General features: G+C 56.6%; 115 protein-coding genes, 4 tRNA genes, 2 pseudogenes and 1 riboswitch (2 of these 122 cut by a window edge). Of the genes and pseudogenes, 76 read left to right on the plus strand and 45 right to left on the minus strand.

All coding sequences use genetic code 11. The annotated features are described in order from the left end of the window. On the plus strand, positions 1-133 hold the final stretch of the coding sequence (locus tag L1249_RS01620; RefSeq protein ID WP_058577015.1) for a hypothetical protein. Its footprint begins 623 nt before the window's first position; only the last 133 of its 756 coding nucleotides appear in the window; the start codon falls outside the window, past its left edge; its stop codon occupies positions 131-133. A gap of 9 nt (positions 134-142) precedes the next feature. Here L1249_RS01620 and L1249_RS01625 read toward each other — a convergent pair whose 3' ends face one another. Next, positions 143-310: a hypothetical protein gene (locus tag L1249_RS01625; RefSeq protein WP_371827811.1), complete on the minus strand. Its 168-nt coding sequence runs from the start codon at positions 308-310 to the stop codon at positions 143-145. 74 nt (positions 311-384) lie between these two features. Between L1249_RS01625 and L1249_RS01630 the strand changes: the two genes are divergently transcribed. Then, on the plus strand, positions 385-2154 hold the full coding sequence (locus L1249_RS01630; RefSeq protein WP_128082404.1) for a hypothetical protein: 1770 nt from the start codon (positions 385-387) through the stop codon (positions 2152-2154). Positions 2155-2264: 110 nt separating this feature from the next. Here the strand turns inward: L1249_RS01630 and L1249_RS01635 are convergent, their stop codons facing one another. Beyond that, positions 2265-3185 (minus strand): bile acid:sodium symporter family protein, encoded by a 921-nt coding sequence (locus L1249_RS01635; RefSeq protein WP_235252995.1) that lies wholly within the window; start codon positions 3183-3185, stop codon positions 2265-2267. Between the two features lie 204 nt (positions 3186-3389). On the opposite strand from L1249_RS01635, the gene L1249_RS01640 reads away from it, so the two are divergent. The 4 genes from L1249_RS01640 to L1249_RS01655 all read left to right on the plus strand — a co-directional run bounded on the left by L1249_RS01640 (position 3390) and on the right by L1249_RS01655 (position 6979). Further along, positions 3390-4304, plus strand: a complete 915-nt coding sequence (locus tag L1249_RS01640; RefSeq protein WP_035556048.1) for a cation diffusion facilitator family transporter — start codon at positions 3390-3392, stop codon at positions 4302-4304. 113 nt (positions 4305-4417) lie between these two features. Continuing rightward, entirely contained in the window at positions 4418-5095 is a 678-nt protein-coding gene (locus L1249_RS01645; protein ID WP_022521292.1) for a DsbA family protein, read from the plus strand. Continuing rightward, entirely contained in the window at positions 5095-6084 is a 990-nt protein-coding gene (locus tag L1249_RS01650; protein WP_022521291.1) for a M23 family metallopeptidase, read from the plus strand. Before L1249_RS01645 ends, L1249_RS01650 begins: the two co-directional genes overlap by 1 nt. Positions 6085-6196: 112 nt before the next feature. Then, positions 6197-6979: a ZIP family metal transporter gene (locus L1249_RS01655; RefSeq protein WP_016916429.1), complete on the plus strand. Its 783-nt coding sequence runs from the start codon at positions 6197-6199 to the stop codon at positions 6977-6979. 28 nt (positions 6980-7007) lie between these two features. Here the strand turns inward: L1249_RS01655 and L1249_RS01660 are convergent, their stop codons facing one another. Continuing rightward, positions 7008-7466 carry a MerR family transcriptional regulator gene (locus L1249_RS01660; RefSeq protein WP_022521290.1) on the minus strand — a complete coding sequence of 153 codons (459 nt, stop codon included), beginning with the start codon at positions 7464-7466 and terminating at the stop codon, positions 7008-7010. Positions 7467-7552: 86 nt separating this feature from the next. On the opposite strand from L1249_RS01660, the gene L1249_RS01665 reads away from it, so the two are divergent. The 4 genes from L1249_RS01665 to L1249_RS01680 are packed head-to-tail and all read left to right on the plus strand — an operon-like array spanning position 7553 to position 12873. Then, positions 7553-9739, plus strand: a complete 2187-nt coding sequence (locus tag L1249_RS01665; RefSeq protein WP_054644987.1) for a heavy metal translocating P-type ATPase — start codon at positions 7553-7555, stop codon at positions 9737-9739. Continuing rightward, on the plus strand, positions 9736-10239 hold the full coding sequence (gene lspA / locus L1249_RS01670) for a signal peptidase II (RefSeq protein WP_022521288.1): 504 nt from the start codon (positions 9736-9738) through the stop codon (positions 10237-10239). The genes L1249_RS01665 and lspA overlap by 4 nt, the downstream gene beginning before the upstream one ends. A gap of 4 nt (positions 10240-10243) precedes the next feature. Next, positions 10244-11776, plus strand: coding sequence for an apolipoprotein N-acyltransferase (gene lnt / locus L1249_RS01675; RefSeq protein ID WP_235253035.1), 1533 nt, complete (start codon positions 10244-10246; stop codon positions 11774-11776). A gap of 53 nt (positions 11777-11829) precedes the next feature. Continuing rightward, complete coding sequence (locus tag L1249_RS01680) at positions 11830-12873, plus strand: L,D-transpeptidase family protein (RefSeq protein ID WP_016916424.1); 1044 nt, start codon at positions 11830-11832, stop codon at positions 12871-12873. 126 nt (positions 12874-12999) lie between these two features. Here L1249_RS01680 and L1249_RS01685 read toward each other — a convergent pair whose 3' ends face one another. The 6 genes from L1249_RS01685 to uvrA all read right to left on the minus strand — a co-directional run bounded on the left by L1249_RS01685 (position 13000) and on the right by uvrA (position 22086). Beyond that, positions 13000-13905 carry a hypothetical protein gene (locus L1249_RS01685; RefSeq protein ID WP_074211193.1) on the minus strand — a complete coding sequence of 302 codons (906 nt, stop codon included), beginning with the start codon at positions 13903-13905 and terminating at the stop codon, positions 13000-13002. Positions 13906-14423: 518 nt separating this feature from the next. After that, positions 14424-15512 (minus strand): TniQ family protein, encoded by a 1089-nt coding sequence (locus L1249_RS17645; protein ID WP_074211192.1) that lies wholly within the window; start codon positions 15510-15512, stop codon positions 14424-14426. Beyond that, positions 15512-16396, minus strand: coding sequence for a TniB family NTP-binding protein (locus tag L1249_RS01690; RefSeq protein WP_044630314.1), 885 nt, complete (start codon positions 16394-16396; stop codon positions 15512-15514). The genes L1249_RS17645 and L1249_RS01690 overlap by 1 nt, the downstream gene beginning before the upstream one ends. After that, entirely contained in the window at positions 16393-18321 is a 1929-nt protein-coding gene (locus tag L1249_RS01695; protein ID WP_062360467.1) for a Mu transposase C-terminal domain-containing protein, read from the minus strand. The genes L1249_RS01690 and L1249_RS01695 overlap by 4 nt, the downstream gene beginning before the upstream one ends. Continuing rightward, a complete protein-coding gene (locus L1249_RS01700) occupies positions 18314-18994 on the minus strand; it encodes a heteromeric transposase endonuclease subunit TnsA (RefSeq protein ID WP_044630316.1) in 681 nt (226 codons plus the stop codon). Before L1249_RS01700 ends, L1249_RS01695 begins: the two co-directional genes overlap by 8 nt. Positions 18995-19236: 242 nt before the next feature. Beyond that, positions 19237-22086 carry an excinuclease ABC subunit UvrA gene (uvrA, locus tag L1249_RS01705; protein ID WP_044630317.1) on the minus strand — a complete coding sequence of 950 codons (2850 nt, stop codon included), beginning with the start codon at positions 22084-22086 and terminating at the stop codon, positions 19237-19239. A gap of 171 nt (positions 22087-22257) precedes the next feature. Here uvrA and L1249_RS01710 point away from each other — a divergent pair, with 171 nt between their 5' ends. From L1249_RS01710 to L1249_RS01725, 4 genes are all read left to right on the plus strand, one after another. Further along, complete coding sequence (locus tag L1249_RS01710) at positions 22258-23637, plus strand: MFS transporter (protein ID WP_058579861.1); 1380 nt, start codon at positions 22258-22260, stop codon at positions 23635-23637. A 79-nt stretch (positions 23638-23716) separates the two neighbouring features. Then, positions 23717-24307, plus strand: a complete 591-nt coding sequence (gene ssb, locus L1249_RS01715; RefSeq protein ID WP_062360470.1) for a single-stranded DNA-binding protein — start codon at positions 23717-23719, stop codon at positions 24305-24307. A gap of 75 nt (positions 24308-24382) precedes the next feature. Beyond that, complete coding sequence (locus L1249_RS01720; RefSeq protein WP_058579859.1) at positions 24383-25276, plus strand: sugar nucleotide-binding protein; 894 nt, start codon at positions 24383-24385, stop codon at positions 25274-25276. Next, positions 25273-26007 carry a lysophospholipid acyltransferase family protein gene (locus L1249_RS01725; RefSeq protein ID WP_044630321.1) on the plus strand — a complete coding sequence of 245 codons (735 nt, stop codon included), beginning with the start codon at positions 25273-25275 and terminating at the stop codon, positions 26005-26007. The genes L1249_RS01720 and L1249_RS01725 overlap by 4 nt, the downstream gene beginning before the upstream one ends. 61 nt (positions 26008-26068) lie before the next feature. Here L1249_RS01725 and fabB read toward each other — a convergent pair whose 3' ends face one another. Then, positions 26069-27286: a beta-ketoacyl-ACP synthase I gene (gene fabB / locus L1249_RS01730; RefSeq protein ID WP_044630322.1), complete on the minus strand. Its 1218-nt coding sequence runs from the start codon at positions 27284-27286 to the stop codon at positions 26069-26071. A 12-nt stretch (positions 27287-27298) separates the two neighbouring features. Further along, a complete protein-coding gene (gene fabA, locus L1249_RS01735) occupies positions 27299-27814 on the minus strand; it encodes a 3-hydroxyacyl-[acyl-carrier-protein] dehydratase FabA (RefSeq protein WP_228168895.1) in 516 nt (171 codons plus the stop codon). 270 nt (positions 27815-28084) lie between these two features. On the opposite strand from fabA, the gene L1249_RS01740 reads away from it, so the two are divergent. After that, on the plus strand, positions 28085-29923 hold the full coding sequence (locus L1249_RS01740) for a putative bifunctional diguanylate cyclase/phosphodiesterase (RefSeq protein ID WP_235252996.1): 1839 nt from the start codon (positions 28085-28087) through the stop codon (positions 29921-29923). 169 nt (positions 29924-30092) lie between these two features. Here L1249_RS01740 and phrB read toward each other — a convergent pair whose 3' ends face one another. Together phrB and L1249_RS01750 are read right to left on the minus strand one after the other, a co-directional pair. Beyond that, entirely contained in the window at positions 30093-31505 is a 1413-nt protein-coding gene (phrB, locus tag L1249_RS01745; protein ID WP_235252997.1) for a deoxyribodipyrimidine photo-lyase, read from the minus strand. Positions 31506-31538: 33 nt separating this feature from the next. After that, the gene (locus tag L1249_RS01750) at positions 31539-32459 is read right to left on the minus strand and encodes a MerR family transcriptional regulator (RefSeq protein ID WP_235252998.1); all 921 of its coding nucleotides are present in this window, start codon (positions 32457-32459) and stop codon (positions 31539-31541) included. A 692-nt stretch (positions 32460-33151) separates the two neighbouring features. Here L1249_RS01750 and L1249_RS01755 point away from each other — a divergent pair. Beyond that, positions 33152-34054, plus strand: coding sequence for a TIGR01777 family oxidoreductase (locus tag L1249_RS01755; protein ID WP_235252999.1), 903 nt, complete (start codon positions 33152-33154; stop codon positions 34052-34054). 25 nt (positions 34055-34079) lie between these two features. Here L1249_RS01755 and rapA read toward each other — a convergent pair whose 3' ends face one another. Both rapA and L1249_RS01765 read right to left on the minus strand, forming a co-directional pair. Beyond that, entirely contained in the window at positions 34080-37025 is a 2946-nt protein-coding gene (rapA, locus tag L1249_RS01760) for an RNA polymerase-associated protein RapA (protein ID WP_235253000.1), read from the minus strand. A gap of 113 nt (positions 37026-37138) precedes the next feature. Then, the gene (locus L1249_RS01765) at positions 37139-37942 is read right to left on the minus strand and encodes a redoxin family protein (protein ID WP_235253001.1); all 804 of its coding nucleotides are present in this window, start codon (positions 37940-37942) and stop codon (positions 37139-37141) included. Positions 37943-38008: 66 nt separating this feature from the next. On the opposite strand from L1249_RS01765, the gene L1249_RS01770 reads away from it, so the two are divergent. Together L1249_RS01770 and L1249_RS01775 are read left to right on the plus strand one after the other, a co-directional pair. After that, positions 38009-38257, plus strand: a complete 249-nt coding sequence (locus tag L1249_RS01770; RefSeq protein ID WP_058579851.1) for a hypothetical protein — start codon at positions 38009-38011, stop codon at positions 38255-38257. A gap of 97 nt (positions 38258-38354) precedes the next feature. Beyond that, complete coding sequence (locus tag L1249_RS01775; RefSeq protein WP_139527852.1) at positions 38355-39563, plus strand: ABC transporter substrate-binding protein; 1209 nt, start codon at positions 38355-38357, stop codon at positions 39561-39563. A gap of 71 nt (positions 39564-39634) precedes the next feature. On the opposite strand, the gene L1249_RS01780 is transcribed toward L1249_RS01775, so the two are convergent. From L1249_RS01780 to typA, 5 genes and pseudogenes are all read right to left on the minus strand, one after another. Continuing rightward, positions 39635-40960 carry a branched-chain amino acid ABC transporter permease gene (locus L1249_RS01780; protein WP_235253002.1) on the minus strand — a complete coding sequence of 442 codons (1326 nt, stop codon included), beginning with the start codon at positions 40958-40960 and terminating at the stop codon, positions 39635-39637. Continuing rightward, positions 40960-41964 (minus strand): branched-chain amino acid ABC transporter permease, encoded by a 1005-nt coding sequence (locus tag L1249_RS01785; protein ID WP_058579848.1) that lies wholly within the window; start codon positions 41962-41964, stop codon positions 40960-40962. Before L1249_RS01785 ends, L1249_RS01780 begins: the two co-directional genes overlap by 1 nt. Before the next feature lie 16 nt (positions 41965-41980). Further along, complete coding sequence (locus tag L1249_RS01790; protein ID WP_058579847.1) at positions 41981-42709, minus strand: ABC transporter ATP-binding protein; 729 nt, start codon at positions 42707-42709, stop codon at positions 41981-41983. Between the two features lie 104 nt (positions 42710-42813). Further along, a pseudogene (locus L1249_RS01795) lies at positions 42814-43583 on the minus strand (ABC transporter ATP-binding protein). A 439-nt stretch (positions 43584-44022) separates the two neighbouring features. Further along, complete coding sequence (gene typA / locus L1249_RS01800) at positions 44023-45849, minus strand: translational GTPase TypA (protein WP_058579846.1); 1827 nt, start codon at positions 45847-45849, stop codon at positions 44023-44025. Positions 45850-46012: 163 nt separating this feature from the next. Between typA and L1249_RS01805 the strand changes: the two genes are divergently transcribed. The 48 genes from L1249_RS01805 to L1249_RS02040 all read left to right on the plus strand — a co-directional run bounded on the left by L1249_RS01805 (position 46013) and on the right by L1249_RS02040 (position 81936). Continuing rightward, positions 46013-46996, plus strand: a complete 984-nt coding sequence (locus L1249_RS01805; protein WP_044628849.1) for a biotin--[acetyl-CoA-carboxylase] ligase — start codon at positions 46013-46015, stop codon at positions 46994-46996. After that, positions 46993-47832, plus strand: coding sequence for a type III pantothenate kinase (locus L1249_RS01810; RefSeq protein WP_054644986.1), 840 nt, complete (start codon positions 46993-46995; stop codon positions 47830-47832). Before L1249_RS01805 ends, L1249_RS01810 begins: the two co-directional genes overlap by 4 nt. A gap of 127 nt (positions 47833-47959) precedes the next feature. Next, positions 47960-48043 (plus strand) — tRNA-Tyr (locus tag L1249_RS01815). A gap of 106 nt (positions 48044-48149) precedes the next feature. Further along, positions 48150-48223: transfer RNA gene (locus L1249_RS01820), tRNA-Gly, on the plus strand. A 15-nt stretch (positions 48224-48238) separates the two neighbouring features. Beyond that, positions 48239-48313: transfer RNA gene (locus tag L1249_RS01825), tRNA-Thr, on the plus strand. A gap of 147 nt (positions 48314-48460) precedes the next feature. Then, a tRNA-Trp gene (locus tag L1249_RS01830) sits at positions 48461-48536 on the plus strand. A gap of 72 nt (positions 48537-48608) precedes the next feature. Beyond that, a complete protein-coding gene (gene secE / locus L1249_RS01835; protein ID WP_235253003.1) occupies positions 48609-48992 on the plus strand; it encodes a preprotein translocase subunit SecE in 384 nt (127 codons plus the stop codon). Between the two features lie 8 nt (positions 48993-49000). Beyond that, positions 49001-49534 (plus strand): transcription termination/antitermination protein NusG, encoded by a 534-nt coding sequence (nusG, locus tag L1249_RS01840; RefSeq protein ID WP_062362764.1) that lies wholly within the window; start codon positions 49001-49003, stop codon positions 49532-49534. Positions 49535-49656: 122 nt separating this feature from the next. Beyond that, a complete protein-coding gene (gene rplK / locus L1249_RS01845) occupies positions 49657-50088 on the plus strand; it encodes a 50S ribosomal protein L11 (protein ID WP_044628845.1) in 432 nt (143 codons plus the stop codon). Between the two features lie 2 nt (positions 50089-50090). Beyond that, positions 50091-50783: a 50S ribosomal protein L1 gene (gene rplA / locus L1249_RS01850; protein ID WP_058579843.1), complete on the plus strand. Its 693-nt coding sequence runs from the start codon at positions 50091-50093 to the stop codon at positions 50781-50783. Positions 50784-51080: 297 nt separating this feature from the next. Beyond that, positions 51081-51587, plus strand: coding sequence for a 50S ribosomal protein L10 (gene rplJ / locus L1249_RS01855; RefSeq protein WP_044628843.1), 507 nt, complete (start codon positions 51081-51083; stop codon positions 51585-51587). 112 nt (positions 51588-51699) lie between these two features. Continuing rightward, complete coding sequence (rplL, locus tag L1249_RS01860; protein ID WP_230834707.1) at positions 51700-52071, plus strand: 50S ribosomal protein L7/L12; 372 nt, start codon at positions 51700-51702, stop codon at positions 52069-52071. A gap of 361 nt (positions 52072-52432) precedes the next feature. Next, the gene (rpoB, locus tag L1249_RS01865) at positions 52433-56509 is read left to right on the plus strand and encodes a DNA-directed RNA polymerase subunit beta (RefSeq protein ID WP_228219016.1); all 4077 of its coding nucleotides are present in this window, start codon (positions 52433-52435) and stop codon (positions 56507-56509) included. A gap of 10 nt (positions 56510-56519) precedes the next feature. Continuing rightward, positions 56520-60734, plus strand: coding sequence for a DNA-directed RNA polymerase subunit beta' (gene rpoC / locus L1249_RS01870; protein ID WP_044628840.1), 4215 nt, complete (start codon positions 56520-56522; stop codon positions 60732-60734). 198 nt (positions 60735-60932) lie between these two features. Beyond that, positions 60933-61307, plus strand: coding sequence for a 30S ribosomal protein S12 (rpsL, locus tag L1249_RS01875; protein ID WP_009098973.1), 375 nt, complete (start codon positions 60933-60935; stop codon positions 61305-61307). Positions 61308-61448: 141 nt separating this feature from the next. Next, the gene (gene rpsG / locus L1249_RS01880; protein ID WP_044628839.1) at positions 61449-61919 is read left to right on the plus strand and encodes a 30S ribosomal protein S7; all 471 of its coding nucleotides are present in this window, start codon (positions 61449-61451) and stop codon (positions 61917-61919) included. A gap of 167 nt (positions 61920-62086) precedes the next feature. Beyond that, a complete protein-coding gene (fusA, locus tag L1249_RS01885; protein ID WP_044628838.1) occupies positions 62087-64210 on the plus strand; it encodes an elongation factor G in 2124 nt (707 codons plus the stop codon). A gap of 29 nt (positions 64211-64239) precedes the next feature. Continuing rightward, positions 64240-65433 carry an elongation factor Tu gene (tuf, locus tag L1249_RS01890; protein WP_044628837.1) on the plus strand — a complete coding sequence of 398 codons (1194 nt, stop codon included), beginning with the start codon at positions 64240-64242 and terminating at the stop codon, positions 65431-65433. Positions 65434-65593: 160 nt separating this feature from the next. Then, positions 65594-65905, plus strand: a complete 312-nt coding sequence (rpsJ, locus tag L1249_RS01895; protein WP_044628836.1) for a 30S ribosomal protein S10 — start codon at positions 65594-65596, stop codon at positions 65903-65905. Between the two features lie 151 nt (positions 65906-66056). Next, positions 66057-66695, plus strand: coding sequence for a 50S ribosomal protein L3 (gene rplC, locus L1249_RS01900; protein WP_044628835.1), 639 nt, complete (start codon positions 66057-66059; stop codon positions 66693-66695). A 15-nt stretch (positions 66696-66710) separates the two neighbouring features. Beyond that, positions 66711-67316: a 50S ribosomal protein L4 gene (rplD, locus tag L1249_RS01905; RefSeq protein ID WP_054640900.1), complete on the plus strand. Its 606-nt coding sequence runs from the start codon at positions 66711-66713 to the stop codon at positions 67314-67316. Beyond that, positions 67313-67609 (plus strand): 50S ribosomal protein L23, encoded by a 297-nt coding sequence (rplW, locus tag L1249_RS01910; protein WP_009723902.1) that lies wholly within the window; start codon positions 67313-67315, stop codon positions 67607-67609. The genes rplD and rplW overlap by 4 nt, the downstream gene beginning before the upstream one ends. Before the next feature lie 17 nt (positions 67610-67626). Further along, positions 67627-68457 (plus strand): 50S ribosomal protein L2, encoded by an 831-nt coding sequence (gene rplB / locus L1249_RS01915; protein WP_044628832.1) that lies wholly within the window; start codon positions 67627-67629, stop codon positions 68455-68457. Positions 68458-68490: 33 nt separating this feature from the next. Further along, complete coding sequence (gene rpsS / locus L1249_RS01920; protein WP_009098993.1) at positions 68491-68766, plus strand: 30S ribosomal protein S19; 276 nt, start codon at positions 68491-68493, stop codon at positions 68764-68766. A gap of 18 nt (positions 68767-68784) precedes the next feature. Beyond that, on the plus strand, positions 68785-69117 hold the full coding sequence (gene rplV, locus L1249_RS01925) for a 50S ribosomal protein L22 (RefSeq protein ID WP_044628831.1): 333 nt from the start codon (positions 68785-68787) through the stop codon (positions 69115-69117). A gap of 11 nt (positions 69118-69128) precedes the next feature. Beyond that, positions 69129-69833 (plus strand): 30S ribosomal protein S3, encoded by a 705-nt coding sequence (rpsC, locus tag L1249_RS01930; RefSeq protein WP_044628830.1) that lies wholly within the window; start codon positions 69129-69131, stop codon positions 69831-69833. 15 nt (positions 69834-69848) lie between these two features. Then, the gene (gene rplP, locus L1249_RS01935) at positions 69849-70262 is read left to right on the plus strand and encodes a 50S ribosomal protein L16 (RefSeq protein WP_007112000.1); all 414 of its coding nucleotides are present in this window, start codon (positions 69849-69851) and stop codon (positions 70260-70262) included. Continuing rightward, the gene (rpmC, locus tag L1249_RS01940) at positions 70262-70453 is read left to right on the plus strand and encodes a 50S ribosomal protein L29 (RefSeq protein ID WP_044628829.1); all 192 of its coding nucleotides are present in this window, start codon (positions 70262-70264) and stop codon (positions 70451-70453) included. Before rplP ends, rpmC begins: the two co-directional genes overlap by 1 nt. A gap of 1 nt (position 70454) precedes the next feature. Then, positions 70455-70715: a 30S ribosomal protein S17 gene (rpsQ, locus tag L1249_RS01945; protein ID WP_009723897.1), complete on the plus strand. Its 261-nt coding sequence runs from the start codon at positions 70455-70457 to the stop codon at positions 70713-70715. Positions 70716-70765: 50 nt separating this feature from the next. Then, positions 70766-71137, plus strand: a complete 372-nt coding sequence (gene rplN, locus L1249_RS01950) for a 50S ribosomal protein L14 (RefSeq protein ID WP_009723896.1) — start codon at positions 70766-70768, stop codon at positions 71135-71137. A 14-nt stretch (positions 71138-71151) separates the two neighbouring features. Then, the gene (gene rplX, locus L1249_RS01955; protein WP_009723895.1) at positions 71152-71466 is read left to right on the plus strand and encodes a 50S ribosomal protein L24; all 315 of its coding nucleotides are present in this window, start codon (positions 71152-71154) and stop codon (positions 71464-71466) included. Between the two features lie 18 nt (positions 71467-71484). Beyond that, positions 71485-72024 carry a 50S ribosomal protein L5 gene (gene rplE / locus L1249_RS01960; RefSeq protein WP_044628828.1) on the plus strand — a complete coding sequence of 180 codons (540 nt, stop codon included), beginning with the start codon at positions 71485-71487 and terminating at the stop codon, positions 72022-72024. Positions 72025-72034: 10 nt separating this feature from the next. After that, positions 72035-72340: a 30S ribosomal protein S14 gene (rpsN, locus tag L1249_RS01965; protein ID WP_044628827.1), complete on the plus strand. Its 306-nt coding sequence runs from the start codon at positions 72035-72037 to the stop codon at positions 72338-72340. 32 nt (positions 72341-72372) lie between these two features. After that, a complete protein-coding gene (rpsH, locus tag L1249_RS01970) occupies positions 72373-72765 on the plus strand; it encodes a 30S ribosomal protein S8 (protein WP_009723892.1) in 393 nt (130 codons plus the stop codon). A 9-nt stretch (positions 72766-72774) separates the two neighbouring features. Further along, positions 72775-73305 carry a 50S ribosomal protein L6 gene (gene rplF / locus L1249_RS01975; protein ID WP_044628826.1) on the plus strand — a complete coding sequence of 177 codons (531 nt, stop codon included), beginning with the start codon at positions 72775-72777 and terminating at the stop codon, positions 73303-73305. 9 nt (positions 73306-73314) lie between these two features. Beyond that, positions 73315-73665, plus strand: coding sequence for a 50S ribosomal protein L18 (gene rplR / locus L1249_RS01980; protein ID WP_044628825.1), 351 nt, complete (start codon positions 73315-73317; stop codon positions 73663-73665). Between the two features lie 11 nt (positions 73666-73676). Further along, positions 73677-74177, plus strand: a complete 501-nt coding sequence (gene rpsE, locus L1249_RS01985; protein ID WP_044628824.1) for a 30S ribosomal protein S5 — start codon at positions 73677-73679, stop codon at positions 74175-74177. A 6-nt stretch (positions 74178-74183) separates the two neighbouring features. Continuing rightward, positions 74184-74366 carry a 50S ribosomal protein L30 gene (gene rpmD, locus L1249_RS01990; RefSeq protein ID WP_009723888.1) on the plus strand — a complete coding sequence of 61 codons (183 nt, stop codon included), beginning with the start codon at positions 74184-74186 and terminating at the stop codon, positions 74364-74366. A gap of 3 nt (positions 74367-74369) precedes the next feature. Continuing rightward, positions 74370-74804 carry a 50S ribosomal protein L15 gene (gene rplO, locus L1249_RS01995; RefSeq protein WP_044628823.1) on the plus strand — a complete coding sequence of 145 codons (435 nt, stop codon included), beginning with the start codon at positions 74370-74372 and terminating at the stop codon, positions 74802-74804. Then, positions 74805-76136 (plus strand): preprotein translocase subunit SecY, encoded by a 1332-nt coding sequence (secY, locus tag L1249_RS02000; RefSeq protein ID WP_044628822.1) that lies wholly within the window; start codon positions 74805-74807, stop codon positions 76134-76136. It abuts the gene before it with no gap. A 28-nt stretch (positions 76137-76164) separates the two neighbouring features. Beyond that, positions 76165-76278 (plus strand): 50S ribosomal protein L36, encoded by a 114-nt coding sequence (gene rpmJ, locus L1249_RS02005; protein WP_009099023.1) that lies wholly within the window; start codon positions 76165-76167, stop codon positions 76276-76278. Between the two features lie 121 nt (positions 76279-76399). After that, positions 76400-76756, plus strand: coding sequence for a 30S ribosomal protein S13 (rpsM, locus tag L1249_RS02010; RefSeq protein ID WP_044628821.1), 357 nt, complete (start codon positions 76400-76402; stop codon positions 76754-76756). Positions 76757-76808: 52 nt separating this feature from the next. After that, positions 76809-77195 carry a 30S ribosomal protein S11 gene (gene rpsK / locus L1249_RS02015; RefSeq protein ID WP_009099028.1) on the plus strand — a complete coding sequence of 129 codons (387 nt, stop codon included), beginning with the start codon at positions 76809-76811 and terminating at the stop codon, positions 77193-77195. A gap of 12 nt (positions 77196-77207) precedes the next feature. Beyond that, positions 77208-77828 (plus strand): 30S ribosomal protein S4, encoded by a 621-nt coding sequence (gene rpsD, locus L1249_RS02020; protein ID WP_044628820.1) that lies wholly within the window; start codon positions 77208-77210, stop codon positions 77826-77828. 125 nt (positions 77829-77953) lie between these two features. Further along, on the plus strand, positions 77954-78949 hold the full coding sequence (locus L1249_RS02025) for a DNA-directed RNA polymerase subunit alpha (RefSeq protein WP_016915790.1): 996 nt from the start codon (positions 77954-77956) through the stop codon (positions 78947-78949). Between the two features lie 39 nt (positions 78950-78988). After that, complete coding sequence (rplQ, locus tag L1249_RS02030; RefSeq protein ID WP_044628819.1) at positions 78989-79375, plus strand: 50S ribosomal protein L17; 387 nt, start codon at positions 78989-78991, stop codon at positions 79373-79375. Positions 79376-79572: 197 nt separating this feature from the next. Further along, entirely contained in the window at positions 79573-80952 is a 1380-nt protein-coding gene (locus L1249_RS02035; protein ID WP_044628818.1) for a D-alanyl-D-alanine carboxypeptidase, read from the plus strand. 108 nt (positions 80953-81060) lie between these two features. Then, on the plus strand, positions 81061-81936 hold the full coding sequence (locus L1249_RS02040) for a DMT family transporter (RefSeq protein WP_235253004.1): 876 nt from the start codon (positions 81061-81063) through the stop codon (positions 81934-81936). A 3-nt stretch (positions 81937-81939) separates the two neighbouring features. Here the strand turns inward: L1249_RS02040 and L1249_RS02045 are convergent, their stop codons facing one another. The 6 genes from L1249_RS02045 to thiM form a co-directional block, all read right to left on the minus strand. Then, complete coding sequence (locus L1249_RS02045; protein WP_235253005.1) at positions 81940-82179, minus strand: hypothetical protein; 240 nt, start codon at positions 82177-82179, stop codon at positions 81940-81942. After that, positions 82136-82660, minus strand: a complete 525-nt coding sequence (locus L1249_RS02050; RefSeq protein ID WP_235253006.1) for a DODA-type extradiol aromatic ring-opening family dioxygenase — start codon at positions 82658-82660, stop codon at positions 82136-82138. Before L1249_RS02050 ends, L1249_RS02045 begins: the two co-directional genes overlap by 44 nt. A gap of 56 nt (positions 82661-82716) precedes the next feature. Beyond that, positions 82717-83124: a DoxX family protein gene (locus L1249_RS02055; protein WP_044628815.1), complete on the minus strand. Its 408-nt coding sequence runs from the start codon at positions 83122-83124 to the stop codon at positions 82717-82719. A gap of 90 nt (positions 83125-83214) precedes the next feature. Beyond that, positions 83215-84135 (minus strand): LysR family transcriptional regulator, encoded by a 921-nt coding sequence (locus L1249_RS02060; RefSeq protein WP_172415820.1) that lies wholly within the window; start codon positions 84133-84135, stop codon positions 83215-83217. After that, on the minus strand, positions 84132-84746 hold the full coding sequence (gene thiE / locus L1249_RS02065) for a thiamine phosphate synthase (protein WP_172415821.1): 615 nt from the start codon (positions 84744-84746) through the stop codon (positions 84132-84134). Before thiE ends, L1249_RS02060 begins: the two co-directional genes overlap by 4 nt. Then, on the minus strand, positions 84736-85545 hold the full coding sequence (gene thiM / locus L1249_RS02070) for a hydroxyethylthiazole kinase (RefSeq protein ID WP_137092798.1): 810 nt from the start codon (positions 85543-85545) through the stop codon (positions 84736-84738). Before thiM ends, thiE begins: the two co-directional genes overlap by 11 nt. 24 nt (positions 85546-85569) lie before the next feature. Continuing rightward, positions 85570-85661: riboswitch (TPP riboswitch) on the minus strand. A 337-nt stretch (positions 85662-85998) separates the two neighbouring features. Here thiM and gloA point away from each other — a divergent pair. Continuing rightward, entirely contained in the window at positions 85999-86532 is a 534-nt protein-coding gene (gloA, locus tag L1249_RS02075; protein WP_044628811.1) for a lactoylglutathione lyase, read from the plus strand. Position 86533: 1 nt separating this feature from the next. Further along, entirely contained in the window at positions 86534-86899 is a 366-nt protein-coding gene (locus L1249_RS02080; protein WP_044628810.1) for a DUF6164 family protein, read from the plus strand. Here the strand turns inward: L1249_RS02080 and L1249_RS02085 are convergent. From L1249_RS02085 to L1249_RS02115, 7 genes are all read right to left on the minus strand, one after another. Further along, positions 86880-87572 carry a cupin domain-containing protein gene (locus tag L1249_RS02085; RefSeq protein ID WP_172415822.1) on the minus strand — a complete coding sequence of 231 codons (693 nt, stop codon included), beginning with the start codon at positions 87570-87572 and terminating at the stop codon, positions 86880-86882. The two genes, L1249_RS02080 and L1249_RS02085, sit on opposite strands and share 20 nt — an antisense overlap. Before the next feature lie 132 nt (positions 87573-87704). Continuing rightward, positions 87705-88784 carry a metal ABC transporter solute-binding protein, Zn/Mn family gene (locus L1249_RS02090; RefSeq protein WP_235253007.1) on the minus strand — a complete coding sequence of 360 codons (1080 nt, stop codon included), beginning with the start codon at positions 88782-88784 and terminating at the stop codon, positions 87705-87707. A gap of 44 nt (positions 88785-88828) precedes the next feature. Further along, positions 88829-89719: a metal ABC transporter permease gene (locus L1249_RS02095; protein WP_044628807.1), complete on the minus strand. Its 891-nt coding sequence runs from the start codon at positions 89717-89719 to the stop codon at positions 88829-88831. After that, positions 89703-90437, minus strand: coding sequence for a metal ABC transporter ATP-binding protein (locus L1249_RS02100; protein WP_044628806.1), 735 nt, complete (start codon positions 90435-90437; stop codon positions 89703-89705). Before L1249_RS02100 ends, L1249_RS02095 begins: the two co-directional genes overlap by 17 nt. Next, complete coding sequence (locus L1249_RS02105) at positions 90434-90583, minus strand: hypothetical protein (protein WP_162835825.1); 150 nt, start codon at positions 90581-90583, stop codon at positions 90434-90436. The genes L1249_RS02100 and L1249_RS02105 overlap by 4 nt, the downstream gene beginning before the upstream one ends. A gap of 201 nt (positions 90584-90784) precedes the next feature. Next, the gene (locus L1249_RS02110; RefSeq protein ID WP_058579831.1) at positions 90785-91453 is read right to left on the minus strand and encodes a hypothetical protein; all 669 of its coding nucleotides are present in this window, start codon (positions 91451-91453) and stop codon (positions 90785-90787) included. Between the two features lie 428 nt (positions 91454-91881). Then, positions 91882-92205: a hypothetical protein gene (locus L1249_RS02115; RefSeq protein WP_172415824.1), complete on the minus strand. Its 324-nt coding sequence runs from the start codon at positions 92203-92205 to the stop codon at positions 91882-91884. Positions 92206-93173: 968 nt separating this feature from the next. On the opposite strand from L1249_RS02115, the gene glnA reads away from it, so the two are divergent. From glnA to ntrC, 4 genes are all read left to right on the plus strand, one after another. Beyond that, entirely contained in the window at positions 93174-94580 is a 1407-nt protein-coding gene (gene glnA / locus L1249_RS02120; RefSeq protein ID WP_172415825.1) for a glutamate--ammonia ligase, read from the plus strand. Positions 94581-94699: 119 nt separating this feature from the next. After that, a complete protein-coding gene (locus L1249_RS02125) occupies positions 94700-95233 on the plus strand; it encodes a DUF4124 domain-containing protein (protein WP_058578631.1) in 534 nt (177 codons plus the stop codon). 206 nt (positions 95234-95439) lie between these two features. Continuing rightward, positions 95440-96498, plus strand: a complete 1059-nt coding sequence (gene glnL / locus L1249_RS02130) for a nitrogen regulation protein NR(II) (protein ID WP_058578630.1) — start codon at positions 95440-95442, stop codon at positions 96496-96498. Then, the gene (gene ntrC, locus L1249_RS02135) at positions 96495-97925 is read left to right on the plus strand and encodes a nitrogen regulation protein NR(I) (RefSeq protein WP_054641592.1); all 1431 of its coding nucleotides are present in this window, start codon (positions 96495-96497) and stop codon (positions 97923-97925) included. The genes glnL and ntrC overlap by 4 nt, the downstream gene beginning before the upstream one ends. Here ntrC and L1249_RS02140 read toward each other — a convergent pair. The 11 genes and pseudogenes from L1249_RS02140 to ugpB all read right to left on the minus strand — a co-directional run bounded on the left by L1249_RS02140 (position 97922) and on the right by ugpB (position 106351). Further along, complete coding sequence (locus L1249_RS02140) at positions 97922-98146, minus strand: hypothetical protein (protein ID WP_074211171.1); 225 nt, start codon at positions 98144-98146, stop codon at positions 97922-97924. The two genes, ntrC and L1249_RS02140, sit on opposite strands and share 4 nt — an antisense overlap. Positions 98147-98150: 4 nt before the next feature. Next, positions 98151-98318, minus strand: coding sequence for a DUF6435 family protein (locus L1249_RS02145; RefSeq protein WP_139794523.1), 168 nt, complete (start codon positions 98316-98318; stop codon positions 98151-98153). Between the two features lie 95 nt (positions 98319-98413). After that, positions 98414-98941 carry an alpha/beta fold hydrolase gene (locus tag L1249_RS02150; protein WP_054645276.1) on the minus strand — a complete coding sequence of 176 codons (528 nt, stop codon included), beginning with the start codon at positions 98939-98941 and terminating at the stop codon, positions 98414-98416. Between the two features lie 6 nt (positions 98942-98947). Continuing rightward, positions 98948-99079 carry an entericidin A/B family lipoprotein gene (locus L1249_RS02155; RefSeq protein ID WP_044628799.1) on the minus strand — a complete coding sequence of 44 codons (132 nt, stop codon included), beginning with the start codon at positions 99077-99079 and terminating at the stop codon, positions 98948-98950. A gap of 936 nt (positions 99080-100015) precedes the next feature. After that, complete coding sequence (locus L1249_RS02160; protein ID WP_058578628.1) at positions 100016-100555, minus strand: phosphatase PAP2 family protein; 540 nt, start codon at positions 100553-100555, stop codon at positions 100016-100018. Next, the gene (locus tag L1249_RS02165; protein ID WP_228169064.1) at positions 100518-101681 is read right to left on the minus strand and encodes a glycosyltransferase family 4 protein; all 1164 of its coding nucleotides are present in this window, start codon (positions 101679-101681) and stop codon (positions 100518-100520) included. The genes L1249_RS02160 and L1249_RS02165 overlap by 38 nt, the downstream gene beginning before the upstream one ends. Before the next feature lie 108 nt (positions 101682-101789). Continuing rightward, positions 101790-102020, minus strand: a pseudogene (locus L1249_RS02170) (transposase); the annotation flags it as partial. Positions 102021-102114: 94 nt separating this feature from the next. After that, positions 102115-103170 carry a sn-glycerol-3-phosphate import ATP-binding protein UgpC gene (locus tag L1249_RS02175; protein ID WP_062361860.1) on the minus strand — a complete coding sequence of 352 codons (1056 nt, stop codon included), beginning with the start codon at positions 103168-103170 and terminating at the stop codon, positions 102115-102117. A gap of 2 nt (positions 103171-103172) precedes the next feature. After that, positions 103173-104015, minus strand: coding sequence for a sn-glycerol-3-phosphate ABC transporter permease UgpE (gene ugpE, locus L1249_RS02180; protein WP_054641590.1), 843 nt, complete (start codon positions 104013-104015; stop codon positions 103173-103175). 27 nt (positions 104016-104042) lie between these two features. After that, complete coding sequence (gene ugpA / locus L1249_RS02185) at positions 104043-104927, minus strand: sn-glycerol-3-phosphate ABC transporter permease UgpA (protein WP_044628793.1); 885 nt, start codon at positions 104925-104927, stop codon at positions 104043-104045. A 98-nt stretch (positions 104928-105025) separates the two neighbouring features. Continuing rightward, the gene (gene ugpB, locus L1249_RS02190; protein WP_058578625.1) at positions 105026-106351 is read right to left on the minus strand and encodes a sn-glycerol-3-phosphate ABC transporter substrate-binding protein UgpB; all 1326 of its coding nucleotides are present in this window, start codon (positions 106349-106351) and stop codon (positions 105026-105028) included. Between the two features lie 202 nt (positions 106352-106553). Between ugpB and argE the strand changes: the two genes are divergently transcribed. Next, positions 106554-107723, plus strand: a complete 1170-nt coding sequence (argE, locus tag L1249_RS02195) for an acetylornithine deacetylase (RefSeq protein ID WP_058578624.1) — start codon at positions 106554-106556, stop codon at positions 107721-107723. Positions 107724-107805: 82 nt separating this feature from the next. Here the strand turns inward: argE and L1249_RS02200 are convergent, their stop codons facing one another. Next, a complete protein-coding gene (locus L1249_RS02200; protein ID WP_230835133.1) occupies positions 107806-108117 on the minus strand; it encodes a hypothetical protein in 312 nt (103 codons plus the stop codon). Between the two features lie 155 nt (positions 108118-108272). Between L1249_RS02200 and L1249_RS02205 the strand changes: the two genes are divergently transcribed. The 3 genes in view from L1249_RS02205 to L1249_RS02215 are tightly spaced (at most 36 nt apart) and all read left to right on the plus strand, a layout consistent with a single transcriptional unit that may run on beyond the window. Next, the gene (locus L1249_RS02205) at positions 108273-108740 is read left to right on the plus strand and encodes a YchJ family protein (RefSeq protein ID WP_058578622.1); all 468 of its coding nucleotides are present in this window, start codon (positions 108273-108275) and stop codon (positions 108738-108740) included. A 22-nt stretch (positions 108741-108762) separates the two neighbouring features. Then, positions 108763-109785, plus strand: a complete 1023-nt coding sequence (locus L1249_RS02210; protein ID WP_235253008.1) for a Bug family tripartite tricarboxylate transporter substrate binding protein — start codon at positions 108763-108765, stop codon at positions 109783-109785. A 36-nt stretch (positions 109786-109821) separates the two neighbouring features. Then, positions 109822-112202, plus strand: the 5' portion of a protein-coding gene (locus L1249_RS02215) for a bifunctional diguanylate cyclase/phosphodiesterase (protein WP_172415828.1). The gene runs 1114 nt beyond the window's last position; 2381 of the gene's 3495 nt are visible here — the first part of the coding sequence; the start codon lies at positions 109822-109824; its stop codon lies off the right edge, out of view.

Consider the following 112202-nt stretch of genomic DNA (forward strand, 5'->3'; position numbering starts at 1 on the left):
CGCATCGTCTTCTGGTGAAGCAAGCGGTGGCCCCGCTACGGTAGGCACGTGCCCTGAGTGTCGGGGTGATTTGATCATGATGGATGGCTGTCCAACCTGTTATGCCGGGTGCGGCTGGTCAAAGTGCGGCTAGCCGCTGGCATCACTCGTCAAATAACGGCCTGATATTATCGGTAAGGTAGCAGTCATCAAATTCCCCTTCCGTGGCCAGCGCTTCAAGGTTGGGGATTGAGACATGATGGCGGTCGCGAAACACCAGCCCATCTTCGCTGAGCGCACTAAAAGTACGGATCACGTGTACTGGTGTCATTTCCAACAATTGTTGCGACTAAACAATAATTGCTGCGACAATCTCTATGTTGAGTTTACATAGAGTGCGCCTTTGTGACCGTTTCTCTTAAACAATCCAGAACCTTTAGCTTCCATGATGGCACCCTAAAAAACGAGGCAGAGCGCTTGGTCGTTTGGTGGTACGGGCCTATATTTAAGAACAATCGCTTACGAAGCGTCCCTAAAATCCATATCTTCTTAAGAACCATCGACCATGAAAATAACTTAGGAGGCGTGATGAGACGTGAGACTGTCTTAACGCATCTTGGGCTATTGAGAATAGGGTCAGTATGGGAAAAGGGCGTGAGTAGCTCGCGTATTGCCTACGAGGAAAGAAAATTCTCCGTTTCTTTTTCTCCAGGCGGCTGGCGAATTGTCACCTTAGATGATTTACGACAATCAGGACGAAGCCTCTATACCGCTTTTCATGACTCGAACTACTTACCCCAGAAAAATCAGCACAAAACATACCTGATTGAATTTGACCTTCCAGATGGCAAACACTTGCTCATCCCTTGCACAGAATTTTTTATTCGCGTTTACGGCCGATCTTCTGAAATCAAGCGAGTGCTCGCCACTTACCCTTGGGAAGAAGTCAAAAAACGTCTTTATCGACCGCTTGATGCGCCTGCATCCCCAGGTACGTGGCCTGTCAAATTTACCTATCATGTTCATAAACACGATGCCATTTTGCTCGCGCATATGTTGTACGATCCGTATGCCAAGCGCGCTGCAAAATATATATATTCACAATTTGAAACCAGCTCCACGCCAGATGAGATGCTTTTAAAAGCCACCCCATGGTTTCAAGGCAGCGGGGAAATCTCTGTTTCTGGCGTTCCAATTGATGGTGGCAACACATTCCTAGGCTTGCAGATATTAGGCTGTACGCAGCCCGATGGTGCCACGATCCACCGCGAAAGAGAGAAGTCAACGACAGTACCAGCCACCGATGGCGATGATGCTCCCACTCAATTTCCCTATCATCAGCTTCAAGACATCCCCGATGTCATTGACCTGACGGATGATGAAGAGCCCGACCATGGCTCTTCTTGGCTAGACCTTCCTGAGGACGAATTCGTTATTTTAGGTAAGCCTCGCGCCGTCTTGGATAAACGATATACTCGAAAAAATGTGCCCGATACACGAGGCGTCCCCGTTCCGGGTGACGAAACCATTTTCTCCACTGGGGAGCCACATGGGTCAGGGAAGGGAGTGGGACAAGCGTCTATTCATGCTCCTATTACACTGGAATCACAGGGCTTTCTACGTGATATGTGGAATGCGCTTCTCTATTTGCAATCGGCCTATCCCGAAACGATTCGTGGCGTTAGCTGGTTTACCTTTGAAGACGGCTTTAGCACTTCCCCCGACCCTCGGTTGATCAGCCTCGAACCTTTCGAAATAGACGAGGAGGTGGAAACGTCAGTCGCTAATTGGGTTTACATTGATACTCAGACCAAGGTACCTCGCGGGGTGCTCGTCGTTCGGGTGCATGTGTTAGATCAAACGCTCTATCTCATGGAGATCCAACGACGCCCTCCAAAACCCAGAGCTGGCGGTAGCGAGGAGGCATCCAAGCCTCCTTCCTATAAAGGTTTAGTCTTCACGCTGAGCCACCAAGGCAGCTTCGAGCAGTGGTTACGCCAAGTGCTGTCTAACGTGCGGCACGTAGAAGGTGTTGTCCAAAAACTAGTTGGTCACTGCCCAGGATTCGCCGATACGTTCAAGCACCCTAAATCCAAAAAGGAACAGATACCCTGCGAAGCCTCTGTGTTAAATGCTTTTAGCAAGGTCAGTATTGGTCGCAGTGACTTAGCATAGGTACTATTTGCCACCTTTATGAGTAGCGGTGTCTGTTTTGTCGCTAAGAGCAACCTGTACACCCCGTGTGCAGGTTGCTCTTCTGACGAAGAGCCGATACGGCCATCCCTTCAGTGGCGGGCGAGGATCTTCGCTGCGATGGGCGAAGTGATCATTTGAATCACGGCAAAAAAAGCGGCTGGAATTGCGATCTCTGATGGCAAGCCAGAAGCAGCGACAAACGCTGCAGCGATGCTGAATTCCTTTTTACTGACCGTGAAAAGATAGGTAATCACCTCTTTGCGATCAGAGGTGAGTAACCGTGAGGACATACCTACCAGGTACCCAATCAAATTGAGGCACAGGGCCGCGCCCGCAATCACAAACGCATACCAGCCATAGCCAATGATCGTGGTGGCATTCGGCCCGACCACGGCGAGTAGGATCAGCAGATACAGAATCGACCCTATCCCTGCATACGCTGAATCATGCCGTGCAAAGAAAGCCGAGAACCTTGTACGCAAGCTGACCCCAATCACGGTAGGAAGAAGCACGATTAGTGTTAATTCAAGAATAATTGATCCAAGCGGCACGTCTAACTGAAGGCCGGTGAGCCATAAAAACAGGAAGGGAACAATAAACGGACATAACGCGGTGTTGACTGCGTTGAAAACAGCGGCAAGCGCCACATTGCCTTTCGCCATCAGTACCAAAAGAGGAGAAGACACATCTGTCGGCAGCGTGCCGAGCAAGGTTTGGCCAGCAGCCAGCGGGCCGCTTCCAAAAAATAGACGGCCCGTTAGCCACCCGGCAATCGACATAGGCCCATAGACCAGCCCCAATGCCAACAACTGCCGTGACGGCTTTCGGAACACGATGCGCACTGCATGCGCATCGAATGTGAGGCTGATAATCAACATCAGTAATGCCAGTAATGGCCCAATCGCGAACTTAAGCATTATTCCGGTGGCCGGAAAGAGTAAGCCTACCCCCGCGACGACGATTACAAACCAGACAAGGTGCGCCTCGACAAAATAAATGAATCTACCCATGGTGGATTGGACGTTACCGGTTGAAGTGGATTGAGCCCCGCACCTAAAACATGATCACCTTCGGCCCAGCACACAAAGGCTCCTTGGTAGCTAGGGACGTGCTTCCCAATCCAGCGATGCAAATAGATAATGCTCAAGGGTTGAAGCTTTAGTTGCTAGAGGTTTTATAGTACCAAGAACAGATAATTCGAGAGAGGGTAACAGATGGGACATCATCATGATCATCCCCACATTGATCCTGCCTCTGGCGACCGGCGCGTCAGCATCTCCATTTGGGCCAATGGGCTCTTAACCATCGCTCAAATCGTCGGTGGCATTATGGCGGGGAGCCTATCGCTGATCGCTGATGCGTTACATAACTTTTCTGACTTGGCAGCATTAGTCATTGCCTTTGCTGCTCGTAAAATCGCCAGACGGCCTGCCGATGTGCATATGACCTTTGGCTATGGCCGCATCGAGATAGTGGCAGCACTCATCAATTACACCACCCTCATTATTGTCGGTGTCTACCTGATTTACGAAGGCGCTATGCGGATGGTCGATCCCCCTGAGATAGAGGGATGGACGATCGTGATTATTGGTGGCGTCGCGCTCGTCGTCGATGCCCTTACCGCCATGCTCACGTGGTCAATGCAAAAAGAGAGTGTCAATATCCGCGCCCTTTTTCTGCATAACTTATCGGATGCGTTTGCCTCCATCGCCGTGATTATCGGTGGTTCGCTTATTTTACTGTACGACATGCGCTGGGTAGACCCCGCGATCACGATAGGGATTGCGCTATATATTCTTTACCTAGCCTTCTCTGAAATTGGCGGCCCTATCCGTACGCTAATGCTGGGATCTCCCCCGGACATTGACGGGCAGGCAGTCGTTGAGACCGTACGAGATATCGAGGGAGTCCAGGATATTCACCATGTGCATCTATGGCAGATGCAGGAAAACATGGCAGCCCTTGACTGCCACGTGGTTCTGACAGAAACCGGCTGGCAGCAGCTTGAATCCGTCAAAGCAGAGATCAAGGAGCAGCTTAAAATGCGCTTCAGTATTGCTCATTCCAGCCTAGAGTTTGAGCATAGTGACCACGCGCATCAAAATGCCAATCTATATGGGCATGAGTGACAGACCGAGGCCGGCTCCCAGCTCAGGTAGATAGCGAGCAGCTTACTCCCATAGCGATTGGCTTATTTTTCAACCCTACTTTTCCACCCCATCGTTGAGACAGAGAGAGAAACATGTTCAAAAAAGCGTCTTTTATATTGGCCGGTACGTTAATGCTGACCGCTGCGATCGTCGCCGTATCGAAGCCTGCCCTCTTAGACATGCAAGCTCAGGCAGCAAAAGAGAGCGGTGTCCAGGCCGAGGACTCCTTGGTGCGTTCACACTCCCCCATCTTGGGACGAGAAGACGCGCCGGTGACGATTGTGGAATTCTTCGATCCGGCTTGCGAAGCCTGCCGTGCTTTCTATCCCCTGACAAAAAGTATTCTGGAAACCTACCCAGAAAAAGTGCGGCTCATCGTGCGCTACACTCCTTTCCACGGCGACGTATCGGACAAGGCCATTCGGGTATTAGAAGTTGCTCGTCGTCAGGGCGTCTTTGAACCGGTACTGGAGAGGCTGCTGGCTCGCCAGGATCAATGGGCTTCACATGGCAGTTTTGATGAATCCGCTATCCTCGATATCGCGAGCCAAGGAGGCCTTGATTTAGCGGCTGCCGAAGAGCAACTGACTTCTGCTGAGGTGCAGGCGGTGATTGACCAAGACATGGCGGATGTCAGAGCCAATCAGATTCGCCAAACACCTACCTTTTTTGTCAATGGCGAGCCTTTAGACCCCTTTGGTATGCAAGAGCTGATTGATGCCGTCGAGAGTGAAGTAGCGGAGATCTCTGGGGAAGAGGATGGCCAGTGATGCAGCGCTGGTGGTTACTAGGCTTGGTGGGCTTTTACCCCTTGCTAGCCGAAGCCAATTGGCAAACGCATCTGTCATTGCCTCCGTCTGAACTTAGCCCTGTCAAGTTACAGGCGGCTAGCGAGCAAGAAGGCACATTACCGCTCGATAGCGTTGATACCCTAACCTTTGGGCGTGATGTCGTCATTGATACCACCCTCTACGAGGCCTTGGCAGCAGAAGGTGTCCCAACGCGTTTCGCCACTAAACTGGAAACACTGCTCAGCGAGTTTATCGCAGCGCCGCTGGAGTTTTCTGGCAGTGAACGTATTCAATTAGTGTGGGAGGAAGATCGACGCCAGGACGGCGCCCGTGTTGGGCCACCACGCCTCAGTTATGCCGCTCTGCCTGATCAGGCAGAGCCCTTGGAGGTCATATGGCCGGTCACCCAAAAGGGGGACGTAGCTCTTTTCAAAAGCGACACCCTGCTAGGCACGTTGCGGTTGCCCGTGCTTAGTGCCCGCTTAACGTCTCGCTTTGGGAATCGGCGACATCCTGTGTATGGAGGGATGCGTCCTCATAATGGAATTGACTTGGCTGCGCCGACAGGAACGCCGGTCATTGCCACCGCACCTGGGCGCGTATTCTTTATGGGTCGCCAAGGGGGATATGGGCAGGTGATCGAGGTGGAGCACGACACAGGGGCCATTAGTCGCTACACACACCTTAGCCGATTCTCCCCACAGCTAGTGGTTGGGGATTTAGTCAATGCGGGAGAGTCGCTCGGAGAGGTAGGTTCCTCCGGGGTCGCCACGGGCCCCAACCTGCATTACGAAGTGAGAGTCAATAACCAGCCTGTTGATCCCCTTGGTCAAGGTCAACGCATCATGTTGGGTGAGCAGCCGACTCAAGGTGAATATCAAGCGTCACTTTACGAGGCAAGAGATCGCTTGGAACAAGCTATCGGCACGGCGTCCATTTATGACTTGATCTCGTTTAACGAGCCGTAACCACCCGTGCTTAGCAACGTTGCATGGATTGTTAGTAACGTGAACGTGTGCTTGCCTCGTTATGGAACCCTAGCGCTGTGATCACTCATCTACCACAAGACAGGTAATCGGTATGGAAGAGGTTTCTCTCGTCACAATGGGGGTATTGGGAAGCCTTGCCGCGGGCTTGATGACGGCTGTCGGGGCGCTTCCTATCTTGTTTACCAAAAGACCGAATCGTGGTGTTCGCGATTTAGCGTTGGGGTTCGCCGCTGGCGTCATGCTAGCGGCCTCTTTCTTCTCACTGATCATACCCTCCTTAGAAGCCTCGGAGCTGCGTTACGGAGGTAGCGTGGTACCTGCTGCCATTGCCTGTGCGGCCATCTTGCTAGGGATTGGAATGGTCGCACTACTGAACGAACTCTTACCTCATGAGCACTTCGAACAGGGGCGAGAAGGGCCAGAGGCTGCCTCACTACGTCGTATCTGGTTGTTTATTATTGCCATTACGATACACAACCTGCCAGAGGGGCTGGCCGTTGGCGTGGCCTTCGGCGCAGGGGGAAGCGAAGGAGGCATTCCACTAGCGATTGGCATTGGACTTCAGAATGCCCCAGAAGGACTGGCCGTAGCAGTATCACTGCTAGGCGTGGGCTATTCACGTTGGCGGTCATGGACGATTGCCGCCCTTACGGGGCTTGTTGAGCCGTTAGGTGGCTTATTAGGCGCTGGAGTCATCAGCATGTCACAAGCGCTACTGCCCTGGGGGTTGGCCTTTGCAGCGGGGGCGATGTTGTATGTGATCAGTCATGAGATTATTCCCGAAACTCATCGAAGCGGGCACCAAAAAAAGGCCACGCTGGGCCTCTCCATCGGATTGGTACTCATGCTGTTTTTGGATGTTTCGCTGGGCTAACCATTGGGCGTGGGGCGTAGCGTTAGTGCTAACCCAAGTCGTGAGCCCCTCCGTGCGATTTTTCAGTGATACAGAGCTGATGATCACTGATGACCTCAATGATTCGGCAGCTTTCCACTTTACCACCGGCACACTGTGTGACCATCCGTTGAAGCTCCTCACGCAGTATGGACAGTCGTTGAAGGCGGGACTCCACTTTCTTTAGGTGATGCGTGGCGATGGCATCGACTTCTTGGCAAGGCATATCAGGTTGATCTGACATGGCCAAAAGCTCTCGCACTGACTCCACCGAAAAGCCAAAGTCACGGGCATGACGAATAAAGGTCAAGCGCCGCACAGCGTCGTCTCCATAGCGGCGCTGCCCCCCACCGGTTCGTGTCGCATCGCGCAACAGCCCAATACGCTCGTAATAGCGAACCGTTTCAGGTTTGCAATCGGCTCGTCGTGCTAACTCACCAATGCTGATACTTTGGCCGATCATCGACATGGTAAAACTCCTTACGCAGGGCTTGAAGCTGTAGTTGCCACAAGGTTTACACTTAAAAACCATAGCCCATTGGCAGGAGAGGCACCATGAAAACATCAACGCCGACAACAGCGCCTACCACCTTGACGCTGCGTGTTGAAGGCATGGACTGCGGCGGTTGTGAGCGCAAGGTTGTGTCGGCGCTAGAGCGACTGGAAGGCATTGAGGAAGTCACGGCAAGCTCGGTCACGGGATCAGTGAAGATTCACCACCACGATCACGGGGCCCCCTCGCGAAAGACCATTGAGGGCATCCTGAACGAACTAGGCTATCAAGTGGCTTCCCATGATGGCCAAACACGCGCATCTGGTGCTTCATCCTCTTGGTGGCAAACCGCTAAAGGGCGCTTGGTCATTATCACGGGAAATCTGCTGATAGTGGCCTTCGCGCTTCGTTTAGCATGGCCTGCGCTGGGTAATATGCCTTTCATTTTGGCCACGCTAGTCGGCTTAATACCCATTGCGCAGAGTGCCTGGGGCGCCCTCAAAATGCGCAATCCCTTTACCATAGAGATGCTGATGTGCATCGCTGCGCTTGGCGCATTGGCCATCAATGCTGCCGCTGAAGCTGCGATGGTCGTGTTCTTGTTCGCCGTAGGTGAGCTACTCGAAGGGGTAGCTGCTTCACGAGCGCGCCGCAGTATCTCAGCCTTGGCAAATTTAACACCCTCAACGGCGAGGCTGATGGACAATGGCCATCTGCGTGACGTCTCGGCGGAGTCACTTAAACCCGGGCAGCGTGTGCTGGTGCGGCCCGGTGATCGCGTACCCTGCGATGGACGCATCCTGGTGGGCACCTCCGACATTGACGAGTCGCCGGTAAACGGCGAGTCCATACCCCGTTCGCGAGCGCCTGGTGATGACATTTTTGCTGGCACAGTGAATCTTGATGCCGCCCTGGAGGTGGAGGTAACACGAGGCGCTGATGACAATACGATCGCACGCGTTATTCGTCTGGTTGAAGAAGCACAGGCCGCCAAGGCACCGATAGCACGCTTTATTGATCGTTTTGCGTATTACTATATGCCCGCCGTCGTCTTACTCGCCCTACTGATGGCGATAGTGCCACCGCTGGTATCGACCATGGCATGGTCGGAGTCGATTTACCGTGCGTTAGCATTGCTGTTAATCGCATGCCCCTGCGCGTTAGTCATTTCCACCCCAGCCGCCATCGCCGCCGGTCTCTCGGCGGGAGCTCGGCGCGGACTACTGATCAAAGGGGGAGCCGTTCTTGAACAGTTAGGTAAGCTTCGCTTGGTGGCATTAGATAAAACGGGCACCCTCACTGCGGGTACCCCAAGAGTCACAGATGTGGAGTCTTGGATTGCTGAGGAAGACGATAACAGCGTATTGCGGCTCGCCGCCGCAATAGAGCGGGATTCCAGTCACCCTATCGCCACGGCTATCGTTGAGCATGCCCGACAGTCGGGCATCAACCTCCCCACCGTCACCGGCGGCCGCGCTCTGGCGGGGCGCGGTGTTTCCGGCCAGGTGGAGGGTCGCGAGCTGAGCTTAATGACGCCTCGTCACCTTCACGAGAAAGTCATCCTTGAGGAAAGTCTCAGTGCTCGGATTGTCGCGTTAGAAGAAGCCGGTAAGAGCCTCGCTCTCCTCGTCGAAGGCGAGCGTTTACTGGGCTTGATCGCGGTTCGCGATGAGCCACGCGAAGATGCCATTGAAGGCCTAGCGGCGCTATCCCGTTTAGGCGTACAGGCGGTCATGCTCAGCGGTGATAATGCCCGCACCGTCGCTGCCACGGGGGGTCGCTTAGGCATTGAAGCGTACGGCGAACTAATGCCTGAAGACAAGGCAGCGTATGTTCGAGACTGGCAAGCGGCTGGCCGTGGCCCCATCGGTAAAGTAGGCGATGGCATCAACGATGCACCGGCACTCGCGGCAGCCGATGTGGGTATCGCGATGGGGGGCGGCACGGATGTGGCGTTGGAAACCGCCGATGCAGCCTTGCTCAAGAACCGCGTTACCGGCATCGCTGAGCTGATAGACCTCTCTCGTGCCACGCTGCGCAATGTGAAAACCAACGTTGTTCTCGCCCTTGGCTTAAAAGCCATTTTCCTAGTTACAACGGCGCTGGGTATTACCGGCATGTGGATTGCGGTGATGGCCGATACCGGTGCTACCGTCCTGGTGACGTTGAACGCCATGCGACTGCTGGGTTACCGCTTTTCGCCCAGTACCGCAATGACAGGCCTGTCACAAGGAAAAGTAACCTCATGAGAACAGTGCAACACGATAGCCCTTCACGTCGCTGGCCATGGTTCACATTAGCTTGCGTGATGGCTCTAGCCGATCAACTGGTCAAGGAAATTGTGCATGCTCAGATGTCGTTTGGCCAAGTCATTCCGCTAACGCCGTTTTTTAACTGGGTTTATACCGGGAACACAGGAGCCGCTTTCAGCTTTCTCGCAGAAGCAGGGGGTTGGCAGCGCTACCTCTTTCTTGGTTTAGCGTTGGTGGTGGTCGTCGTATTGGTTGTGCAGCTATGCAAACCCCTGTCGCGCTTGGAGGCCTGTGCGTACAGCCTGATTCTTGGCGGCGCGCTCGGTAATACTGTTGATCGCTTAGCGCGAGGGTACGTCGTCGACTATCTGGACATTTACTGGGGCGAATGGCATTGGCCCGCCTTTAACATGGCCGATATCGCGCTATTTGCCGGTGTATTGATGTTCGCGGTGGCGTTATGGCGTGAAAGTCCTGCTTTTAAGCGCTCTGAGTAACGCTATGGATGTGGTCGATAAAGATAAAGAATATACGCTTTTTGCTGGGCGCTCCTCACCAATAGTCGATTGCGTTGTAGCGCTCGCCGCTGGGGTGCTGACCACCTTGAGTGCCGCCCCCTTTTCCCTATGGTGGCTTGGCCCAGTGGCCGTGGCACTGGTCTATTGGAAGATACAGTTGCTAACGCCCGTCATGGCCACCCTGCGTGGGTGGTGCTATGGGGTAGGCCTGTTCGGTTCAGGCACGTCGTGGGTCTTCGTTGCTATTCACGATTTCAGTGGCACCGGGGCCTTGGTGGCGATGCTCCTCACCACTCTTTTTGTCAGCGTCCTGGCGCTCTTCTTTGCAGTCCCCTTTGGGCTCTATCGACGCATCACGGGGCCACGGTTCGCCTTTCTTAGCTTTGCCGGTATGTGGGTGGTGAGCGAATGGCTACGCACTTGGATGCTCACCGGCTTTCCCTGGTTATTGCTGGGCACCTCTCAGATTGATTCTCCACTAGCCCCATGGGCGCCCGTTGGTGGTGTGTACTTGCTGTCACTCATGACCGCGCTGACAGGTACGTTAGGGGTAGAGGTACTGCGTCGCCGCTGGAGTTTCCTTGTCCCAATGGCCGCCTTGTGGATCGTTCCATTCCTATTGCCCGCCCAATGGACAACCCCGGCTGGCAAGCCCATCCGGGTGGCATTGCTGCAAGGGAATCTTGACCAGCGCATTAAGTGGACTGCCCAAGGGCAGCGCGAGGCGATCAGTATCTACACGGCGATGACACGGGAGCAAGCAAGGGATATCGATCTCATCGTTTGGCCCGAGGCAGCCCTTCCCATGCTTGAGCAGGAAGCACAGCAAATACTTGAGCAAGTAGCGTCCGACCTGGGGCCTGACACCGCCTTGTTGACCGGCATTTTGCAACGCGACAGTGAAGGGCGCTCTTATAACAGCGTCATAGGGCTAAATGATGTGCAGGGCGAATACCAGAAGGCGCACTTGGTGCCCTTTGGCGAGTATTTGCCATTCCAAAGTCTCCTCGCTGGCACCCTTGCTTTTTTCGACTTGCCAGTACCTCGCCTGACCCCAGGGTCAGGCGAACAGGCTCCGTTACACGTGGCTGGAGCCACCATTGGCAATGCCATTTGTTACGAAATCATTTTTGCCGACCATGTCGCCCAGCAGGCGCGTAATGCCGAGCTGCTATTAACGGTTTCCAACGATACGTGGTTTGGGCGTTCCATTGGCCCACACCAACATCTTCAAATGGCGCGTCTACGTGCCTTAGAAAATGGTCGTCACCTACTTCGAGCTACCAGTAATGGCGTGACGGCCATCATCGATTCACAAGGTCACGTCACAGCCCGTGCCCCACAGTTTGAACAGGCCAGTTTAACGGGCGAGGTGACCCCGATGCAGGGCCTAACTCCTTTCACACGCACCGGTAGTGGCCCCGCTTGGATACTCGCTGCGGTGCTGACACTGCTCGGGTTACAACTGAACTTATCTCGATCAAAAAACGACGCATTAGATGAAAAAGGAACCTAGCGATGCTCTTGGCAAAGAACGCAGCAATACTTAAGAGATTCCTCCCATGGCCAATGCAGATCGGCTTCATCGTGAGTGTGATGGTTTCGTTTCTGGCATGGCTCCCTGTCGCCATGGCGGCACAACCTTCCACTGCCCAGGAGACGGAATGGCCCAAGGGGCATTACCCGCTACCTGAGGAAGGCAATATTATCGGAGAGGCTGACACCTTCATCGTGAAGAATTACGAGGATACTCTGATTGATATTGCCAGACGTCACAACCTTGGCTACCAGGAGATTGTACGTGCTAACCCAGAGGTCAGTATTTGGGTGCCCGGAGTGGGTACTGAAGTAACCATTCCAGGACGCTTCATCCTGCCGAATGTCGAGCGTACTGGGGTCGTCATCAATATCGCCGAGCTGCGGCTTTACTACTACCCAGATGTCAAAACCGGTGAGACACCGCGCGTTGAGACCTATCCTATCGGCATCGGTCGCGAAGGGTTTGATACACCCCTTGGTGTGACCGAGACCACCATGAACATTAAAAACCCCGCATGGTACCCGCCTGAGTCGGTAAAACGTGAAGCGGAAGCACGCGGCGAAACCGCACCAAGCGTTGTACCGCCCGGCCCCGATAACCCGCTAGGAGACCATGCCATCATCCTAGGCTTCGATGGCTATTTGATTCACGGCACCAACCAGCCCGATGGCATTGGCATGCGCGCAAGCCGAGGTTGTATCCGCATGTTACCCAAAGACATCGAATCTATATTTGACCGCATTCCACCCGGCACCCAAGTCAACATCATCAATCAGCCGATCAAGATAGGTTGGGAAGGCGGTCAGCCGCTGATTCAAGCCTTTCCGCCGCTTGGAGAAGAAGAGCACAGTATGACCGCACTCACAGAGACCATGACACGCCTTAACCAATACAATGTCGATAACGTAAACCTCGATTACGAGCAGCTCAGCGATGTCCTGTCACTCTCTAACGGGCTTATAACCCCACTACATCCAAAGCAGGAACAGGAGCCACAGCGCCACAGCCCAGAAGAGAAGGCTATCAAGGGCATTTATGAAGACCTGGTTTTGACGTCATCTCAACGGTCATGACACGCCTTTTGGCACCCCGTTGAGCCCTGGCATATAGGTAGAGAGCCATAGCCCCGTCCAAACGGCGGGGCGACATTCGCCTACAGAGTCGCGGGGCCCTCCAAGTGACTGCGCGCTATCAGTGTCTTAGCACTCAATATCCAGAGGCAGCCAGTAGGTAACGCCACCCACTACCACCTGTATCCCGTCTGTCGTCCGCTCTACGGTCTGTTGTCGAAGCATTTTCTGCGTTAATTTTGTGTCATGGAAATACTCCATGGCAGCAACGATCCATGCCTCCCTCCAGGCCTCTCCTTGATCAGCACACCGGGCCATCGTCATCAGGGTGCGGGCTAGTGTTTCTTTTCGCCGCTTTCTTGCCCGTTTTACATCCACCCGAGGAGCCAACGTGGTGGCATGTTGGCGATTTAAGAAATTAGTAAACCCCGTGACCGAGGCTGCTTGTCCGGGCACCGCATGCAAATAGTTGTCCACATCGCCCTGTTGAGGCAGTCGCTGCCCCTCCCGGTTAGTAGCGAGTAGCAATGCGGCTGCCGCTCTTAGTGCAAGTCGTGCGGAGGTGTGGGACGTTTTGCCCGCCTCTATACGGGTTTCCAATTGCAGCCAATAGGCTTGCAGCACTTGGTCTGATAGCGAAGCGAACGGCATAGAACTGAGACACGCTTGAATACGTCTTTTCTCTGAGTCGATCCGCTTTGCTTGGTGATCCGGCTCTACCCCTTGCTCTTCATGCAACCATCGCATGGGAAGCCTCACACGCCGCAAGCCCTCCGCCCCGAAGTGATGAAGTAGCTCCGAATAGCTCGGTATCCGTGACCATGCCTGGTCGAGCTCAAGGAAGAACGAGAAGAAATGATTGATCTTGAGGGCAGCCTTATGCGGCCCAGTGATACGAATCAGCCATTCACCAAATTCCCCAAAGGCCTCACTTAACGCTTTGGTAGTGATACCGGCTTGGCCAATGGTGATGCGTTTACGGCATGTTCGCGTCCAATAGCAGGGCTCACAGGCATCACCTCGACCCGCTGGCATGGGATTACCACACGATGGGCAGGCAATTTCCCCTTGCTCATTACAGGCTTTGCACAACGCATCCCCGTTGGGTGCCACCACCAATAAACGATGTCGACGACATGCAGAACAGGTACCGTGGTCTGCTGTCGAACAGCGTGGACATAAGCGATGATCATGCCCCATACGCGCCACTCGGGTAAGACGTTGAGATGCTTTCCCACACGCCTCGCAGGGCTCTGGTTCTTTGAAATAGGGAGCGCAGGCGATACAGACAGGGCCGTAGGGAGTGACCTTGCCGATGTTGTAGTCTGAACTGGCTTTTCCACATCGTGCACACGGTTTGTCAACGTTGCACTGACGACAGACGGCGTCTGGGTCATTCTTAGGCAGACGGGCTAACTCACCACATCGTGGGCACATCCGCCGCTTAAACACACGAGCATAGCAAGTTGAACAGTAGCCGTGCCCTTTATGGCGTCGCCACAATTTGGAGACTTCTCGGCCACACTCATCGCAGTCGACCGTTTGGTGTTGATTCAAGAGGTTGGCTCCGCTTTCATTCTGCGTTTTAAACGCGCCCATGAGGCTCTAACAGCGCGTTCCGACATGGGGCGACAAGCCGGGGGAACACGGCGGCGATGCGGCCCATGAGGGTGGTGAGATAACCGTGATAGCAGCGGCAACAACACAACGGGGGGCGACCTTCGGGGATCATGAAGCGCGCTCGTTTTGACATTGCACGCGACCAGAACGCTGAACGTTTCTTCAAGGCCCATACTGAGCAAGCGTTCCAACGCTACCAATAAGGCACAACGCTCGCTGACAGCCAGCAGCTCAAACGCCAGGCCAGACACAGGCATTCGGCAATCCGTAACCGAAATGCCCAATGAAAGAAGCGCATCGGCCAGGGGTGACACAGGCCGCCGACTTGCACGCCGTATAACGCCAATAAAAAAGGCCACCATAGAAAACCAATCGGCGGGTGCGATAGAGGCCTGCCTAAACGTCACCTTATCCTGTTCTAACACACGATCAGCCATCACTTGAACACTGAACGCTTCAGGTAAAGGCGACGTGCATACCGCCTTTCTAAAATCGTTATGACACCGGCTGCATTGAGCTAAATGTTGATCTTCCGCTGTCAGGCGATGGGGCTCTATAGGGGCCTTGCATGCTGGGCACTCATCTACCAGCTGCACCCCATGAAAGCGGCACCCAGTGTGCCAAGCGAATCGCCAGTGCCGGCGCAAGTAGGGGGTTGAGTCCTCTGCCAAGCACAACGTGCATACCTGTTGTCCTCCATGGCGGGTTCGATTTCGGCTGCCGAGTGCCAACAACCAGGGCCAAGTCCGGGTTTCCGGTAACGAGTAACCGACCACTTTCTCACAATCGTCCCGCATCCCCGCTTTCTGAAACTTAGCGGAAGATATCCCCGAGGCATTCACTAATGGGCGCATTCTTGCGAGGGGTATTTCCCTATCAATGTCCCTCGTCCATATACGCCATGTTGGCCAAATAGCCCCGGTGAGCGACAAAGGATCACACCCCTGTCGCAACGCCGCCCGAACGAGCCATGATGAAAGGGACTCCTCAGGCAGCAGGGGCACACTCAGCGCCCAGGTCATTACAGCATCACTTCCCTAATGCCACGGGTGGGCCGCACCCATGATTTACTCTGAATAATTTTCTCATCGATGCACTCAGCTCCAGACAAAATAGCGGCATTTGCACACTCAATCAGCAGCCGGTGCAGGTCACCCAAATTACCGCCAGAAATCGCGTGGAGCTGGGTCGCCAATTGGGGCTCATGCAGTTGGGAAGGATGTTTGAGAGGTAATATCTTCTCAAAGCCAGCGAGCAGCTTCTGAAACTCCTGATTGAGCTCCCACTTTGGTAACGCGACCACATCAAAGCGACTCGCATGCTGTGGGTCTGAATGCAGCACACGCACAGCATCTTGCGTCCCCACACCAACGATGGGAATCATTAGCTCATTGCATAAAAGCTTAATGGCATTCATCGTTTCGCGCTGCTTAACAGCACCACCGGTTAACAGAGAGTGAAACTCATCGATGATCAGTAAGCGCGTATGGCAAGCACGCAGTTGATGAATCACCTGGTAGCGCAGCTTGGGAACAGGATCTGTAGGCTGGTAGGGAGCCCAGAAACTCTCTAGCACTGCGATATACAGACTTTTCTCATCGGCACTCGGGGGAGCCTGAGTGACAACAACAGGCTTCACGGGCTCTACGTCTTCATTCACGTAGCCTTCACCGTACTGCTTACGAAACCGTTGAACGATGGTTGTCTTTCCGTTGTTGGAGTCACCCACGAGCAAGAGGTTAGGCATACGAGGACGACTGGGCTTCTCCATCAACCCACGCATGACCTCAATGACACGATTGGCCAATGGATAGCCCAACCAGCGCGGTTGATCCATAAACTCCATTCGCTCTTTAGCGGACAGCCCCAAGACGTGACGAAGATCAGGATGAAGGTGTGTGCTCATGCTATGTCCCAGTTCACATCGATATCACCCGTTAAAAGACCGTCCCCTTGAGCGGGTGTCTCTTTAGGGGCCGCAGTTGAGGGCGCATGTAAAAGGGGATCTGCAGGCGTCACCTTCTTCTCATGCTCTTTACGTCGTTGTGCCTGACGGCGACTTCGCTTAGTACGTGCTTGCGACTCCTCCACATGGGTTCGCAGCTCACTAATAGCGCGTAGAATTTCAGTCTCATTGACCGAGTTTCTTCCTTCCTGCCGAAGGCGCGCTTTAGCTTGGGCATACTCCCAAACACTCATCGAGGGGAGGGCAAGATTGGCAAAGGGCACGCGAAAATAGTGCCCGAGCTCCGGGTCTTTGAACCAAATGACACTAATGTCGCGAGGGTCGCGCCGGAAAACAAAGGTGCGTTTCTTGTCTGGCATGTCTGGATCTTTGGCATTGATCCAAGGTCTTAGCGCTTCATCGTAATAGTTTATGCCATCGATGGTCACACCAAAGGTCTGGATCGTACGCTGAAAGCTGGGCAAAAAATCGAGCAATACAGAGAGCCTGTCAGCAGGCCTCGGCGCTAATCCCACTCCCTGCACATCCGCATTGCCAAACACACCAATTTCCCACTTTTTCATCGGCGACATACCAATCCCAGAATGAAGGCGCTGGTGGTAAACCTTGCAAATCAACGTCACCAGCCACTCTTCAAACTCGCTTTTCGTCATGGCCGCGTGCTTCTCTGGATCGTATCCCTCTTTCTCTTTAATGGAGGAGAAGGTCGTCCCAGGCAGGTTATGGATTTCCTTTAGAAGAGAGCCCAGTACCCGCTCAATGTGGCCACCATAACGAGGCTGCTTAACAGGCCGAAACTCAAGGTTGACCCCATAGGCTAGGCATGAGCGCCGAAACGTCTCAGAGCGAAAATCTGGGCCGTTATCGACATGAATCGTGGCGGGTGTGCCCCATACCGGCCACTCAGCCTCCACATTATGCAGTAGCAACCACTCATCTTTAGGAAGCATGGAGTGCGCCACACACATGCCGACAGATGTTTCAGAGGGCGGGTCAAACGACAAGTAATACCCCGTGACCATGCGAGTAAACACGTCCATGGCCAACGTAATCCATGGGCGACCAATCGGCTTGCGATACACGTCATCGACCAAAATAATATCGGCAGGCGTGTGGTCAATCTGCATAACGGCTAACGGATAGTCCGCATTGGGAAATTTTCCGGCAGCCGGCTGGAACTTGTTAATGGCTTTGTCTCTAAAACCATGGCCACGCAACCGGTCACGCTCTGGGATATCACGCAGACGAGCACGAACGGTACCAGGGCTCGGCGGGTCGATGCGCCGTTCATGGCAGCGCCGCATGACTTCCTGTACCGCTTTTTGTGCGGACGGACGCTGCAGCGTCAAATACACCTCTTTGATGACTTCCTGAATCACTGCCTCGGCATGCGCGGGAATACGCGACTTTCCCTTCTTCCACCCTGGCTTTTGAGGAATCAATGCGAGCACCGAGCCCGTCGCTTTATACCGCTTCAACCAACGGTAGATCGTAGCCGTATCAACCCCCGTTTGTTTCGCACGCTCCTCCGCTGCATCCCGCCCCACCGTATGGCGATCCACCAAGGGCTTAATGATGGAAAAGCGATGCTCGGCCTCCCGCCAATCGGTATCCCCAATCTCGGACATATCCTGCTCAGGGGATACGGACCCGCTATTGAGAGGCGCTAGTTCTTTGATGCGAAGCGGGCAACTACGCCCGGACTCAACGGCAATGCCAATGACTGTCTCAAAATCGAGCACCTGGGAAATTCGGTAAACGGTGCCATCTTTCTGAACCTGCTCACCCACCATAATCTGCAAGTGTTGGCGTGTTTGGGCGACGCCGTTATTGGGTTCAGTTGCGCTGCCACGATGGTTATTCATAATCGGGTACCCATACCTCCGATAGAGGACTGAAGGATTGGGCCATATCGCAATCTAACTGCCGAGTCGCCAGTAGATGCCATAAATGCGCAATCCCCTCTGCCCGGTAAATATCGCCCATAAAGTGCCGAGAAAGCAGGTAATCCAAGGTCGCCACCCCCATTTCCCTCACCGTGTTGAGGACTGCCTGGCTTTCGACAGAGGGAAACACCATCCGCTTGTAGCGCGCTAGGAAGGTAATGTTGTCCAAGGTCTTATCACGAATGCGGCTTTCATCATGAATGCGAAACGCCCAGCCCTCATTGTTGGCATGCCGTATCGCCGCCTTCCATTTAGGCGACCATTCACGCCAATGTGCTTGCCACTTTTCCCGTGGTTTGACTTCCACCAGGAGAGGTTTCGGGTAGTCCTTGTAATGACGGTTACCGAGACGGTAATAAACTAAATAATCCGGCGTGTAGGTGTAACGCCTACCGGTCACTGGATGATGAAACGAGATCTCGCACGGCTGGGATATCACACCAAGGACGCTCACATCAAAGTCAGCCTTTATGAGGAAATCACGTTCGAGCGTCGACTCGAACGCAATAGACTCCTCCCCGCGAAAGGCATAGTAGCCAGACACACTTCGTCGGGTAGGGCCGATTTTACGAACAGATGTAGGCAGTGGCATGAGCAGTCGCACCAAATGTTGAATAAAACGTGGCCTGTCGCAGCAATTGCTATTAATTCTGTCGCATTCAATCCTGCATAGACTACCATAATAGCCCGATATTACGCCCTGAGGGTCGCACTAATTGCTGAAAATGACAACTGGACTTAAGCCTAGAATGTCCGCCAGCTGCTCCTGGGAGAGCGGCAGGCGGAATTGGCCACTAATATCGTGATTGGCTTCGGGCACCGGGTAGCTAAGCGCTAGGAAGTGGATGATGCGCGTTTGGCCCGCTCCAGTAGTGGCGCCAGGAAGCGCCCGGTATGCGAAACGCTCTGCTTGGCAATCTGCTCGGGCGTGCCCTCAGCAATAATTTGCCCGCCGCCAGAGCCACCTTCCGGTCCAAGATCAATGAGCCAGTCGGCGGTTTTGATCACATCCAAGTTGTGCTCAATCACGACAATCGTATTGCCGTGATCGCGCAGTCGGTGGAGTACGGTCAGCAGCTGGCGAATATCTTCAAAATGTAGGCCTGTGGTAGGTTCATCCAAAATGTAGAGCGTTTTGCCGGTGTCGCGCTTAGCTAGCTCTCGGGCCAGTTTGACACGCTGTGCTTCACCGCCGGATAACGTGGTGGCGCTTTGCCCTAAGCGAATATACGAGAGCCCTACGTCCATTAGCGTTTGCAGGCGGCGGGCAATGGCGGGCACCGGGCTGAAGAATGCCAGCGCGTCTTCCACGGTCATTTCCAGCACTTCGTGGATGGTCTTGCCTTTATAGTGAATATCCAGCGTTTCGCGGTTGTAACGCTTACCTTTACATACATCGCAGGGTACGTAGATATCCGGCAGGAAGTGCATCTCTACCTTGATCATGCCCTCGCCCTGACACGCTTCACAGCGCCCGCCCTTAACGTTAAAGCTGAAGCGGCCCGGCTTATAGCCCCGTGAGCGCGCCTCTTGGGTACCCGCAAATAGCTCGCGAATGGGCGTGAAAATACCGGTGTACGTCGCAGGGTTAGAGCGCGGCGTACGGCCAATGGGGCTCTGGTCGATATCGATCACTTTATCGAGCTGATCAAGCCCTTCAACCTTCTCATAGGGCGCTGGGGTCAAGGTGGTGGCGCGGTTAAGCTCACGGGCGGCAATGGGCATCAGCGTGCCGTTAATCAGCGTTGATTTACCCGAGCCAGAAACCCCCGTCACGGCAATAAACAGCCCCAAAGGCAGGCTCAGCGTGACGTTTTGCAGGTTATTGCCTGTCGCGCCGCGCACGACCAACTGCTTTTCCGGATTGCTGGGAATACGGTAGGGCGGCACGGCGATTTCACGAGTGCCGGAAAGATACTGACCGGTGAGCGAGTTGGGGTTATCCATCACTTGCTGGGGCGTGCCTTGGGCGACGATTTCACCGCCATGCACACCAGCACCGGGGCCGATATCCAGCACATGGTCTGCCGCGCGAATGGCGTCTTCGTCGTGTTCGACCACAATCACGGTATTGCCCAGGTCGCGCAGTCGCTCCAGGGTTTTCAACAGGCGGTCATTGTCCCGCTGATGCAGGCCGATAGAGGGCTCGTCCAGAATGTACATGACGCCCACCAGCCCCGCGCCGATTTGGCTAGCCAGACGGATACGCTGGGCTTCGCCGCCGGAGAGGGTGTCGGCGCTGCGCTCTAGGTTCAGGTAGTCCAGGCCCACGTTGACCAGGAACTCTAGGCGCGCGTGAATCTCGTTGACGATCTTGTCGGCAATTTCGCCTTTACGCCCCGGCAGGGCCAGCTCGGCAAAGTAGCGCCACGCGTCGCCAATCGGCAGGTGAACGATATCCGCAATGTTGTGGTCATCCACGTACACATGGCGCGACTCTTTGCGCAGCCGCGAGCCGCCGCAGGTGGTACACGGCTGCACGGCGATATACTTGGCGAGATCATCACGCACCATGTTGGATTCGGTTTCCCGATAGCGGCGCTGCATGTTGGGCAGCACGCCTTCAAAGGCATGCTCCCGGGTGACTTTGCGGCCGCGATCCCCCACGTACACGAACGGAATTTGCTCATTGCCGCTACCGTTGAGGATGATCTCACGCTCGTGGCGAGCCAGCTCCTGCCAGGGGGTTTCCAGCTCGAAGCGGTAGTGCTTGGCGAGTGCCTGCAACTGGGTGAAATAGTAAATGTTGCGCCGATCCCAGCCTTTAATGACGCCTTCTGCGAGGGAAAGCTCTGGATGGCTAATCAGCTTATCTGGGTCAAAGTACTGCTGAACGCCGAGGCCATCACAGGTAGGGCAGGCGCCCGCAGGGTTGTTAAAAGAGAACATGCGCGGCTCAAGCTCTGAGAGCGAGTAGCCACATACCGGGCAGGCAAAGCGCGAGGAGAAGGCGAGGTCTTCCTGCTCGCCATCCATAAAGTGAATCATCGCCGTGCCGTCGGCCAGGTTTAGCGCGGTCTCAAACGATTCCGCTAAGCGCTGGGCGATATCGTCGCGCACTTTAAAGCGGTCCACTACCACGCTGATATCGTGTTTTTTACGCTTATCCAATGGTGCGATGTCGTCGAGTTCGAGCACTTGACCGTCGATCTGCACCCGCACGAACCCCTGGGCACGCAGCTCGCTGAGCAATTGTAAATGCTCGCCTTTGCGGCCCTTCACCATAGGGGCCAGCAGCATTAGCTTGGTGCCCTCGGCGAGGTTCATTACCTGATCGACCATCTGCGAAATGGTCTGGGCTTCTAAGTCTTCACCGTGCTCTGGGCAACGGGGCGTGCCTGCGCGGGCAAACAGCAGACGCAGGTAGTCGTAAATTTCGGTGATAGTGCCCACGGTTGAGCGCGGGTTGTGGGAGGTGGATTTCTGCTCAATAGAGATCGCAGGAGAGAGACCTTCGATGTGGTCCACATCGGGCTTCTCCATCATCGAGAGGAATTGGCGTGCATAGGTAGAGAGCGACTCCACGTAGCGACGCTGCCCCTCGGCATAGAGCGTGTCAAACGCCAGCGATGACTTACCGGAACCGGAAAGCCCGGTAATGACGATAAGCTTGTCGCGAGGCAGCTCCACATCGATCTGCTTGAGGTTGTGGGTGCGGGCACCCCTGACCAGAATGCTGTCCATCAACACCTCGAATCGCGTGGCAAAAGCGTAATTATACGATTGCTGTCCCCTTCCCGGCAAAACTGTCTCTGCCTGCGTCACCGCGCTTGGCGTTTCCAGCGTGATGACAAAGCGCTAGAATGGGGGGTTACCTCAGGCCGTTCTGGCCCATCCACCATACACAAGGGCACTATGCGCAAGGTTTCCGCACTGCTGCTGGCCGCTGAACGCCGTGCAATCAGCGGCTTGGCCGGCCTTTATGCGTCTCGTATGCTGGGACTGTTCATGGTTCTGCCGGTGCTCGCGCTTTATGCCGACACGTTGACAGGCGCTACGCCGCTACTGGTTGGCGTGGCGTTAGGCATTTATGGCTTAACCCAGGCGACGCTGCAAATCCCGTTTGGTTTGCTCTCTGACCGCATTGGTCGTAAGCGTGTCATTGCGATGGGGCTGCTGATTTTTGCTTTTGGCAGCGTGGTAGCGGCCATGGCAGATAGCATTGGCGGGGTAATTTTAGGTCGCGCCCTTCAGGGGGGCGGTGCCGTGGCGGCCGCCATAATGGCTCTATTGGCAGATCAAACCCGCGAGCAGGTACGCACGGCGGCCATGGCCACCATTGGCCTTTCGATCGGCGTATCGTTTGCCATTGCCATGGTGCTTGGCCCTTGGTTAGCCTCCTGGGCGGGGCTCTCTGGGGTGTTTTGGTTTACCGCACTCCTAACATTGGTGGGACTGTTAGTCCTTTGGCGCTGGGTGCCGCCTGCGCCGCGCCGGTTACGCCACCGTGACGTAGGGCTGGACCGGAAGCAGTTTAAAAGTGTGATTACCCGGCCGGATTTGTGGCGGCTTGATCTATCGATTTTTGCGCTGCATCTTGTCCTCATGGCAATCTTTGTGGCTATCCCCTTCCGCTTACTCAATGCGGGGGTAGCAGTGGAGTACCATGGATTAGCCTACCTAGGCATTATGGCACTCTCTTTTGTGGCGATGGTGCCGCTGGTGATCATAGCGGAAAAGCGCCAGCGTATGAGGCTGATGTGCCTATTGGCGATTGGAGCCATCGCTGCCAGCCTAGCCAGCCTAGGGTTGTCGCTTTCCCAGGGGCATTGGCTGTTTGTTTGGCTATTTGTTTTCTTTACCGGCTTTAATTTGCTGGAGGCAACGCTGCCTTCCATGCTTAGCAAGTTGGCCCCAGCGGGTGCTAAGGGCACCGCAATGGGGGTGTATTCCACCAGCCAGTTTCTCGGCGCTTTTTTAGGTGGCACGTTGGGCGGCTTGCTGGCGAATACCTGGGGGCTTAACGCGGTATTTATTGGTTGCGCGGTGCTAGCGCTGGCGTGGTGGGTAGCCATGTGGCGGATGCCTTCTCCTCCGCCGCTCTCCAGCGAGGTGGTGGCGTTACACGATACGCAGCCTGATGCGATCAACTTATTGATGGAGCATCTTGCCGACGTGGTTGGTGTGGAAGATGTGATGGTCGTGCCGGAGGAGCGCCTCATGTATTTGAAGGTAAACCGCAAAGAACTCGATCAAGCGGCGCTGGCAAAACTGATTCCACCGCCGCGACCCTAAAGAATGAGCGCTCACCTGCTAAAAACAGCAGGTAGCGACCTACTCAGTTATTTGTCCGATTACGTAAAGGAGCGACCTCATGGCGCGCGGTATTAACAAAGTTATTTTGATTGGCAACCTGGGCCAAGATCCTGAAGTGCGATTCACCCCTTCTGGCACAGCGGTAGCAAACTTAAACCTAGCCACTTCCGATACCTGGATGGATCGCCAAAGTGGCCAGCGCCAGGAGCGCACCGAGTGGCATCGCGTGGTGCTATTCAACAAAACCGCTGAAATCGCCCAGCAGTACCTTAAAAAAGGCTCAAAAGTGTATATTGAGGGCCGCCTGCAAACGCGCAAATGGCAGGACCAGAACGGTCAAGATCGTTACAGCACGGAGATCGTGGCTAACGATATGCAAATGCTGGATAGCCGTGGCGGCGACTTCCAGGGCGGTGGTGCCCCGCAGGGTGGCTACGCTCAGCAGGCCCCGGCTCAGCAAGCGCCTCCTCAACAGAACTATGGCCAAAACCTGCCCCAGCAGGGCGGCTACCCGCCTCAGGGTGGGGCCCCTCAGCGAGGTGGACAGCCAGCGCCGCAGCAGCAGCCGGCACCGAATAACCAAAACAACAGCTATGGCGCCCCCGATCCGGGTAATTTTGATGATTTCGACGACGAAATTCCGTTCTAGAAAGTACCTTACACACGTTCGTCGATGCGTGGCGCAGTTGCCGCCACGGTTTTGGGTTGAGGGGGAGAGGCTGTCTTGAAGCTGCTGATACTAGATGCCGGGCACTGCTTAAGTTTAGCGCTAGCCCGTGAAGCGAGCCGGCGCGCGGATACCGAGCTAGTCATTGAGCAAGGCCTTGCTGTTTCGCCGAGTCAGCTACAGGCGATAGCGCCCGATGCGGTGCTCATTCCCCCGCTGGCGCACCCGCTGAGCATGACGCTCGCCGAGGTGAAAGCCCATGCGGATGCCGTTGATCGCTGTGTGGATGCCTGCCAAGCCCAAGACGTGGCGCTGGTGTGGTGTGTCTCGGATCAGCTTTATGAAGAGGGATTTGATAGCCCGATTGATGAGCATGTCGTGCCTGCCCCACGTGATGAGTGTTTGCGTCGATTGGTGCAAACAGGCGATCGTATCCGTGCCGAATACCACCGCCATCTGATTGTGCGCTTAGGGCCGCTGTTTGCTTTGGAAGGTAGCCACGCCTGGCTGAGTGAAATTATCGACAGCTTTGTCACGGGGCAGACGGTGCGCGCAGCAGAGGACGTAGTGTTTTGCCCCACCTCTGCCGACGCGGTCGCCATGGCGTTGATTGGCATGCTACAGCAGCAGGCCTGCGGCGCTGACGCCTGGGGAGCCTATCACTTGGCGGGCACTGAGCCGGTCAGTGCGTTCACTTTTACATCAATGGTGCGTACTCAGCTGGCCACTCACCTAGAAGGGCGTGGCGAACATATTGATTTAGGGGAGATACAGGCCCTTAATCATCATCACGACGCCAAGCTGCGTCGGGTATTAAACTGCCGTCGAGTGTTGGATGTTTTTGGTGTGCATCAAAAACCTTGGCGGCTGGAAGTGGGACGCATGCTGGATGCGTGGTGTTTAACCCGTGACCAGCAGCGTGATGACGTTGGGACAGGAGAGTCAGTTTGATCAATGTGGGTCGCAGCCTGCTGTTTTATTTAGGTTATTTCACTGCCATGCTGCTCATTGGGGTGCTTTTTTTACCCATCGCACCGTTTCTGCCACTGGCGGCTCGCTATCGGCTATTGAATCTCTACAACTACTTCTTGATGGTGTGGTTCCGCATTGCCTGCGGTGTGCGCTATGAGATTCAGGGGCGGGAAAATATCCCGTCAGGGCCCTGCGTCATTCAAGCCAATCACCAGTGTGAGTGGGAGACGCTCTTTCTGCAGGTGATGAAGCCGCCGGTGTGCACCGTGCTCAAGCGCGAGCTGCTGCGCATTCCCGTTTTTGGGTGGGGGCTGCGCTTGCTACGCCCGATCAGTTTGGATCGCTCCAAGCCCGCGCGAGCCATGAAACAGGTGCTGACGCAGGGCGTCGAACGTCTGGGCACTGGCCTGTCTGTCCTGATTTTCCCAGAGGGCACGCGGGTAGATCCTGGCGTGCGCAAGCGCTATAACAAAAGCGGTAGCGTCGTTGCTTGCCGAGCCGGTGTGCCGGTGCTTCCCGTCGCTCACAATGCCGGTGAGCGCTGGCCTGGTCGTCACTGGGTCAAGCGCCCGGGTGTACTGCGGGTGCGCATTGGAGCGCCCATTGAGACCTCCGGGCGTACTCCCGATGAAGTCTTGGAAGATGTAGAGGCTTGGATAGAGGGTCAGCTACAGGAAATTTCAGAGGTGCCACGGCCAGCGTCTCGCTAATCGTTTTATAACGCAAAACGGCGCCTCGAAAGGCGCCGTTTTTATGCTGCTTAAGTGCTGATCAACCGTTATAGCGCTGGAAGACTAAGCAAGCGTTCGTACCGCCAAAGCCAAAGCTATTAGACAGCACGCGGTCGATGGTGACGTTATCGCGACGCTGGGTCACAATATCGAAGCCATCGGCCTGCTCATCCAGCTGATCAACGTTTGCCGAGGCAGCTACAAAATTGTGCTGCATCATCAACAGTGAGTAGATGGCTTCTTGTACGCCTGTTGCTCCCAGGGAGTGGCCCGTTAGCGATTTGGTCGAGCTCATAGCAGGCGTTGAGTTGCCAAACACATTGCGGATGGCCTTCAACTCAGCCATATCACCAACCGGCGTAGAGGTGCCGTGGGTATTGATATAGTCGATATCGCCCTGCACGGTCGCCATCGCTTGGTGCATACAGCGTGTAGCACCTTCGCCAGAGGGAGCCACCATGTCGTAGCCATCAGACGTTGCGCCATAGCCCACCAGCTCGCCGTAAATCTTCGCGCCACGAGCTTTGGCATGCTCCAGCTCTTCAAGCACCAGCATGCCGCCGCCGCCAGCGATCACAAAGCCGTCGCGCGCCTGGTCGTAGGGGCGAGAAGCCTTGTCAGGCGTGTCGTTATAGTGCGTAGAGAGAGCACCCATGGCGTCGAACAGACACGACAGCGTCCAGTGCTCCTCTTCGCCACCGCCAGCAAATACCACATCTTGCTTGCCTAGCTGGATCTGCTCCATGGCATTGCCGATACAGTGAGCTGAGGTTGCGCAGGCGGAAGAGATTGAGTAATTCACACCTTTGATTTTAAACGGCGTTGCCAAGCACGCAGACACTGTGCTGCCCATGGTGCGGGTAACACGGTAGGGGCCTACGCGGCGCAGGCCTTTCTCGCGCATGGCGTCGGCAGCTTCAACTTGGTTGGCGCTTGATGCCCCCCCCGAGCCTGCAATCAGCCCCGTACGCACGTCAGAAACCTGGGCTTCAGTTAGCCCGGCGTCTTCGACTGCTTGAGCCATGGAGACATACGCATAGGCTGCTGCGTCGCCCATAAAGCGGCGCAGTTTGCGGTCGATTAACGCGTCCAAGTCGATATCAACGCTGCCTGCTACATGGCTACGGAAGCCACGCTCAGCGTACTCTTCCTTAAAACGAATACCGCTGCGCCCGTTTTTGAGCGCGTCTAGGACCTGTTGCTGGTCGTTGCCTAAGCACGACACGATGCCAAGGCCGGTGACTACCACTCGTCGCATGGGAGCCTCCTGTTAGAAATTCGCAGTGGAGGTGAATAGGCCAACGCGCAGGTCATTAGCCTGGTAGATGTCGCGTCCGTCAACGGACACGGTGCCGTCAGCAATGCCTAGGATAAGCCGACGAGTGATGACGCGCTTCATATTAATGCGATACGTCACTTTTTGTGCATCGGGCAAAATTTGGCCGCTGAACTTCACTTCGCCACAGCCTAGCGCACGGCCACGGCCAGGATGGCCAAGCCATCCCAGATAGAAGCCCACCAGCTGCCACATCGCATCAAGCCCTAAGCAGCCGGGCATCACTGGATCTCCTGGGAAGTGGCAATCAAAAAACCACAGATCAGGTGTGATATCCAGCTCGGCGATCAGTTCGCCCTTGCCATGCTCACCGCCCTCTTCGTGAATGTGCTTAATGCGATCAAGCATCAGCATGTTAGGAGCTGGCAACTGTGCATTGCCGGGGCCAAATAGTTCGCCGCGCGAGCAGGCCAGCAGTTCTTCGCGATCAAAGGAATGTTGCTTGGTCACTGAGTCGTTCCGAGTATGAAGATGATTGTTGCGCCTAGTCTACTTCCCGAAACCGCTGAATGCACGTCGCGAGCGGCTTATCGTAACGTTCTAACACTTTTTAATGGGTTGCCGATAATCCAGGTTGCCTTATTGTGTTGTTCGGATTAGTGAATTCGCCCAGTAAACGGTGTATTGGCGTAATATGCTCTATCCAAGATTTTAGTGAGACGGCATGATGTCGTCATCGTTTGTTTTTGTTAGTGACTGATCAGGACAACAAGAATCGCCATGTGGCTGCCTGTCTCTCTTAATCGCCCGTTGGTATGGGTGGCGCTGATGGCGCTACCTGCCTGCGTGTGGATCCCCGGTGCGGCGCTGCGTATGGTCGCGGCTAGCTTCGTTACTTTAGGCTTGTGGGATGCTTGGAACCAAGTGCGTCAGCAGCGTCTGCGCCTGCGCCTTTCACAGGATGCGTTGGGGTTGTCTGGTGATGCGGTGGTCATTAGTGATGTCCAAAACCGTGTGCTAGCGGTGAATCCGGCGTTTACCGAAATTACCGGTTATGAAAGCCAAGAGATGATAGGCCGAAAACTAGACACCCTGGCGGCTCAGCGCCATGACAAAGCGTTTTATGAAAACTTTTGGAGCACCCTAAAAGCCACTGGGCGCTGGGAAGGCGAAATGTGGAACCGTCGCAAACATGGCGATGAGTACCCTGAATGGCTCAAAGTGCGTGCCGTCACCGACAAGCGAGGCAAAATCACCCACTTTATCAGCTGGTTCTCCGATATTTCGGCACAAAAAGCTCGTGAAAACGATTTAAGGCGTATCGGCTATGAAGATCCGCTAACAGGCCTACCTAACCGACGTCGCTTGCATGACTTAATGGCGTCCAGGCTGCGCCACCTGCGTGCAGGTGAAAGCTTGGATATGGCGCTGATTGATATTGACGGACTTAAGTCGGTTAACGATAGCTTAGGCGTTGAGCAGGGCGACCGGCTGCTGGCTCGATTTGCCCAGCGGCTCACCAGCTATATGGCGGGAAGCGTAGTGGGGCGGCTGGGTGGTGATGAGTTTATGGTGATTCGCACCACTACCTTTGATGACCACGACAAGTGGCTAGGGAATCTGCGCGACCATATGTGCCGCCCCTTCGAGATTAATGAACAGTCGCTGCGATTAGGCCTCACCATTGGTAGCTGCCGTGCGCCGGAAGATGGTCAAGATTCCAGCGTGCTGTTTCAGCGTTTAGAGTCAGCGCTTTACAGCGCCAAGCGGCTGGGTCGCAACCACAGCCTGCGGTTTTGCCCCGCGCTGGATAAACAGGATAATCCCCAATTAGCATTAGTCAGCGACCTGCGTGCCGCGCTGATCTCCGGTGACCAGTTAGAGCTTCACTACCAAACCCAACACCATCCCGGTAGCGGTGAGTTGGTAGGTATGGAAGCACTGCTGCGCTGGCGTCACCCCAAAGGTGGCATGATATCGCCGGGGGAGTTTATTCCCCTGGCCGAGCGTCACGGCTTGATGGCAGAGTTAGGCAGTTGGGTGATCGAAAAGGCCTGTGCTCAGCAAGCGCATTGGCAAAATAGCGGCATGCCGAAGACCATTGTTTGGGTCAATATCTCTGCCCTTCAGCTCTTTCAGGGCGATCTAGAAACCCAGCTTGCCACCTGTCTTGAGCGTTACCAGCTAGAGCCGTCACAACTTGGTTTGGAGCTGACCGAATCGGTGTTACTAGACGAACGAGCAGGGGACATGGGGCCGCGTCTGCAGGCACTAAGAGAGCTTGGCTACTCAATCGCTATTGACGACTTTGGCACCGGCTACTCGTCGCTGGGATATTTGAAGCGGCTACCAGTAGATAAAATTAAATTAGATCGCGCTTTTATTAGCGAGTTGCCCAACGACCAAGCAGATGCCGCGATTGTTACAGCGGTACTGGCCATGGCAAAAGGCATGGGGCTGGAAGTGATCGCCGAAGGAGTCGAAACCCAGGCCCAGTGTCAGTTCCTGGTAGAAGCAGGCTGCACCCTGGTACAAGGGTTTTACTTTGCTAAACCGATGCCCGCCGCCGAGCTTGAGCAGCGCTGGGCACCGCTACCGCAGGCAGAAGGCGCACATTAATTAATCGCTAGCGGCTAAACGCTGAATGTAACGGCTGATGCCCCAGCAGAGCGCTGCCCAGATGACGGCCTGTGCTGGAAGTAGCCACGGTGCCAAGCTAACGTTTGCCAGCGCTGCACCGCCTAAAATAGCAGCGGGACGCCGCTATGGAGAGGTGCTGAGGTTAACGTTATTTGGAGAGCACTTTGAAGGCATTCAGCGCCCGCTGGCGAGCCGCTTTGTGGTCAACGATGGGCGCTGGGTAGTCAATTGGGTTGAGCATGTCCTGAGGCGGCGCATGGCGCGCTTTGGCAGGCAACGTCTTGAGCTCGGGTAGCCACTGAGCAATAAATTCGCCGCCTGGGTCGAAGCGCGTGGATTGGGTCGTGGGGTTGAAAATGCGGAAGTAAGGTGCCGCATCGGTACCCGTTGAGGCTGCCCACTGCCAGCCGCCGTTATTGGCGCAAAACTCGCCATCGACCAAGTGACGCATAAAAAAGGCTTCGCCCCGCCGCCAGTCAATCAGCAGATGCTTGCTGAGAAACATGGCCGTAATCATTCGCAGGCGATTGTGCATCCAGCCGGTCGTCACTAGCTGGCGCATGGCGGCATCCACAACCGGATAACCGGTGCGGCCTTCGCACCAGGCGGCAAACCCTTCGTTGTCATCCCGCCATTGCAACTGCTTGGTGTGCGCTTGAAACGGCTGGTAGCGGCATACCTGAGGAAAGCCGACCGCGACATGCTGATAAAACTCGCGCCAGATGAGTTCGTTTACCCAGGTGGTAAGGCCTGCATCGCCATCGGCAAGGTGCCCGCCATTTTCGCTCATGACCGCTTGCAGGCACTGGCGGTGGGAAATAACGCCCAGCGCTAAGTAGGGCGAAAGCTCGCTCGTGCCGCGCACCTTAGGAAAGTCACGCTGATCTTTATAGTGACGCCCCCGAAAGCGTAAAAAGCGCTCAAGGTTATCGCTGGCAGCATTTTCACCCGCAGGCCAGAGACGCCCATCCAGCGGCTCATCCTCTAGCGTTGGCAGTGCTGGTAATGGATCACTGTCAATGGCTAGCGGTGACTGCGCGCTGGGCGTGTCGCGCAGGGCTAACTGCTCGGCGGTAACTTGCTTGTGCCACGCTTTTGAAAACGGGGTGAAGACGCCGTAGTAGTCGCCTTTGCCTGTCAGCAAGGTACCGGGGGCAAACGCCACCGCGTCGTGATGGCCTTGGGCGGTAATACCGACCTGCTGAAAAGCCTCCAGTACCGACTGGTCGCGGCGCTGCTCGTTCAGCGGATACTCATAATTGAAGTGGAGCTGCTTGATGCCATGTTCGCGGGCAACCTCTAAAAGCGCCTTGGGGGCGTCGTCGAAACGCCCAATATCGCGATGCAACAGCGGAATATTCAAGCCATTGAGCGAGGCCTTAAGCGCGCTAACACCACGCGCCCAGAAATCGAGCTTATTTGCGCCGTGGCCGTGGTCACGCCACTGCTCAATGCTACGCAAAAAAACCGCCACTACCGGCCCTTTGGCGGCAGCGGCGGCGAGTGCGGAATTGTCATGAATACGTAGATCACTGCGAAACCAAACAAGCTGCAGGTTCATGCAAAGCCCTTAGGTTGGCGACTTTTCGTGCGCTTAAAGAATGCCTGATTCACGCAGCAGAGGGCGTAGCCGGGCGATCGCCTGGGGTAGGTCGTCGCCCAGCATATGAACAGGACCGTCGCGCAGATCGTTCTCACGCAGGCGCGCGACTTCACCGCATACGCCGATAGGCACGCCCAGCGCTTCAGCGGCTTTGGGTAGCGCTACGCGAATATAGTTGTCGCATTCCCGCTGGCCGCTAGAGAGCAGAACCATTGAGGAGTGCAGGCGAGACACCGCTTGTGCAAGGTCTTCGAGTGCCAGCGAATGATCAAACAGCTGGACTCGGTAGCCCTGCTCGCTGGCCATCAGTGCACACATCAGTACCCACAGCGGGCCAGGATCGTCGGGCATGGCGCTGAGCAGAATCAGCGGGCCGCGGGTTGCCTGGTTGGCGTAGTGCAGGCGAATACCCACCTGACTACGCAAAAAGGCCTCAAAGGTGCGGCGCACCAAGTCATCTGGCTGCGCCGCCCATTTAGCTTCTAGGGTTAGAATGACGGGCTGCCACAGCTCGTTAATCGCCACGCTTAGCGGATAGAGCGCTAGGCTTTGATTGTAGAGTGCTTCCAGCTTGGGAAGGTCGACGGCTTCAATGACCGCCAGAAGCTGCTGGCGCTGGCTAGACCAGTCCCCGGCATCTGGGGTGGGGGTCTCTACCGTTTCGGGCTGGTCAAGCAGGTCGGCGACCTGGCTGACCGGCACGCCTCGGTTGAGCCACTGGAGAATGCGTTCAATACGGCTGATATCGTCCTGGGCATAGAGCCGGTGACCCTTAGGGGTCCGCTGTGGGCGAATTAATCCGTAGCGTCGCTCCCAGGCGCGCAGGGTGACCGAGTTCACACCCGTTAAGCGGGAAACTTCCCGAATCGGATAGAGCGGGGTATCGGGTGGGTGGGTCGCCTTGTTGCTCATGGGCGCCATTGCCTCTTGGTTGCCTGCGGCAAATGCCGCAAGGGTCTGTCAATTAATTGCGATGGCCGTGTTGTCGCGCCAGTTCGGCGCTAGGCCACTTAGTCGTGTAGCGGATTGCTGAATAGCACCTAATCGGTTAGATAGGTTCACGCTATTATAGGCACCTTTGTACAACTTGTAGCTACTAGGTACAACCTTTGCTGTGTCCCTTTGGGTGTGGCCTCGCGTTGGCTTCTATTAGACCGACCGGCCTAATAATGCCTCTCCCAATGCATCACCGGAGAGCCATGCATCCTCCACTCGGCTGCCACGAAAGCTGTCGCCGTATAGCCATAAACCGCGCTCGCTGTATAAGAATGACTGACTGCCCGCAGCGCTTTTGCCTGGGGAGGCGGCGCGCTGATCACCATATGATCGAAGTGACCATACTGTTCGGTCGGCAACTTTGCTCGCAAAGGTGGGCGCGGTGGAGGGAGTGAAGGTTACACTTGCCGATTCAGCCATAAATCCTCGCGAGTTAAGGTAGTGCTCAACTAAATTGATTGTAGTGGTTGTGTGTAGATATCGTACAATTAAGCGCTATGCAACGTGCGCGACGGTGCGGTGACCACTTTTTGATATCAACCATCTGATGGATCAGTAGTGGCGACCATGCTGGCGCAAGTGACGTCCAACGCCAAAGGAGTGACACCATGCGGGTATTAATTACCGGGGGAAGCGGCTTTGTAGGCCAACGGCTCTGCCAACAGCTCATTGCCCAGGGGCACGATGTACAGGTGGTATCTCGCACGCCCCACGACGTGCGGGGAAAACTACCCAAGACATGCGATGTCCGTGATAGTGCCCAAGCCTTTGTGGATATACCGCCGGATGCGTTGGTAAACCTAGCGGGGGAGTCCATCGCGGCAAAGCGCTGGAGCGCCGAGCAGAAAGAGCGGCTGATTCGTTCACGGGTGGAAAGTACTCAGCAGCTGATTGCGCTCTGTGAGCAGCTGGCGGCCAATGGTCAGCCCTTACCGAAAGTGATGGTGAGCGGTTCGGCCATGGGCTATTACGGTGATCAGGGCAGCAAAGTGGTGGATGAATCCACCACGCCCCATGACGAGTTCGCGCATCGGTTGTGCGCTCAGTGGGAAGCGGCGGCCAAGCCCGTGGAGACGATGGGCATCCGGCTGGCGATTCTGCGTATTGGGCTGGTGCTCGAAGCGGGGGGCGGTACACTGCAGAAAATGCTGCCGCCGTTCAAACTCGGCCTAGGCGGGCGGTTTGGTGATGGTCAGCAGTTCATGCCCTGGATTCACCGGGATGACTTGGTGGCGGCGATTATGTTTCTGATCAACGAGCCGACCTTGTCAGGTGCCTTTAACGGCAGTGCACCGCATCCGGTGACCAACGCCGAATTCACCCAAACGCTGGCCAAGCAGCTGCATCGTCCGGCCATGTTTCCGGTGCCCGCGTTCGTGCTGAAAGCGGGCTTTGGGGAGATGTCACAACTGCTGCTTACCGGTGCGGATATGCGCCCGGCGCGCTTGAGCGAGGCAGGCTTCCATTTCCAGTACCCGACGCTGAAGCAAGCGCTGGCGGCGATTTTATAGCGCCACCAGCGGGTACTTGCCTGGTTTAAGCGTTCGGGTCGACGGTGATAATGACCCGTACGGAGTCAAGCCGCAGGCGGGTATTCTCAATCGCGTTGCTCAGTGCTTGGCGCTCCTGTTTCAGCGCTTCCAGCTCTTCGCTGCGTACTGCCGGATTGTGCTCTGCCAGCGCCGTCAGGCGGGCCAGCTCGGCATCCAGTTGGGCACGCATACGGGTTTCAGCGGCCTCAACAATGCTCGGCAGCTCCCGTTCGGCTTCGCCTTCCCCTTGGGTGAGGAGTTCGCGTAACTGGTCATGGCGGCTTTTGATCAAGTCCCGCGCCAGCGACTTGTTCACCTTCTGCAGATTTTTGCCCAGCCCGGTGAAGGAGATCTTGCTGGTCAGGTTAGCCCCTGATTCATCCAACAGTACCCGCACGGCGGTGGGTGGCAAAAAGCGGTTCAGGTGCAGCGATTTGGGGGCCGGGCAGTGGGTGCGAAACACCAGTTCGGCCATCAAACGCCCGCTGGGAATCGCCGGGTGGCGTAGCAGCGCCAGCGCGGTGTTGCCCATGGTGCCATCAAGGACCCGGCCCATCATTTCGCGCACCAGCGGATGCTCCCAGGAGAGTCGCTGTACGTCATCCCGCGCCAGTGCTTGGGCGCGACTGTAAGTGGCAGAGAAGCCCTCTTCGCCTTTGACCAACCCGGGCAGGCCATCCAGCATGTGCTGACTGGGCTGAAGGTAGAGCAGGCCATTGCCGATCTCCTGGCTGTCGACGCCGAAGATATCCAGCGCGCGCTCGACGTAGCGAGGCAGCGCCGGATCCTCGTCCAGCTCGCGCACGGCATCGATCACCTGCTGCGCTCGACCGGGGCGGCAGGCGTTGAGTTCCAGCAGGCGGTTGCGGCCCGCGTCCCGTTCGGCGAGCTTGGCGGTGAACATCTCTCGAGTCTCTTCGATGATCTCGTCGAGCATCTCATCGTCGAGCAGCGCATCGGCCAAGGCATCGCCAAAGGCGTCGAACAGGTCGCTGCCAATGCCGTGAGGCGCGCTGAAGGCGTCCATGCCCTCGTGGTACCAGCGCATCAGACGCTCGCCGGGGCTGCCAGTGAAGTTGGGTACGTGCAGCTCGATGGCGTGGCGCTGGCCGATCCGGTCAAGGCGGCCAATACGCTGCTCTAGCTGGTCGGGGTGCTGCGGCATGTCGAACATGACCAAGTGGCGGCAGAACTGGAAGTTGCGCCCCTCGGAGCCGATCTCGGAACACACCAACACCTGGCAGCCATCCTCTTCATCGGCAAACGCGGCGGCGGCCCGGTCGCGCTCTATCAGTGACAGGCCTTCGTGGAAGACCGGCGCATGGTAGCCGCCCAAGACCCGCAGGCCCTCCGCGAGCCCTTCGGCGGTTTCGCGATGGTGGGCAATCACCAGCACTTTGTCGTTGGCAAAGCCGGATTCACTGTCGTCGCTGAGTTTTTCCAGCAGCCAGTTGACGCGTGGGTCGATATGCCACCAGGACTCGGTGTTCAGCGGATCGTTGCTTAACTCGCGGTACATGGCGTCCGGGTAGATCAGTACATCCGGGTGGTCCATGCCGGTTTCGATCAGCAGCTCGTCCAGGTAGTCGTCGTCGCGCTCCAGGCGGCGCAGCACGCGGCGGTAAGCCGACGGCAGTTCCAGTGATGCCTGATGTAGGCGTCGCTCGGGGAAGCCGCCTACGTGACGGCGGCTGTTGCGGAACATCACGCGGCCGGTGCCGTGGCGGTCGAGCAGTGCATCGCGCAGCTGGGCGCGTGCGGTGTCCTGCTGCTCCGGGCTGGCCTCTGGGTGGCACAGCGTGGCGAGCAGCGCTTGGCTGTCGCGGTCGTCGGCCACCGTGGCAACGCGCTCTCGGGCGCTAGCGGTTTGGGGGAGTTCATCCAGGGCATCGATGGCGCTGGCCACTGCCACGTAGTGCTGCTCCTCCTCTTTGAAGCGCTCGATATCGTGGTAGCGCTCGGCATCTAGCAGGCGCAGGCGCGCGAAGTGGCTCTCCAGCCCCATCTGTTCCGGCGTGGCGGTGAGCAGCAGCAAGCCTGGGATCTCAGCGGCGAGCTGTTCCACGCACTGGTAGCCGGGGCCACTGCTTTCTGGGCTCCAGTCCAGGTGATGTGCTTCATCGACAATCAGCAGGTCGAAGCGGCTGGCCAGTGCTTGGTCTTGACGGTGAATATTGGCAAACAGCCACCCTTGGCTGGCCAGCACGAGCTGTGCGCTCTCGAATGGGTTAGCACTGCCGTGGGCTTGGCTCTGGTGCTCATCCAGCAAGGTGACGTTCAGCGAGAAGCGGCGCAGCAGCTCCACCAGCCACTGGTGGGTCAGGCTGTCGGGCACCAGAATCAGCGCGCGCTCTACCCGGCCTGCCAGCAGCAGGCGGTGGAGAATCAAGCCCGCCTCAATGGTTTTGCCCAGGCCTACCTCGTCGGCCAGCAGTACCCGCGGCGCATGGCGTCCGGCCACTTCATCGGCGATATAGAGCTGGTGGGGAATGAAATCAATACGCGGCCCGGCAAAGCCCAGCGCACTATGCTGCTCAATGCGCTGATAGTGGTGCAGCGTACGAAAGCGCAGATCGAACCAGTCGTTGCGGTCTACCTGACCGGTCAGCAGGCGGTCACGGGCTTGGTCAAACTGCATGGTGTCGGCCAGCTTCGCCTCGGGCAGTTCGCGCGGGTTGCCTTCGCTATCTTCACCAATGTAGGTGATCAGGCCGCGGGTCTCTTTGCTGTCATCAACGATCATCTGCCAGCCGTCGGCAGAGAGCACGCGGTCGCCGCTGCCGAACATGACGCGGGTGAGCGGTGCTTGGCGGGTGTTGTAGGTACGGGTTTCCTGGCTGGCACTGAACAAGATGGTAACGCTACGGGCGTCGCAGTTAAGCACGGTGCCGAGTCCAAGCTCAGCCTCGCCGTCGCTAATCCAGCGCTGGCCGGGAGAAAAATCGCTCATGATGCCTCGAGGAAGTCGTCAAAATCGGTCGTACGCCGCTGGGCAGGTCACCAGTGGCAAACAGGGCGGGGGATTCTAACGCAAAGCAACGGGGGTATTAAGGTCTATCGTGGTCAATCGCTTAACCAGCGCTCTAACTGTGCTCGAGTGAGCTCTCCCACATGGACGTCCAGCGTCTTGCCTGTCTGGTCAAATAGCACAGTAGTGGGGAGGCCTGGGGCTTGAAACTGGGCCATTAGGGTTTGCTGTGGGTCGCGCAACGGGTAGCGAAAGCTCAGCGACTGCTCGTCTAGGTAGCGTGCGATAGGTAGTAAGTCCTCGCCCTGATTGGCCACCACGACAGTAACGCCCTCGCGCTGGTCGGCCTCTTCCAGCAGCGGCATTTCACGCAGGCAGGGGGGACACCAGGTGGCCCATAAATTCACGATAATGAGCTCATCTTGATTCGTCAGCGAGGAGAGACTAACCGCGTTTCCATCGAGGTCTTCCAGGGTGACGTCAGGCAGCGATGCCACGGCAAATTGCTGGCCTAGCGGGGCCAGCGTGACCAGCACCAACCAGAGGCTAACGGCCCCTACCGTCATGGCGAGTCCGCCGATCATCGCCAGCAGACGTGCACGCAGCGTCCAGCCGGTCCACAGCAAGCCGGTGACTAGTCCACCCAGCGCGTGATAGCCCGGCTGCCACACTTTTAGGGCATCGAGCGGGGTAGCGCTATAACTCTCCCAGTTAAGGGCCACAAACGCCACGCGTGCCCCCAGTAGCCACACCACCAGCAAGCCATTAAACCAACGGCCATGCTGCTTAGCGGGCAGCCCCAGCAGGTAGCGACTACTGACAAGCAGCAGCAGTGCACAGCCAAAGGCATAGAGGCGGGGCGTGGAAATCAGCAGTGGACCGAGAGCAATGGCATTCATAGTCGTTCCGATAAGCAGGTACACTGGGCAACCATACCATGCACGCTTCACATGACGGAGATGTCGATGCCGCAATCCTCTTTTGACACCCTGCGCGCCCTGGCCATAGGTACCCAAGCACTTGGCCTGGCGCTCATCATTACCCTCGAAACCGTCCTCGGCGACGCCGCACGCCCCTGGCAGGGCGGCGTGCTGGCCGCCATGGTGGCGTGTGCACTGGTCATTGCGCTGGTGCGTATGTACCGCAACAAGCGCCGCCAGAAGCGCTTGGCAGAGCGACTAGACGCGTCGGCGTCAGAAAACCACGAGCGTTAGAAACCGTTGCTTGTGTTTTTGGCGCGACGGTTCCAGATTAAGGGAAGCCCTGCGCTGGACAGTCGGGGCGCTTAACACACTGGGAGCGACAAATAATATGATCAATAAGCGCGCACTAGCCATTGCCGTAGCGGCCTCGTCACTTGCTTTAACCGGGATGGCCCAAGCGGAGGTCAAAGTTGGCTTCTTGGGCGGCTTTACGGGGGGGATCGAGAGTCTGACACCGCCGATCTTTGCTGGGGCTCAGCTGGCGGTCGAACAGGTCAACGCGCAGGGCGGTATCTTGGGGGGGCAAACCCTGGCCATGCCTTCGGGCGATACCACCTGTTCCGATGCGTCGGCCGCCTCCAACGCTGCCGACCGCATGGTGAACTCCGAGAACGTCACGGCCATCGTTGGGGCGTTATGCACCGGTGCCACGATTGCCGCTGCCAACAACGCCGCGATCCCTGGCGGTGTGTTGATGGTGTCTCCGGCATCGACCGCCCCCGCGGTATCGGAGCTGGACGACAACGACCTGGTCTTCCGTACCGTGCCGTCGGACGCCTTCCAGGGTGAAATGCTGGCCAAGCTGCTGCTGGATAAAGGCATCGACTATGTGGCCGTTACCTTCGTCAACAACGACTATGGCCGTGGTCTGTCGGACGCCTTTAGCGCCGCGTTTACCGCCGGTGGCGGCGAAGTGGCCGAGAACCTCGCCCACGAAGATAACCGCGCCGACTACCGCTCCGAGCTGGGCTCGCTCTCCGCCAGCGGTGCCGATACCCTCGTCGTCCTGGCCTACGCTGACACGTCTGGCCAAACGGTACTGCGTCAAGCCTATGAGAGTGGCATGTTCACCCAGTACGTGGGCGCTGACGGGATGGTAGGCGACAGCCTAGTCGAAGCGATCGGTGCCGACGTATTGGATGGCATGATTGCCACTCGCCCCGGCAGCCCAGAGCTACCCGGCACCGAAATATTTAACAACGCAGCGACTGAGGCGGATATCGATCCCAGCGCCGTGTTTGCGGCTCAAGCATACGATGCGGCCTTCCTGATTGCGCTAGCCATCGAGCAAAACGGCAGCGCCGACCGTGAAGGGCTCTCGGAAGCCCTGCGCAGCGTATCGAGTGCGCCGGGTGAAGTGATTCTACCCGGTGAGTGGGAAAAAGCGGTCGAGCTGATCGCTGCCGGTACCGACATTAACTACGAGGGTGCCTCTGGCTCCCACGAGTTCGATGACAACGGCGACGTACCGGGCGTGGTAGTGGAGATGGCCGTAGAAAACGGCACCTTTACCAGCAAAGGGCAGGTGGATCTGTAATTACTTACCATCTGCCGATAGCAAAAACGCCCCGCTCAATGAGCGGGGCGTTCTTTATGGGGCTAGAGGCTTTAGCCGTGGCTTGTGATCTTTTCAGGCAGCAGCCCTTTGGGCGCAAAGCGCAGTACCAGGGTAATCAGCATGCCGATCACTAAGACCCTCGCCTGTAGCGCTCGGCTGTCCATATTGCTGGGTGCCTCCCAGCCAAAGGCGTTCTCTCCTAGCGCGACGAACAGCTCCATCAAAAACAGCGCCAGCGGCTCGGACATGATCCAGATGATGTAGACGGCCACAGCCCCAAAAATGGTGCCCAGGTTATTGCCGGGGCCGCCCAGGATGACCATCACCAGCACCAGAAAGGTGTGGTTCAGCGGAAGGTAGCCCTGCGGGTCGAACAGGCTGTTGAACGTGCCGAGCATGCCGCCCCCCAGGCCCATCAAAATGCAGCCCAGCACGAAAATCTCCAGGCGACGCTTGTTGATGCCCTTCCCCATGGCCGCCGAGGAAACTTCGTTATCGCGAATCGCGCGAATCATTCGCCCCCAAGGGGCGTGGTAAGCGCGATGCAACAGGAAGAAAATCACCGCAATGACCACCGCCGTCACCGATAGATAGATGGCGCGGGAGAGGGTAAAGCCGAGTTCGGCAGGGCCAGGCGTGGGCCAGGGCAACGGTGAGACCGTCGCAGTACCACGGGTGAGCCAGTCGGAGTTTTTCAAAAACGCCTTGATGATCTCGGCAATACCCAGGGTGGCAATCGCCAAGTAGTCGCTGCGCAGCCCAAGACACACATGGCCGATGAAGTAGCCCACGCCACCGGCCAGCGCGCCGCCGACAATCCAGCCCACCCAAGGCGGCAGTCCAAACCCACCCACAAAGCCCGCCTGGGACTGAATTTGGCTGGTGACATCGCGCAGCAGACTGATCACGACGAGGTAGAGTACCACCGCCAGCACTACGGCGATCACAGTGCGCAGCGTTTTGGGCACACCCAAGCGGTCGAGTTTGGTGGCACCGATGACCACGACCGTGGCCGCAAGGCCATAGAGCAGCACTTGGCCGAGCTCACCCGGCAGCTCGGTACCCCAAAAGGCGTCGTTGACCGGTACGCTAAACAGCATGGCGCAGAAGCCGCCGAGGGCGACGAAGCCCATCACCCCGGCATTGAACTGTCCGGCGTAGCCCCACTGAATCGTCAGGCCCAAAGCGAGAATGGCGTAACAGGCGGCTTCGACCAGCATGCGCGTGCTGTAGGCCGCACCCATCAGGGCATACACCGCCAAAACAGCGAGGAGCAGCGCACCAAACAGCACCAGCTCGCGCAGCGGGAAGCGGCGCTGCGGGGTGGCGTCTTTCGGCGTGTAGGCCGGGTTGCGAGTATTGGTTGGATGGCTCATTAGATCACCTTGCCTTTGAATAAGCCGGTCGGGCGCCACACCAGGATGGCCACCAGAATGAAGAACGGCACCACGATTTTGTATTCAGTGCCCACGAAGGCAAGATTCGACGGCAGCGCCAGCCACTCGGGAAAACTGTCTTGGAAGGGGCGTAGCAACACGTTCCAGTTGAAGACGGCCAAGGTTTCGGCAAAGCCCACCACGAACCCACCGGCAATAGCACCATACGGGTGGCCCACCCCGCCGACGATGGCCGCCGCGAAAATCGGTAGCAGCAGGAAGAAGCTGAGGTCGGGCTTGAAGGTCACGTCCAACGAGAGCAGCGTGCCCGCAATTGCTGCGAGGCCGCCCGCAATCACCCAGGTGACTGCCACGATGGTATTGGTATTAATGCCCGATGCCTGAGCCAGCTCCGGATTATCCGACATGGCGCGCATGGCTTTGCCTAACCGTGAACGGTTGAGGAACAGGTGGAGCGCCATCACCGCAACGATGGTGATCACGAACAGATAGATCTGCGGTTCGGTGATCACGATCGGTGCCCGCGCGCCTTCGAACGGTAGCGCTAGACGAAAGATCTCTTTGCGGTCATCGACATACAAACTCTGCCCGCCGGTACCCGAGAACAAGCGAATCAAGCCCTGTAGCATCAGTGTGACCCCCAGCGAGCCAATCACCATGACGATGGGCTTTACGCCATGGGCGCGTAGCGGCTTATAGAAGGCCTTATCGATGCCGACGGCGAGTAGGGCGGTGAGTAGCATCGCCAGGGGCAGCATGATCAGCGCCGTGGGGACGCCAATGCTGGCACCGACGGCAGGGAAAGCGGTGGTGAGCAGCAGCACCATGAAGGCACCGAAGGTCATCATGTCGGCATGGGCAAAGTGGGCAAAACGCATGATGCTGAAAATCAGCGTCACGCCAATCGCGCCAATGGCATAAATCGAGCCGGTGACGCTGCCCGCAATCACCACGTTATTAATGAAAAAAGCCAGTTCGTTCACGCGTTTCTCCCCCGGGCTAGCCGCCCAAAAAGCTTTTGGCGACATCCGGGTCGGCCAGCAGAGCCGCTCCGGTATCCGTAAAGCGGTTCTGGCCTGCTGCCAGGACAAAGCCTTTATCGGCAATCGCCAAGGCTTGCTTGGCGTTCTGCTCGACCATCAAGATGCCCACACCTGCGGCGTTGATCTTCTTTACGCGATCAAATATCTCATTCATATAGAGTGGCGATAATCCGGCCGTGGGCTCGTCTAGCAGCAGCAGGCTGGGCTCTGCCATCAGTGCACGACCCATGGCCACCATCTGGCGCTGGCCGCCGGAGAGCTCGCCCGCCGGCTGGTGGCGCTTCTCGACCAGCGGCGGGAAGAAGTCGTACACCTGTTCCAGCATGCGCTTGACGTTCTGCGGCTTCAGGTAGGCGCCCATCTCTAGGTTCTCTTTCACCGAGAGGCTGGGGAAGACGTTTTTCTCCTGGGGGACGAAGCCCATGCCTCGCTCCACGAGTTGGTTGGGCGGTAAATTGTGGATGGGTTGGCCGTTGAGCAGGATTTCGCCCTGGTTGACGTTCAGAAGCCCAAATACGGCTTTGAGCATGGTGGATTTTCCCGCGCCGTTGGGGCCGACGATGACGCCGACCTCGTCGGCATACAGAGTCATATCGACCCCGTTCAAAATGTTCATACTGCCATAACCGCCGTGCACGTCGCGTGCTTCAAGCAGTGGCTGGGGGGATGCCTGTATCGATGACATAAACGCGTCTCAGCAAGCGTCGCGCTGGGGTCTCCAGACGCGATCATGTTGTTGTAGCCGTGGGTGGGCTGTTGGTCGTGACGGTGTGAAGCGTATTGCCGGGGTCAGGCGGCATCCGAGCCGAAGTAGGCCTCGATGACTGCCGGGTCGTTCTGTATCGCTTCGATGTGTCCTTCCATCATGACGCTGCCCTGGGCCAGTACGATGACCGGATCGCAGAGCCGCGAAATCATGTCCATGTCGTGCTCGATGACCAGGAAGGTGTAGCCCATCTCACGGTTGAGCCGCTCGATATTGCCCATTAAATCGCCAAGAAGCGTACGGTTCACCCCGCAGCGATTTCATCGAGCAGGACGATCTTGGCATCGGTCATCATGGTGCGGCCAAGCTCCAGAAGCTTCTTCTGTCCGCCGGAGAGATTGCCCGCAAGTTCGTTGCGCACATGGTGTAGGCCGACGAAGTCGATGACCTCCAGCGCGCGGCGGCGCACCTCGGCCTCTTGCTCGCGCACCAGCGATGGCTTGAACCAAGTATTGAACAGATTTTCACCGGCCTGCCGGGGGGGCACCATCATCAAATTTTCCAGCGCGCTCATCTGGCTGAACTCGTGGGCAATTTGAAAGGTGCGTAGCAGTCCTTTGTGGAAACGCTGGTCGGCGCTCAAGGTGGTGATGTCTTCGCCATCGAGCAGGATCTGCCCGCTGTCCGGCGTCAGCGCCCCGGCGATCAGGTTGAAGAGCGTCGATTTACCGGCTCCGTTAGGGCCTATCATGCCGGTGATCGAGCCCTTCTCCACGCGTATGGAGCAGTCGTTGATGACGTGTAACCCACCGAATGCCTTGTTGACATGTTGTACTTCGATAAGGGGGTGCATGGTGTCCTCGGCAGGCAGGCGGCCAGGGCCGCCTGCCATCGCATGTTATTGTTGAAACCCATGATGTTGCGTTGGCCGGTATCTAGCCTCTGGCTTGGCGAAGCTGATGCGCAGCCCCGATTCGATGCCCTTGTGCGTCCAAACGTTATGACCGCTCATGTGAAGGAGTGTCCGTATAGGGGTGCCAGGATGGGGTAAGTATCCAAACACTTGTATGAACTGTGGCATGTCAGCACCCCGAGGGCGCGCTGAGAATAGCGCTACTTTGCGATAGAACGTCAGCGCTTTCCAGCGTACTAGCGTTTAGGGTGCGTTAACGATCACGCTTGGCGATGAACCAAAACGCGCGGCCAGAGGGGCTGTCGTACGAAAAAGGTTGCTACGCTGAGAACTTACATAAAAAAGCCCGCACGGCGGCGGGCTTTGTGTCGGGGTCGGCTTACTTCTTGCTGGCGCGCTTGCGCTCGTTTTCCTTGAGGAACTTCTTGCGCAGGCGGATATGGTTGGGGGTCACCTCCACCAGCTCGTCGTCGTCGAGGAACTCGATGGCCTGCTCCAGAGTGAATTTCACTGGCGGGGTCAGTACGATGTTCTCGTCGTTGCCCGAGGCACGCATGTTATCGAGCTTCTTGCCCTTGGTGGGGTTGACCACCAGGTCGTTGGCGCGGCTGTGGATGCCCACCAGCATGCCCTCGTAGACCTCGGTGCCGTGGTCGATGATCAGCTTGCCGCGATCCTGCAGGGTGTAGAGCGCGTAGGCCAGCGCCTTGCCGTCGACCATGGAGACCATCACGCCGTTGCGACGCTCGATAGCGGCGTCGGGCTTGAGCGGGCCGTAGTGGTCGAAGCGGCTGGTGAGGATGCCGGTGCCGGAGGTCAGGGTCATGAACTGGCCGCGGAAGCCGATCAGGCCGCGGGCGGGGATCATGAAGTCCAGGCGTACCCGGCCCTTGCCGTCGGGGTTCATGTTGGTGAGCTCGCCCTTGCGGTAGCCGAGCTCCTCCATGATGGCACCCTGGTGCTGCTCCTCGCAGTCGATGATCACCTCCTCGTACGGCTCCTGCTTGACGCCGTCGATCTCTTTGATGATGACCTCCGGACGGCCAACGGCCAGCTCGAAGCCTTCACGGCGCATGGTTTCGATCAACACCGACAGGTGCAGTTCGCCACGGCCAGAGACTTTGAATTTCTCGGGGGTTTCGCCTTGCTCGACGCGCAGGGCAACGTTGTGAATCAGTTCCTGATCCAGGCGATCTTTGATGTTACGGCTGGTGACGAACTTGCCATCTTTACCCGCGAACGGCGAGTCGTTGACCTGGAAGGTCATAGAAACGGTCGGCTCATCAACAGACAGCGGCGGCAGCGCTTCAACGGCGCTCGGGTCACACAGAGTGTCGGAGATGGCCAGGTCTTCGATGCCCGTGATGCATACGATATCGCCAGCGGTGGCTTCGGTGGTTTGAACTCGCTCAAGGCCCATGTGGGTCATGACCTGACCGATTTTGCCTTTCCGAGTCGTACCATCAACACTGATGACTGAAATCTGCTGGTTAGGCTTCACAGAACCGCGCTTAATGCGGCCAAGACCGATAACGCCGACGTAGCTGTTGTAGTCCAGGGCAGAAATCTGCATCTGGAAGGGACCATCTACTTCAACTTTCGGTGGCTCAACGATGTCCACAATCGCTTGGAACATCGGATCCATGTTGTCGGCCAGCGCTTCCGGATCCATACCAGCAATACCGTTCAGCGCCGAGCAGTAGATAATCGGGAAGTCGAGCTGTTCGTCAGTGGCACCCAGGTTGTCGAACAGATCAAAAATCTGGTCGATAACCCAATCAGGGCGTGCACCGGGGCGGTCGATTTTGTTAACCACCACGATCGGCTTCAGGCCCTGGGAGAAGGCTTTTTGTGTCACGAAGCGGGTTTGCGGCATCGGGCCGTCTACGGCGTCAACCAGCAGTAGAACCGAGTCCACCATGGACATAACACGCTCAACTTCGCCACCGAAGTCGGCGTGCCCAGGGGTGTCCACGATGTTGATGTGGTAGCCCGTACCATTACCATCCTGCCACTGAATAGCGGTGTTTTTGGCCAGGATGGTAATACCACGCTCCTTCTCCTGGTCATTAGAGTCCATGATACGCTCTTGGCCTTCGGCCTTACGGTCGAGCGTGCCGGACTGGCTTAACAGTTTGTCTACCAAGGTAGTTTTACCGTGGTCAACGTGGGCGATGATGGCAATGTTGCGAAGATTCTCGATCACGACGCGATCCTGCTGGAAAAATAGGGCGGCATTATAGGGTCTGGGGGTGGTCCACTACCAGCGCTGTCTTAAATAAAGCAGCAAGTCAATAACCTAAACGCGGCAGTTTTCGCTGTTGTGACGCTTCCGTTAAGATAGGCGTTTTCCCAGTTGGGGCAAGCACATGACCATCGGTAACCTGATGCGTTTGTTAAGCGATGGCGAGGTTCATTCCGGTGAACAATTAGGCGAAGCGCTGGGCGTTTCCCGAGCCGCCGTGTGGAAACAGCTAAAAAAATTAGAGGCGCTGGGCGTAGAGCTGGTCGCTGTGAAAGGGCGTGGCTACCGGTTGGCTCACCCGTTAGAGCCGCTGGATGGCGCCAAAATCGTCGAGCGACTGCCCGCCGATGCCCGCCACCTGCTGGCGCGGCTGTTCGTGGAAGATCAGCTTCCCTCAAGCAACGAATACCTGCGCGAGCGCTTCTCTCAAGGGGCAGGGCATGGCGAGGTCTGCTTCGTCGAGCTGCAAACGGCTGGGCGTGGCCGCCGTGGCCGGGTGTGGTCGACGCCCTGGGGGCAGAGCCTCATGGTGTCAATGGGCTGGCGCTTCGAGTCAGGCATCAATGCTCTGGAGGGGTTAAGCCTGGCGGTGGGTGTGGTGGTCTCTCAGGTGCTTGAGCAGTATGGCGTATCGCCCAAACTAAAGTGGCCGAACGATGTGCTACTAGCCGAGCAGGGCAGCGAGCTTGGTAAGTTAGCCGGTATTTTGATTGAAGTGACCGGTGATGCGGCAGGCCCTTGTGAAGTAGTGATTGGCATGGGCATGAACCTGTCGCTACCGGATAGCCTGCGGGCCACCATTGACCAGCCGGTGGCAGCGCTGTTTGATGCCAAGGCAGGTATTTCCCGCAACCAGTTGGCTGCCGATATGGTGTCGGGGCTGTTGGGTATGCTGGCGGGCTTTGAAAACAGTGGCTTTGCGCCTTGGCTTGATGCGTGGAATCAGCGCCATGCTTATGCAGGCCTACCCATCCGAGTGATTCAAGGTGAGCGCTCAAGCGATGCTGTGGCGGGAGATGTGGATGAGAGTGGTAACCTGTGGGTTACTGAAAACGGTCACTCGCGACGCCTATCGGGCGGTGAGATCAGCGTACGTAGGCGCCTATGATTTTGGATTTGGATATCGGCAACACGCTGTCGAAATGGCGGCTTAAAGATGCCGAGAGCAGTGAGATCCGCTCGCGAGGTGCCGTGTGGACACGGGAAGAGTGGCGCCCGGGGGCGGATATTCCCGACCTGGATGTCGTCGAAGCCGTGCGGATATCCAGTGTAGCCAGGGCCGCTGTGCTGGATGAGACTGTGACGTTGCTACGCCGTCAGGTGCGTCACGTTTATGTGGCGCGCTCAACGCCAGAAGCGCTCGGCGTGGTCAATGGTTATGAAGAGCCGGGCCGGTTGGGCGTTGACCGCTGGATGGGGGCGCTGGCGGGCTACCAGCTGGCGGGTGGTTGCTGTGCGGTGGATTGCGGTAGCGCCATTACCATTGACTTCGTACTACCTGGCGGTGTGCACCTGGGTGGTTTCATTATTCCCGGCCTGCGGCTCATGAAAGAGAGTCTGAAGCTAGGAACGCGCAACGTCGCCATCGACCCGGAAAGCGAAGCCGATGCATTGCTAGAGCCAGGGCGGCGCACGGTGGATGCGGTGAATCACGGTATCTATATGGCAGCCGTCAGTGCGATTAACCGTATTTATAGCGAAGTGTGTGACCAGCAAGGGGTGGCGCTACCAGTGCTGCTCACCGGTGGTGATGCCAGAGTCGTTTCCCGCGGCGTGCAGGTGCCCCATGCGGTATGGCCCGATATGGTATATGGCGGGCTTGAGGCCAGTTTTCCGCTCACCTTTGCCGAACGGGCGGGCAAGATGTCAGGTGCTCCTCGGGTTCCAGAACCGGTATCATTAGAAAAAATTCGCGCAGGCCTTGCATTCTCGATGCTGCTTTGACAGAATGCAGCGCGTTCCAGAGCGGAAGCTGCGCTTAAGAAAGCGTTGTATCCAGCAAGCTTTAATAAATAAAGGGTTTGCAGGCTTGACACCGTTTTGGAGGCTGGCATAATGTGCCGCCACAGCTGGAGAGGTTCCCGAGTGGCCAAAGGGAGCAGACTGTAAATCTGCCGCGAAAGCTTCGAAGGTTCGAATCCTTCCCTCTCCACCAGATTTATCAAGCGCTGATTTAATCAGGGTTTGGGAATGAAAGGCCGGTAAGCGGGCATTAGCTACTGTTTCTCGTGCAGCGGATTGTCATTCTATAGGCAAGTTCGGCGGGCGTAGTTCAATGGTAGAACCTCAGCCTTCCAAGCTGATGGTGCGGGTTCGATTCCCGCCGCCCGCTCCAGTTTGATGTGTTTTGGCTCATGTAGCTCAGGGGTAGAGCACACCCTTGGTAAGGGTGAGGTCGACGGTTCAATTCCGTCCATGAGCTCCATATTGCGGAAAAAGCGAGCGAGGCTCGCTTTTTTTGTCTCTGCCCTCCGGTGGTTTGGGGGTGAAAGTAAGGGTTGTCAGGCGGAGGTTTCTCCGCTATTATGGCGCCCGCTGTTGCGTAGGCGTTTGCTTGCGTGCATGACGATACAGGCCAGTAGCTCAATTGGCAGAGCAGCGGTCTCCAAAACCGCAGGTTGGGGGTTCGATTCCCTCCTGGCCTGCCAGCCTTCCCCAGGTTGGTACGTCTTTTCTAGAATTCCTTTGTCGCTCGCTGCACCCTTAGGAGTCTCGTTTTTATGAAGCCTAGTTCCGTAAAACATGGCGCAGAGGTGCAACAGGCGCGCCATGACGGGCTCAAGTGGGCGGCGGTTGTGGCGCTGCTTGTCGTTGCAGTCGTTGGTAATACCTATTTCGCCGATATTGGCCTGCTCTACCGCGTCTTGGGTGTGGTGGTGTTGTGTGCGCTTGCTGGTTTGATCGCCTTAACAACCACAAAAGGTCGCGATTTAGTTGAGCTTGCCATAAGCGCCAAGAAAGAGATTCAGCGCGTTGTATGGCCGACCCGTCCTGAAACCATTCAGACAACCGCCATTGTGCTGGTAGCTGTGCTGGTGGTGGGTCTGATGCTGTGGTTGATCGATACTCTTCTTGGCTGGGCGATGTCCGGCGTCATTGGTTAGGAGTTTTCATGTCCAAACGTTGGTACGTCGTCCACGCTTATTCCGGCTTCGAAAAGCATGTCATGCGCTCGCTTATCGAGCGTGTGAAGATGTACGGCATGGAAGATCGCTTTGGCGAGATCCTGGTGCCGACGGAAGAAGTGGTTGAGATGCGTGACGGCAAGCGTCGCAAGAGTGAGCGCAAGTTCTATCCGGGCTACGTGTTAGTCGAGATGGAAATGGATGATGAAACTTGGCACCTGGTGAATGAGACGCCGCGTGTCATGGGGTTCATTGGCGGCACCAAAGAGAAGCCCGCTGCGATTACCTCGCGCGAAGCAGAGGCGATCTTGCGTCGTGTCAAAGATGGTACCGACAAGCCGCGTCCCAAGACCATGTTCGAGCCGGGTCAGTCCGTCCGTGTCATCGATGGTCCGTTTGCTGACTTCAACGGTGTCGTTGAAGAGGTGAACTATGACAAGAGCCGCCTGCAGGTCAGCGTGCTGATCTTTGGGCGAGCAACGCCTGTGGAGCTCGAATTCTCGCAGGTTGAAAAAGAGTAATCTCAAAATGTTGCAGGCTGGTGTCCTATGCGCGTCAGTCTGGATTCATGTAAAGCAGCCCAGCGCTGCTTTACGCGTACCGGGGAGCCGTCAGGCGCTATCACCCAACTGGAGTATTTACCATGGCCAAGAAAGTACAGGCTTATATCAAACTGCAGGTTGCTGCAGGTAAAGCCAACCCGAGTCCGCCCGTAGGCCCCGCGCTGGGTCAGCACGGCGTGAATATCATGGAATTCTGTAAGGCGTTCAACGCTGCGACTCAAGAGATTGAGCCGGGCCTGCCGACGCCTGTCGTGATCACTGTCTACTCTGACCGTAGCTTCACGTTCGTCACCAAAACACCGCCGGCCGCCGTTCTGCTCAAGAAAGCAGCCGGCATCAAGTCCGGTTCTGGTGAGCCGAACAAGAAGAAAGTCGGTACCGTGACTCGCGAGCAGCTCGAAGAGATCGCCAAAACCAAAGAGCCGGATATAACGGCTGCTGATCTCGACGCCGCGGTGCGTACCATCGCTGGTAGCGCTCGTAGCATGGGCTTAAACGTGGAGGGTCTCTGATCATGGCTAAACTGTCTAAGCGCGCGAAAGTCATTCGCGAGAAAGTAGACCCGAATAAAGCGTACTCCCTGGAAGAAGCCGTGTCACTGCTTTCCGAGCTGTCCACGGTCAAATTCAAAGAGTCTCTGGATGTGGCGATCAACCTGGGTGTTGATCCGCGTAAATCCGATCAGGTCGTACGTGGCGCTACCGTCATGCCTAACGGTACTGGCAAAGACGTACGCGTAGCCGTCTTCACCCAAGGTGCCAATGCTGATGCGGCTAAAGAAGCCGGTGCTGACATCGTGGGCATGGACGATCTGGCTGAGCAAGTCAAAAAAGGCCAAATGGACTTCGACGTGGTTATCGCCTCTCCGGATGCGATGCGCGTTGTCGGTCAGTTGGGCCAAATTCTTGGTCCGCGTGGCCTGATGCCGAACCCGAAAGTTGGCACCGTGACGCCTGACGTGGCGACGGCGGTCAAAAATGCCAAAGCGGGTCAGGTGCGTTTCCGTACCGATAAGAACGGCATTATCCACACGACCCTAGGTAAAGTGGGTTTTGACGCGGCGTCCGTTCAGGGTAACTTGGAAGCACTGGTAGCTGACCTGAAGAAGCTCAAGCCGAGCTCCTCCAAAGGCGTCTACTTTAAGAAAATTACCCTGTCCACTACCATGGGCCCGGGTTTGACCATCGACCACTCTGCGCTGGTATAAGCGAGTCGTCGGCAGGTTTTAGTAAGTACCGAGCAAGAACTTTGCGGTCCCTCGCTAGGTAGTTAGTCGAGCGAGGCGCCGTCAAAGACCGCAGGTGCCGCCTCGTCTTTTGAGACAGGCGGCTTAATCGCCCTAGAGCGCCTGCGCAGATGGTGTGGCCGCCAGTTGGTTAACGCTTTTCGCAAGCCGCTTTCTGGTGAGCACCATCCCCTAAGGCTTCCAAGGCCAGCAGTATGCCTTGGAAGAGATGGTAACCACCGGAGCCTTGATGGGTTCCGGCACGAAGGAGTGATCACTGTGCCACTAGCACTTGAAGGCAAGAAAGCGATTGTTGCCGAGGTCAGTGAAGCGGCCAAGGGCGCACTCTCCGTCGTAGTTGCCGATTCTCGTGGTGTTACGGTCAGCAAAATGACCGATCTGCGTAAGCAGGCCCGCGAAAACGGTGTAGAGCTTCGCGTTGTTCGTAACACGCTGGCTCGCCGCGCACTCGAAGGCACTCAGTGGGAGTGTCTGAACGAGAGCTTTGTTGGTCCTACTCTGTTGGCTTTCTCTACCGAACACCCGGGCGCTGCCGCTCGTCTGTTCAAAGAGTTCGCTAAAGATGAGAAGAACTTCGAAGTCAAAGCGTTGGCCTACGAAGGTGAGCTGATTCCGGCTGCTGACATCGATCGTCTGGCAACCCTGCCGACTTACGACGAGGCAATTGCCAAGTTGATGTCGGTCATGAAAGAAGCCTCCGCTGGCAAGCTGGTTCGTACTCTGGCCGCCCTGCGCGACCAGAAGCAAGAAGCAGAAGCTGCCTAAGCAGTGTTTCTTGCAGGCGGCGTGAACGATGTGATCGGTACGCTGCCTGAACCGAGCAATGAACCCCGAGTCCTCGGCTGACCGAGACTCCCGCAAAGTTAGGAATGAAACAATGGCACTGTCCAAAGACGATATCATCAATGCTGTAGCCGACATGTCCGTCATGGAAGTTGTTGAGCTGATCGAAGCAATGGAAGAGAAATTCGGCGTTTCTGCAGCGGCAGCCGTTATGGCTGGCCCGGCTGGCGGCGGCGAAGCAGCTGCTGAAGAGCAGACTGAATTTGATCTGGTACTGGCTTCTGCTGGTGACAAGAAAGTTAACGTCATCAAAGCTGTTCGTGAAATCACCGGTCTTGGCCTGAAAGAAGCCAAAGGTGCCGTTGACGGCGCGCCGGCGACCATCAAAGAAGCCATGTCTAAAGAAGACGCTGAAGCCGCTAAAGCGAAGCTGGAAGAAGCGGGCGCAACCGTCGAGCTCAAGTAATCCTTGTGCTGATGGCTTTACGCGCTGCGTAAGCTTCCACGGCTGGCGGCGGGCTATCCCGCTGCCGGCCTTTTTCTGTTGTAATATGCTGCAAGGCAACAGCAGAAGCGCTGCGGTAAAAAGCAGCAAAACAGTAAGACCGTTGTTGTGAAGCGTACGTTGTTGTAACGCGTCAGTTGTGAAGCGCGAGTGATGTTGGCAAGCGACAGCAAAGCGCGAACAGCACTACTGTAACACTGTTATCTATCAAGATTTTTGACGGCGAGCTACCGATTTAGGAGCTTGCTGTCTGCGTCTGAAACGCCCGCGGGGCAGATGACCACGCATCGGTCACCCATGGTGAACAAGCTGGGGAATACAGATGGCTTACTCATATACTGAGAAAAAACGCATCCGCAAGGATTTCGGCAAACTGCCCCAAGTGATGGATGTGCCTTACTTGCTGGCCATCCAGCTTGATTCCTACTACGACTTTCTCCAGCAGGATCGTTCGCCCGACGAGCGCCACGAGGTTGGCCTGCACGCGGCGTTCAAGTCCGTGTTCCCGATCGAGAGCTTCTCCGGCAATGCGGCCCTGGAGTACGTGAGCTACCGTTTCGGTACGCCAGCGTTCGATGTCAAAGAGTGTCAGCTGCGTGGCGTGACCTATTCCGCTCCGCTGCGTGTCAAGGTTCGCTTGATCATCTACGATCGCGACTCTTCGAACAAGGCCATCAAAGACATCAAAGAGCAGGAAGTCTACATGGGGGAGATCCCCCTGATGACCGAGAACGGTACCTTCGTCATCAACGGTACTGAGCGGGTTATCGTTTCTCAGCTCCACCGTTCGCCCGGTGTGTTCTTCGATCACGACAAAGGCAAGAGCCACTCCTCAGGGAAGTTGCTCTACTCTGCTCGCGTGATTCCTTACCGTGGCTCTTGGCTCGACTTCGAGTTCGACCCGAAAGACAACGTCTTCGTGCGTATCGACCGCCGCCGCAAACTGCCGGCCTCGGTACTGATGCGTGCGCTGGGTATGAGCACCGAAGAGATCCTGGCTGAGTTCTTCGAAACCAGCAAATTCCACATCGAGAAGACCGGCTTCTTTGTGGAGCTGGTGCCATCACGCCTGCGCGGTGAAACGGCCACGTTCGACATCAAAGATGGCGAAGGCAGCGTCATCGTCGAAGAGGGTCGCCGGATCACTCAGAAGCACATTCGTCAGCTTGAAAAAGCCGGCCTTGAGCGTCTGGAAGTGCCGATGGAGTATCTGTTCGGCAAAACGCTGGCCAAAGACCAAATCGATACCAAAACCGGTGAGCTGATCTGCCCGTGTAACACGGAAATCACTCCGGAAGTCCTCGAGCGTATGGCGCAGGGCGGTATCACGCATATCGAAACCCTCTACACCAACGACCTCGACTGCGGTTCGTTCATTTCCGACACTCTGAAGCTGGATACCACCGGCTCTCAGTTGGAAGCGCTTGTCGAGATCTACCGCATGATGCGTCCCGGCGAGCCGCCCACCAAAGAGGCTGCCGAGACGCTGTTCCATAACCTGTTCTTCACCGAAGACCGCTACGACCTGTCGGGCGTTGGTCGGATGAAGTTCAATCGTCGCCTGCGTCGTGAAAGCGACACCGGCTCCGGCGTGCTGGATCGCAAGGACATCCTCGATGTCCTGCGTGAGCTGATCAATATCCGTAACGGCTTCGGCGACGTGGACGATATCGATCACCTGGGTAACCGTCGTATTCGCTGCGTAGGCGAAATGGCCGAGAACCAGTTCCGCGTCGGTCTGGTGCGTGTCGAGCGTGCGGTGAAAGAGCGTCTTTCCATGGCGGAAAGCGAAGGCCTGATGCCGCAAGACCTGATCAACGCCAAGCCAGTTGCGGCAGCGGTGAAAGAGTTCTTCGGCTCCAGCCAGCTGTCTCAGTTTATGGACCAGAACAACCCGCTCTCCGAGGTGACCCACAAGCGTCGTGTGTCGGCACTCGGCCCGGGTGGTCTAACCCGTGAGCGTGCAGGCTTCGAAGTGCGCGACGTACACGCCACGCACTATGGCCGCCTGTGCCCGATCGAAACGCCGGAAGGCCCGAACATCGGTCTGATCAACTCGCTGGCAACGTACAGTCATACCAATAGCTACGGCTTCTTGGAAACACCGTATCGCAAAGTGAATGCCTGCCAGGTCACTGACGATATCGTGCACTTGTCAGCGATTGAGGAAGGTGACTTCGTTATCGCCCAGGCGTCTGCGGCGGTTGACGAGTCCGGCAAGCTGATTGATGACCTGGTACAGGTACGCCACCGCGGTGAGACCACCTTTATGCGTCCTGAGCAGGTGACGCTGATGGACGTGTCTCCGCGTCAGGTTGTATCTGTCGCAGCGGCCCTGATCCCGTTCCTGGAGCACGATGATGCCAACCGCGCCTTGATGGGGGCGAACATGCAGCGTCAGGCCGTTCCGACCCTGCGTGCCGACAAGCCGCTGGTCGGTACCGGCATGGAGCGCTTCGTTGCCCGTGACTCCGGCGTTTGTGCCGTGGCGCGCCGTGGCGGCGTCATCGACTCCGTGGATGCGCGTCGTGTCGTGGTGCGGGTCAACGAAGATGAAATCATCGGCGGTGAAGCCGGCGTCGACATCTACAACCTGACCAAGTACACCCGTTCCAACCAGAACACCTGCATGAACCAGCGCCCCATCGTGCGCCCTGGTGACAACGTGGCGCGTGGTGACATCCTTGCCGACGGTCCGTCCGTCGACATGGGCGACCTAGCGCTTGGCCAGAACATGCGTATCGCGTTCATGCCCTGGAACGGCTACAACTTCGAGGACTCCATCCTGCTCTCTGAGCGTGTGGTTCAAGAAGACCGTTTCACCACCATCCACATCCAGGAACTGACCTGCGTGTCTCGCGACACCAAGTTAGGGCCGGAAGAGATTACCTCTGATATTCCCAATGTCGGTGAATCCGCACTGGGTAAACTGGACGAGGCGGGCGTTGTGTACATCGGCGCTGAAGTTGGCCCCGGTGACATTCTGGTCGGTAAGGTAACACCGAAAGGTGAAACCCAGCTGACGCCAGAAGAGAAGCTGCTGCGTGCCATCTTCGGTGAAAAAGCGTCTGACGTTAAAGATACTTCCCTGCGTGCCCCGACCGGCATGAAAGGTACGGTTATCGACGTTCAGGTGTTTACTCGTGACGGCGTTGAGAAAGACTCCCGTGCGCTCTCCATCGAGCAGATGCAGCTGGACGAAGTGCGCAAGGATCTTCAGGAAACCTACCGTATTGCCGAAGACGCAACCTTTGAGCGTCTGAAGCGTACGCTGGATGGCCAAGCGGTTAATGGCGGCCCGAACCTGAAGAAAGGCGACGTGCTGAGCGAGGCGTACCTGGACGAACTGCCGCGTCAGCAGTGGTTCAAACTGCGCATGCAGGATGAAGCCTACAACGAGCTACTGGCCCAGGCCGACGAACAGCTTGAGAACCGCCGTAAAGAGATGGACGAGCGTTTCGAAGATAAGAAGCGCAAGCTGACCCAGGGCGATGACCTCGCACCGGGCGTGCTGAAAATCGTCAAGGTCTATATGGCGGTCAAGCGTCGCATTCAGCCCGGTGACAAGATGGCCGGTCGTCACGGTAACAAGGGTGTTATCTCCGCGATCATGCCCATCGAAGACATGCCGTTCGACGAGAAGGGCGAGCCGGTGGACGTGGTGCTGAACCCGCTGGGCGTACCGTCGCGTATGAACGTCGGTCAGATCCTGGAAACTCACCTGGGTATGGCGGCACGTGGTCTCGGGGTCAAAATTGACGCCATGTTGCGTGATGCGCGTGGCCAGCAGGTTGCTGAAATTCGCGACTTCCTGGGTCAGGTGTATAACACGCCCGGTACCCGCGTCGAGGATATCGACTCGCTGACCGATGACGAAGTCATCGCGCTGGCGAAGAACCTAAAGGGCGGTGTGCCGATGGCCACACCAGTGTTCGACGGTGCCAAAGAGCACGAAATCAAGCACCTGCTGAAGCTGGCGGACATTCCGGAGTCGGGCCAAATGACGCTGTACGATGGCCGTACCGGCGATGCGTTTGACCGTCCGGTGACCGTTGGCTACATGTACATGCTGAAGCTCAACCACCTGGTAGACGACAAGATGCACGCGCGTTCTACCGGCTCTTACTCGCTTGTTACGCAGCAGCCGCTGGGTGGTAAGGCGCAGTTCGGTGGTCAGCGCTTTGGTGAGATGGAAGTGTGGGCGCTGGAAGCCTATGGCGCCGCGTACACGCTGCAAGAGATGCTCACCGTCAAGTCGGACGACGTCGAAGGCCGCACCAAGATGTACAAGAACATCGTGGATGGCGACCACACCATGCAGGCAGGCATGCCGGAATCCTTCAACGTACTCGTGAAGGAAATCCGCTCGCTGGGCATCGATATCGAGTTAGAGAGCTAGGAGCCGTCCCATGAAAGATTTGGTGAAAGTACTCAAATCGCAATCTCAGTCCGAAGAGTTTGACGCGATCAAGATTACCCTGGCGTCGCCGGACATGATTCGCTCCTGGTCCTTCGGCGAGGTGAAGAAGCCTGAGACCATCAACTACCGTACCTTTAAACCGGAACGGGATGGTCTGTTCTGTGCCAAGATTTTCGGCCCGGTCAAAGACTACGAGTGCTTGTGCGGCAAATATAAGCGCATGAAGCACCGCGGCATCATCTGTGAGAAGTGTGGTGTCGAAGTCACCAAGGCGGCCGTGCGCCGTGAGCGCATGGGTCACATCGAACTGGCATCGCCGGTGGCTCACATTTGGTTTTTGAAATCCCTGCCGTCGCGTATCGGCATGTTCCTCGATATGACGCTGCGTGATATCGAGCGCGTACTGTACTTCGAAAGCTTCGTGGTCATCGACCCCGGCATGACCACGCTGGAGCGTGGTCAGCTGTTGAACGACGAGCAGTACTTCGAAGCGCTAGAAGAGTTCGGCGATGATTTCGACGCCCGTATGGGTGCCGAAGCCGTTCAGGAGCTGCTCAAAGACATCGATCTGGAAGAAGAGATCAACACGCTGCGTGAAGAGATTCCGCAGACCAACTCTGAAACCAAGATCAAGAAGCTCTCCAAGCGCTTGAAGCTGCTGGAAGCGTTCTACCACTCCGGCAATGCGCCGGCGTGGATGGTCATGGAAGTGCTGCCCGTGCTGCCGCCGGATCTGCGTCCGTTGGTACCGCTGGACGGCGGCCGCTTTGCGACCTCCGATCTTAACGACCTTTACCGTCGTGTGATCAACCGCAACAACCGTCTGAAGCGACTGCTGGATCTTAACGCACCGGATATTATCGTGCGTAACGAGAAGCGGATGCTCCAGGAAGCGGTCGACGCGCTGCTGGATAACGGCCGCCGTGGTCGTGCGATTACCGGCTCTAACAAGCGCCCGCTGAAATCGCTTGCTGATATGATCAAAGGTAAGCAGGGTCGTTTCCGTCAGAACCTGCTGGGTAAGCGCGTAGACTACTCAGGCCGTTCGGTCATTACCGTGGGCCCGACCCTGCGTCTGCACCAGTGTGGTCTGCCGAAGAAAATGGCGCTTGAGCTGTTCAAGCCGTTCATCTACTCCAAGCTGCAGTCGCTGGGCCATGCGTCCACGATTAAAGCCGCGAAAAAGATGGTTGAGCGCGAACTGCCGGAAGTGTGGGACATCCTGGCCGACGTTATCCGCGAACACCCAGTACTGCTTAACCGCGCGCCGACGCTGCACCGTTTGGGTATCCAGGCGTTCGAGCCGCTGCTGATCGAAGGTAAGGCGATCCAGCTGCACCCGCTCGTCTGTGCGGCTTACAACGCCGACTTTGACGGTGACCAGATGGCGGTCCACGTACCGCTGACCCTGGAAGCACAGCTCGAAGCCCGTGCGCTGATGATGGCGACTAACAACGTGCTGTCGCCGGCCAACGGCGAGCCGATCATCGTACCGTCGCAGGACGTTGTTCTGGGTCTGTACTACATGACCCGTGAAAAGATCAACGCCAAGGGCGAAGGCATGGTGTTCTCCGACCTCAATGAGGTAGAGCGCGCCTTCGGCACACAGTCCGTGTCGCTGCATGCCCGCGTCAAGGTGCGTCTGGACGAAGTGGACGTCGACGAAGAGACTGGCGAGCGCTCCGAGCACCGCCGTCTTTACGACACCACCGTCGGTCGTGCGCTGTTGTTCCGCATTCTGCCGGAAGGCGTTCCGTTCGCGCTGATCGATCAGCCGATGAAGAAGAAGGCGATCTCCAGCCTGATCAACGAGGTATACCGTCGTGCGGGCCTCAAGCCCACGGTTATCTTCGCTGACCAGTTGATGTACACCGGTTTCCGTCTGGCGACCTGGTCCGGCGCCTCGATCGGTGTTAACGACTTCGTTATCCCCGATGCCAAGACCGAGATCGTTGATGCCGCTGAAGCAGAAGTCAAAGAGATCGAAGACCAGTTCTCCTCTGGCCTGGTAACCGCAGGCGAGAAGTACAACAAAGTTATCGATATCTGGTCCAAGGCGAACGATAAAGTTGCCAAGGCGATGATGGTGGGTATCTCGAAAGAGACGGTCGTTGATCGTGATGGTAACGACGTCGAGCAAGACTCGTTCAACAGCGTCTTCATCATGGCCGACTCCGGTGCTCGTGGTAGTGCCGCTCAGATCCGTCAGTTGGCGGGTATGCGTGGCCTGATGGCCAAGCCGGATGGCTCGATCATCGAAACGCCGATCGTTGCCAACTTCCGTGAAGGTCTGAACGTACTTCAGTACTTCATCTCGACCCACGGCGCACGTAAAGGTCTGGCGGATACGGCACTGAAAACGGCCAACTCCGGTTACCTGACTCGTCGTCTGGTAGACGTTGCTCAGGACTTGGTGATTACCGAGGCCGACTGTGGCACCGAAAACGGCCTGACGCTGCACCCGATCATCGAGGGTGGCGACATCATCGTACCGCTGTCTCAGCGCGTACTGGGCCGTGTTGTGGCCATTGATGTTGTCGATCCGAGCACCGAAGAAGTACTGATTCCGCGTAATACGCTGCTCGACGAGAAGTGGTGTGCCTCGCTGGACACCATGGGCGTGGACGAAATCGTCGTACGCTCCACGATTACCTGTGATACGGCTCACGGCGTGTGTTCCGCCTGTTACGGACGTGACCTTGCCCGTGGCCACCAGGTCAACATCGGTGAGTCTGTGGGTGTCATCGCCGCACAGTCGATCGGTGAGCCGGGTACTCAGCTGACCATGCGTACGTTCCACATCGGTGGTGCAGCATCGCGTTCGTCTGCGGTCGACAGTGTTCAGGTCAAGCACGGCGGTAAAGTGCGCCTGCATAACATCAAGCACGTTGAACGTGCCGACGGCAAACTGGTCGTGGTTTCTCGTTCGAGCGCCTTGGCGGTTGCCGACGATCACGGTCGTGAGCGTGAGTACTACAAGCTGCCCTATGGTGCTGAACTCTCCGTGCGTGACGGCGACGTGGTTGATGCCGGTGCGGTAGTGGCTAAGTGGGATCCGCACACGCACCCGATCATTGCGGAAGTAGAAGGTAAGGCGCAGTTCATCGATCTCGACGAGGGTGTCACCATGCACCGCAGCGTCGATGAAATGACCGGTCTGTCGTCCATCGAAGTGATCGAGTCGGCTGCACGCCCAATGGCGGGTCGTGACAAGCGCCCGATGGTGATGCTGAAAGATGCCGCTGGTGAGTACGTATCCGTGTCCGGTTCCAATACGCCGGTTCAGTACCTGCTACCGGGTAACTCCATTATCTCGGTGGACGACGGTGCGACCATCGGTGTAGGTGAGGTCGTTGCGCGTATACCGGTCGAGGCGTCGGGTAACAAGGACATCACTGGTGGTCTGCCCCGCGTGGCTGACTTGTTCGAAGCGCGTAAACCCAAAGAGCCTGCCATTTTGGCGGAAATCAGCGGTGTGGTGAGCTTCGGTAAAGAGACCAAAGGTAAGCGTCGTTTGACGATTACGCCTGAGTCTGGCGATCCGTTCGAGGCGCTGATCCCGAAATGGCGTCAAATCGCCGTGTTCGAAGGCGAGACGGTCGAGAAGGGTGAGGTGATCTCCGATGGCCCAAGCAACCCGCACGATATCCTGCGTCTGCTGGGTGTCGCGGAGCTGGCCAAGTACATCACCGCCGAAGTACAGGACGTTTATCGTCTGCAGGGCGTAGGCATCAACGACAAGCACATCGAAGTTATCGTACGTCAGATGCTGCGCAAGGTGGAGATCACCGATTCCGGCGACTCTGACTTCATTACCGGCGACCAGGCAGAACTGGTGCGCGTACTGGAGCAGAACGAGCGCCTGGAGAAAGAAGGCAAGTTCCCGGCCAAGTATCAGCGCTTGCTGCTGGGTATCACCAAGGCCAGCTTGGCCACTGAGTCGTTCATCTCCGCCGCGTCGTTCCAGGAAACGACCCGCGTACTGACCGAAGCAGCGGTAACCGGCAAGCGCGACTACCTGCGCGGCCTGAAAGAAAACGTGGTGGTTGGACGTCTGATTCCGGCAGGTACCGGTCTGACCCATCACGCAGAGCGTCGTCGCAAACGCGAAGACGTAGAGCGTCTGTTCAATCCCTCGGCTACCGAAGTTGAGCAGGAGCTTGGTGCTCAGTTAACCGCCCTTGATTCAGACGACGAGCTGTAATCGACGGTAAGGAAAACGAGTAACAACGAGTCGCTGGCCCTTATGGTGCAGTCTTGCTGGTTAAACCGCCAGCAAGACTTGACGCCACCTAGGGTCAGCCTTTAGAATGCGCAGCCTTTAACAGTGGGGTGGGTGCGCCCGCATCTGCTGAAGGTACTTGTTAAAGGCTAAGGCAACCATTGGAGTCAGCTAAACACCATGGCAACGATTAATCAGCTAGTGCGCAAGCCGCGTAAGCGCCCCGTCACTAAGAGTGACGTACCTGCGCTACAGGCATGCCCGCAGAAACGTGGCGTTTGTACGCGCGTTTACACTACTACCCCTAAGAAGCCGAACTCGGCCCTGCGTAAGGTTTGCCGTGTGCGCCTTACCAACGGTTTCGAAGTCTCTTCTTACATCGGTGGTGAAGGTCACAACCTCCAAGAGCACTCTGTTGTTCTGATTCGCGGCGGTCGTGTAAAGGATTTGCCAGGTGTGCGTTATCACACCGTTCGTGGCGCCCTTGACACCTCTGGCGTACAGAACCGTAAGCAGGGTCGTTCTAAGTACGGTACCAAGCGTCCGAAGTCCTAAGGCGTCTTGTTTCAGCGTCTTAAGACGCTGGCGTTGTTACCTTAATACGAATATGACGGTCTGATAAGAGTAAGGTCGGGCGGCGCTATTGGCGCAATGAGTTCCGGGTTTACCTGAAGGATCCTTAATTGAGGGCTTATCATGCCTAGAAGAAGAGTTGTAGCTAAACGCGAAATCCTGCCGGATCCTAAGTTCGGAAGTGAGCGTCTGGCGAAGTTCATGAACCACCTGATGATCAGCGGCAAGAAGTCCGTAGCTGAGCGCATCGTATACGGTGCGTTGGACAAGGTTGCCGAGCGTAGTAAAGAAGAGCCGCTGGAAATCTTCGACAAAGCGCTGGAAACCATCCAGCCGATGGTCGAAGTGAAGTCGCGCCGTGTTGGTGGTGCGACCTATCAGGTGCCGGTTGAAGTTCGTCCTTCGCGTCGCCAAGCCCTAGCAATGCGCTGGTTGGTGGACGCAGCGCGTCGCCGCGGTGAGAAAACGATGGTTCAGCGCCTGGCAGGTGAAATGCTGGATGCCGCTGAAGGCAAAGGCTCGGCTGTTAAGAAGCGTGAAGATGTGCACCGTATGGCAGAAGCCAACAAGGCCTTCTCTCACTATCGTTTCTAAACTCGGCGTTTCTGAGTTTGTGTTTGATTTTGTTGGTTGTGCTGCGCTAAAGAGTTTTTTCGCCATGCTGCAACACACTGCCGCTACCTTTGAGAGTGGCGGCGGTGGGATAAGCAAAATGAACACTGCTGAATTAACGAGCATTGCCAACTAACGGGAGCTTCACCGTGGCACGCAAAACACCGCTTAATCGCTATCGCAACTTGGGTATTGTTGCCCACGTTGATGCAGGTAAGACAACCACGACAGAACGTGTTTTGTTTTACACTGGCGTAAACCACAAGCTGGGCGAAACCCATGAAGGTGCTTCGACTACTGACTGGATGGAGCAAGAGCAGGAGCGTGGTATTACTATCACCTCGGCTGCTGTTACTACCTTCTGGAAAGGTATGAATCACCAGTTTGATGAGCACCGCATTAATATCATCGACACCCCTGGGCACGTTGACTTCACTATCGAAGTTGAGCGTTCTTTGCGTGTTCTTGATGGTGCTGTGGTTGTACTGTGCGGCTCTTCCGGCGTTCAGCCGCAGACCGAAACTGTATGGCGCCAGGCCAATAAATATGAAGTTCCGCGTATGGTCTTCGTCAATAAGATGGACCGTACCGGTGCAGACTTCTTCATGGTCGTTGACCAGTTGAAGGAGCGCTTAGGTGCTAACGCTGTGCCAATCCAGATTAACTGGGGTACAGAGGAAGACTTTAAAGGCGTTATCGACCTGATCGAGATGAAGGCTATCCTCTGGAATGAGGCAGACTTAGGCACTTCGTATGAGCTTGTCGATATTCCTGCTGAGCTACAAGAGACTGCCGAAAAATATCGCGAGCAAATGGTCGAAGCCGCAGCTGAAGGCTCTGATGAATTGATGGATAAGTACCTCGAAGGTGGGGAACTGACCATTGAAGAAATCAAAGCAGGTCTTCGTGCGCGCACACTGGCTAGCGAAATCGTTCTAGTGACCTGTGGTTCTGCCTTTAAGAATAAGGGTGTTCAAGCGGTCCTGGATGCGGTTGTTGAGTATCTGCCCTCGCCGACAGAAGTTAAAGCAATCGAAGGTGAGCTGGACGACAAAGACGGCACCATCGCGACTCGTGAAGCAGACGATAGCGCTCCGTTCGCTGCACTAGCGTTCAAGATCGCCACCGACCCCTTCGTTGGTACGCTGACCTTCATTCGCGTCTACTCAGGCGTTCTGAAATCTGGTGACGGTGTTTATAACTCCGTTAAGCAGAAGAAAGAGCGTGTTGGTCGTATCGTTCAGATGCACGCCAACTCTCGCGAAGAGATCAAAGAAGTACTCGCAGGCGACATCGCTGCTTGTATCGGTCTGAAGGATGTCACTACAGGTGACACTCTGTGTGATATCGATCACAAGATCGTGCTTGAGCGCATGGAGTTCCCGGATCCGGTTATCTCTGTTGCTGTAGAGCCTAAGTCGAAAGCTGACCAGGAAAAAATGGGTGTTGCGCTGGGTAAATTGGCCCAGGAAGATCCTTCCTTCCAGGTGAAGACCGACGAAGAGACCGGCCAGACCATCATCTCGGGTATGGGCGAGCTGCACCTGGATATCATCGTTGACCGTATGCGTCGCGAGTTCAAGGTAGAAGCGAACATCGGTAAGCCGCAGGTTGCCTACCGTGAAACGATTCGTGGCAGCGTCGAGCAGGAAGGTAAATTCGTACGTCAGTCCGGTGGTCGTGGTCAGTACGGTCACGTGTGGCTGCGTATCGAGCCGCTGACTGCAGAAGAGAAGGGTGAAGGCGAAGAAGAGATCTTCTTCAAGTTCAACTCTGAGATCGTAGGTGGTGTGGTTCCGAAGGAATACGTGCCTGCGGTTGAGAAAGGTGCTTTCGAGCAGCTGCAAAATGGTGTCATCGCGGGTTACCCGATGATCGACGTCAAAGTCACGCTGTTTGATGGTTCCTACCATGACGTGGACTCTAACGAGACTGCGTTCAAGATTGCTTCTTCTATGGCAGTGAAAGAAGGTGCCAGGAAGGCCAAGGCCGTGCTGCTGGAGCCGGTGATGAAGGTCGAAGTCGTGACCCCCGAAGAGTTTATGGGTGACGTCATGGGCGACCTGAACCGTCGTCGCGGCCTGGTGCAGGGCATGGATGACTCTTCCTCTGGTAAAGTCATTCGTGCAACGGTGCCACTGGGTGAGATGTTCGGTTACGCAACCGATCTGCGCTCACAGACCCAGGGCCGTGCGAGCTACTCTATGGAGTTCGCGAAGTACGAGGAGGCGCCCTCCAGCGTCGTTGAAGCCGTCATCAACCAAAACGGTTAACCGTTAGCTAACGTAAAGAGGTTATAGCAGTGGCTAAGGAAAAATTTGAACGTTCCAAACCGCACGTCAACGTCGGCACCATCGGTCACGTCGACCACGGTAAAACGACTCTGACAGCGGCCCTGACCCGCGTGTCTGCTGAGGTTTTCGGCGGCGACTGGCGTGAATTCGATACCATCGATAACGCTCCGGAAGAGCGTGAGCGTGGTATCACCATCGCGACATCTCACGTTGAATACCAGTCTGAAGTGCGTCACTACGCACACGTTGACTGCCCGGGACACGCTGACTACGTCAAGAACATGATCACCGGTGCTGCCCAGATGGACGGCGCGATCCTGGTATGTTCTGCCGCTGACGGCCCCATGCCGCAGACGCGTGAGCACATCCTGCTGTCTCGTCAGGTTGGCGTTCCGTACATCGTTGTGTTCCTGAACAAAGCGGACATGGTCGATGACGAAGAGCTGCTCGAGCTGGTCGAAATGGAAGTTCGTGAACTTCTGTCCGAGTACGACTTCCCGGGTGACGACACGCCGATCATTACTGGTTCTGCGCTGATGGCGCTGAACGGTGAAGACGAGAACGGCATGGGTACTACTGCGGTAGCTAACCTAATCAAAGCTCTGGATGACTACATCCCTGAGCCGGAGCGTGCGATCGACCAGCCGTTCCTGATGCCGATCGAAGACGTATTCTCTATCTCTGGCCGTGGTACCGTTGTTACCGGTCGTGTAGAGCGCGGTATCGTTAAAGCTGGTGAAGAAGTGGAAATCGTGGGTATCCGCGACACCACCAAAACCACCGTTACTGGCGTAGAAATGTTCCGTAAGCTGCTCGACGAAGGTCGTGCAGGTGAGAACGTTGGTGCGCTGCTGCGTGGTACTAAGCGTGATGACGTTGAGCGTGGTCAGGTGCTGGCGAAGCCGGGCACCATCAACCCGCACACTGTCTTCGAAGCCGAAGTCTACGTACTGTCCAAAGAAGAAGGTGGTCGTCACACGCCTTTCTTCAAAGGCTACCGTCCCCAGTTCTACTTCCGTACCACTGACGTAACAGGTACTTGTGAACTGCCGGAAGGCGTTGAAATGGTAATGCCGGGCGACAACGTTAAGATGGTTGTTACCCTGATTGCTCCAATCGCTATGGACGAAGGTCTGCGCTTCGCAATCCGCGAAGGTGGTCGTACCGTTGGTGCTGGCGTTGTTGCAAAAATCGTCAAGTAAGCTTGCTTGATGGTTGATCAAGAGGGGCTCTTGCGAGCCCCTTTTTCTGCGCACCAATAGCAAATGTTTGACATGGGCTTTTGGCGTGCCTATAATGCGCATCCTTTGAATGCGTGGGTAGACGGCTCGCGCCGTCGACATCCATTGGAGTTTAGGGCAAATGCAGAACCAAAAGATTCGCATTCGGTTGAAAGCGTTCGACCATCGCCTGATTGATCAGTCCACAGCGGAAATCGTTGAAACCGCTAAGCGTACTGGTGCTCAGGTTCGTGGGCCGATTCCGCTGCCGACCAACCGCGAGCGCTATACCATTCTGGTTTCACCGCACGTCAACAAAGATGCGCGTGATCAGTATGAGATTCGTACTCATAAGCGTGTGCTCGACATCGTTGAGCCGACCGAGAAAACTGTTGATGCGCTGATGAAGCTCGATCTCGCCGCTGGCGTAGACGTGCAAATCAAGCTCGACTAATACACTAGACACTTCGCGGCCCAGCGCTCACCGTTTTTAGTATGTGAGCAGCAGCCGCCGCGCCGTGAGGCGCCACACAATGTGCTAGTGGAATGCTCTGGAAAGGGCAGCCATAGCGGGTGATAGCCCCGTACACTATAGGAGACTGAGTATGACTATCGGTTTAGTCGGTAAAAAGGCCGGGATGACCCGTGTCTTTACCGAAGATGGCGCATCCGTGCCCGTGACCGTTATTGAAGTTGATCCTAACCGTGTAACGCGCGTTAAGACCATTGAGTCTGACGGCTACGCAGCGGTTCAGGTGACTACAGGTTCTCGTAAAGCCAAGCACCTCACCAAAGCGCAAGCTGGACAGTTTGCCAAGGCGGGTGTTGAGGCTGGTCGTTCACTGATGGAATTCCGTCTTGCAGAAGGCGAAGAAGCTCCTGAAGTGGGTGGCGAACTCACCGTATCCCTCTTCGAAGCTGGTCAAATGATCGACGTGACCGGCACCTCTAAGGGTAAAGGCTTCCAGGGTGCTGTTAAGCGCTGGAACTTCCGTACCCAAGACAACAGCCATGGTAACTCCCTGTCGCATCGCGCGCCGGGTTCTATCGGCATGTGTCAGACACCTGGCCGCGTATTCAAAGGCAAGAAAATGGCCGGTCAAATGGGTAACACCCGTTGCACCGTACAGAGCCTTGAGATCGTCCGTGTCGACGCCGAGCGTAACCTGCTGCTGATCAAAGGCGCAGTACCGGGTGCTACCGGTAGCGACGTTATCGTTCGCAGCGCCGTGAAAGCTGGCTGAAGGGGATAATTACCAATGAATCTGAATCTTGCTGCAGGCACGGGTACCGTTGAAGTAGCCGACGCCACTTTTGGCAAAGAATTCAACGAAGCGCTGGTGCACCAGGTCGTTACCGCCTACTTGGCTGGTGGCCGTCAGGGTACGCGCGCTCAAAAGAACCGTTCCGACGTACGTGGTGGTGGTAAGAAGCCGTGGCGTCAGAAGGGTACCGGTCGTGCACGTGCCGGTACTATCCGCTCTCCGCTGTGGCGCAGCGGCGGTGTGACTTTCGCGGCGCGTCCACAGGACTACACCCAGAAAGTTAACCGCAAAATGTACCGCGCGGCGATGCGTTCCATCCTGTCTGAGCTGGTACGTCAAGAGCGTTTAGTCGCTATTGAAGAGTTCAGCGTAGAAGCGCCGAAGACCAAGCAGGTAGCTGCCAAGCTGAAAGAGCTCAACCTTGAGAAAGTGTTGATCGTCACTGAAGAAGTTGACGAAACGCTCTATCTGGCCGCACGCAACCTTCCCCACGTCGATGTGGTGGATGTCGCTGCAGCTGATCCGGTGAGCCTGGTTGCCTTTGATAAGGTCCTGGTCACCGTCTCCGCCCTGCGTAAATTCGAGGAGAAGCTGGCATGAACCAGGAACGCGTATTCAAGGTTCTGCTTGGACCGCACGTGACCGAAAAGGCCGCGATGGCAGCCGAGCGCAACCAGTACGTTTTCAAGGTGGCAAGCGATGCTACCAAGCCCGAGATCAAGAAAGCCGTTGAAGCACTGTTCGGCAAGAAGGTCGGCAGCGTTCAGGTGCTGAACGTTAAGGGTAAAACAAAGCGTACTGCTCACGGCGTTGGCCTGCGTAAGGGTTACCGCAAAGCGTATGTGACCCTGGCTGCGGGTGAAACGCTCGAAGACTTCTCTGGCGCCGAATAAGGGCAGGAGTACGGATAATGGCAATCGTCAAGACCAAACCCACATCCGCCGGTCGTCGCCACGTCGTCAAGATCGTTGGTGAGGAGCTGTACAAGGGCCGTGCTTATGCACCGCTTTTGGAAAAACAGTCCAAGTCCGGTGGCCGTAACAACTACGGTCGCATCACCACCCGCCACGTGGGCGGTGGTCACCGTCATCACTATCGGTTGATCGACTTCAAACGCACCAAAGATGGCATTCCTGCTACTGTTGAGCGTCTGGAGCACGACCCGAACCGCAGTGCGCACATTGCGCTGCTGAAGTATGCCGATGGCGAGCGTCGTTACATCATTGCACCGAAAGGTGTCAGCGCGGGTGACGTGCTGGAATCTGGTGTTAACGCGCCCATCAAGAAAGGCAATGCCTTGCCTCTGCGTAACATCCCGCTGGGTTCTACCGTTCACGGTATCGAACTGAAGCCGGGTAAAGGCGCGCAGATTGCTCGCAGTGCCGGTACTAGCGCTCAGCTGGTTGCTCGTGAAGGTAATTACGCCACCCTGCGTCTTCGCTCTGGCGAAATGCGCAAGGTTTTGGCTGAATGCCGCGCAACCTTGGGTGAAGTGAGCAACTCCGAGCACAGCCTGCGTCAACTTGGCAAGGCCGGTGCGAAGCGCTGGAGAGGTGTGCGTCCGACTGTTCGCGGTGTCGCGATGAACCCGGTGGATCACCCGCACGGTGGTGGTGAAGGCCGCACCAGTGGTGGACGTCACCCGGTATCCCCATGGGGCGTGCCGACTAAGGGTCACAAGACGCGTAAGAACAAGCGCACCGACAAGCTGATCGTTCGTCGTCGTAATAAGACACGTTGATCTAAATTGCCAAGACATTAAGAGGTAACGGCTGTGCCACGTTCACTAAAGAAAGGTCCCTTCATTGACCTTCATCTTTTGAAGAAGGTAGAGGCTGCAGTGGAGAAGAACGACCGTAAACCGATCAAGACTTGGTCGCGTCGTTCGATGATCCTGCCAAACATGGTAGGCCTCACAATTGCTGTCCATAACGGTCGCCAACACGTCCCGGTGCATGTTTCCGAGGAAATGGTTGGTCACAAGCTGGGCGAATTCGCTGCTACTCGCACTTATCGCGGGCATGCGGCGGACAAGAAAGCCAAACGGTAAGCCAGAGAGGATTAAGAGATGGAAGTCACAGCTAAGCTGAGTGGCGCTGCTTTATCCGCACAGAAGGCCCGTTTGGTGGCTGACCAGGTGCGCGGTAAACCGGTCGCCGAAGCGCTTGATCTGCTGACCTTCTCCCCGAAGAAGGCTGCCAAACTGGTCAAGAAAGTGCTTCAGTCCGCCATCGCGAATGCGGAAGAAAACAACGGCATGGACATCGACGAGCTGCGTGTCTCGACCATCTGCGTCGATGAGGGCATGACGCTCAAGCGTATCAAGCCGCGCGCCAAAGGCCGTGCGGATCGTATCTTGAAGCGCACCTGCCACATCACCGTCAAGGTAGCCGAGAAGTAGGAGTCGACCAGATGGGTCAGAAAGTCAATCCAACAGGCATTCGACTGGGCATCGTCAAAGACCATGCTTCTGTCTGGTATGCCGAGCGCGGCGCCTATGCCGATAAGCTCAACAACGATCTCGAAGTGCGCAGCTTCCTGGAAGAGCGTCTGAAAAACGCCTCCGTTAGCCGCATTCACATCGAGCGTCCGGCTAACAATGCCCGCATCACCATTCACACTGCCCGTCCGGGTATCGTGATTGGTAAGAAAGGTGAAGATGTCGACCGTTTGCGTCGCGACCTCACCGAGATGATGGGTGTTCCGGTTCATGTGAACATCGAAGAAGTTCGCAAGCCGGAGCTGGATGCCAAGCTGGTTGCTGCTAACGTAGCGGGTCAGCTTGAGCGTCGCGTTATGTTCCGTCGTGCGATGAAGCGCGCGGTACAAAACGCAATGCGTCTTGGCGCTGGCGGCATCAAGATTCAGCTGTCAGGTCGTCTTGGTGGTGCTGAAATCGCCCGTACCGAATGGTACCGCGAAGGTCGCGTTCCGCTGCATACCCTGCGTGCTGATATCGACTACGCCACCTTTGAGGCTCACACCACCTATGGCGTTATCGGCGTCAAAGTGTGGATCTTCAAGGGCGAAATCCTCGGCGGTATCGAGGAAGTACGTGCCAAGGCTAAGCAACAGCAGCCTGCCGGCAACGCGCCCAAGAAGAAAGGTTCCAGGTAAGGGGAGAGCGAGTCGATGTTACAGCCCAAGCGTATGAAATTCCGCAAGATGATGAAAGGCCGCAACCGTGGCCTGGCGCATCGCGGAAGCAAGATCAGCTTCGGGGAATACGGTCTCAAAGCAACCGGTCGTGGCCGCATTACTGCGCGCCAGATCGAAGCAGGCCGTCGTGCGATCACACGTCACGTTAAGCGTGGCGGTAAGATCTGGATCCGCGTTTTCCCTGACAAGCCGATCTCCAAGAAGCCGCTCGAAGTTCGTATGGGTAAGGGTAAAGGTTCAGTTGAGTACTGGGTAGCCCAGATCCAGCCGGGTCGGGTCCTGTATGAAATTGAAGGTGTATCCGAAGAGCTGGCCCGTGAAGCATTTGAACTGGCCGCCCAGAAGATGCCCCTGTCCACCACCTTTGCGAAACGGACGGTGATGTGATGAAAGCCCAGGAAATTCGTGAAAAGTCCGTAGGAGAGCTCAAAGAGCAGCTCCTCGAGCTCCTCCGCGAGCAGTTTAACCTGCGCATGCAGAAGGCCACAGGCCAACTGAGCCAGACTCATCTGCTCAAGCAGGTCCGTCGGGATATCGCCCGCGTTAAGACTGTGCTCAACGAGAAGGCAGGTGATTGAGATGGCCGAAGAGAAAAAAACACGTACGCTGACCGGCAAGGTGGTCAGCGACAAGATGGATAAGTCCATCGTCGTTATGATCGAGCGTCGTGAGCGTCACCCGATCTACGGAAAATACGTTAAGCGCTCCACCAAGCTGCACGCCCATGATGAGGCGAACCAGGCAAAGGCAGGCGATACGGTTTCCATTCAGGAGTGCCGTCCGCTTTCCAAGAAGAAAGCCTGGACGCTGGTCGAGGTGGTCGAGCAGGCCAAAGGTTAATTCCTAGGTCTGTCCAACCAGTGCAGTCAGATTAGGTTTGGAGAAAACCGATGATTCAGACTCAGACAATGCTGGATGTCGCCGACAACAGCGGAGCGCGCCGGGTGCAATGCATCAAGGTGCTAGGCGGTTCACACCGTCGTTACGCCCGCGTTGGTGACGTCATTAAAGTAACGGTGAAAGAAGCTATTCCGCGCGGTAAGGTCAAAAAAGGCCAAGTGCTGAAAGCGGTAGTCGTTCGCACCCGTAGTGGCGTCCGTCGTAGTGACGGTTCGCTGATCCGTTTCGATGGAAATGCGGCAGTTTTGTTGAACAACACCAACGAACAGCCGATCGGCACGCGTATCTTCGGGCCGGTAACTCGTGAACTTCGTAACGAGAAGTTCATGAAGATCATTTCCCTAGCGCCTGAAGTGCTGTAAGGAGCGAGGCGGATATGCAAAAGATCAAACGTGACGATGAAGTCATCGTCATCGCCGGGAAGGATAAGGGCAAGCGCGGCACCGTTAAGCGGGTACTAGAAAACCGCTTCGTGGTGTCTGGTGTGAACATGATCAAACGTCACACCAAGCCCAATCCCATGGCGGGTAATCAGGGCGGTATCGTCGAGCGTGAGGCTCCGATTCACGCGTCCAACGTAGCCATCTTCAATTCGGAGACCGGTAAGGCGGATCGCGTCGGCTTCCAAGTTAAGGAAGACGGTACCAAGGTACGTATCTACAAGTCGACGCAGACGCAGATCGACGCCTAACGCGAGTCGGGTAGCAAAATGGCGAACTTGAAAGAACGTTATCAAAACGAGGTGGTGGCTCAACTCAAAGAGCAGTTCAGCTACGCCAACGTAATGCAGGTACCCCGGATCACGAAAGTGACTCTGAACATGGGTATCGGCGAAGCGGTCAGTGATAAAAAACTGATCGACAACGCCATCGGCGACCTGGAGAAGCTCTCTGGTCAGAAGCCGCTGGTGACTAAGGCACGCAAGTCTATCGCGGGCTTCAAGGTGCGCGAAGGTTGGCCGATCGGTATCAAAGTGACACTGCGCTCTGAGCGTATGTGGGACTTCCTGGACCGCCTGGTAAACATTGCGATTCCCCGCGTGCGTGACTTCCGTGGTCTTAACCCGAAGTCTTTTGACGGTCGCGGCAATTACTCTATGGGTGTGCGTGAGCAGATCATCTTCCCGGAGATCGAGTATGATAAGATCGATCGCGTTCGGGGGCTGGACGTCACTATCACTACTACCGCCAACACCGACGAGGAAGGCCGTGCGCTGCTAGCTGCACTGAACTTCCCGTTCAAGAAATAAGGGTTGGATCATGGCTAAGAAAAGTATGGTAGAGCGTGAGCTCAAGCGTACTCAGCTTGTCGAGAAGTATGCGGCTAAGCGCGCAGAGCTCAAGAAAATCATCTCGGACGTGAACGCTTCTGAAGAAGATCGTTTCGAGGCGACGCTGAAGCTGCAGCAACTGCCGCGCGACTCAAGCCCGGTGCGTCAGCGTAACCGCTGCCGCGTGACTGGCCGTCCGCACGGTTTTTACAACAAGTTCGGTCTCGGCCGTAACAAGCTGCGTGAAGCCGCCATGCGTGGCGACGTCCCTGGTCTGAAGAAGTCCAGCTGGTAACGCCACGTAGAATCATCAGGAGCGCACATTAAATGAGCATGCAAGACACTCTGGCGGATATGTTCACCCGTATCCGCAATGCGCAGATGGCCACCAAGGAGACGGCTACCATGCCGTCCTCCAAGCTGAAAGTCGAAGTGGCCCGCGTGCTAAAGGAAGAAGGCTACATTACCGACTTTACGGTGGCTGAAGGCGTTAAACCCGAGCTGACCGTTACTCTCAAGTACTTTGAGGGTAAGCCGGTTATCGAGCACATTCAGCGGGTTTCCAAGCCGTCTCTGCGCCAGTACAAAGGCAAAGACAACCTGCCTAAGGTCGCCGATGGTCTGGGTATCGCGATTGTCACCACCTCTAATGGTGTCATGACCGATCGTGCCGCGCGCCAAGCAGGCGTCGGTGGCGAAGTCATCTGCACCGTATTCTAGGAGGCTGGAATGTCCCGCATAGCGAAATATCCGGTTAAAGTGCCTGCTGGTGTCGACATCAAAATCGACGCTGGCCAGCTGACCGCCAAAGGCGGCCAGGGCACGCTGTCTATGACCATTCACCAAGACGTGGTGATCGCTCAAGAAGACGGCCAGCTGACCTTCGCCCCGAGTGAGTCTGCCAAGAGCTGGGCAATGGCCGGTACTACCCGCGCCTTGGTTCAGAACCTGGTCACGGGCGTATCTGAGGGTTTCACAAAAACTCTCGAAATTGTTGGCGTCGGTTATCGTGCCCAAGCTAAGGGCCAGACGCTCAATCTTTCACTGGGCTTCTCGCACCCGGTCGACTACGAACTGCCTAAGGGTGTTACAGCGGAAACGCCGAAAAACACCGTGATCGTGCTGAAAAGCGCGGACAAGCAGGTGCTCGGTCAGTGCGCCGCGGAAATCCGCGCCTTCCGTCCGCCTGAGCCGTATAAAGGCAAGGGTGTTCGGTACGCCGACGAGCAGGTGCGTCGCAAAGAAGCCAAGAAGAAGTAAGGCAGGGTTATGAACGCGAAGAAAGAATCTCGTCTCCGTCGTGCCCGCCGCGCTCGCGCCAAGATCCGCGAGCTGGGCGTGTATCGCCTGTGCGTCAACCGTACCCCGCGTCACATCTACGCGCAGATTATCTCGCCGGATGGTGGCAAAGTGCTAGCCAGTGCTTCTACGCTGGACAAAGCACTGCGCGAGGGTGCGACTGGCAACACAGACGCGGCCTCTAAGGTCGGTGCTCTGATTGCTGAGCGCGCTAAAGAAGCAGGCATCACCCAGGTGGCCTTCGACCGTGCTGGCTTTAAGTATCACGGTCGCGTCAAGGCTCTGGCCGACGCCGCTCGTGAAGGCGGCCTGGAATTCTAAAGGGTTTTACGATGGCGAAGAACGAACAGCAAAGCGGCGATCTGCAAGAGAAGTTAGTGCAGGTCAACCGCGTCGCCAAGGTGGTCAAGGGTGGTCGTATTTTCGGCTTCACCGCACTGACCGTCGTTGGTGATGGTAAAGGTCGTGTCGGTTTCGGTCGTGGCAAGGCGCGTGAAGTGCCGGTCGCAATCCAGAAAGCGATGGACCAGGCTCGTCGCAACATGGTCAAGGTCAACCTTGCAGGCAACACACTGCAGTACCCGGTCAAAGCCCGTCACGGCGCTTCCAAGGTGTACATGCAGCCAGCCTCCGAAGGTACCGGTATCATCGCCGGTGGCGCCATGCGCTCTGTACTAGAGCTAGCCGGTGTCCACGATGTACTGGCCAAGTGCTACGGTTCCACCAACCCGGTTAACGTGGTACGAGCGACTGTCAAAGGTCTCTCCTCCATGCAAGCACCGGAAGACGTGGCCGCTAAGCGCGGTCTGTCTGTCGAAGCGATCACGGGGTAAGGCACCATGGCAGCAACGATCAAGGTTACCCAGATCCGCAGCACCATCGGCGTTTTGCCCAAGCACAAGGCTACTATGAAAGGCCTGGGTCTGCGTCGCATCGGTCATACGGTTGAGCTGGAAGACACCCCTGCCGTACGCGGCATGATCCACAAGGTTAACTACCTTGTGCGCGTTGAGGGAGAGTAATCCATGAAACTCAATACCCTGAGCCCGGCACCGGGCTCCAAACACGCTGAAAAGCGCGTTGGTCGTGGTATCGGTTCCGGTCTTGGTAAGACCGGTGGCCGTGGCCACAAAGGTCAGAAATCACGCAGTGGCGGCAGCGTCAAGCCTGGTTTCGAAGGCGGTCAGATGCCGCTGCAGCGTCGTCTGCCGAAATTCGGCTTCACGTCTGCTAAGTCGCTGGTATCTGAAGAAGTACGCCTGGCCGAGCTTGCCAAGGTTGCAGGTGACGAAGTCACCATGGAAACCCTGAAGCAAGCCAACGTGCTGAAGGATGCTACGCAACACGCGAAGATCATCCTTTCTGGCGAACTGAATAAGGCGGTTACCGTTCGTGGTATCAAGGTCACCAAAGGTGCCCGTGAAGCGATCGTAGCCGCTGGCGGCAAGGTAGAGGACTAAATGGCCAAGTCAGGAAATATGCCGGCGATGGGCAGCGGTCTGGGTGAACTGTGGGCGCGTTTGCGCTTCGTGCTCCTCGCCATCGTGGTGTACCGTATTGGTGCCCACATTCCCGTTCCCGGTATCAATCCTGACCAGCTTGCTGCCTTGTTTAGGGAGCAACAGGGCACCATCCTAGGCATGTTCAACATGTTCTCGGGTGGCGCCCTGGAGCGCATGAGCGTCCTCGCCTTGGGCATTATGCCCTACATATCGGCGTCGATTATCATGCAGCTCATGACTGCGGTCTCCCCTCATCTTGAACAGCTCAAGAAAGAGGGCGAGGCTGGCCGCCGCAAGATCAGCCAGTACACCCGCTACGGCACGGTGATACTGGCACTTGTCCAGGCTACCGGCATGTCCGTGGGTCTGGCTAGCCAAGGCATCGCTTACAGCGCTGACTTCAGCTTCTATTTCACTGCGATCATCACGTTTGTGTCGGGTGCGGTGTTTATGATGTGGCTAGGTGAGCAGATCACCGAGAAGGGCATTGGCAACGGTATTTCGCTGCTGATCTTCGCGGGGATCGTCGCTGGGCTGCCCAGTGCCGTGGGGCAAGCGTTCGAGCTTGCTCGCAATGAAGGGGCCTGGAATGTTCTTCCGCTGTTAGCGCTGTCAGTGCTAGGTATTGCCACCGTTGCGTTCGTGGTGTTCATCGAGCGCGGTCAACGCCGCCTCAAAGTGAACTATCCGCGACGTCAAGTCGGCAATAAGATGTATGCAGGCCAAAGCAGCTACTTGCCTTTGAAGGTGAACATGGCGGGTGTTATTCCAGCCATCTTTGCTTCTAGCATCCTCCTCTTTCCGGCTTCGATCGGTCAGTGGGTAGGGGCTGGCGAAGGGATGGAGTGGTTGCAGCGTGCATCACAAGCGTTAGGCCCTGGCCAACCGCTTTACATCTTGCTTTTCGCGGCGGCAGTGGTATTCTTCTGCTTCTTTTACACAGCGCTGGTCTTCAACCCCAAGGATGTGGCTGACAATTTGAAAAAGTCAGGCGCCTTCCTGCCGGGCATTCGCCCCGGCGAGCAGACCGCTCGCTATATCGACAAAGTGATGACGCGTCTCACTCTGTTCGGTGCCTTGTATATCACTGCGGTTTCCTTGATGCCCCAGTTCCTGATCGTAGCGTGGAACGTCCCGTTCTTCTTTGGCGGTACGTCGCTTCTGATCGTGGTAGTGGTCATCATGGACTTCATGGCCCAGGTGCAGTCGCATCTCATGTCGCATCAATATGACTCAGTGATGAAGAAGTCCAACCTGAAAGGCTACGGTAGCGGCGGCATCATGCGCTGAGGCGCGCCGTTGCGAATTGGAGAGAACGATGAAAGTTCGAGCTTCCGTAAAGAAGATGTGCCGTAACTGCAAGATTATTCGTCGCAATGGCGCTGTTCGCGTCATTTGCATCGAGCCGCGGCACAAACAGCGTCAGGGCTAAACCTGGGCTGTATTAAGCGGGTGCCGGCATACCCCTTGCCTTAGGGCTTATAAAGGGGTATGCTGTTGCGCCTTTTGTAGATGATTAAACGAGCAAGCCGCTCAAATTTCGGAGTAAGCTGATGGCCCGTATTGCAGGCGTCAATATCCCGGACAACAAGCATGCGGCGATCTCGCTGACCTATATCTTCGGGATTGGCCGTACTCGTGCTAAGCACATTTGTGCTGCTGCCGGTATCGCGCCGACTACCAAGATCGTAGACCTGTCCAGCGATGAGCTGGATACCCTGCGTTCTGAAGTTGGTAAGTTCACCGTAGAAGGCGACCTTCGTCGTGATGTCACGCTTAACATCAAGCGTCTCATGGACTTAGGCTGCTACCGTGGTCTGCGTCATCGTCGTAGTCTTCCGCTGCGTGGTCAGCGGACCAAGACTAACGCGCGTACCCGTAAGGGCCCGCGTAAGCCGATCCGCAAATAACACGCAGGCTCTTTCATAGAGAGCCAGCGTATAGACAGGAATAGACATCAACATGGCTAACCCGCGTAGTAACCGTAAAAAGGTTAAAAAGCAGGTAGTGGATGCCGTTGCGCATATCCATGCCTCTTTTAACAACACGATCGTGACGATCACAGACCGCCAGGGCAATGCTCTCTCTTGGGCAACTGCCGGTGGTTCGGGTTTTCGTGGTTCTCGTAAGAGCACCCCGTTCGCTGCGCAAGTAGCAAGCGAACGTGCAGCGACTGCTGCAGCCGAGTATGGTGTGAAAAACGTAGACGTGCTGGTCAAAGGCCCCGGTCCCGGCCGTGAATCCGCCGTGCGCGCACTGAATGCCGCCGGCTTCCGCGTGCAAAGCATCGTAGACGCGACGCCCATTCCCCACAATGGCTGCCGTCCGCCTAAGAAACGCCGCGTTTAAGGAGACAGATTCATGGCTCGTTATATTGGACCTAAGTGCAAATTGTCTCGCCGTGAAGGCACCGATCTCTTCCTGAAGAGTGGCGTGACTCCCTTCGAGAAGAAGTGTAAATCCGAGCAGATCCCGGGTGTACACGGCCAGCGTCGTCAGCGTCTTTCCGACTACGGCTTGCAGCTTCGTGAGAAGCAGAAAGTACGCCGTATGTATGGCGTACTCGAAAAGCAGTTCCGCAACTACTACAAAGAAGCCGCTCGCCTGAAAGGTGCGACCGGTGAAGTATTGTTGCAGCTGCTCGAATCCCGACTGGACAACGTCGTCTACCGCATGGGCTTCGGCTCGACTCGCTCTGAAGCGCGTCAGCTGGTCAGCCACAAGGCGATTTCCGTGAATGGCCGCACCGTTAACGTTGCTTCCTACCAAGTGAAGCCCGGTGACGTGGTCGCTATCCGTGAAAAGGCGAAGAACCAAGCCCGTATTCAAAACGCGTTGACCATTGCGGCCAACCGTGGCGACATCGCTTGGATCGACATCGACGCCAAGAAGATGGAAGGCACTTTCAAGGCTCTGCCTGAACGCGGTGACCTGACTGCCGACATCAACGAAAACCTGATCGTCGAGCTGTACTCCAAGTAAGCAGTTTGATGTACGTTTCTGCTTCTTGAGGCCTGGGCGGGATAGCAAAGCTAACCGCCCAGATGCTCTTGAGTATTGTGCTTTAGAGTACTCAGTATCCGTTTGGCAGCCTGAAAGGTGTTCATATGCAGCGTTCAGTGACAGAGTTTCTTCGTCCTCGCGACATCAAGGTCGAAGAAATCAGCGCACATCATGCCAAAATCGTCCTCGAACCATTCGAGCGCGGCTTTGGTCACACCCTGGGGAATGCACTTCGTCGCATTCTGCTTTCATCCATGCCCGGCGCCGCTGTGGTAGAGGCTGAAATTGCCGGTGTAGAGCACGAATACAGTGCGCTCGAAGGGGTGCAGGAAGATGTCATCGAAATCCTCCTGAACTTGAAAGATGTTGCGATCAAGATGCACAGCCGCGATGAGGCGGTGCTCTCGCTGAACAAGCAGGGCCCAGCCGTCGTCACCGCTGGCGACATTGCGCTTGATCATAGCGTCGAAATCGTCAACCCGGACCATGTCATTGCACACGTCAATGAAGGTGCCGAGCTGAAAATTCAGCTTAAGGTCGCGCTGGGTCGTGGTTACGAACCGGCTGACGCTCGTGGCTCTGATGAAGAGACCCGTGCGATTGGACGCCTGCAGCTGGATGCCACCTTCAGCCCTGTTCGCCGTGTTTCCTACTCGGTCGAAGCCGCTCGTGTCGAGCAGCGTACCGACCTCGATAAGCTGATTATCGACCTGGAAACCGACGGCACCCTGGATCCGGAAGAGGCTATCCGTCGCAGTGCGACCATTCTGCAAGAGCAGCTGGCCGCCTTCGTCGACCTGGAAGCTGATAAAGAGCAGGAAGTCGAAGAGGAAGAGGATCACGTCGATCCGATCCTATTGCGCCCCGTAGACGATCTCGAGTTGACCGTACGCAGCGCTAACTGCCTCAAAGCCGAGAATATCTACTACATCGGTGATCTGATTCAGCGCACGGAAGTGGAGCTGCTGAAGACCCCGAACCTCGGTAAGAAGTCCTTGAATGAAATCAAGGATGTATTGGCAGCGCGCGGCTTGTCCCTCGGCATGCGGCTGGAAAATTGGCCACCCGCTAGCCTGAAGGACGACAAGGCCTCCGCGTAAGCGTCGACTTGAGTCCCAGTTTGGTAAGGAATCACAACCATGCGTCATCGTAAGAGTGGTCGTCATCTGAATCGTACCAGCTCGCACCGTCAGGCCATGTTCAAGAACATGTCTGTCTCGCTGGTCGAACATGAAGTCATCAAGACAACCCTGCCCAAGGCCAAGGAACTGCGTCGCGTTATCGAGCCGCTGATCACCCTGGCAAAGCAGGATAGCGTTGCAAACCGCCGTTTGGCCTTTGCTCGTACGCGCTCCAAAGAAGCCGTCGGCAAACTGTTCAACGAGCTGGGTCCGCGCTACGCCGAGCGTCCGGGTGGTTACATCCGTATTCTCAAGTGCGGTTACCGCACCGGCGACAACGCGCCCATGGCGTACGTTGAGCTCGTAGACCGCCCGGTGGCTGAAGAAGAAGCCGTCGCTGAATAAGCGCTGCTCCTTCTGGTAGGCACAATGAAAACCGACCCTTTGGGGTCGGTTTTTTTATATCTGCGCTTTTTCCGCTGCTTTATCGAGATGAATGCTCTATGGGAAGATCAATTTAACGATAAGGCATGCTAGGCTAATGCAGCAGCCGTATGAATGGCCAAGTGTCGGGCAGTGTGATCAATCAGTAAGAGGTCGGTATGGCAACAACACGGGGAGTGAGCACAGCGGTTTGGGCGGCGCACTGGCTACTGGTCATGCTGATGATGACGCTGATGGGTAGCGCCAACGCCCAGGCGAATCCTCGTTATGCAGGCATCGTTGTGGATCTCGAAAACGGCGAAGTGCTATACGCTGAAAATGCTGACGAGCCACGCTATCCTGCGTCGCTCACGAAAATGATGACGCTCTACCTAACATTCGAAGCGCTGGAGGAGGGAAGGCTAAGCCTCGATCAGCCGTTGCCCGTTTCTGCTCAGGCGGCTGCCATGCCGGCGACCAAACTATGGCTGTCGGCCGGTAGCTCCATTCCTGTGGATACGGCGATTCGTGCGCTAGCCGTGCGTTCTGCCAACGATGTGGCGGTCGTGGTGGCAGAGGCACTAGGAGGCAGCGAGCAACGCTTTGCGAACCTGATGACGGCGAAGGCGCGTGAGTTGGGCATGAATGCCACTACCTTCCGCAACGCTTCGGGCTTACCGGATGATCTGCAAATCACCACCGCGCGAGATATGTTGACGCTCTCGGTGCGGGTGATGCAGGACTTTCCCCAGTATTACCACTATTTCGGTTTGCAGGAGTTCACCTACCGCGGTACTCGCCATACCAGCCACAACCGATTGGTGCGTGACTACCCAGGGGCCGATGGCTTAAAAACTGGTTTCATTCGCGCCTCAGGCTTTAACGTGGCCACCACTGCTGTCCATGATGGCCGCCGTATGGTAGCCGTAGTGATGGGTGGATTCAGTTCCTCTTCCCGTGATACCCATATGGCAGATCTGCTAGACCGCAGCTTTATGCGTGCGTCGCTAAGAGATCAACGCTCATGGCTTGCTGATACCAGTTTCTCAAGTGAGTTTATGGGGTTTGCAGGACCAGCCCAACCGCTTACTCAGCCTCGCTCACAACCGATGATGGCTAATATCTCCGCCACGTCGCTATCACCCACACGGCCCATGTCTAACAGTACGCCGGCACAAACCGTTGAGGCCCAGCTTCTCCAAGCGGAGGCCGCACGTGAGGAGGCACCAGAAGCTGCCTCGCAAGATCCACTGCAAGCCTTTATTGAGCGGGAGCGCGTGCTGGCGACGGCACCTCCCACTGCGCAAATGGCCTCTGCTGGCTGGGGCATTCAAGTAGGTGCCTTTAGCCAGGCGGCCCAAGCTGAACAATTGGCTCGCCAAGCCGCGCAGCAGCTGCCAACGAGCGTGGGAGGCCGCGTTGCCATCGATCCGCTTCAGGGGCCCACGACAGTATTTCGCGCCCGTGTCGTCTCGCTGAACGAATCCCAGGCGCGGCAAGCTTGCCAAACGCTTCAGGCGCAGGGCATGGATTGTATGGTGGTCAACGCAAGCCTTTAACCACCGCAGTGGTTCACCGCCCCGCTAATGTACGTTGGCGGGGCTTTTTATTGTATGTCGATGATATCCGAGTAGGACCATAACAATAGCAACACAAGGAGCATGTTTATGACGCCATCCTTAAAAGGCATACTTTGCATGTGCTTAGGCGTGCTGTTTTTAGCACTAGGGGACGCAGTATCAAAGTGGTTAGGGGCGGTGCACTCCCCGATACAAATTATTTTTTTCCGCACGCTGGTATCGTTACCGCTCATTGCTCTGTTGGCTTATTTTGGCGGCGGGCTACGTAAGCTGCGCACCAAGCGGCCAGGCGCTCACCTGCTGCGTGGGTTGATCTACACCGCCACCATGGTGTGCTTTGTGTGGGGGCTAACCCTGTTGCCGCTGGCAGAAGCCACCGCCATTGCGTTTGTCGCACCGCTATTTGTCACGCTGCTATCCGTGCCGCTTTTAGGTGAGCGTATTGATCCGCCAGTGCTTGTAGCATCACTGGTAGGCTTTGTGGGTGTGCTGATTGTAGTTCGCCCGGGCGGAGATGCGTTTCAACTAGGCGCCATGATTATGCTGGCCGCAGCGGTATTTTATGCCCTGATGATGGTCACGGCGCGGCGCTATGGCGCCAACGAGCACCTGTGGGCCATGGTGTTCTACATGACGGCCGTGCCGCTGGTACTGACGGGCCTCAGCCTGCCCTGGGTATGGCAAACGCCCCATCCCTGGCACTGGCTGGGCTTTGCCGCCTCCGGGGTGCTGGGGGTGGGGGCCACGGCGTTCATCACCCTGGCCTTTCGCCATGCGCCCGCCGCCATTGCGGCGCCCTTCGATTACACCGCCATGCTGTGGGCCGTGCTGCTGGGGTGGTGGTTCTGGGGAGAACTGCCGGACGTCTGGGTCTGGGTAGGCAGCGCGCTGATCATGTGCAGCGGTCTGGCCATTGCCTATCACGATCGTCGCACCACCCTGAAACGTCGCCCCACAGCGTAAGCGCTAGGCAAACTGATAGACATCCATTGCCAGCACGCCGTGCTCAACACTGTGGTGTAGCTGGGTGGCGGCGCTGCCGCCTGCTCCCATAGCCACCAGCAGCGGCTGGAAGTGCTCTGGCGTGGGATGATTGCGCTTGGCGTCTGGGGCGGTTTGCCAGTTGGCCAGCGCGTCACGATCGCCCTCGCGCAGCCGTGCATTAACCCACTCGGCAAAGCTGCCTACCCTGTGGCTGAAGCTCATAGAGGTTATGGGTCAAGCTCCCCGAGCCAACCACTAAAATATCCTCCTGGCGCAGCATTGCCAGCTGCTCGCCCAGGGCTATCAACTCGGTATTACTCCAACGGCTGGGAAGCGAAAGCGACACTACCGGCACGTCAGCGTCAGGGTACATCAGTGAGAGTGGCACCCAGGCACCGTGGTCCAGCCCGCGCTCCACGGGCGTGGCGCCGAGCTGCTTGGCCAGCCGTTGGGCCAGCTCAGGGTTACCAGGGGCAGGGTACTGAACCGCAAATAGCGCATCAGGAAAGCCGCCAAAATCGTGGATGGTGACAGGCTTTACGCTGCTGCTGACCTGCAAGTGTGGGGTTTCCCAGTGCGCGGAAACGACCACCACGGCCTTGGGGCGTAGGGTTTGGCCCAACTCCCGTAAAAAGTGATGGGCGGGGGTGGGGGTGAGCGCCAGCATGGGAGAGCCATGGGAAATGAAGAGACTCGGTAACATAGGATACACTCCAGTCAGTGGGCCTGCCAACGTGTGATTCTCGGCAGGCCATTGGATTATGCCAGTCGGCGGCTGATGACGAAGCTACCGCTGCCCAGGCCGGCTTGCACCAGGAGGGCCACGGCCCAGAACACTGGGAACTCCCAGCCGCCGCCGGGATTGGAGAAGACCCAGCCGTTACCGAGGTGTACCCAGGCGGCGCCGAGCAGCACTGGTACTAGCGCCAGACTCACCCAGCGGGTGTATAGGCCCAGCACCAGGGCCAAGCCTCCGCCGACTTCGGCGGCAATGGTCAAGTAAGCCATGAAACCGGGCAGGCCAAGCGATTCGAAGTAGCCCACCGTGCCAGGGAGCGTAAACACGAACACTTTCATCAGGCCGTGAGCCAGGGCCATCACACCTAGGCTAACGCGCAGTAGGGCGGTCGCATGAAGGATTGTCGTCGGGGTAGTTAACGTCGTCATAGCACTCTCTCGCGTTTTGAGCATCACCATGGATGCGATGATGCTACTGTAGGCCAGCGAGTGGAGAAGATAATCTAACCGATGAGCACTTTACTGTTGCGATATACGCGATAATCCAAGCCCCTGTTCCCATATGGGTGGGTCGCCCCAGGCATCGGCCAACTGATCGATGAAGTGCGCTACCTTGGCGGGTAGAAAACGCCGTGCGGGGTAGAGGGCGTGTATGTCTAGGTAGGTCGGCGGTAGGTCTAACAGCAGCGGCACCAAGTTTCCCCGCTGAACGCTCTCATGAATCAGAAAGCTGGGTTGTTGGGCGATGCCTAATCCCGCTTCTGCGGCATGGGTCAACATATCCCCATTATTGCTCTCCAGCGGCCCCGTGACGCTAACGTACTGCTGGCCGAAGCGCCAGTCGCCGCTGTTCTGCCCGCTGCGATAGCGTAGGCAGTGGTGCTGGGTAAGGTCTTCGATGCGCAAAGGCGTGCCGTGCTGCGCTAAATAGCCGGGTGACGCGCACAGTACGAGCTGGCAGCGGGCTAGCCGTCTGGCGATCAGGCTGGAATCGGGCAGGCTACCGATGCGGATGGCGACATCATAGCCCTCCTCCAACAAGTCTACGCGGCGGTCGTTGAGATCGAGGCGTACGTCGAGTGCGGGGTGTGCCTGCATGAACTGCGCTACCTGAGGCGCGAGATAGCGCGTACCGAAACTCATGGGACCATTGATACGCAGCCGCCCACTCACAGTGTGGGTGCCACTGCCGACATCGGCAGCGGCCTCCTCCAACGCCAGTAAAATGGCCTGGGCATGGGTTAAATAGCGCTCTCCCGCATCGGTAAGATGCAGCCGCCGCGTCGTGCGCTGAATCAAGCGAGCGCCCAGCGTCTCCTCTAGTGCCATGACCTGCCGCGACACCCGCGTACGTGAAAGATCCAGTGCCTCGGCAGCGCGGGTATAGCTGCCAAGCTCCGCCACTTTGACGAAGGCGGTCAGCTGGTCGAGCCGACTCATGAGGCGCGAAACGCCAGCGCCGCCCGGTAAGGGTCGGGCTGGCCGCAGATCGCAGAAATCACCGCCATCCCTTGGGCACCGGCGGCACTCACTTGGGCGGCGTGCTGCGCCTTTAAGCCGCCAATCGCCACGCTGGGCAACGGGCAGGCGCGCACCAGCTCGGCGAGGCCCTCGAAGCCGATGGGCCGAGCATGATCCTGCTTGCTGGCAGTGGCGAAAATGGGGCCTAACCCGACGTAGTCCAACAGCGCGATGGGCGCGTCACGAAGCTGCGCGAGGGTGTTGATCGACAGTCCTAGAATGGCCTGCGGCCCCAGCGCCGCCCGCGCCTCTTGAACCGCGGTATCGCTTTGACCCACGTGCAGGCCGTCGGCACCGCTGGCGATGGCCACATTTAGCCGGTCATTAATAATCAAGGGTACACCGCTACCTTCCAGCAGCGCTTTCAGCCGTGTTGCCTGGGCAATCATGGACTCATCGCTGGCATGCTTATCACGCAGCTGCACCATGGTCACGCCCCCCTTCACGGCGGCTTCCACGGTCGCTTCAAGCCCCGTTTCGGCGCATAACGCAGCATCGGTGACTAAATAGAGCGAAAGATCAAACGGCATGGAGCGTCTCCAGCTGGCTAAGAGAAGAGAGATCGTCAGGGGTAAGGGCATACAGCGCATCCAGTAGCGCGACCTGAAAACTGCCCGGCCCACTGGCCTGCTGCCCCGCACGGCTTCCGGCAATGCTGAAGCACGCCAGCGCAGCCAGCGTTGCCGAAAGTGGATGGGCCTGGTTGGCGGCCAAAAAACCCGCTACCAAAGCGCTTAACCCGCAGCCCAGGGTGGTTACGCGCGGCATTAGCGTGTGGCCGCCCGTTAAACGGTAGTGGTGGGTGCCATTGGTAATAAAATCGGTTTCGCCGGTCATGGCAACAATGCAGCACTGCTGCTGTGCCAGCTTGATCGCCGCTTGGGCGGCATCCTCCGTTGTGGTGGTGGCATCGACGCCGCGACCTTGGCTGGCTAAGCCAGTGAGCGCCATGACTTCCGATGCGTTGGCGCGAATGACGTTAGGCCGATGGGCAAGCAGCGCGGTGCAGACCTGCTGACGAAAGGCGGTGGCCCCGACCGCTACGGGGTCTAACACCCATGGGGTGCCTGTTTCTTTAGCCGTGCGAGCGGCAAGCTGCATCGACTCTGCCCAAGGGGTAGAGAGCGTGCCAATGTTAATGGAGAGTGCGCCCGCTATTGCGGTGAATTCAGCCACCTCTTCAGGGGCATGCAGCATGGCAGGCGAGGTGCCCGTAGCCAGCAGCAGGTTAGCCGTGCTGTTCATCGCAACATAGTTAGTCATGCAGTGCACGAGCGGCGTAGACTCGCGTAGAGCGGCGAGCATGTCGCCAAGTGGGGGGTAGGTCATGGTTTCCTCCCGGCGAAGGAGGTGGTGGTGAGCACCACGACTCCCTACGCCGGCGTTATCCGGTTCAGGTTCGAAGGGTGCTTCTCAGCCGCTGGGCGGCGCCCCTGTCGTTGGTGGGTACTATCCTAGCCTTGGGCGAGGCTGTAAAGCCCCAGTGCAGCCGCTACTTTTCAGCAACGATTAAGAGAGTGGCGGCAGGGTGTTAACGGCTCACCTAGTACGTTTCGATCGCGGAACATAAAGGGTCCTTGGGTGAGGGCTGGAAATATACAACCTGCGCCCTCATAACAGGGGGAAGTAAGCAAAATGATCAATACGCAAATAGCGGTAGACAGCTTGACGCTGTTAGCAGCCTAAGCCTTGTACAAGGTAATATGTTCGTCAAAGAATTTGTGTTATATCAGCATACTTTTCACGATGTCATGATGCCCCAACCCGCAATAGGAGAGTTGTATGTCGTTTCAAGGTGAACAGCACCCAGGCGTTGCCCCCGTTGCCCCACAAACTCAGGGTTTTCGCTTAAACCACACCATGCTGCGGGTCAAAGACCCGGAACGCGCCCTGGCGTTCTACTCCAAAGTGTTTGGTATGCAGGTTCTGCGTCGGCTGGACTTTGAAGAGATGCAGTTTTCGCTCTACTTCCTCGCCAACGTGGAAGCCAGCGACAGCGTGCCGGAAGATACCCAAGCCCGCACCGCCTGGACCTTTAGCCAGAAAGGCCTGTTAGAACTGACCCACAACTGGGGCACCGAAACCCAGCAGGATTTTGCCTACCACGATGGCAACGCCGAGCCCCAGGGCTTTGGCCATATCTGCTTCAACGTGCCGGATTTAGAAGCCGCCCAGGCGTGGTTTGATGAGCACGACGTAACCTTCGTGAAGCGTGCCGACCAGGGCAAGATGAAAGACGTTATCTTCGTGAAAGATCCGGATGGCTACTGGATTGAAGTGATTCAAGCCGACCGCATGGCAGCCATGGGCGACTAAGATGGCCCATTTGCTGTTTCGGTTGCGCCATGTAACCGATGAAGAAGCCATGGAAGTCCGCCAACTGCTGGATGAGCATGGCTTTGATGTGTACGAAACCCAGGCGGGCTTTTTCCGCCTGGGGGTCGATGCCATTTGGCTGCGCAACCCTGTCCAGCGTGATGACGCAGAGGCCGCATTGGCCGAGTATCAGGCCGAACGCCAAGCTAACGCACGCCAAGCCCATAAAGAGGCGCTGGCCCGCAATGAAGCGCCAACACTCTGGCGGCGCTTAGCGGAGCACCCGTTTCAGGTAACGCTGGTAATGGTGGCTGTGGTTCTGATTGCGCTGCTCACTCTGCTGCCATTTATTGGCCTGGCGCGCTAGCCTGGGAAAGGGCGTCAGATAGGTGCCCGCGCTTAGCGTACATCATTACACCGTGTTGGCCTGCACGAAGCTGCGGGGCCGCACCCGGTGGGTAGCGGCACCAACTGCCTTTCGGGTACTCGCTGCCCGCGTCGCACAGCGAGCCTTCCAGCACCAATAGCTCTAAGCCTCCGGGCAGGGCAGGGTAGTCGATGGTGGTATCGCTCTCCCAACGCTCCAGGCTGACCCGCTCATCGCCAAAGGTGTGCAGCATTTTGTAGGTAATGCCCGGCCGACGGTCAGGCTGCCAGGGCAAGCGGTGGGCAGGAATCGCCAGTTGGAGCAGGTCGTTCTCATCAAACTGATGCAACTTAACCAGTATCAGCGCGCCCTCTTCGCCAATCTGCGGCGTATGGCCAGTGCCAATCGGGTTACGCAGGTAGCTGCCAGCGGAGTAGCGGCCATGCTCATCCGCAAACACGCCCTCTAACACGAGAATTTCCTCGCCGCCGTCGTGGGTGTGGTGGCTGAACTGGCTATTAGGCGCATAGCGTACCAGGCTAGTGGCTCGGGCCACTTCATCGCCGATGCGATCCAGCATCATTCGTTCTACGCCCGCACTGGGGGAGGCCACCCAGTGGTACTGCTCCGGCGTGACACAGGCAAAGTGGCTAAAATCGGCGTTTAGGCGCATGGCATTGGCTCTTTGCAGCGGTTTAAACAGCGTTAACGAAAGTCGGTGATGCAAGTCTCCCCATCCACCGCGCAAAATGCAATGCAAAAAAATACCGCCGGGTTGGCGGTATTTTTGTCTTCACGGTATGAATCAGTGGCTATGACCATGATCGTCGTGGTCGTGGTCGTGGTCGTGGTCGTGGTCGTGGTCGTCATAACCATGATCATCATGGCCCGGCTCTGCAAGAGCGTCGTGCAGCACCTGCGCATTGTGGCGCATCATGCCCAGGTACGTACTGGCATCGCCTTCACTGGCCAGCGCATCCGCGTAAAGCGTGCCTGCGATGGGCAGGCCGGTTTCTTCGGCCAGTTGCACGATAATGGACTGGTTGGTCATGTTCTCGTGGAACAGCGCTTGCACGTTCTCCTGCTCAATCACATCCACCAAAGCCGCCATGCTGGCGCCGCTGGGGTCGGCTTCGGTAGAGAGCCCGACCGGTGAGAGAAAATTAACGCCATAGGCGCTAGAGAAGTAGCCAAACGAGTCGTGCCCGGTGATCACACTGGCCGATGCAGGAATCTCGCTGAGCAGCTCACGAATCTCGGCATCAACGCTATCCAGCTCCGCCAAGTAGCGCTCGGCGTTGGCTTGGTAGCTCTGCGCATTGGCGCTATCCGCCTCGATCAATCCATCACGAATATTGGTGACGTAGACCTTGGCCTGCTGCAGGTCCTGCCAAGCGTGAGGGTCGTTATCGCCATGATCGTGGTCGCTATGGTCATTATGGGCGTGCTCTTCTTCGCCATGCCCGTGATGGTCGTGATCGCCATGATCATGATGCTCATGCGCTTCGTGCCCGTGGTCATCATGGCTATGGGCCGCAAACGCCCGCGGAACAATGCCGTCGGTGGCGGTGACCATTGGGCCGCTGTAGTCGCTGGAGTCAATCAGGCGCTCCATCCAGCCCTCAAACAGCAGGCCGTTGAAGACCACTAAATCGGCCCCGGCTAGCGCACGGGCATCGCCAGGGCTAGGGGAGAAAACGTGGGCATCGCCATCAGGGCCCACCAACGAGCTGACCGTCACATGCTCTCCACCGACGTTTTCCACCATATCCGCCAAGATAGAAAAGCTGGTGACAACCTGCACCCGCTCGTTCGCCATGGCGGCAGGCAGTGCCAATATGGCCGAAACGCCCACTAGCCAACGCGATGAAGAGAAAAGCGACATAACATGCTCCTGATTTAAGAAATAACCGTATGAACATCAACCCGCTAGTGCGACTGCTCCAGCGCCAAGGGCGTGGTTTTGCGCCGCAACTTAGCGGCCAAACTGTGGTAACGGCCAAACAGCGCCGAGAGTAAATACGCCACCCCGGCCAGCAAAATAATGCTCGGGCCTGAGGGCGTGTCTAAATGGAACGACAGCAGTAGCCCGCCGGTGCTGGCCAGCATCGCCAACACCACGGCAATCCCAATCAAGCCTTCTAACCGCTTGCTCCAAAACCGTGCTGCCGTAGCGGGTAGCATCATTAAGCCAACGGCCATCAGCGTGCCCAGGGTTTGGAAGCCCGCCGTTAAGTTCAGTACCAGTAGCCCTAAAAAGACGCTATGTACCCAACCGCCACGACTACTTTGGCCGCGTAAAAACAGCGGGTCTAAACACTCCACAACCAGGGCGCGGAAGATAATCGCCAGAGTGATCACAATCAGCGTGCTGATCGAGGCAATCAGCAGCAGCGCCGTGGAGTTAATCGCCAAAATAGAGCCGAACAGCACGTGGGTTAAATCCACGCTGCTGCCGCCCATGGAAATCAACATGACGCCCGCCGCCAACGAAATGATGAAAAAGCTCGCCATGGCTGCGTCTTCCCGCTGGCCGCCCATTTTGGAAACGGCCCCGGCCAGTAGCGCCACCATCAGCCCGAACAGCACGCCGCCCACACTCATCACCGGCAGCGAAAACCCCGCCAGCAAGAAGCCCAGCGCCACCCCCGGCAAAATGGCATGGGCCATGGCATCGCCAATCAGGCTCATGCCGCGCAGCACCAGAAACACACCCAGCGGCGGCGCAGCCAAGGAAAGTGCCAGCCCGCCGACCACGGCACGGCGCATAAAGCCGTAATCAAACGGTGCAATGAACCATGCATCAAGCAGTGCCAGCATGACGGCCTCCTAAGGTAAACGGCACCATTTGGGCCGGGGCATGCTGGTGGTTGAGCGCGCTGGGAGCGACCCAGCGGCCATGGCCGCCATTCAGCATTAACACCTCATCCGCCAAGCGGCGCAGGTGGTCCATATCGTGCAGCACAATAATGATCGTGACACCCTCATCGGCCATCTGGCGCAAGATGCGAATCAGAATATCGACCGTATCGCTATCTACGTTGGCAAACGGCTCGTCTAGCAGCAGCAGCTCCGCTTCCTGCATTAGCGTGCGGCCAATCAGCGCTCGCTGGCGCTGGCCTCCGGAAAGCTCGCCCAGCGGGCGGTGAGCCAAGTGAGAAATACCCAGGCGCGCCATAATCTCGCGGCCTTTGCGGTAGTGGGCCGCGCAGTAACCTTTCATGGCACCATGGCTTGGCCAACTGCCGGTCATCACCAGCTCTTCCACGCTCATGGGGAAGGTGAGGTCTAACGCCAGCTGCTGGGGCAGCCAGGCACGGCGCGCTTTATCCACCGTGCATACCACCTTGCCGCTAATCGGCCGCAGTTCACCCATAATGGCCTGAATCAGCGTGCTTTTACCGGCACCGTTCGCACCAATGAGCGCGGTAATCGCGCCGGGCTTAATATCGCCATCCACATGTTCTAACACCGTGCGACGGCCCTGGGCCAAGTGCAGGTCGTGCAGCTGCAAACGCGAAGAGGAACGTTCACTCATAACGGCCACCCGCCTGCCCACACCACCAGCCCCCAAAGCGCCAGCAACGGCAGCGCGACAAAGCCCAACCGCTTAGTGGCAGACAACGACATCAGCGAAAAATGACAAGGGCCTTCCTTGTTATGGCGATGCATGTGCTCACTCATCGAGCGTCCTCGCTATCGAATAAATAAGTTATAACATAACATTTGGTGAAACCAAAAAAGTGGCGGATATTTTACGCGCTCACGGCGCGCTGACAACGGTAAGCGCGCTAATCTTCCGCCCACTCCAAAAGTGCCTAACAAAGCGACGATGGCAATGTAGGCACTAAACATAGATAAATAGTGTAGAGAGGAGGTAACGACCTAATAGCGCCAGGTGGCGCCAATCTGCTGGGGCGACACCATCAGCGCGTATTCACCTTCTAACGTGATGGGGCCAAGAGACACGCGGGCAGGCTGAAAGCGGTTAATCGCGCTGGAGGCCTGATTAGGCTGCGTCCAAATGTGCAGCTCATTAATCAGCATGCCTGTAGCGAAGTTGATGGCACCATCCCGCTCGCGACCGTCAGCGGCAATTACCGCCCCCGCCACAGTGTTCACCACCAGCGAGCTAACCCGCGCCTCAAACCCACGGCGTTCACGCTCCGCCTGGGCAAGCGAAAGCCCCAACGCCTGCACGCCGCTTAGCTCACCCTGCGCTTTAAGGCGCTCGTACTCTACCAGCGCCGCCTGATGCGGCTGGCGATCCGTCAGCATACCTCCCAGCGCTAAGGCGGATTTCACGACCCCAACACGGGCATCAAAACGGTCGTCCGGGTCGCTGGCTTCACTGGATTGGTAAGCATCAAACGCAAGGCTTGCAGCATAGATGCCCGTCCAACCCGCATCCCACCACTGCGCGTGCTGCGCCCCACGCTCAAACACCTCATCGTAAGCTGCCCAATCGGCACTGGTTTGTGCCTGAGCAGGCAGCGACAGCAGCAGCGCCGCCCCCGCCGCCAAGGTACCCCGTGAAAGTTGACGTAAGCGCATAACAGAACACCTAAAAGCCGTGAATTAGCATTAAGCGTAGCACGACGATAGCGCAGGGCCGGGGTGAATCAGACGGGCTAAGAATGGCGAAGATTAATGGCGTTATAAAGCGAAGGATGGTTAGATAGGTAAAAAATATAGGGAGAGCTGCCATGGATGACTTTTCGCCTTCTGACCTTAAAACCATCCTGCATTCCAAGCGTGCAAACCTTTATTACCTCCAGCACTGCCGGGTGTTGGTAAATGGAGGGCGAGTGGAGTACGTGACCGATGAGGGCAGCAAATCCCGCTACTGGAATATCCCCATTGCCAATACCACCTCGATTTTATTGGGGACGGGTACCTCCATTACCCAAGCCGCCATGCGTGAACTCGCCAAAGCGGGTGTGTTAGTCGGATTCTGTGGAGGCGCATCAGAAATTCCGCAACTACTCCTTCTCCTCATCCTCATCCTCATCCTCTTCCCAGCGTTCGATGGCGCGTTTGTCGTCGGGGAGTCGCACCATATCGCCCACGTTGAGATTTTGGTGTGACTGAGAGCGGTGGCCGCGTTGGTCGAGAATGGCGGCCACACTGCCAATGCTCACGGCATCTTCTTCGCGGTAGGCTTCTACTTTGACCCGCACAATGCGGCCTTGGTAACGGGCGGAAAGCACGGCACCTGGGTAGGGGGGCGTGTGTTCGGGGTCGTCCTTGAAGAGGGTTGCTACGCTGGCGCTGCCGGGCTCGTCCCATTCAATGTGCTTGTGCATGGTGAGCGTCCTTACTATGGGTGAATAAAAATAAGAAGGCTCGTTAAGTGTAGTGTGCGTTGGCAGAACTCGGCCAATCTAATCAAGAGCGCGTCTAGCGCTAGGGTGTGTAGCTGTGGGTAGAGTAGGTACCACAGCTGTGCTGCCAGGGGCTGTTTATCCAGCGCAATCAGCCCATTCCGCTTGGCTCACATAGGCTGCCCGGTTGATCCGTGCGCCTAGCGTTTGCGAGGGCGTGATTAAGCAGTGCACATGGTAGCGCTGCTCAATGGGCGATAGCCGCTCATCTATCTGATTGCACGTCACAATAATTGGCGCCACATGCTCTGCAAGGCCCGACTCTCGGATGGAACGTAGGTGTCGCGGTAGCAAGGCTCCTGTCACTGGGTCAACGATAAAGCAAACCGTACCCATGTAAGCGGCTTCCTTTGTTATGAAGCATGTCTGAAAGTAATTTGTTGTAGATTTTGGTTTGTTTGCGTATCAAGATAAAGTTTTCTGACGGTAGCTCGCTAGGCGCTGGGTTTTTTGAGCCAACTTGGTGCATTGATACCTTTTTATGAGCTTTTATGGTGCGCAAATAAAAAATAAAGGCGCTTTTGTGCGCAACCAAAAGGCCTTTGCTACATGAAGAGGCATCTTTTCATAGGTTTTTGTATTTTAAAAACAAAGCATTATAAATTTTTGATGCCATAATGGTGCAGAGTTGGCATGCTCTGTGCTTATGCATTGTAGATGGTTTTGTCACCAGCTATTAGATCGTATGCAGAAGCCTCTCGGCATGCTACAACGATAGCCGGTCTGAAATGATCGCTGGGCGTTTTGTTGTCCATCGTCAGGCAAACGTTAAGCGAACAAAAAAGACAAACGCGCCACATGCAGCTGCGTGTTGAACGGTTTGTTGAATAACACTTTTATCGATAGCTTACAGTTACAAGCTTTAAGCCACGCTCATACCGGAGGACACTATGTCAGCCAAGACTCTTGCGCTAATCGAAGAACATGATGTTAAGTGGGTAGACCTGCGTTTCACCGACACACGCGGTAAAGAGCAGCACGTGACCGTGCCTGCGCGTGACGTGAACGAAGAGTTTTTTGAAAACGGCCAGATGTTCGATGGTTCTTCCATCAATGGCTGGAAAGGCATCAACGAGTCTGACATGATCCTGCGTCCGGAAGACGGCACCGGCTTCCTGGACCCCTTCACCGAAGACGCTACCCTGATCCTGCGTTGCGACATCATCGAGCCTGCCACCATGCAGGGCTATGATCGCGACCCGCGCTCTATCGCTAAGCGTGCAGAAGCTTACCTGCAGTCTACCGGTCTGGGCGACACCGCCTTCTTCGGCCCAGAGCCGGAATTCTTCATCTTTGACGAAGTGCACTGGAAGTCCGACATTCAAGGCTCCATGTACAAGATCACTTCCGACGAAGGCGCCTGGGCCACCGACAGCAAGGTCGAGACTGGCAACCTGGGTCACCGTCCGCGCGTGAAAGGCGGCTACTTCCCGGTTCCTCCGGTCGATAGCTTCCACGATATCCGTGGCGCGATGTGTAACACCCTGGAAGCGATTGGCCAGACCGTGGAAGTTCACCACCACGAAGTTGCCAACGCGGGTCAGAACGAAATCGGCGTTAAATTCAACACGCTGGTGAAGAAAGCTGACGAAGTTCAGGAAATGAAGTACGTGATCCACAACGTGGCGCACGCTTACGGCAAGACCGCTACCTTCATGCCGAAGCCGCTGGTAGGCGACAACGGTTCTGGTATGCACGTACACCAGTCGTTCTGGAAAGATGGTCAGAACCAGTTCGCAGGCGATGAGTACGCTGGCCTGTCTGAAATGGCTCTGTACTACATCGGCGGTATCATCAAGCACGCCCGTGCTCTGAACGCCTTCACCAACGCGTCTACCAACTCGTACAAGCGTCTGGTACCGGGCTTCGAAGCGCCGGTTATGCTGGCCTACAGTGCTCGTAACCGCTCTGCGTCTATCCGTATTCCTTACACTGCCAGCCCGAAAGGCAAGCGTGTAGAGACTCGCTTCCCTGACCCGACTGCCAACCCCTACCTGGCGTTCGCAGCGATGCTGATGGCGGGTATCGACGGTATCAAGAACAAGATCCACCCTGGCGATGCCATGGATAAGAACCTGTACGACCTGCCGCCAGAAGAAGGCAAGTCCGTACCGACCGTTGCCAACAGCCTGGACCAAGCACTGGAAGCACTCGATGCTGACCGTGCGTTCCTGACCGAAGGCGGCGTATTTACTGAGGAAATGATCGATGCCTACATCGAGCTGAAGATGGAAGACGTCGAGCGTATCCGCATGACGACTCACCCGATCGAGTTCGACATGTACTACTCTTGCTAAGAACGGTTGCTAAACACCGTTTTAACAAGAGTGCTAACATCACCCTTGCGGTGTGATTAGCCTGAAAAACCCCGCCTCGGCGGGGTTTTTTGTTGGAGCAGCATAAGGGTGAGAAAGTAATGATCAGTAGATGGCGTTTGCGTCAAAAAAGTGGTTTGTCCACAGGGGCTGCGCTACTGCTGGGCTTGTGGGTAAGCGCTGCGCAGGCTCAAACGGTGTATCGTGTGGTGGATGCGCAGGGCAACGTGACGTTTACTGACAACCCAGAGCGTGGTGGTAAAGCGATCACTCTGGCCCCGCTGCCAAGCGTGCCTACCGCTGCTCGGCCTGCTTCTCTGTCTCCCCGCGCGAAGGGGAATCCTGGCCAACCGTTTATGCCCTATGACCGCTTTGCGATTGCTAACCCAGCGGCGGGGGCCTCGCTGCGAAATAATATGACGCCAGTTGAAGTGGCGGTTTCGCCGCCGCTACGCGACGACCACCAAATTCAGCTGCTCGTGAATGGCGAACTAAGCCAATCTGCCCTGCATAGCGATGCGTTCTGGCTGGCGGGCTTGCCAGCGGGCCAACACCAGCTGCAGGCCGAACTGTTGGATAGCCAAGGGCGTATTCAACACCGCACCGATCCGGTGACTATTTTTATTGCTGAATAGTGCAATGCACTACAATGGTGCATAGGAGTATCTGAATTTGTTCGGCAGTGCGCTATAACGGCTCGCTGTGCCCACGCTGGCTGCCCATCAGCCGTGCATGCCGCCGTTTGTGCTTAATTGGCGCGTTTTTTGCAGTTCCTCTCTCAACGATCCCATCACGCTATTGTTCATCACACTATTATTAGAGCGACGTTTCAGGACACGCCATGTATCAGCGCTTATTAGAACATCTCACCACCGCAGTGCTACTGCTCGACGGTGAACTCCGTGTCCGCTGGATGAACCCAGCGGCGGAAGCGCTGCTAGCGGTGAGCTTTAGCCGTGTGCAGGGTATTAGTCTAGATACCTTGCTAGGCGGTGGGGAAAGTATTGATGAGGTATTGGCCAAAGCGCGGGATGCCTTTCACCCCTATACCCAGCGGGAAGCGCGTATCACGCCGCTCAATAGTGAGCCGCTCACGGTGGACTATACGGTAACGCCCCTCTCAGCCGATGAGCTGCTGCTGGAAGTCGAGCCGAGAGACCGCTTGATGCAGATCTCCCGCGAAGAGGCGCTCACCACCCGCCAAGAGACCATTAAGGTGCTGGCGCGGGGCTTGGCCCACGAGGTGAAAAACCCATTAGGCGGCATTCGCGGTGCGGCGCAACTGCTGGAGCGTGATTTAGACGACCCGGCGCTACGGGAATTTACCCATATCATCGTCGAAGAAGTAGACCGCTTACGAGATTTGGTTGATTCCATGCTGGGCCCGAACCGCATCATTAAACATGAGCCGGTCAATATCCATAAAGTGCTGGAGCGAGTGCGAGCGCTGCTGATTGCCGAGCATCCCCATGTCACTGTCAACCGCGATTACGACCCCAGCCTGCCGGATCTTTCTGGTGATGAGTCGCAAATGATTCAAGCGGTATTGAACGTGGCGCGTAACGCGGTGCAGGCCATGAGCGATGCAGAGACCCCCTCACCGGAGCTGATTCTACGCACCCGTGCCCGGCGCCAGTTCACTTTAGGCGCCGAGCGGCACCGGCTAGTGAGCGAAGTCGGCGTGATTGATAACGGCCCTGGCATTCCTGAAAGCCTACGCGAAACCCTCTTTTACCCGATGGTGTCTGGCCGCGCGGAAGGCAGCGGTTTGGGGCTATCCATTGCTCAGTCAATTTTGCACCAACATCAAGGATTGATCGAATGCGACTCACGACCTGGACATACCGAATTTCGTTTACTGATTCCATTAGTTATTAATTGCACCGGAGAAGCGTCATGACTGAGGCGACACGTACCGATGTTGCACGGGTGGTTATTGTCGATGATGACCGCGCTATCCGTTGGGTGCTGGAGCGCGCACTGGCGCAGCCAGACCTAGAGGTCGAGTGTATTGAGCGTGCCGACACAGCGCTGGCACGGCTGCTGGAAAGCCCACCGGATGTGCTGGTGACCGATATTCGCATGCCGGGGATTGATGGGCTGGATTTAATGTCACGGGTTCGCGAAGCCCACCCGGACCTGCCGGTCATTGTCATGACCGCTCACTCCGATTTAGATAGCGCCGTGGCCTCTTATCAGGGGGGGGCGTTTGAGTACTTGCCCAAGCCGTTTGATGTGGATGAGGCGCTGGCGCTGGTACGCCGTGCGGTAGCCCACGCCCGTGAACGCCAGCGGCCGGTGAGCGTGCCGGAAGGCCTAAGCGCCGAGATCATCGGTGAAGCGCCCGCCATGCAGGAAGTCTTTCGCGCCATTGGGCGGCTCTCCCATTCGCACATTACGGTACTGATTAACGGTGAGTCGGGCACCGGTAAAGAGCGTGTCGCCCAGGCGCTGCATCAGCACAGCCCGAGGGCGGGCAAGCCGTTTATTGCTTTGAATATGGCGGCAATTCCTCGTGACTTAATAGAGTCCGAGCTTTTTGGCCATGAGAAAGGCGCGTTTACTGGGGCGGCTGCCCAGCGCCAAGGGCGCTTCGAGCAGGCCAACGGTGGCACGCTGTTTCTGGATGAAATCGGCGATATGCCCGCCGAGACGCAAACCCGTCTGCTGCGCGTGCTGGCCGACGGCGAGTTTTACCGCGTGGGCGGGCATACCCCGGTAAAAGTTGATGTGCGGATTATCGCGGCAACCCACCAGAACCTAGAGTCGTTGGTAGATGATGGGCGCTTTCGTGAAGACTTGTTCCACCGTCTGAACGTGATTCGCGTTCATCTACCGCGCCTTGCCGAGCGCCGCGAAGATATTCCCCGGCTAACCCGGCATTTTTTGGCCGAAGCGGCGAAAGAGCTTTCCACCGATATCAAAGTGCTGACCCCTGAGGCAGAGGCGCACTTAACCCGGCTGCCGTGGCCCGGCAACGTACGTCAGCTGGAAAATATCTGCCGTTGGTTAACGGTCATGGCCTCTGGCCGGGAAATCCTGGTAGAAGACCTGCCGCCAGAGCTACGCACGGTCGGTGCGTCGGAAAGTAGCGTCCACGGTGATTGGCGTTCAGCATTTCGCGATTGGGCTGATCATGCTTTGGCAGAAGGCCATACGCACCTGCTGGAAGAGGCGGTACCCGATTTCGAGCGCATTATGATTGAAACTGCACTCAAGCATACCGGTGGTCGCAAAGGCGAGGCCGCTGAGCTGCTGGGCTGGGGGCGTAATACGCTTACCCGTAAACTAAAAACGCTGCTGCCTGCGTTGGCGGATGACGCCTAGGGCATCGGCTCGGCGGAAATGGGGGCAGGGAGTACAAACACGGCATCAGCCAGTGTTGGCTCGGGGAGGTCGCACTCAGCCTGTTCCCAGGGCAGCAGGCTGAAAGTGTGTTGAATCCCCAGCCCTTCTAGCTGATGCCCCACACCATGGCGGCAGCTTCCGTAGGCGTGCGTGGTTAAGGTGCCTGTGAGCAGCGCAGCCAAACCCAAACCGGTGCGCACCGCGTTAGCCCTCTTGAGCCTTAAGGCGGTTGATGTCGGCAAGAATCTCTTCTGTCAGTGTGGCGTTGGCGCGCATATCGCCGTTGCGGGAAGCTTCCATCGCCGCTTGCAGCTTGCGTTCGTACGCTTGTTGAAGCTTCTTTTTTGGGTCGCGCTTAAATAGTCCAAACATGTGCACTATCCTTTTGGTGTATATTATTTGCATAGGTTTTGGGTGCTTATGTCGACTGCTTTACGCGTTTTTCGTTTTCCGGTGCGTTGCTGAGGCTAAACCGGTGGGCGGGCGTCCGCACACTGGGCTAAGAAGCGTGTAAAGTCGTCCAGGATAGTGTCCAGGCTACTATGCAGGCGATGATCGTCATCAATCATTCGCAGTGACAAGCGCTGTAGGCGGGCACGCTCAATCACTGGGCCTGGGGGTACCACATCATCGCGCCAGCCATGAATGATATGCGTATGCTGGGCTTGAATCGTCGGTGAGGTCTCTGGGTACTCAGGCAGGCCAAGCGCGGGGGCGAGTAAAAAACAGCCCAACACCGGTGTTTGCGTACTGGCGGCAGCGCTGAGCCAGCCGCCTAAGCTTGAGCCTGCTAATACACAGCGGGCGGGGTCATCACCACGAGCCAGCAGAGTAGCGGTAAGGTGTTTCAATCGCTCGGCTGGCTCGTCCATGCCCCGGTAATCCATGACGACCGGCTCACAGTCATCAAGCTGTTCAGCAATACCCTTGAGCGCCTGCATTTTCAGTGCCCCTGGGCCACTCTCCAAGCCATGTGAAAGGTAGACGGTCATCATCATGGTTTAATCCGCCGAACGCTGAATGGCTTCACCACCCTGCTCAATATCCTGGCCCATACCGCGAACTGTGTTACAGCCGCTAATGGTGAGTAGTGTGGCCAGTAAGAGTATGCCAAGCGCAATGGTGCGTTTCATTGGGTCTTTCCTCTCTACTAAATAATGCCCCGCTGGGGCGTCATGGTGTGATGAGTAACATAAGCGCTGTTGGTGCGGGTTGCCACCGGTAAGTAGCCATGAGGTGGAACGTTTTACCAACGCTGCTTATCTCTCCTTAGCATAGATGTGAACCGTGCGCATTTGTCGCATGTGTCAATATTATCCATGTCATCCCTGAGTTTTCTGTCAATTTCGGTTAGGCTGGGCTTTTATTTTTTTGTTTAATTTATTGATATTAAAGATATTTTTTATTTATTGGTATGATTGGCCCAATGCCTGCAGTGTTATAAGTGTTAATACTTATAGTGTCACCATTGATGATTTAACCAATTTCACTGTTGGCAACCAAGTTCCAACCCATCAAAGCGTGAGCAGGCTAATAGACAGTAGAGGAGGGCAGGAGGCCCAGTAAGCATCACGGACGTGAATGGACTCTTAGCCTGCTCACTCTTATCAGCATAAGGCCGTGCTGATCATCGAAGCCAAGGAGTGGCAGCGATGCAAAACAGCCATCTCGCAACTGTGAGGTGGTTTTTTTGCGTTTATTTTTCAATCATTAATACATTGATTTATATAACGTTTTTTCTCGCCTTAGGGGTGTTGCATAGTTCCTGTACAGATATGCAAAGTATTTTGGTCTATCCTTTCGGGTAAACCAAAATCAGCGGTTATAAGACGTCAACGCATCGGCCGCACACTGACAGGGACAAGCGCTATGGTGATGGTATTGATGTTCTGCATGTTCGTGCTGTTTCTAGGATTTTCGGGGGTGGGTCTGTACATGATGTTTAAAACATCATTTATGACGGCTACAGAGGATCGCGACGACATGCCGCCTGATATGTAAGTGATTGAGTAATAAATAAAAAGCCACCCTTTTTTGGGTGGCTTTTGCATGTTGGCATGTAGAGACTCTTACCCCATCCAATAAAGGCTCAGCAGTGCAAAGCCATAGCCCATCACGCCACCAACCAGTACATCGCTGACATAATGCAGCCCTAGCCCCACTCGAGAAATTGCAATGAGTAGGCTGAGTGGAAGAACAATCGGCAGCAGCCAGGGGGTGTGGGCGGCCACTAATACGCTGAACATGACGGCGTGCATGGTGTGGCCACTGGGGAAACTGTAGCGATCTCGAGCGGGTTCACCGCAGTGTACGCCTCCCAGGTAAGTGATAAAGGGGCGCTCTCGGCACAGCTTGGTTTTGACCAGCTTATAAACCGTGACAGCTACCAGGGCGATCAGCGAGTACTGCATCATCCGCCACGTGCCATCAGGTTGAAGCCAGGGCTGGGCAGCAATCAGCAGTACCCACACCGGCCAGTCGCCTAACTTACTGGCTGTTTTCAGCGTTAGCCGCCAGGGGCGGTAGAGCGAGAGATGCGTGACCCGTTGGCAAAACCGCCACTCCCACAGGTCAAGACGATCGAATACGACAAGCGGGCGAGCTCGCATGGTGGGCCTCCTGGGCATGGTGTAGGTAGCGCAGAAACTGCTCAGCAATGCCCGACCAGCTTTGTTCTAGCGCGCGTAAACGGGCAACTCTTCCTATTCGTGCGTAATCGGCGGGGTGTTGGCACAGTGCCACGGCCGCTTCTTGAAAGCCGTGGGCGTCGTTAGGCGCTACGGTCACCCCGTTATGGCCGTTTTGGATCAGCTCCGCGCTGGCTGCATGACGATAAGCAACTACCGCCAAGCCGCTTGCCATTGCCTCCGTTACTACGTTGCCCCACGTTTCCGACAGCGAAGGAAATACAAACATATCAGCACTGGCGTAGTGGCAAGCTAGCTCATGTTTATCCACAAATCCGGTGAAATGTGCGTCAGGGAGTGCCTTCTCTAACTGTGCACGCCCTGGGCCATCACCAACGACCACCTGTGCCATATCGGGGCGCACATTGCGCATGGCTTGCAGCGTTTCTTGTAGCAGGGCCAGATTCTTCTCTGGTGCGAGTCGCCCGACATAGAGGGCGACCGGCTGGTGCTCGCTAACTCCCCACTGCTTACGCAGCTCTGCACTACGGTGAGCTGGAGAGAATTTTTCCCCATCAATCCCCCGAGCGAGCACCTGTACTTCATGGATACCCTGTTGGCGTAAAGCTGTGGCTTGCTGATGAGTGGGCACTAGTGTCAGTGCGCAGCCATTGTGAAAGTAGCGCAAATAGCGGCGAGTCGCGGCAGAGAGCCAAGAGGCGCCGTAATCATGGCAGTAATGATCGAAGTTGGTGTGCCAACCTGCCACCAGCGGAATGCTCAACTGTTGCGCTGCCTGGCGAGCTGCCCAGCCGAGCGGGCCTTGGGTGGCTAAATAAATCACATCTGGCCGGTGCTGTTGCCAAAACCGCTGCAACGTGGACGGGCGAGCAAATCCCACCTGAACATCACGATAGCCGGGCAGCGCCAGGTGGTTAACCTGTAGTTCTTGGGTGGCATAGGCGGCACTGCCGGGTGCCTTAGGCTTAGGGCGAATCACATCCATTGTGACGCCCAGCCGCTGCAGCTCACGACATATCCGGTTGAGAGTATGCGCAACGCCGTTAATTTCTGGAGACCATGTTTCGCTAACGATACAGAGCCGCATGAGCGATTCGTCCCTTTATCACGTTTCTCATTATGTTGCGCGGGCACAATGACACTGCCAAGACAGGCAAGTGAACAAGCGATGACAGACAGCCATCATGCAGTAAGTGAGGCGCTGAGTGTTTTTGGCCAGTCCACGATAGCGAGCCTTGCCATAACCAAAAACGTGTTTGATGTACCGAAAGGGGTGCTCCATCTTGGCACGGATACTGGCTTTGATTTTTTCGACTTTCTGTCGCCTGGCATCTCGCTTCTGGCGGGTGCCAGGCCGTTTGGCAATATACCAAGAGACGTCGTTGCGGTGCTTGTGCTCGTCTCTTTTTTGAATACCCAGGTAACCATGCCGGTATCGGCCATGCGAATAGGATTGGGGCATAGCGGTACCGACTGCGCCTTAGGCGAGTAACGTTGTTACCCGCCTAAGGCGCTGCGTACTAATGGGCGGTGCGCTTGCCGGTGGTGCTGTTGAACGGGTGAAGCGCATCGCTGGTCACGTACACCTGCAGCGTTTCACCTTCGCTGACCGGCGGCTGGCCTGCGGTACGCACCACCGTAGGTTGGTCGCTGCCTGCCAAGTTTAGGTAGAGATGGCTCTCTGCCCCGGCGGCTTCAAACAGCATCAAGGTAGCGTTCAACGTTATATAGGGCGCGGCTGGCGGGGCGAGCTGCATATCGTCTGGGCGGATGCCGACGGTATCAGTCTCTTTCGGCAACTGGCTCAGCACGCCCTGGGTATCCTGCTGCGCAAGGTAATCCAGCGGCAGCATGTTCATGGCCGGGGAGCCAATAAACTCCGCTACAAACATGGTGGCTGGGCGGGCGTAGATCTCCATCGGGGTGCCCACCTGCTCAATCTGACCGGCGTTAAGTACTACCAAGCGATCGCCAAGTGTCATGGCTTCCAACTGGTCGTGGGTCACGTAGAGGCTGGTGGTTTTTAACCGCCGCTGAAGCTGTTTGATCTCCACGCGCATCTGCACGCGCAGCTTGGCATCTAGGTTAGAGAGCGGTTCGTCAAACAGAAACGCGGCGGGCTCGCGCACTAACGCACGGCCCATCGCCACCCGCTGGCGCTGGCCGCCGGAGAGCTTGCGCGGTTTGCGCTCCAAAAAGTCCTCAATCTCCAGCATCTTGGCCGCCGTGCGCACCCGCTGGTCGATGTCGTCTTTCTTGAAGCCGCGATTCTTCAGGCCATACGCCAAGTTGTTATACACCGTCATATGCGGGTAGAGGGCGTAGTTTTGGAACACCATGGCGATATCCCGCTCGGCGGGCTCTAGCTGGTTCACTACACGCTCGCCGATTTTTAGGGTGCCCTCGGTGATGGTCTCTAGGCCTGCCACCATGCGCAGCAGGGTGGATTTACCGCAGCCGGAAGGCCCGACCAACACCACAAACTCGCCGTCCTGAATGTGTAAATCGACCCCTTTGACCGCCGCCACGTTGCCCGCGTAGGTTTTTTTCAGCCCTTCCAAGGTAATGCTGGCCATGGTTATTTCTCCGTCTCGGTCAGGCCTTTCACAAACAGGCGTTGCATAAACAGAATCACTAATACCGGTGGCAGAGCCGCCATCACCACGGCGGCCATAATAAGGTGCCACTGGGGGTTCTCTTCAGAGGTCATGCGCTGAATGCCCATCACAATGGTGTAGTAGTCCGGGTCGGTGGTGATCAGCAGCGGCCACAGATACTGGTTCCAGCCGTAAATAAACATGATCACGAACAGCGCGGCGATATTGGTGATGGAGAGCGGCATCAGAATGTCTTTAAAGAATTTCAGTGGGCCTGCGCCATCGACCCGCGCGGCTTCCAACATCTCCTCGGGGATGGTCATGAAAAACTGCCGAAACAGAAACGTCGCGGTGGCGGAAGCAATCAGCGGTATCGAAAGCCCCGCGAAGCTGTTTAGCATATTGAGATCTGCAACGACCTGAAATGTCGGAATAATGCGGACTTCGACGGGTAGCATCAGCGTGATGAAAATCAGCCAGAAGAAGAACATCCGAAAGCGGAAGCGGAAGTAGACAATCGCAAACGCGGAAAGCAGCGAGATCGACAGCTTACCCACGGTAATCGCCATGGCCATGATGAAGCTGTTCCATAGCATGGTGCCGGCCGGCGGCGCGCCCGCGTTTGAGACGCCGGATTGCCACATACGGGTAAAGTTTTCGATGCCGTGGGCACCTGGCAACATTGGTAGCGTGCCGCGTAGCAGGTCGCCCGGCGCTTGGGTCGAGGCCACCAGCGCTACGTAGACGGGAAACACCACCACCGCGACGCCGAGCATCAGCGTTAAGTGGGCAAAAAAGTTCGCCCAGGGACGATTTTCAACCATGACAAGACTCCAACAGTCAGCCTGCGGCTAGTAGTTCACCCGGCGCTCAATAAAGCGGAACTGCACCACCGTGAGTGCCACCACAATCACCATCAAAATCACCGACTGCGCGGCAGATGACCCCAGGTTCAGGCCGACAAAGCCATCGGCGTACACCTTGTACACTAGTGTGTTGGTGGCCTGGGCGGGGCCGCCCTGGGTAGTGGCGTGAATAATCCCGAAGGTATCGAACATCGCGTACACCACGTTCACCACCATCAGGAAGAAGGTGGTGGGCGACAGCAGAGGAAACACAATGGTCCAGAAGCGCTTCATGGGGCTGGCCCCGTCGATGGCGGCGGCTTCGATAAGTGATTGGGGGATCGACTGCAGCCCGGCCAGGAAGAACAGAAAGTTATAGGAGATCTGTTTCCAGGCGGCGGCAAAAATCACCAGCAGCATGGCGTCCGCCCCTGAGGTGCGGTGGTTCCACTGATAGCCCACCATATCCAGCATATAAGGCACGATGCCGATGGAGGGATTGAAGATGAACCACCACAGTACCCCGGCAATGGCGGGGGCAATGGCATAGGGCCATACCAGCAACGTGGTGTAGGTGCTGCGCGAGCGAATCATGCGATTCACCGTGCAGGCCAGCAGCAGCGCCGCCGCCATGGAAAGCAGCGTGGTGCCAATGGCAAAAATGGCCGTCACCGAGAGCGAGTTGAGATAGTTGCCGTCACGAAACAGGCGGGAAAAATTCTCCAGTCCCACGAAGGTCGTGCGTAGCCCAAAAGCATCTTCACGAAGTAGCGACTGATAGAGCGCTTGTCCGGCCGGCCAGATGAAGAAAATCAGCGTGACAATGACCTGAGGAGCCAGCAGGGCGTAGGGCAAAAAACGCCCTGGGAAGGTCATGCGTTTGGTTTGCATAGGCGACGTATCCTGCGTCTATAAACGGCACCAATAAGTGGGGCACTTAAAAACAGGCTCGCCGCCTGCCAAGGGCAGGCGGCGAAGCAGGTGCTTACTTACTGATTCGCGGATTCAAAGTCGCGCAGTAGTTGGTTGCCGCGCTCGACCGCCGCATCGGCCGCTTCTTGGCCCGACTTGTTGCCGGTCATCACAGCTTCCATCTCTTCAGAGATGATGTCGCGGATCTGGACGAAGTTGCCAAAGCGCAGGCCTTTGGAGTTCTCGGTGGGCTCGTTCAGCGTCATCTGCTTCAGCGAAATATCCGCACCGGGGTTCTCATCGTAGTAACCCTGCTCTTGGCTCAGATCCCAAGCGGCTTGCGTGATCGGCAGATAGCCGGTCTGCTGGTGCCACTCGGCCTGAACTTCCGGCTGGGAGAGATACTCGAAAAACGCTGCTACGGCGGCGTACTCCTCATCGGTGTGGCCTTGCAAAGCCCACAAGGTAGCCCCGCCAATGATGGAGTTTTGCGGCGCACCTTCTACGTCGTCGTAGTAGGGCTGCATGCCAAAGCCCACTTCGAAGTCGGCATTGGCAGCGACGTCGGCACGGGAAGCAGAGGAGCCAAAGAAGATCGCGCACTCCTGGGAGTAGAACATGGGTTCGGCATCCGGGCCAGAACCCGGGCCGCCCCATTTGAACGCGCCAGCGTCTTGCCAGGTTTTCAGGTTGTCCCAGTGGCGGGCGACCAGCTCGTTGTTGAAGTTCAGCTCGGTTTCCATGCCGCCAAAGCCGTTTTCCAGCGTGCCCAGCGGCGAGTTGTGCATAGCGGAGAAGTTCTCCAGCATCACCCAGCTCGGCCAAGAGGTGGTAAAGCCACAGTTGGCCGCACCCGATTCGGTAATTTGGGTGGCGTATTCCGCGAGCTCTTCCCAGGTTTGCGGCGGCTGTTCCGGGTCTAGGCCAGCTTCCTCAAACGCATCACGGTTGTAGTACATGATGGGCGTAGAGGAGTTGAACGGGAACGACAGCATATTGCCGTTGGTATCGGTGTAGTAGCCCACCACGGCGGGCAGGAAGGCTTCGCGATCAAACGCACGGCCATGAGCTTCCATCAGCTCATACACCGGATAAATCGCCCCATCGGCGTTCATCATGGTGCCAGTGCCGACTTCAAACACCTGCAGAATGTGCGGCTGCTCGCCTGCACGGAACGCTGCAATGGCGCCGGTCATGGTTTCGGTGTAGTTGCCGCGGTAGCTGGGCGTCACGCGGTACTCGTCTTGAGAGGCGTTGAACTCCTCGGTCATGCCTTCCAGAATTTCACCGAGTTGACCGCCCATGGCGTGCCACCAGGTCACTTCGGTAGCGGCATTGGCAGAAACACTTAACGTGGCGGTCGCCACACCGAGGGCAAGCGCGTGCAACGTGAAACGAGACATAACGGCTCCTTGTAGGTCGTGCGCAGTACGTTTATTAAGTTTTTTGGGTGCACTGAACAGTAGAAAGTGTAGATGACGATTTCATGAATGCACGGTGAACTTGTCGTGACGGACAACATTCGGCGAGACGCTGGTAGCGCTCAGTAGGCAAAGGGAATGCGGGGTGCTAGGGTGGCTAAAAAGCCTAACCAACGAGATAAACATGACGAACGTAACTGCGCTGCTGACCCAACTGGTGGCGTTTGATACCACCTCTAGCGAGTCGAACCTGGCGCTGATTGAGTTTGTTGAGCACTATTTAGCCGATTACGGCGTGACCGCCGAGCGGGTGATGAGCCCTTGTGGCACCAAAGCCAACCTGATTGCCCGCATTGGCCCGGATGCCCCCGGCGGCGTGATGCTGTCAGGCCATACCGATGTGGTGCCCGTGGCTGGCCAGCCCTGGAGCAGTGACCCGTTCACCCTGCGCGATGGCGGTGATGGCCGTTTGTATGGCCGCGGCACTTGCGATATGAAGGGCTTTATTGCCTGCGCGCTCGCCATGGTGCCCACCTGGGCGAAGGCACCGCTGAAGCAGCCGATCTACTTCGGCTTCTCTTATGACGAAGAGATCGGCTGCGTGGGCGCCCCCAGCCTGATTAAGCGCTTTTATGAGCACTACTCCACCACGGCCCACGTGATTGTCGGCGAGCCCACCAGCATGCAGCCGGTGGTGGCGCAAAAGGGCGCGACCAACCTGCGTACCACAGTGATTGGCCGTGAAGCGCACAGCAGCCAGGTGAATCAGGGCACGTCCGCGATCCACGTGGCCGCAAGGCTAGTGACGTTCATCGAGGGCACTATGGCCGCGCTGGTGGAAGAGGGGCGCGTGGATGAGGCTTTTAACGTGCCGCATACCAGCTTGCATGTGGGTAAAATCAAAGGCGGCACGGCCATTAATATCATGGCTCGGGAGTGCCAGTTCGAGTGGGAAATTCGCCACCTACCCACAGAAACCTTTGAAGAGGTGTACGGGCGCTTTAGCGACTACTGCGCAACGCTCAGTGAGGCGTTAAGTGCTCAGGGCAAAACCGTGGAAATTATTACTGAACCGCTGAACGTGACGGTACCGGGGCTGGCCGACCGAGACAATCAGCAGGTGCTGCGGTTAGCGCAGGACCATTTGCCGGACGGCTGCTGCCAGCACGCAGTTGCCTATGCCACGGAAGCCGGTCAGTTCCAGGGGCAGGGGCTGCAAACCATCATTTTAGGACCGGGCAGTATTGCCCAGGCCCACCAGCCGGATGAGTATATTGACACGGCGCAGCTAGACGAGTGCAGTGCCTTCATGCAGCGTTTGGGCCGCGCCATGGAAGCGCCTTTCGCGGGCTAATGGTCGGCTGCTTGCGCCCAATAAAAAACACCCGCCGGTGTCATCGGGCGGGTGTTTTTGTGAGACGCTTACGGTCTGGCTATTAATGCTGATGCTGCTCTTCGTAAAGCTCGGCTTTCGCATGGCGCATCACATCTTCGCACGCCTGCTGTTGGGCAAGTTGGGTTAGTAGCCGTTGTGTGACTTCAAACCCTTTCCCCAAGCAGGTATCCACTTCGTCACGGCTCACCTGGGGTGAGACGTTGTAGTCGATTTTTACCGTGCGGCCGCCGCCTTCTAGCCGGTCGGCAAACCCTCTAAGCCGCCACGCGATTCGCTCTTTCCAGTTTGCTGATTCTTCCGCGCCTTCGTTTACGCTAAACGTGCACTGCCATTCCGGTTTGTAAACCTTCATAGGAGAACCTCCACTGCGTTTGGAAAGAATGATCGACCGTGTTGTCGTACTCCGTCTGTCTAGGGATCTTGCTCTGTTACTATACCTAACTCAGGGTTAATACCGAAACAAAACATCTACATCGTTTGCTCCTTGCACAAGCCAGAGCCACTCCTATGACTCACTCATTGCCTAAAAGTTGCCCCTGCGGTAGCAATACTCCGCTGGCAACCTGCTGCCAGCCCTATTATCAAGGGGTCACGCTGCCACCAACGCCCGAAGCGCTGATGCGATCACGATACACTGCTTTCGCGTTGAATCAGCGTGACTACCTACTTGCCACCTGGCATTCCTCGACCCGCCCTCAGCAGCTACCACCCGATCCTGATACTCAGTGGGTTGCGCTCGATATTGTGGCCGCGCCAACCGTGCAAAATGACCAAGGCTCCGTACATTTTCGCGCCACTTTTCGTGAGTCGGGTGGCTGGCATGTGCTAGAGGAAGTCTCGCGTTTTGTACGGGAAGAGGGGCGCTGGTGGTATATCGACGGTACTCCTAGTGTCATGCGTTTAAAACCACGCCGGAATGAGCCTTGCCCTTGTGGCAGTGGGCGAAAATTCAAGGTATGTTGCCAGCAAGGCTAAGTAGTATGAGGCAGGAGAAGGGGTGAACGCTTTGCAGGTACTGTTGACTATTTGCCGTAGGATACTGCTACGCACTTCCTTTGCGGTCGCTCTTGGTATTGGGCTGCCTGCCAGCACCCAAGCGAGTGATCAGGCAGAGCTGAACAGCGTCCCTTTTCCTGCTTCTGATATTACCCTGGTGGTGCCGTTTGGCGAAGGCGGCGCTACGGATGTGCTGTTCAGGGCGATCGCAGAGCAAGCGCAAACGTATCTGGAAGTGCCGGTTACACCAATCAATATGCCGGGTAATGGCGCAACGCTTGGCTCGCAGTTTGTTAAAGAGGCGCCCGCTGATGGCTACACTCTGCTTGGCAGCCATCAAACGATTGATCTTGCCTATTTTGCTGGCTTTGCGGATTACTACCACGATGCCTTTGCACCAGTGGCACTATTAACACGCACCGTTAATATTCCCGCGACCTATGCAGGGCACTCTGTTACTCAGGCCAGCCAAATTGCTGCCATGGTGGAGCAGCAGCCCGGCGAGTTGTTGTTTGGCATGATACCGCACTCAACGGATCACTTTTTCTGGTTACAGTTTTTTGAGCAAACGGGTATTTCGATCGACGACGTGCAGTTTGTGCACTATCCCGATACCGGCGCACAGGTAGTGGCTCTGTTAGGCGGCGAATTGGATTTCGCGATGCTGAATTTGCCGTCAGCAAGCCAGCTGTTCAAAGCGGGAGCACTCACCCCCCTTGGCGTTGCCAGCGAAACGCGCCTGTCGGCATTGCCGCAGGTGCCAACGCTCATGGAGCAAGGCGTTGAGTTAGTGAATACGACTGATCGAGGCTTGTTCGCCCCGTTGGATACACCACCAGAACGTCTTGCGCGATTGGCAGGCGCATTTGAACAGGCCCTAGCCCAACCATCGCTTGCCCATACACTGCAGCATATCCACGGTTCCGGCGTAGACTTCCGGCCGCGAGAAGCTTACGGACGCTACCTTGATGAACAATACCAGCAGCTTAAAGCGCTGGCGGAGGCTGTTTCGTTTGAACGCTAGCAGCCGACTGACCACGCACAGGAGCGAGTGGGATTCATGCCATCAAACACGCGTGACTTAGCAGCTGAGACGCTGCTATTAATGGTGTCAGCGACGCTGCTCTTTATGGGCGGCGCAGGTCTGTTGGTAGGGCTTGTGCTGCCGAAGATGCTGCTTGGGCCTATGTTGGTTCCTGATGCTTCGTTGGCGATCCTCTTGATCGGCATGAGCTTATTGGCGACATTGTGCCACTGGCCTTGGCTGCGTTGGGGCGCTGCAGGCGCACTGTTGGCGCTCACGGCATATACCCTGGCCCATAACTCTCTTGATCAAGGGGTTGCCGAGTCACTGATTACCGGCGAAAGGCGCATGACCTCGCTATCAACGCTCTTTTTGCTTTGGGTTAGTGCTTGTTTGGGGGGCGGCGTTGGCAGTTCACCATGGCGCTTATTATGGCGGATCACAGGGGTTGGGCTCCTGCTTTTTGGCGGCTTTGTGCTGGCCCAGCTTTGGCAAAGCGATGAGCTGTATCAACCGCTGTTTAGCTCTTCGCCCATCGCAGTCCTGGTATTTATTGTGCTGTTAGGGGCTGCTCTATTGGTGGCAGGCTGGCGACATCGTGCTGCACGCCTAATCCCTGGCCGGTTAACCGTTATAGTCGGGTTGGCAGGTGTGCTGGCTAGCAGCTTGGCGTGGCTTCTGCTTAGCATGCACCAGCGCGACTCAATTGAGCAGCAGGCGAGCTATCTACTAGATAGTGTTCAGCTTAACTCTGAGCAGGCCATGACAGAGCAGCTTCAGTTAATGCAGCGCATGGCCGAACGGCTAGAGATTGTCTCTGCTGACCAGGGCCAAAGCGAAGGCCTGTTAGAACAAGATGCCCAAAACTATTTTCGCGATACGCTGAGTTTAATAGAGATTGCGCTGGCTGATGACCAGGGCAGGGTAATCTGGTCGCAGGGGCGCAATGAAGAGAGCGGCGACTGGCTATTGAGCCAGCTCAGCAAGCCCACCGTACAATCTTGGCTCAGTATTCCTTTTGAGCGCCCGCGCTTGCTAGTGCCCGATAACCAGCGGCGCAGCATGATGCTGATGGCTATTCCTGTCTCTAGCCAATCGCAACAGCTATTGGCCGCGATAGATTTAAGCACGTTGCTGAATAATGAGCTGCGGTTAGCCTTAGGGCCATTTCAGGTCAGCGTCAGCCAAGGCGAGCAACTGCTGCTGACGCTTCATCCCTCCGGGTTTGCTGGGGCTAACATCACTTATTCCTCATTGGTATTAGCAAGCCGCCTGGCTGGGCTGCCAGGGGGCGTTAACCTAACGCTGCGCGCCTACCCAGGCCAGCATTACAACTGGTATTTATTAGGTGTAATGCCCATTAGCGTCACGGTGGGTGGCTTGGTGATGAGCTGGTTGCTGGCATTTAGTGTGGGATTAGCCAGGGCAAGTACCGCCCGCGCAAGAGAGCTGGCGGCGGCTCGCCACTCCCTTGAGGAGAGTGAGCAGCGCTACCGTTCGCTGTTTGTACATCATCCGGACGCGGTATTTTCGCTGGATAAAAGCGGCTATTTCATGACGGCCAATACAACCTGCGGCAAGGTGATCGGCTTTCCTCTTGAGGAAGTTGTCGCGCGTCATTTCTCTGACTTTGTAGAAGAGCATGGGCGTGATTATATCAAATCGTATTTTAAGCACGTTCTGCAGGGCGGTATTTCACGTAATGAAATTACCATCACCGATAGTCAATCGCAGCGTCGTATTCTGGATTTGATCAGCTTACCCATCACAGTGAATGGCAGTGTTGAAGGGGTTTACGGTATCGCCCAAGACGTTACAGAGAAACGCAGGCAGCAGACTCGGCTGCGTATCCTTGAGCGCAGCGTGGAAGCCAGTGTGAACGGGGTGGTAATTGCTGATGCCAGCCAGCCTGATGTGCCGATTGTGTATGCTAACCAAGCTTTTAGCACTATGACGGGTTACTCACAAAGTGAAGTGATTGGCCAGAATTGCCGTTTTTTGCAGGGGCCTGATAGCGATCCTGCCATGGTCGCTAAGCTACGTTGTGGTATTCAGGAGCAGCGTGAGACCCAGGTGACGCTATGCAATTACCGCAAAGATGGCACGCCGTTCTGGAACGACTTATATGTGTCTCCAGTGCGGGATGACCAAGGGCATATCACCCACTTTGTAGGTGTGCAGCACGATATCTCACAGCATAAAGCTTATGAGGCACGCCTTGCTTATCATGCCACCCACGATGACCTCACTCGCTTACCCAACCGTATGCAGTTTGAAGAAAAGCTGCATCAACGGTTCGCCCATGCCCAAGAAAGTGGTGAGCGCATTAGCGTGTTGTTTGTAGATCTAGATGATTTCAAGCCCATCAATGACACGCTAGGGCACGCAGTGGGCGACCAAGTATTGATAGAGGTCGC

Source organism: Halomonas sp. Cn5-12 (assembly GCF_021532545.1).
Lineage (GTDB): Bacteria > Pseudomonadota > Gammaproteobacteria > Pseudomonadales > Halomonadaceae > Vreelandella > Vreelandella aquamarina.

What these genes read in the sequence shown, in the direction of transcription:
- L1249_RS01625 (WP_371827811.1), bottom strand. Translation starts at nt 310, where the DNA reads ATGACACCAGTACACGTGATCCGTACTTTTAGTGCGCTCAGCGAAGAT.
- L1249_RS01635 (WP_235252995.1), bottom strand. Translation starts at nt 3,185, where the DNA reads ATGGGTAGATTCATTTATTTTGTCGAGGCGCACCTTGTCTGGTTTGTA.
- L1249_RS01640 (WP_035556048.1), top strand. Translation starts at nt 3,390, where the DNA reads ATGGGACATCATCATGATCATCCCCACATTGATCCTGCCTCTGGCGAC.
- L1249_RS01645 (WP_022521292.1), top strand. Translation starts at nt 4,418, where the DNA reads ATGTTCAAAAAAGCGTCTTTTATATTGGCCGGTACGTTAATGCTGACC.
- L1249_RS01650 (WP_022521291.1), top strand. Translation starts at nt 5,095, where the DNA reads ATGCAGCGCTGGTGGTTACTAGGCTTGGTGGGCTTTTACCCCTTGCTA.
- L1249_RS01655 (WP_016916429.1), top strand. Translation starts at nt 6,197, where the DNA reads ATGGAAGAGGTTTCTCTCGTCACAATGGGGGTATTGGGAAGCCTTGCC.
- L1249_RS01660 (WP_022521290.1), bottom strand. Translation starts at nt 7,466, where the DNA reads ATGTCGATGATCGGCCAAAGTATCAGCATTGGTGAGTTAGCACGACGA.
- L1249_RS01665 (WP_054644987.1), top strand. Translation starts at nt 7,553, where the DNA reads ATGAAAACATCAACGCCGACAACAGCGCCTACCACCTTGACGCTGCGT.
- lspA (WP_022521288.1), top strand. Translation starts at nt 9,736, where the DNA reads ATGAGAACAGTGCAACACGATAGCCCTTCACGTCGCTGGCCATGGTTC.
- lnt (WP_235253035.1), top strand. Translation starts at nt 10,244, where the DNA reads ATGGATGTGGTCGATAAAGATAAAGAATATACGCTTTTTGCTGGGCGC.
- L1249_RS01680 (WP_016916424.1), top strand. Translation starts at nt 11,830, where the DNA reads ATGCAGATCGGCTTCATCGTGAGTGTGATGGTTTCGTTTCTGGCATGG.
- L1249_RS01685 (WP_074211193.1), bottom strand. Translation starts at nt 13,905, where the DNA reads ATGCCAGCGGGTCGAGGTGATGCCTGTGAGCCCTGCTATTGGACGCGA.
- L1249_RS17645 (WP_074211192.1), bottom strand. Translation starts at nt 15,512, where the DNA reads ATGACCTGGGCGCTGAGTGTGCCCCTGCTGCCTGAGGAGTCCCTTTCA.
- L1249_RS01690 (WP_044630314.1), bottom strand. Translation starts at nt 16,396, where the DNA reads ATGAGCACACACCTTCATCCTGATCTTCGTCACGTCTTGGGGCTGTCC.
- L1249_RS01695 (WP_062360467.1), bottom strand. Translation starts at nt 18,321, where the DNA reads ATGAATAACCATCGTGGCAGCGCAACTGAACCCAATAACGGCGTCGCC.
- L1249_RS01700 (WP_044630316.1), bottom strand. Translation starts at nt 18,994, where the DNA reads ATGCCACTGCCTACATCTGTTCGTAAAATCGGCCCTACCCGACGAAGT.
- uvrA (WP_044630317.1), bottom strand. Translation starts at nt 22,086, where the DNA reads ATGGACAGCATTCTGGTCAGGGGTGCCCGCACCCACAACCTCAAGCAG.
- L1249_RS01710 (WP_058579861.1), top strand. Translation starts at nt 22,258, where the DNA reads ATGCGCAAGGTTTCCGCACTGCTGCTGGCCGCTGAACGCCGTGCAATC.
- ssb (WP_062360470.1), top strand. Translation starts at nt 23,717, where the DNA reads ATGGCGCGCGGTATTAACAAAGTTATTTTGATTGGCAACCTGGGCCAA.
- fabB (WP_044630322.1), bottom strand. Translation starts at nt 27,286, where the DNA reads ATGCGACGAGTGGTAGTCACCGGCCTTGGCATCGTGTCGTGCTTAGGC.
- L1249_RS01740 (WP_235252996.1), top strand. Translation starts at nt 28,085, where the DNA reads ATGTGGCTGCCTGTCTCTCTTAATCGCCCGTTGGTATGGGTGGCGCTG.
- phrB (WP_235252997.1), bottom strand. Translation starts at nt 31,505, where the DNA reads ATGAACCTGCAGCTTGTTTGGTTTCGCAGTGATCTACGTATTCATGAC.
- L1249_RS01750 (WP_235252998.1), bottom strand. Translation starts at nt 32,459, where the DNA reads ATGAGCAACAAGGCGACCCACCCACCCGATACCCCGCTCTATCCGATT.
- L1249_RS01755 (WP_235252999.1), top strand. Translation starts at nt 33,152, where the DNA reads ATGCGGGTATTAATTACCGGGGGAAGCGGCTTTGTAGGCCAACGGCTC.
- rapA (WP_235253000.1), bottom strand. Translation starts at nt 37,025, where the DNA reads ATGAGCGATTTTTCTCCCGGCCAGCGCTGGATTAGCGACGGCGAGGCT.
- L1249_RS01765 (WP_235253001.1), bottom strand. Translation starts at nt 37,942, where the DNA reads ATGAATGCCATTGCTCTCGGTCCACTGCTGATTTCCACGCCCCGCCTC.
- L1249_RS01770 (WP_058579851.1), top strand. Translation starts at nt 38,009, where the DNA reads ATGCCGCAATCCTCTTTTGACACCCTGCGCGCCCTGGCCATAGGTACC.
- L1249_RS01775 (WP_139527852.1), top strand. Translation starts at nt 38,355, where the DNA reads ATGATCAATAAGCGCGCACTAGCCATTGCCGTAGCGGCCTCGTCACTT.
- L1249_RS01780 (WP_235253002.1), bottom strand. Translation starts at nt 40,960, where the DNA reads ATGAGCCATCCAACCAATACTCGCAACCCGGCCTACACGCCGAAAGAC.
- L1249_RS01790 (WP_058579847.1), bottom strand. Translation starts at nt 42,709, where the DNA reads ATGTCATCGATACAGGCATCCCCCCAGCCACTGCTTGAAGCACGCGAC.
- L1249_RS01805 (WP_044628849.1), top strand. Translation starts at nt 46,013, where the DNA reads ATGACCATCGGTAACCTGATGCGTTTGTTAAGCGATGGCGAGGTTCAT.
- L1249_RS01810 (WP_054644986.1), top strand. Translation starts at nt 46,993, where the DNA reads ATGATTTTGGATTTGGATATCGGCAACACGCTGTCGAAATGGCGGCTT.
- secE (WP_235253003.1), top strand. Translation starts at nt 48,609, where the DNA reads ATGAAGCCTAGTTCCGTAAAACATGGCGCAGAGGTGCAACAGGCGCGC.
- nusG (WP_062362764.1), top strand. Translation starts at nt 49,001, where the DNA reads ATGTCCAAACGTTGGTACGTCGTCCACGCTTATTCCGGCTTCGAAAAG.
- rplK (WP_044628845.1), top strand. Translation starts at nt 49,657, where the DNA reads ATGGCCAAGAAAGTACAGGCTTATATCAAACTGCAGGTTGCTGCAGGT.
- rplA (WP_058579843.1), top strand. Translation starts at nt 50,091, where the DNA reads ATGGCTAAACTGTCTAAGCGCGCGAAAGTCATTCGCGAGAAAGTAGAC.
- rplL (WP_230834707.1), top strand. Translation starts at nt 51,700, where the DNA reads ATGGCACTGTCCAAAGACGATATCATCAATGCTGTAGCCGACATGTCC.
- rpoB (WP_228219016.1), top strand. Translation starts at nt 52,433, where the DNA reads ATGGCTTACTCATATACTGAGAAAAAACGCATCCGCAAGGATTTCGGC.
- rpoC (WP_044628840.1), top strand. Translation starts at nt 56,520, where the DNA reads ATGAAAGATTTGGTGAAAGTACTCAAATCGCAATCTCAGTCCGAAGAG.
- rpsL (WP_009098973.1), top strand. Translation starts at nt 60,933, where the DNA reads ATGGCAACGATTAATCAGCTAGTGCGCAAGCCGCGTAAGCGCCCCGTC.
- rpsG (WP_044628839.1), top strand. Translation starts at nt 61,449, where the DNA reads ATGCCTAGAAGAAGAGTTGTAGCTAAACGCGAAATCCTGCCGGATCCT.
- rpsJ (WP_044628836.1), top strand. Translation starts at nt 65,594, where the DNA reads ATGCAGAACCAAAAGATTCGCATTCGGTTGAAAGCGTTCGACCATCGC.
- rplC (WP_044628835.1), top strand. Translation starts at nt 66,057, where the DNA reads ATGACTATCGGTTTAGTCGGTAAAAAGGCCGGGATGACCCGTGTCTTT.
- rplD (WP_054640900.1), top strand. Translation starts at nt 66,711, where the DNA reads ATGAATCTGAATCTTGCTGCAGGCACGGGTACCGTTGAAGTAGCCGAC.
- rplW (WP_009723902.1), top strand. Translation starts at nt 67,313, where the DNA reads ATGAACCAGGAACGCGTATTCAAGGTTCTGCTTGGACCGCACGTGACC.
- rplB (WP_044628832.1), top strand. Translation starts at nt 67,627, where the DNA reads ATGGCAATCGTCAAGACCAAACCCACATCCGCCGGTCGTCGCCACGTC.
- rplV (WP_044628831.1), top strand. Translation starts at nt 68,785, where the DNA reads ATGGAAGTCACAGCTAAGCTGAGTGGCGCTGCTTTATCCGCACAGAAG.
- rpsC (WP_044628830.1), top strand. Translation starts at nt 69,129, where the DNA reads ATGGGTCAGAAAGTCAATCCAACAGGCATTCGACTGGGCATCGTCAAA.
- rplP (WP_007112000.1), top strand. Translation starts at nt 69,849, where the DNA reads ATGTTACAGCCCAAGCGTATGAAATTCCGCAAGATGATGAAAGGCCGC.
- rpmC (WP_044628829.1), top strand. Translation starts at nt 70,262, where the DNA reads ATGAAAGCCCAGGAAATTCGTGAAAAGTCCGTAGGAGAGCTCAAAGAG.
- rpsQ (WP_009723897.1), top strand. Translation starts at nt 70,455, where the DNA reads ATGGCCGAAGAGAAAAAAACACGTACGCTGACCGGCAAGGTGGTCAGC.
- rplN (WP_009723896.1), top strand. Translation starts at nt 70,766, where the DNA reads ATGATTCAGACTCAGACAATGCTGGATGTCGCCGACAACAGCGGAGCG.
- rplX (WP_009723895.1), top strand. Translation starts at nt 71,152, where the DNA reads ATGCAAAAGATCAAACGTGACGATGAAGTCATCGTCATCGCCGGGAAG.
- rplE (WP_044628828.1), top strand. Translation starts at nt 71,485, where the DNA reads ATGGCGAACTTGAAAGAACGTTATCAAAACGAGGTGGTGGCTCAACTC.
- rpsN (WP_044628827.1), top strand. Translation starts at nt 72,035, where the DNA reads ATGGCTAAGAAAAGTATGGTAGAGCGTGAGCTCAAGCGTACTCAGCTT.
- rpsH (WP_009723892.1), top strand. Translation starts at nt 72,373, where the DNA reads ATGAGCATGCAAGACACTCTGGCGGATATGTTCACCCGTATCCGCAAT.
- rplF (WP_044628826.1), top strand. Translation starts at nt 72,775, where the DNA reads ATGTCCCGCATAGCGAAATATCCGGTTAAAGTGCCTGCTGGTGTCGAC.
- rplR (WP_044628825.1), top strand. Translation starts at nt 73,315, where the DNA reads ATGAACGCGAAGAAAGAATCTCGTCTCCGTCGTGCCCGCCGCGCTCGC.
- rpsE (WP_044628824.1), top strand. Translation starts at nt 73,677, where the DNA reads ATGGCGAAGAACGAACAGCAAAGCGGCGATCTGCAAGAGAAGTTAGTG.
- rpmD (WP_009723888.1), top strand. Translation starts at nt 74,184, where the DNA reads ATGGCAGCAACGATCAAGGTTACCCAGATCCGCAGCACCATCGGCGTT.
- rplO (WP_044628823.1), top strand. Translation starts at nt 74,370, where the DNA reads ATGAAACTCAATACCCTGAGCCCGGCACCGGGCTCCAAACACGCTGAA.
- secY (WP_044628822.1), top strand. Translation starts at nt 74,805, where the DNA reads ATGGCCAAGTCAGGAAATATGCCGGCGATGGGCAGCGGTCTGGGTGAA.
- rpmJ (WP_009099023.1), top strand. Translation starts at nt 76,165, where the DNA reads ATGAAAGTTCGAGCTTCCGTAAAGAAGATGTGCCGTAACTGCAAGATT.
- rpsM (WP_044628821.1), top strand. Translation starts at nt 76,400, where the DNA reads ATGGCCCGTATTGCAGGCGTCAATATCCCGGACAACAAGCATGCGGCG.
- rpsK (WP_009099028.1), top strand. Translation starts at nt 76,809, where the DNA reads ATGGCTAACCCGCGTAGTAACCGTAAAAAGGTTAAAAAGCAGGTAGTG.
- rpsD (WP_044628820.1), top strand. Translation starts at nt 77,208, where the DNA reads ATGGCTCGTTATATTGGACCTAAGTGCAAATTGTCTCGCCGTGAAGGC.
- L1249_RS02025 (WP_016915790.1), top strand. Translation starts at nt 77,954, where the DNA reads ATGCAGCGTTCAGTGACAGAGTTTCTTCGTCCTCGCGACATCAAGGTC.
- rplQ (WP_044628819.1), top strand. Translation starts at nt 78,989, where the DNA reads ATGCGTCATCGTAAGAGTGGTCGTCATCTGAATCGTACCAGCTCGCAC.
- L1249_RS02035 (WP_044628818.1), top strand. Translation starts at nt 79,573, where the DNA reads ATGGCAACAACACGGGGAGTGAGCACAGCGGTTTGGGCGGCGCACTGG.
- L1249_RS02040 (WP_235253004.1), top strand. Translation starts at nt 81,061, where the DNA reads ATGACGCCATCCTTAAAAGGCATACTTTGCATGTGCTTAGGCGTGCTG.
- L1249_RS02045 (WP_235253005.1), bottom strand. Translation starts at nt 82,179, where the DNA reads ATGAGCTTCAGCCACAGGGTAGGCAGCTTTGCCGAGTGGGTTAATGCA.
- L1249_RS02050 (WP_235253006.1), bottom strand. Translation starts at nt 82,660, where the DNA reads ATGTTACCGAGTCTCTTCATTTCCCATGGCTCTCCCATGCTGGCGCTC.
- L1249_RS02055 (WP_044628815.1), bottom strand. Translation starts at nt 83,124, where the DNA reads ATGACGACGTTAACTACCCCGACGACAATCCTTCATGCGACCGCCCTA.
- L1249_RS02060 (WP_172415820.1), bottom strand. Translation starts at nt 84,135, where the DNA reads ATGAGTCGGCTCGACCAGCTGACCGCCTTCGTCAAAGTGGCGGAGCTT.
- thiE (WP_172415821.1), bottom strand. Translation starts at nt 84,746, where the DNA reads ATGCCGTTTGATCTTTCGCTCTATTTAGTCACCGATGCTGCGTTATGC.
- thiM (WP_137092798.1), bottom strand. Translation starts at nt 85,545, where the DNA reads ATGACCTACCCCCCACTTGGCGACATGCTCGCCGCTCTACGCGAGTCT.
- gloA (WP_044628811.1), top strand. Translation starts at nt 85,999, where the DNA reads ATGTCGTTTCAAGGTGAACAGCACCCAGGCGTTGCCCCCGTTGCCCCA.
- L1249_RS02080 (WP_044628810.1), top strand. Translation starts at nt 86,534, where the DNA reads ATGGCCCATTTGCTGTTTCGGTTGCGCCATGTAACCGATGAAGAAGCC.
- L1249_RS02085 (WP_172415822.1), bottom strand. Translation starts at nt 87,572, where the DNA reads ATGCGCCTAAACGCCGATTTTAGCCACTTTGCCTGTGTCACGCCGGAG.
- L1249_RS02090 (WP_235253007.1), bottom strand. Translation starts at nt 88,784, where the DNA reads ATGTCGCTTTTCTCTTCATCGCGTTGGCTAGTGGGCGTTTCGGCCATA.
- L1249_RS02095 (WP_044628807.1), bottom strand. Translation starts at nt 89,719, where the DNA reads ATGCTGGCACTGCTTGATGCATGGTTCATTGCACCGTTTGATTACGGC.
- L1249_RS02100 (WP_044628806.1), bottom strand. Translation starts at nt 90,437, where the DNA reads ATGAGTGAACGTTCCTCTTCGCGTTTGCAGCTGCACGACCTGCACTTG.
- L1249_RS02105 (WP_162835825.1), bottom strand. Translation starts at nt 90,583, where the DNA reads ATGAGTGAGCACATGCATCGCCATAACAAGGAAGGCCCTTGTCATTTT.
- L1249_RS02110 (WP_058579831.1), bottom strand. Translation starts at nt 91,453, where the DNA reads ATGCGCTTACGTCAACTTTCACGGGGTACCTTGGCGGCGGGGGCGGCG.
- L1249_RS02115 (WP_172415824.1), bottom strand. Translation starts at nt 92,205, where the DNA reads ATGCACAAGCACATTGAATGGGACGAGCCCGGCAGCGCCAGCGTAGCA.
- glnA (WP_172415825.1), top strand. Translation starts at nt 93,174, where the DNA reads ATGTCAGCCAAGACTCTTGCGCTAATCGAAGAACATGATGTTAAGTGG.
- L1249_RS02125 (WP_058578631.1), top strand. Translation starts at nt 94,700, where the DNA reads ATGATCAGTAGATGGCGTTTGCGTCAAAAAAGTGGTTTGTCCACAGGG.
- glnL (WP_058578630.1), top strand. Translation starts at nt 95,440, where the DNA reads ATGTATCAGCGCTTATTAGAACATCTCACCACCGCAGTGCTACTGCTC.
- ntrC (WP_054641592.1), top strand. Translation starts at nt 96,495, where the DNA reads ATGACTGAGGCGACACGTACCGATGTTGCACGGGTGGTTATTGTCGAT.
- L1249_RS02145 (WP_139794523.1), bottom strand. Translation starts at nt 98,318, where the DNA reads ATGTTTGGACTATTTAAGCGCGACCCAAAAAAGAAGCTTCAACAAGCG.
- L1249_RS02150 (WP_054645276.1), bottom strand. Translation starts at nt 98,941, where the DNA reads ATGATGACCGTCTACCTTTCACATGGCTTGGAGAGTGGCCCAGGGGCA.
- L1249_RS02155 (WP_044628799.1), bottom strand. Translation starts at nt 99,079, where the DNA reads ATGAAACGCACCATTGCGCTTGGCATACTCTTACTGGCCACACTACTC.
- L1249_RS02160 (WP_058578628.1), bottom strand. Translation starts at nt 100,555, where the DNA reads ATGCGAGCTCGCCCGCTTGTCGTATTCGATCGTCTTGACCTGTGGGAG.
- L1249_RS02165 (WP_228169064.1), bottom strand. Translation starts at nt 101,681, where the DNA reads ATGCGGCTCTGTATCGTTAGCGAAACATGGTCTCCAGAAATTAACGGC.
- L1249_RS02175 (WP_062361860.1), bottom strand. Translation starts at nt 103,170, where the DNA reads ATGGCCAGCATTACCTTGGAAGGGCTGAAAAAAACCTACGCGGGCAAC.
- ugpE (WP_054641590.1), bottom strand. Translation starts at nt 104,015, where the DNA reads ATGGTTGAAAATCGTCCCTGGGCGAACTTTTTTGCCCACTTAACGCTG.
- ugpA (WP_044628793.1), bottom strand. Translation starts at nt 104,927, where the DNA reads ATGCAAACCAAACGCATGACCTTCCCAGGGCGTTTTTTGCCCTACGCC.
- ugpB (WP_058578625.1), bottom strand. Translation starts at nt 106,351, where the DNA reads ATGTCTCGTTTCACGTTGCACGCGCTTGCCCTCGGTGTGGCGACCGCC.
- argE (WP_058578624.1), top strand. Translation starts at nt 106,554, where the DNA reads ATGACGAACGTAACTGCGCTGCTGACCCAACTGGTGGCGTTTGATACC.
- L1249_RS02200 (WP_230835133.1), bottom strand. Translation starts at nt 108,117, where the DNA reads ATGAAGGTTTACAAACCGGAATGGCAGTGCACGTTTAGCGTAAACGAA.
- L1249_RS02205 (WP_058578622.1), top strand. Translation starts at nt 108,273, where the DNA reads ATGACTCACTCATTGCCTAAAAGTTGCCCCTGCGGTAGCAATACTCCG.